A 113,373-nucleotide genomic window follows, 5' to 3' on the forward strand; every position below is an offset into this window, starting at 1 on the left:
CCGCCTGAAAGCCGCGCTGGCCGCCGCCGACCAGGACTACGACTTCATCCTGATCGACTGCCCGCCCTCGCTGTCCATGCTCACCCTCAACGGCCTGTGCTGCGCCAACGGCGTGATCGTGCCCATGCAGTGCGAGTACTTTGCGCTGGAAGGCTTGTCCGATCTGGTCAACACCATCAAGCAGGTGCACGCCAACCTGAACGCCGACCTGCAAATCATCGGCTTGCTGCGCGTCATGTTCGACCCCCGCATCACCTTGCAGAACCAGGTCAGCGACCAGCTCAAGGGCCACTTCGGCGACAAGGTCTTCGACACCGTGATCCCACGCAATGTGCGCCTGGCCGAAGCCCCCAGCTACGGCCTGCCCGGCGTGGTGTTCGACCCCAGCTCCAAAGGCGCGCAAGCCTTTGTCGAGTTCGCACGCGAGATGGTGCGCCGCATCGAGACCATGTGAATGGTGGACCCAGCCCTCGCCCACCGCGCCGAAACCGCTGGCCTGAACGCCAGCGCGCCCCCGCAACAAGGTGAGGTCGAAGGCTGGCTGATCCGCCTCTCCCCCGGCAAGGCCAAGCGCTCCCGCTGCATCAATGCCCTGGCCGCCGGCCAGCTACCGCTGGACGATTTGCTGGCCCGCTGCCAAAGCAGCTTTGACAAAGCCGGCCTGCCCCTGATCGTGCGCCTCACCCCATTCAGCCAACCGGCCGATCTGGATGCGCAACTGGCCGCCAAAGGCTGGCCTGCTTTCGATGCCGCCGATGTGATGGTGCTGGCCGATCTGCAGGCCTTTGCCAGCCCGCCGGCCCTGCCCCAGGGTCAGGTCTTGCTCGCCGTTGAAAACAGCCGATATGCCGAGATCGTCGGCGCCCTGCGCGGCTCCTCAGCGCGCGCCATTGCCGCCCATGCCGAACGCATGGCGGCCTCCAGCGTGCCCTATCAAGGCTTTGTGCTGCAAAGTGCCGCCAGTCAATTGCTGGCCTGCGGCCAACTGGCGCAGGAAGGGCAAATAACGGGGATTTACGACGTTTTCACGCCAGAGGAATACCGTGGCAAGGGTCATGGCCAAACGCTCTGCACTGCCCTGCTGGCGCAAGCCCAAAGCCAGGGTGCGCGGGAAGCCTATCTGCAGGTCGGCTCAGACAACCCGGTGGCCCAGCGCCTCTACGCCCGACTCGGTTTTGAGTTCGCTTACCGCTACCACTACCGCAGCCCACATGGCGTGGTCGACTGAGCCGGCAAGCTCAGCAACTCACCAGCTCAGGCGCGCGACGCCCAACACTTCAGCAAGGTATGGCGAGTGAAGCCCGGCACAAAATCATGCAGATGAGCGATGCAGGCATAGCCCCTGCGCTCATACAGCTCGGCCACATCGTCCAGCAGGGTTTCGATCAGCGCGTCGACACAGCCCCGCTTCAAGGCCTGGGCCTCGATCTGGCGCAGTAGCTCGCTGCCCAGACCCTGGCCGCGTGCATCCGGGCGCACCCACAGATAGCTCACGTAAAGGCGCTGGAACTCGGTGCGGCCGTAGGCGCCGGCCAGCAAGACGCCACCCTCGTAAAGGGCGCAGGCGATGTCTTGCTCATCGCTGCCCTGGGCTTGCTGGCGGCCATGCAGGATCACGGCGTCGCGGATGGCCGCCCGATCCGCGTCGGGCACCGCTGCGTCACGCAGCCAGGCCCGCTCGCTCATCATCATCAAAGACCCAGGCCTTCGTCCAAGCCCAGGTGCACATTCATGGCCTGCACGGCAGCGCCGCTGGCGCCCTTGCCCAGATTGTCCAAGCGGGCCATCACCAGGATTTGCGTGTCGCTACCGAACACGCACAGATCAACCCGGTTGGTGTCGTTGCAGGCCTGCACGTCGAAGAAGCCTTCGGCCAAGGTGTCTGCATCGCGCAGCGGCAGCACGCGGATGAAACGCTCGCCTTCGTAATGCGCAGCCAAGGCTTCGCGCACCTGCTCGGGCGTGGTGCCGGCACGCAGCTGGCTCAAGTGCAGGGGCACGGTCACGGCCAGGCCCTTGTAGAAGTTGCCGACGATGGGCATGAAAACGGGCGCCGTGCGCAGACCCGTGTGCGCCATCATCTCGGGCAGATGCTTGTGCGCCAGACCCAAGGCGTAGGGGCGCGGCGAGTGCAGCTTGGCATTGCCGCCTGCCTCGTACTCGGCAATCATGGACTTGCCGCCGCCCGAGTAGCCGGTGATGGAGGTGGCCGACACCAGCGCGTCGGCGCTCAGCAACTGAGCATCCACCAGCGGGCGCAAGGCCAGAATGAAGGCGCTGGCATGGCAGCCGGGGTTGGCAATGCGCTTGGCTTGGCGAATCTTGTCGCGCTGACCGGCTGCCAACTCGGGCAGACCAAAAGCCCAGCCCGCGACCGTGCGATGCGCGGTGCTGGCGTCGATCAAGCAGGTGTTGGGATTGGTGATCATGGCAGCGGCTTCACGTGAAGCCGCGTCGGGCAGACACAGGAACGACACATCCGAGGCGTTCAAAAGGCGCGCGCGCTCGGCCGCGTCCTTGCGCTTGTCAGCGTCAATGCGCAGCACTTCCACATCGCTGCGGGCCGCCAAATACTCGTTGATACGCAGGCCCGTCGTGCCCTCTTGCCCGTCCACAAACACCTTGAAAGTCATTGCTACTTCTCCCGCACAATCGGCGCCAATTGAATCCAACCCGAAGCATAAAGCCTAGCCATGAAACCCACGCCTGTTTACCTCCTTCCCGGCTGGCTCAACTCCGACCCCGCGCATTGGCAAAGCCGCTGGGAACACGAGCTTGAAGGCCATATCCGCATCGAGCAAAGCGACTGGGACTGGCCGCGCCGCGGCGACTGGATGGCGCGCCTGGACGAAGTGCTGCTGAACGACGCCCGCCTGCAGCAAACCCCGGCCGTGCTGGTGGCGCACAGCCTGGGCTGCCAGTTAGTGGCCAGCTGGGCCGAGCATTCGCAACACCGCGCCCTGGTGGGCGCCGCCCTGTTGGTGGCGCCGCCCGACACCGAGCGCGCTGACATGCCGCCGCAGCTGCACAACTGGCGCCCGATACGTCGCACACGCCTGCCCTTCCCCAGCATTGCCGTGGTCAGCAGCGACGATCCCTTTTGCGCGCCTGAACGCGCCGCGCAGATGGCGGCCGACTGGGGCGCCGAACTGGTGCTGGCCGGCCCGCACGGCCACCTCAACACCGCCTCAAACCTTGGCGACTGGCCCGAGGGTCAGGTCTTGCTGCAAGACCTGTTGGCGCGCCTGCGCAGCGAGTAAGAGACAATCCACCGCTATGGTCACAAAAAAACCCAAAGGCCTTGGCATGGGCCTGGAAGCCTTGCTTGGCCCCAAAGTCAGCGAAACACCCGCCACCACCCGCGACGGTGAACCCAGCACACTGAGGCTGGAACAAATGCAGGCCGGCAAATACCAGCCGCGCACCCGCATGGACGAAGGCTCGCTGTACGAGCTGGCCGAGAGCATCAAGGCGCAAGGCATCATGCAGCCGATCTTGGTGCGCCCGATCACGCCGGACGGCGCGATCCGCTTCGAGATCATCGCCGGTGAGCGCCGCTTCCGCGCCGCCAAGCTGGCCGGTCTGCGCGAAGTGCCGGTGCTGGTCAAAGCCGTGCCGGACGAAGCTGCGGCGGCCATGGCCTTGATCGAGAACATCCAGCGCGAAGACCTCAACCCGCTGGAAGAGGCGCAAGGCCTGAAGCGCCTGACCGAAGAGTTCGGGCTCACCCATGAACTCGCTGCCCAGGCCGTGGGCCGCTCGCGCAGCGCCGCCAGCAATCTCTTGCGTCTGCTGCAGTTGGTGGAGCCGGTACAGAACATGCTGATGGCCGGAGACATCGACATGGGCCACGCCCGCGCCCTGCTGCCGCTGGACGGTGCGCACCAGATCACCTGCGCCACCGAGATTGCCGCTAAAAAGCTCAGCGTGCGCGAAGCCGAAAAGCTGGTCTCGCGCCAAGGCGCCGGCCGCCAGACCCCGCTGCTGCGCGTCAAGAGCGACAAGAGCCGTGATGTTCTGCGCCTGGAAGAAGAGTTGTCGGACCTGCTCGCCGCAGTCGTTGAAGTGCGGGTGAAAAAGCGCACCAAGCGCGGCGAACAAGGGGAGCTGTCAATTCAGTTCGCCTCCCTGGACGAGTTGAACGGCCTGATCGACAAACTGCGCGGCACACAGCAAAATCGCTGAAGCACCCACTCCGCCCTAACGCCAAAAAGCCGTGACACATTGCACGGCTTTTTCGTTTGTGGGGCGGGTCACATCGGCAGGCCGTGCCGGTCTGATCAAGAATAAATTAAGTTCATTCAAAACCACAGCAAGCAAGCGGCTTTGCACAGGTGCACAATCAGTTCCAAGCGGCCAGCAAGCCCTGTCAACGGCAAGCCCTCTTGACCAGTTAAAGCATCAGGAAGACCCAGTTTTTCAGGCCTTTGTCGGCCGGTACAAAGTTCAAGCTTTCAACCAGGACGAAACAAAACTTACTGTTGCTCAGACACCTATTCAAGTGCCCGTCAGCGGCTTCGGATTCAGCTAAGCTGAAACCAGGAAAGCTCTGATGACGCCCTCTGCAATGCGCCAGAGGACGCCATCAGATCTTCCCAGACGATGCCAGATGCGTGCCCTGTATCTGTGTAGCGCCAGGGACCTTACAGGAGGTCAGCATGGACGTGATCAGCAGTTTTGCCGCGCGCTACGAGCGCACCCGGGTTGAGGAACTCTCGCTGGAAGACTACCTTGCCGAGTGCAAGCGCAGCCCTCTGGCCTACGCCACCGCCGCCGAGCGCATGCTGCAGGCCATCGGTGAGCCGCAGATGATAGACACGCGCAACGACACCCGGCTGTCGCGCCTATTCGCCAACAAGACCATCAAGATCTACCCCGCTTTCGCGGAGTTCTACGGCCTCGAAGAAGCCATCGAACAAGTGGTGAGCTACTTCCGCCATGCCGCCCAAGGGCTGGAAGAAAAGAAGCAAATCCTCTATTTGCTTGGCCCGGTGGGGGGTGGCAAGAGCTCCATCGCCGAGCGGCTCAAGCAACTGATGGAGCAGGTGCCCTTCTATGCCTTGGCCGGCTCACCGGTGAACGAAAGCCCGCTGGGCCTGTTCGACCCGGCCGAGGACGGCCCCCTGCTGGAGCAGGAATACGGCATCCCGCGCCGCTACCTGAACCGCATACTCAGCCCCTGGGCGGTCAAGCGCCTGGAAGAGTTTGGTGGCGACATCCGCCGCTTCAAAGTGGTCAAGCGCTACCCCAGCGTGCTCAAGCAAGTGGGCGTGGCCAAGACCGAGCCGGGGGATGAGAACAACCAGGATATTTCCTCCCTGGTCGGCAAGGTGGATATCCGCAAGCTCGAGACCTTCTCGCAAGACGACCCCGATGCCTACAGCTATTCCGGCGGCCTGTGCCTGGCCAACCAGGGCTTGCTGGAGTTTGTAGAAATGTTCAAAGCGCCGATCAAGGTGCTGCACCCCTTGCTGACCGCCACGCAAGAAGGCAACTACAAGGGCACGGAGGGCTTTGGCGCGATCCCCTTCGATGGCATCGTGCTGGCCCACAGCAATGAGAGCGAGTGGAAGACCTTCCGCAATAACAAGAACAACGAAGCCTTCCTGGACCGCATCTACATCGTCAAGGTACCGTACTGCCTGCGCGTTAGCGAAGAGGTAAAGATCTACGAGAAGCTGATCCGTGGCAGCTCGCTGGCCGAGGCCAAATGCGCCCCGGGCACGCTCAAGATCATGAGTCAGTTCGCCATCCTGACTCGGCTGAAGGAGCCCGAAAACTCCTCGCTGTATTCCAAGATGCAGGTCTATGACGGCGAGAACCTCAAAGACACCGACCCGCGTGCCAAGAGCTATCAGGAATACCGAGACTACGCCGGTGTGGACGAGGGCATGAGCGGCATCTCGACCCGCTTCGCCTACAAGATCTTGTCCAAGGTCTTCAACTTCGACAGCGCCGAGGTAGCCGCCAATCCGGTGCACCTGATGTATGTGCTGGAGCAGCAGATCGAGCGCGAGCAGTTCCCCGCCGACATCGAGCAGAAGTACATCGGCTTCATCAAGGAATCGATCTCGCCGCGCTACGCTGAGTTCATCGGCAAAGAGATCCAGACCGCTTATCTGGAAAGTTACTCCGAGTACGGCCAGAACATCTTCGACCGCTACGTCACCTACGCGGACTACTGGATTCAGGACCAGGAATACCGCGACACCGACACCGGCGAGGTGTTCGACCGCGTGGCGCTGAATGCCGAGCTGGAGAAGATCGAAAAGCCCGCCGGCATCAGCAACCCGAAAGACTTCCGCAACGAGATCGTCAACTTCGTGCTGCGTGCGCGCGCCAACAACGCCGGCAAGAACCCGGCCTGGACCAGTTACGAAAAGCTGCGCACGGTGATCGAGAAGAAGATGTTCTCCAACACCGAGGAGTTGCTGCCGGTGATCAGCTTCAATGCCAAGGCCAGCGCGGACGAGGCCAAGAAGCACGAGGACTTCGTCAACCGCATGGTCGGCAAGGGCTACACGGCCAAGCAGGTCAGGCTCTTGTGCGAGTGGTATCTGCGCGTGCGCAAAAGCTCATGACAACCCCTCGTCCGATGAGTACATCGGCCGGTCCCCCGAGGGGACGCGGGCCGGCTTGGGGCGGCCCGGCGCTCGGCCCGCCAAGGGCGTGAAGAAAGACATCCTATGCTGCAGCAAATAATCGATAGACGGCTGTCGGGCAAGAACAAGTCGATCGGCAACCGCGAGCGCTTTCTGCAACGCCACAAGGCACAAATCCGCGAGGCCGTGCGGCGTGCCGTGGACGGGCGCGGCATCCGCGATATGAACCAGGGCGAGGACGTTCACATCCCCAAAAAGGATTTGAACGAACCCGTCTTCGGCCATGGCGAAGGCGGCCGCCGCGAGGTGGTGCGGCCCGGCAATACCGAGCATGTCAAAGGCGACCGCCTGCCCAAACCCAAGGGCGGCGGCCAAGGCCAGGGCGGCGGGCAAGCCAGCGATTCCGGCGAGGGTGACGACGACTTCGTCTTCCATCTCAGCAAAGAGGAGTTCATGCAGGTCTTCTTTGAGGACCTGGCCCTGCCCAATCTGGAACGCACCCAGCTGGCCGAAACGCCGGAATGGAAAAGCCACCGCGCCGGCTTCACCAGCGACGGCACACCCACCAACCTGCATGTGATCCGCAGCATGCGCGGAGCCTTGGGGCGCCGCATCGCCCTGGGCACCGATAAACGCCGCGAGCTGCATGAGCTGGAGGAGCGCCTGGCGGTCATCAAACGCGAAGACAGCCGCGACCCCGAGGTGCTGCACTTGCGGGCCGAAACCGAAGAGCGCATCCAGCATCTGCGCGGCCGCATCGATGCAATCCCCTTTCTGGACCCCATCGATCTGCGCTTTCGCAACCGCGTGCGCACCCCGGTGCCCAGCAGCCGCGCGGTGATGTTCTGCCTGATGGATGTGTCGGGTTCCATGGACGAGAGCCGCAAGGACTTAGCCAAGCGCTTCTTCATCCTGCTTTATCTCTTCCTGACCCGACATTACGAGAAGATCGATGTGGTCTTCATCCGCCACCACACCCAGGCGCAGGAGGTGGACGAGCAGAATTTCTTCCATGCCACCGAGACCGGCGGCACGGTGGTCTCCAGCGCCTTGGTGCTGATGGAAGAGATCATTCGCGCACGCTACCCGCGCAGCGAATGGAATATCTACGGCGCCCAGGCCAGCGACGGCGACAACTGGCACCACGACAGCGGCAAATGCCGCGAGTTGCTGGCTGAGAAAATCCTGCCGCAATGCCGCTACTTCGCCTACGTGCAAGTGGCCGAGCAAGAGCAAAACCTCTGGGAGGAATACGTCAAGCTGAGTGAGGACGTCAGCCACTTCGCCATGCGCAAGGCCACCGAAGCCGCGCAGATCTACCCGGTGTTCCGGGAACTGTTCAAGAAGGAAGGGGCGAACAAATGAGCAGCAGTAGCAGCACCACGACGAGCGCCAGCCCTGCCCCGCTGCATCAAGGTGAAGACTTTGGTGAGCACCGCAAGAAGCCGCCCCTGCGCCAGATGCTGCCGCTGGAGCGCCGGCCCGAGCAGCCCCTGCCCTCGCCCAGCGACTGGACTTTTGAGCTGATTGAGCAATACCACGACGTGATCCGCGCCACCGCCAAGCGCTATGGCCTGGACACCTACCCGAATCAGCTGGAGATCATCACCGCCGAGCAAATGATGGATGCCTACGCCTCGGTCGGCATGCCGGTGAACTACCGGCACTGGAGCTATGGCAAGGAATTCATCGCCACCGAGCGCAATTACAAACGCGGGCAGATGGGCCTGGCCTACGAGATCGTCATCAACTCCGACCCCTGCATCGCCTACCTGATGGAAGAGAACACCATGGCCATGCAGGCCCTGGTGATTGCGCACGCCAGCTACGGCCACAACAGCTTCTTCAAGGGCAACTATCTCTTCCGCATGTGGACCGACGCGTCCAGCATCATTGACTATCTTGTCTACGCCAAGAACTTCGTCGCCGAATGCGAGGAGCGCCATGGCCTGGCCCGCGTGGAGGCGCTGCTGGATTCCTGCCACTCGCTGATGTCTTACGGCGTTGACCGCTACCGCCGGCCCGCCAAGCTCTCGCTGGCGCAAGAGCGCAGCCGCCTGATCGAACGCGAGGCCCATGCCCAGCAGCAAGTCAATGACCTGTGGCGCACCCTGCCCCGGCGGGCTGACAAGGCCGATGAGGCGGCCGCGGCACGTCGCTTCCCGGATGAGCCGCAGGAGAACATCCTCTACTTCATCGAAAAGAACGCCCCGCTGCTGGAACCCTGGGAGCGCGAGATCGTGCGCATCGTGCGCAAGATCGCCCAATACTTCTACCCGCAGCGCCAGACCCAGGTGATGAACGAGGGCTGGGCCACGTTCTGGCACCACCGCTTGCTGAATCAGATGTACGACGACGGCTATTTGAGCGACGGCATGATGATCGAGTGGCTCAAGTCACACACCAATGTGGTGGCGCAGCAGCCCATGGCGAATCTGAACCCCTATGCGCTGGGCTTTGCGATGTACACCGACATCAAGCGCATCTGCGAAAAGCCGACCGAGGAAGACCGGCGCTGGTTCCCCGACATCGCCGGCCAGGACTGGTTGCCCACCATCGACCACGCGATGCGCAATTTCAAGGATGAGAGCTTCATCGGCCAGTACCTCAGCCCGCACCTGATGCGCGAGTTCCGCCTGTTCGCCATCGTCGATGACGAGGCCGAGAAGGAGTACGAAATCTCCGCCATCCACGATGACGCGGGCTACCAGCATGTGCGCGAGGCACTGGCGCGGCAGTACGACCTCAGCACCCGCGAGCCCAATATTCAGGTCTGGGATGTGAATCTGCGCGGCAACCGCTCACTCACCCTGCGCCACACCCAGCACAACAACCGGCCCCTACATGAGAGCGCACAAGAGGTGCTCAAGCATGTGGCCCGGCTCTGGGGCTTTGGCGTGCAGCTGGAAAGCGCCAACGACAAGGGCGACATCACCCAGCGTTGGCAGGTGCCGGCGCCGCCTCATTGAGCGAGGCCGGCACCGGTCTTTGTCAGGCCATCGCGGCCTGTTAAGCCTTGCTAGCTTGCGCGCGGCGACGCGTCAGCAGGCCGATGGCGGCAATGCCGGCCAGCATCATGGCGTAGGTCTCGGGCTCGGGCACAGCGCTGGTGAAGGGCTGGAAGGTCTCGTAGCCGAGTTCCAGTGCCACTTCATAAGGCTTGCCATCCCAGCCGGTCACTTGCTTGGTGCTCAGGCCGTTGGCGATCACAGTGCCTTCCAGATGGCCGCTGCCGGTCAGCAGGGCTTGAGTAGCGAGCACGCTGCCGTTCAGAAAGGTCGACACATCCACTGCCGTGGCATTGGGCAGGTTGAACACCAGACGGTCACGCAGCTTGGCCTGAACATCGCTCGAATCCGCCTTGTCACCACCCAGGCCGCCGCTGAAGTTCACTTGCGACGCGCTGCTATTGATCACCACATGGGCGCCGGCCTTGATGCCGGTGAAGGTCAGGTTGGCGATGTTGCTGGTATTGCCCAGATTGAACACCACCAGGTCGGAGACACCATCACCGATCAAAGTGAAGCCCGAGTTTTCTTGCTTGATTTGGCCGTTAGCCGCCAAACCAGACAGGCTGCTGGACAGGCTGTTCAGCTGCGTCTTGGCGGCCGCGAAGTCGAGGAAACCGGGCTGCTTGCTGAACTGGCCTTCCGGCACCCAGTTCTGACCGCCCCACTTATTGCTGTTGTCAAAGCTGCCGCCGTACACGGCCGTTGCCTTCTGGCCGGGCGAAGGCACCCAGGGGCCGATGGAAGCATTGGTGTCGGTCTTGTAGGCCGGGCCGTTGTAAACCGTGCCGGCATTCCAGGTGACATTGCCGCCCACCACCAGCGAAGGTGCGGTGGCGCCGTAAGGATTGCGATAACCGACGTCAAAGCCGTGCGTCAGGTTGCCGCCGACCGCCAAGCGGCCTTCCACATCGGCGGCTCGGCCCACATTGCCGAAGAAGAAGCCGCTGTAAGACGAGGCCACGCCGAAGTCGATGGTCGGCAGCGCCTGAGCCGTGGCACCCGCCATAGCCAGAGCCGCAAAAGAGACCAGTCGAAGTCCACCCAATGCACGCAAACGCTTGTTCATATCCTGCCTTTAAAGCTTTGTGAGCCCAAAATTCGGGCAACAGGGAGAGTCTACTGAGCACAAACCCTGATGGATATGCCTTGCGGCTGGTAGCTGATTGGTATGGGCGCTGGGCGTGACATTTACACCCCCAAACCCCGCACTCAAGGGGGTGGTCGCCAGCATCGCCGGGCCCTTAGCGGCCCGGCTGACCTGCTTTTTAGCGCCGATTCAGGCGCGGAAGATCTTGCCGGGATTCATGATGCCGCGCGGGTCCAGCGCCTTTTTGATGTTGCGCATCATGTCCACAGCCAACTCACCCGCCTCTTCCAGCAAAAAGCCCTGCTTGTGCAGGCCAATGCCATGCTCACCGCTGCAGGTGCCGTTCAACTGGATCGCTCGCCGCACCATTTGATGGCTGAGGCGCTCGGCTGTCTCGCGCTCTTGCGCAATGGCCGGGTCGATCAGATAAGCCATGTGGAAGTTGCCATCTCCCACGTGGCCGACGATGTAATAGGGCAGGCCGGCGGCCTCCACCTCTTCCACCGAGGCATTGATGATCTCGGCCAGGCGCGAGATGGGCACGCAACTGTCCGTCGTCACGCAGCGGCAACCGGGCCTGGTTTGCAGTGCCGACAGATAAGCATGGTGGCGTGCCGTCCAGAGCTTGGTGCGTGCCTCGGGCGTGGTGGCCCATTCAAAGTCTTTGCCGCCGAACTCGCCGGCGATGGCTTGCACCGTCTGCGCCTGCTCGGCCACGCTGGCCGGTGAACCGTGGAACTCCATCAAAAGCATGGGCGCTTCGCGCAGGCCCAGCTTGTCGTGCGCATTGACCGCCCTCACCGCATTGGCATCCAGCAACTCACAGCGCGCAATCGGCACGCCCAGTTGGATGATCTGGATGGCAGTCTGCACCGCAGCGTCCACCGAGGCAAAAAAGCAGACCGCGGCCGACACCGCTTCGGGCAGCGGGTAGACACGCAGCGTCACCTCGGCAATCACCCCCAGCGTGCCCTCGCTGCCCACGAATAAGCGGGTCAGGTCGTAGCCGGCGCTGCTTTTGCGGGCCCGCGTGCCGGTGGGCAAGACCTGGCCCTGGCCCGACACCACGGTCAGCCCCAAGACGTTTTCACGCATGGTGCCGTAACGCACGGCGTTGGTGCCGCTGGCGCGAGTGGCGGCCATGCCGCCCAGCGAAGCATCGGCCCCCGGGTCGATGGGAAAGAACAAGCCGGCGTGGCGCAATTCCTCGTTGAGCTGCTTGCGGGTCACCCCGGCCTGCACGGTCACGGTCAGATCCTCGGCATGAACGGCCAAGATCTTGTTCATGCGCGAGACATCCAAGCTGATGCCGCCCTGCACCGCCAGCACATGGCCTTCCAGTGACGTGCCGGTGCCGTAGGGAATCACCGCCACAGCATGCGCATGGGCCAGGCCCAGCACAAAGGCAATCTCCTCCACCGACTCGGCAAACACCACCACATCGGGTGGCGGCATATCGATGGGCGACTCATCCCGGCCATGCTGCTCACGCATGGCCAGGCTGGTGTTGCAGCGCGGCCCAAAACGCTGCTGCAAAGCGAGCAGCAGCGCCTCGGGCAAGGCAGCTTTCACGGCAGGAGGATGCTCATTCACTGATGGTGATGCTCTTGTAGGCCGGGTCCGCCTTGATATCGGCTTCGCTGAAGGGCAGCTTGATCCACTTGCCGCCTTTCATAAAGATGTCCGAATAGGCCTTGGTCTGGTCGGCAAAATTGGGCGACAGGATGTGGCTGGACTGCGAATACGTCAGCATGCCCTCGGCCACCGGGCCATTGGCATCAAAGGTGACGAACTGCATATAGCTATTGCCATAGACCGGGTCGCCATACAAGCCGCCGCTCAGATTGCCACGCACATTGTTGAAGGTGTAGCGGCCGCCGGGCACCGAGATCGGCGCGCTGTCACGCACGATCACCTGGCGGCGTGCGTTGACCTCTTCCAGCGGCATGCCTTGAGCCGCAAACCAGTTCACCGCATCCGCCAGCAGGGTGGCCGCCTTGGTATTGGCGGTGTTGAAGCCCTTGGGCGTGTAGACCGGATCGGCAGCGTCGTAAGGAATGCGCCAGTAGCTGGCGTCCTTCAACTCACCCGTCAGCTCGTAGAGCTTGCGGAACAGCAGCGAGCCCGGGTCCACCAGGCCCTCGGTCTTCTTCCAGATGCTCAGCACGCCGCAGGCCTTGGTGAGGTCAGTGCTCACACCCTTGCTGTCCAGGGCAGTGAGCGAACCGCCGCTGCAGGTTGCGGCCAAGAACTCATCCAGCCACATTTCCGCCTTGAAAAAGCGGCTCTTCTGATAGACCTGCTGCAAATTACCCAAGGTGAAGCCCTTGCCGGCCAGGCCGTCGGCGCCGCTCATGCGATCCAGCACCTGCACATGGCCGGTACGGGTGCGCTCACCTTGCACCTTGCCTTCGGCATCCGGGCCGGTGGCAATGATCTTGGGGTAGCCGCTCAGGCGCGTGCTCTGGTTAGGGAACCAATGGCTGTCGTTGGCGTTGACGATGTAGTCGTCACGCAGCACATAAGGCCGCTGCGCCGCAGGAATGGCCCCCGTCCATTGGCAGGACGACTTGCTGCCATCCATCAGCACCAAGCCCCGGCTGGCCAGCAGGAATTGGCCAGTCGGGCTGTTGACGCAAGCGCCCAGCTGCGCATCGCTGACATTGGCGGCCACCGAGTAGTTGGCATACAGCGCCTTGCCGTCCTTGTCCGCCGCCATGGTGTTGACCCAAGGCAAGGCGTTGTAGGTGGCCAATGACTCGCGCAAGCTGGCCGCGCTGGTGGCCTTGCCGTTCAACAGCGCCTGGTCCAACAGCTTGTAGTTGCTGTAGTTGGCATCGCGGATCGCAAAGGCAGCGCTACTGCCCCAGGCAAAAGTGGCGCCGTCGCTGAGCATCGGGCCGTAGTCCGTGCCATACATGGTGCGGGTGATGGTCTTGAGGCTGCCGTCAGCCTGCAAGGCCTGCACGGTCAGCGGCGTCTGCGTCATCGCCTTGAAGGTGCCATCCACCTGGTAACGCGTCGGGTCAGAAGGGTCGAGCTTGAGCTGGAACAGGGTGAAGCGGTTGTCGGTGGAGAAGGTATGGGTCCAGGCCACATCCTTGTTGAAACCGATCAAGGGCACCACCGCACCCAGCAGCGTGGCCCCCATCACATCGAACTTGCCGGGAATGGTGATGTGCAGCTGATGCAGACGCAAAGCGCCCCACCAGGGGAAGTGCGGGTTGCCCAGCACCATGCCGGCGCCATTTTGCGTCACGCCCTTGCCCAGGCCGTAGCCATTGGAGCCGATCACATGCTCTTGCAGCCAACGGGTGTTCTGAATCAGCGGCGAACTCAGCACCGCCATCTGGGTGGACTTCTTGCTCAATGCCTTGGCGCTCAAGACCGGCGCCGCGCCGCTGGGCTTGACCAAGGGCGGCTGGGCCACGCCGATAGCGTTGATGAACTGCATGGAACTGCCCGCCATGCTGGCCTGGTTGAAGCGGAAGTAGGCATCGTCCTCGGTCATCGGCTTGACCCAGGCCGCACCCTTGCATTCGCTAGGCAGGCCGTTCACGCCCTGATCGCGCAGATAGCGGTTATAGCCCGCCACAAAGCCGCTGACCATGTCGCGGACCTCCGTGCCAGCGGCGGCCTTCATGCTTTGCGCCAATGCAGGCGTCATCAAGGTTTTATAGAAAAAATCGGAGGACAGATTGGGCGTGAAGTCGCCAAACTGGCCCAAATAGGTAATGGTGTTGCCCTTGGCGTCCACATCGCCGAAGTAGCGCGAACGCTCACCGTGCAGGGTCACCAACTCCTGAGCGAACAAGCAGATATGGTCTTTGGCGAAGGCATAGCCATAGCCGTAGCCCGCGCCCTTGAAGTTGTCGGCCTTGATATGAGGCACGCCATAGCTAGTGCTACGGATCTCGGCAGAGAAACTAGGGTTGGCTGGCGTGTCGGGCGAATTGGGGTCGCTATCACTGGCGCCACCGCAGGCACTCAGCAGCAGGGCGCTGGCCATCGCGGCAACAAGCGGTTTAAAAAAGAGGGGCGCCTCTAATTTAGCGGCAGGCGTATGGGGTTTGAACATGATGTCTCCTGAGGGTCAGAGTCAGGTTCGCATGGCGCGCATCACCAACCTGCTCGTTGTTTTTTGAACATGTGTCAAGGCCAGTGCAGGCTATCATTAAAAACATAGATGCCGCTATAGATGGCGCCCCCAACAACATTCGGAGACTCTCGTATGCGATTTGCTCAATCCACCATCGGCTTGGCCTTGCTGGCCCTCATCGGCGGCGCCCAAGCGTCGGGCTACCACTTCGGTTCGCAATCCGCGTCCGCCCAAGGTACCGCCAACGCCAACAGCGCCGAAGCCACTGACGCCTCGGGCCTGTTTTACAACCCGGCTGCTTCGGCCCGTTTGGGTGGCACCCAGGCTTCGGGTGTTTTGAACATCGTGATTCCGACCGGCAAGTTTGAAGACCAGGGCTCCACCACAGCCCTCGGCCTGCCTATCAAGGGCAGCGATGGTGGCAAGTTCGTTGCCACGACTGCCGTGCCGCACGCATACCTGAGCCATCAGCTGTCTGACCGCCTGAGCCTGGGTTTCGGCATGTTCGTGCCCTTCGGCTCCAAGAGCGAGTACTCGGAAGACTGGACCGGCCGCTACAACACCATCGGCACCGAGCTGAAGACCATTGCCCTGAACCCCTCGCTGGCATTCAAGGTCAATGAAAAGCTGACTTTCGGTGGTGGCCTGACTGCCCAGCGCATCGAAGGCAAGCTGAGCAAGGGTGCAGACTTCGGCTCCGGCGCGCTGGCCAATGTGATCAAGAGCCAAGTTGCTGCCAATGCAGTGCCTGGTGTGCCCACCGAAGTGATTCAAGCCGCTGTGATGAACAAGCTGGGTGGCCTGATCAAGACCGTTTCCGGCAACCCGCTGTACTCCGGCCGCGTTGATGTCGAAGGCACGGACTGGGGCTTCGGCTACAACCTGGGCCTGATGTACAACTACGACGAGAACACCCGTTTCGGCGTCGCCTACCGCTCGGCCATCGGACATAAGCTGAGCGGCACCGCGAAGTGGCAAGTACAGACCCCCGCCGCCAACCTGGCCACCCTGCTCAATGGCGCTATTCCTGGTGCCGGCACTGCCGTGCAGCAAAGCCTGCTGGCCGCCTACACCGACAGCGACGCCAGCCTCGCCGTCGACACCCCCGAATCGCTGTCCTTCAACTTCTTCAAGCAGCAAGACAAGCTGGCTGTGATGGGCGACGTGACGGTGACCCGCCACTCGCGCTTCTCCGAACTGCGCGTGGACTTCTCCAACAAGCTGCCCGACTCGGTTACGCCTGAGAACTGGATCAACACCATCCGCGCCGCCTTCGGCGTGAACTACCAGTGGAGCGACCAGCTCAAGCTGCGCGGTGGCCTGGCCTTTGACCAGTCGCCCGTCAAGCTGTCGACCCGTACCCCTTCCATTCCCGACAATGATCGGATCTGGGTCTCCGGCGGCTTCAACTGGAAGTTGAGCAACAAGAGCTCGTTCGATGTGGCGCTGAGCTACATCAATATCGCAGCCGCGCAGGTCAATAACTACGACAACGGCGGCGTGGTCAACGCCTCGGGTTCGTCCGTCTGCGACGCCACCAAAAACACCTCCAGCTGCGCAACGGTGCGTGGACGCTACACGGTCAGCTCGGCCTTGCTGGGCCTGCAATACAACCACCAGTTTTGACCTTGGGCAAGTGGCGGTCAAATGCCACTTGCTCCGCACTGGTTCGGGTGCCACCATTGATGCAAGATAAAACTTCAATGGAGGTGCCCGATGTCTGACCTGACCCTGATTCTGATCGTGCTGGCCCTAGTGCTAGCCGTGCTGGGCGCAATCCGCTTTGATCTGTTCGGCCTGATCTTGCAAGAGTTCCGCCGCACACCGGTTGACGCCCAAGCCCCCGAGCAAGTTCACCGCGTGCCGCCACCCCACTCCGAGGGGCTCCACGGCGATCACAGCCACGCCAACAAGCCGCCCATCCACCGCAGCGGCGGCCGCAAGCACTGAGCACCGGCCGCCTAGCCAGGCGGCAGTGCCTCAGCAATGACGCACAAGTTCCAAGGCTTCAAGAGCCTGCGCAGCGCAAGGCTGCGCCAAGTTGGGGCAAGATGGCGGGTTAACCGACCCACCCACTCTTGACGAATCCTCCGACCATGGCCAACCGACTCTCCAGCATTGCCACCCGTACCGGCGACGACGGCACCACCGGCCTCGGCGATGGCAGCCGCGTGCCCAAAGACCATCTGCGCGTGCAAGCGATGGGCGATGTGGATGAGCTGAACTCGCAAATCGGCGTGCTCCTGGCCGAACCCCTGCCCGCCGATGTGCGCGAGCTGCTGATCACCATCCAGCACGAACTCTTCAACCTCGGTGGCGAGCTTTGCATGCCCGGCTATGAGCTGCTCAAACTCGACGCCGTGCTGCGCCTGGACGAGGCCCTGGCCCATTACAACGCCGCCCTGCCGCGCTTGAAAGAATTCATCCTGCCGGCCGGCACCCGCAGCGCCGCCATTGCCCATGTCTGCCGCACCGTGGCGCGCCGGGCTGAGCGCGCGGTGGTCACCCTGGCCGCCAGCGAGGCCATCAATGCCGCGCCGCGCCAGTATCTGAACCGCCTCTCCGACCTGCTCTTCGTGCTAGCCCGCGTGCTCAACCGCGCCAACCTCGACGGCCTGGGCGGTGACGATGTGTACTGGCATAGCGAGCGACTGCAGCGCGCTGAAGCCGATTCCAGTGACGAGGCCGCCAGCTGACCGTTTCGGTCACAAGAATCACGCGGACTTCGGCCAAACTCGGCGCTTCCATACATCTAAGCAAGGGAGCGCCACATGAGCTTTTTCGGCAAGATTCTTGACAAGCTGGGTTTCGGATCCAAAGCGGCCGAGCCCGCAACAGCAGCAGCTGCGCCGGCTGAAGTCGCTGCACAGGCCGCCGCAGTAGCTCAAGTCGCCGAGCCTACCGTGCAGGCCATCTCGGTCGTTGACGTGGTCGCTCAGTTGGAGGCTCTGGCCGCCAAGCACGCCGAGAAGCTGAACTGGAAAGTCTCCATCGTTGACCTGCTCAAGCTGCTCGATCTGGACAGCAGCCTGGCGGCCCGCAAGGAGTTGGCCACCGAGCTGGCCTGCCCGAGCGAAAAAATGAGCGACTCGGCGCAGATGAATATGTGGCTGCACAAGACCGTGCTGCAAAAGCTGGCAGATAACGGCGGCAATGTGCCGGCCGATTTGCTCTGACCCAAAGAGCTGAGCAGCGCCCGCCCCAACTTGCGCGGGCGGCACCACTTTTTCCTAGTTCAGCATCTCCACGGCCTGCCGCAGCCGTTTGGCAAAGGCATGGCGCAGCTCTGCCGGCGCCACGACCTCCACCTGGCCCGCATGGCGCAAGAGGTCCATCAGCAACTCGGTGGCGTCGACGAACGGTACGCGCAACTGCCAGCGCCCATCGGCCAGCCAGGCACTGCTTTGCGCCGGGTGCCATTCCTCTTTGGACACCCATTGCGCCGCATCGGCGCTGAAGACCAAATTCGCCTCCCGTGTCTGCGCCCCGGCAAAAATGCCATAGCCCTGATCCAGCTCGGCCTCCAGTTGTTTGATGGACACCGCCTTGGCTTTCTCGGCCAACATCTCGGCCGCCTCCACCGCGTCCAGGGCAAAGCGCCGGAAGCCTTCGCTTTGATGGCACCAGGCATCCAGGTACCAGGTATTGCGGTAATGCACCAAGCGCTGCGGTGACACCGTGCGCTCGCTCAGCGCATTGCCCTGCCCGCCTTTGCCACGGCTACCACGGCTTCGATATCGCAGCTTGAGCCGCAGCCGCTTCACCACGGCACTGCCCACAGTCTCGAAAAACTCCGAGGGTACGCGGCGCTTGGCCGTGCTGATCAGCTTGATGCGCTGGCTCAAGGCCTTGGCCTCGGCCTCATCGGCGCCCAGCATGCCGCTGAGCTTGTCGAACATGGGTTGCAGGTGGCGGCTGAGGATGCCGTCTTCATCCAGGCTTGAGAGCATCTGGTGCATGGTCAGCAAGGCATGCAGCTCTTTCTCGCTGAACCAGACACCCGGCAACTCATGCTGCTGGCCCCGGAATTGCTGCCCAAACCGGTAGCCATTGGCGGCAGCGTCGTATTCAATCGGTGCGTCCATGCGTTCGCGCAGGTATTGCAAATCACGCTTGAGCGTGGCCGGGGACACCTCCAGCGCCTCCAGCAACTGGGCGAAGCTGACGCATTCCCGGTTGCGGATCATCAGTTCGATTTTGTAGAAACGTTCGGTTCGGTCCACTTTTCCTCCTGATCTTCACTGGCTCACGCTATGAGCCAGCAGCGCCAGACACTGTGCCACAAGGTCGGTGCAAAGCATGCGCGGGCCGGCAACCTGGAGCATGGAAAAAATGACACTGACCGCAGCCCCCGTCGCTCAGCAGCAGCAACAAGTCCTGAGCTTTGAACACCGCAGCAGCCAAGCAAACGCTGCTGCCTTGCCGGCACACCAAAGCCTGGGCTTGCGCCTGGGTTGGGATTTCGCCCACCATGGCCTGACCCCACCGGTGGAACACCTGTTTGCCACCTCGGCCCTGCGCCATGGCTGGCAAGCCGGTTGCGCCACCTTCGGCCGCCGCACCCTGCGCGCCAATAGCCAGACCCAACTCTGGCTGCATCTGCGCACCCATGCCTGGGCACGCGGGCGCAGCTTCGAAGATGTGCAGCTCACGCCCAACTATCTCCAGCAACTGCAGGTCGCGCATTGCCCCATCACCCGCCAGGCCCTCAGCCACCAGGGCAGTGCACGCAATCACGCCTCGGTGGACCGGGTGCGCGACGACGCTGGCTATGCCGCCGGCAACCTCGCCTTGATGAGCCGCGCCGCCAACAAGGCCAAGGCTCAACATGGCTGGCACAGTGCCAGCGCGGTGGCGCAAAGCGTGGCCGAGGGCCCAATCCAGCGCATCGCCGCGCTTGGACCCGCCGAGTGGCAACGCATTGCCGTGCTGTGCAGCTTTGTCACCGAGCTGAGCCATGAAGAAGCCGCGTTGATTCCCATGAGCGTGCTGCCCCCCAACCGCCTGCGCCTGTTCAACCCCATCCAGGCTTTGCAAGCCTTGGTGACCCGCCAACTGGCCAAGCCCGGCTGGAGCCAACGCTTGAGCCGCATTGAAAGCCTGCTGCCAAGCGCCGCCCTGCGTGGCGACTTCAACCGCTTCATCATGGCCCTGGCCCCGCGCGTGCTGGCCGTGCAGGCCTTGAACAGCGAGGCCGAGATCCGTTGGGCCCTGGAAGATGCCTGGGCCCAGCCTCTGCTGCAAAAACGCTGGGCACGTTTCGCCCTGCAACTGACGCCGGCTCAGGCAGAAATCCTGGTGCAACGCGCCGCTGCCAAGGGCTTAAGCACCCTGCATGTGCAGCAACACAGCCAAGCCAGTGCGACTGAAGGCTGGGCCTTGGAGTGCAAAGGCTATCGAGCCGCAACGGCCACAGCCGCACTCCCCCCTATTCAAGTGGCCGGTCATGAGCGCATCACGGCACTGTCACGCTAGCTCCGCACAGTGCGGATGGACGCAAGCCTTCTTGCGCAATCTGACCCATCTGCACTGCCAACCTGAGCTGACACATCATGAAAAAGAACCTGATCGCCCTGGCCTTGATGGCCGGCGCCATTCTTCCTGCCCAAGCCGCCCTGACCGCCGGCGATATCGCCATCATCGGCCGCATCAACAACGGCACGCCTGACTCCTTCGTTGTTGTGGCGCTGAAGAATATTGCTGCCGGCGAAGTGATTTATTTCACCGACAACGGCTGGACCGGTTCCGGCTTCCGCGGCTCTTCGGCCACCGACGGTGACGGCAATGAAAATTTGACCCGCTGGACCGTGACCAGCGCCATCAGCGCCGGCAGCATCGTCAGCAGCAAATCGACTGACTTTGCGACCGCTGGCAGCATCGCCGGCAGCAGCAACGGCAGCTATGCCAGTCTGGCCCTGGGCCAATCCGGCGACCAGATCTACGCTTTCCAGAACAGCGGCAACAGCAATCCCTTGTTCAACAAGGCGACTCAAAACCACCTGTACGTTTTCGACGATACAGGCGCCTTTGAAAACGCCACCGATTCCGGCTCCGGCAATGTAGCCCCAGGCCTGAGCGCCGGCAGCACCGCCGTCAGTATGAGCCTGACTTCCATGACCAGCGCCCATGTCAAGACCAGCATTTTGAACGGCCCGGCCCAGAGCAAGGAGCAATGGCTCGCCACCTTCGCCAACAAGGCCAACTGGGAAGCTGGCGCCCTGCCGACCGGCGCCATCGCCATCACCGCAGTGCCCGAACCTTCCAGCTACGCCCTGATGTTCGCTGGCCTGGCAGCCATGGGCATGTTTGTTCGCCGCCGCCGTAGCGACAGTCTCTAAAGCAGCTCAGTTCGGCAGACCAAGGCTGATGCGATGCAACTCGCCACCTTGGTTCTGCAGGGCGACGTGGTAGCCGAGCGCACCAAACCAATTGGCCCAGTTCTGGGCCATTTGCTTATTGGGCAACCAAGGCCCGGTGCGATCCGTATGCAATCGCCCACCCACGCGCTCATAGAAAATCACCCTCCACATATCCGACGTCATCACGCTGAGCTACCTCTTTTATTTGCGGGCAATGTAACAAACTAACGTGAAATACCGACGGTGCAAACCCTCAGAGCGCGGCCAGAAACTCATCACTCGCCAAGATTCGGCAATTGAGCACTGATGACATGCCGCCACCGCGGCGTGTTGCCGCTGGCATGGTCGGCTTGGTATCGCTGACTAAGACATTCAATCGCTCACCCGCAGCCGCCAGCAACTCCTGCATCGCCGGGCTGAGAAAGCCAAGCTTGTCTTGACGAACTGCTGAGGCAGGCGTCGGCAATACTTCGGCATAAGGCAGAAAGTCCGCCAGCAATTCCTGCTGTTGCGCGGCATTGAGCGCAAAGCCTGGGTAGGCCAAGGCCATCATCAAGGCTTGGGCGGAAGCCTTGGCAATCACCGGCCGGCATGTGCCGGCCTGCCAACTCGCCCGCATGGCTTTGGCCGAGGCATCGTTGCGCAGCAAAGCAGCCAAAAGCACGGGCGTATCAAACGCCACTCGCAGTGCTGATTGTTTTGGCTGAGTTTGCGATGCTGGCTTGCTTCTTGGCGCCGCCTTCATGGCTTAGCCGGGCCAGCACTTGCGCGAGCAGTCTTGGCAATGGTTTTGCTGCCTGCTTTCGTCGCGGTTTTGGCAGCGGCATTAGCAGCAGCTTTGATGCTTGTTTTGCTGGACGTCTTCTTCAGCGCAGCGGCCGAAGGCACCGGCTGAGGCTGAATTTTTGGACTCAATGGTTTTGCCGCTGCTTTTTTGGCCGAAGGGGCTGGCGTTTCGGCAGTTGGCTTCTTTTTACTCAGCGTTTTTTTCACCGTTTTTTCGCCGCTGGCCCAGTCCAGTGCGGACTCAATGGTTTTGGCGTCGATTTCCAACTCGGCCAGCTTGGCCCGCAAGGCGTCCCCGCGTTGAATTCGCACAGGGGTGAGGATGATTTGGCCGGCTTTTTCTTGTACTTCAAAGTACTGCACGGGGCCCAGGGCTTGGGTCACGCTTTTGGGCAGGGTCAGTTGATTCTTAACGGTAAGCTTAGCCAGCACGAGGAGTGAATTTCTGAAAGTAAGGGGTCATTACTTTACCCCCTCATTGCTTCGCGATTGCGCGATTGGCGGACGATAAGAATTGCTGCGAAATGCGCAGCAAGGAAAGAAGGAAAAACGGATAAGCGCCATTGCCTGAAATTGGCTGAATGCGCTTTATGAGCGGCCTTTTTAACCCGCCGCTGTAGCGACGCCCAGGCCGGTAAAAACCGGCTTTGCCAACAGATACTAAGCCCTTGGACGGTCTTTTTGACGTGACTCAGAGAAGACATTGTTGACGACCAATGCCAGAGCTAAACGGAGGCTGAGAGCGCAAATTTCGGCGGCAGTGCGGCCTCGCCATGACGCGGTCAAGCAACAGCGAGGGCTAGCGCCAATGCTGGCCGCGGATCTGGACCGATCAGGAAACAAGTGGGTGCAACCATGGGCGGCCATGAACGGCGCCGACAGGAGTGCCATTCGCTGCGCAGTGCGTGACTACCGCGCGCGTCAGCAAGCAACGGACAGCGTGTCTTGATCCCTGCGCCAATGGCGGGCGATCAGGGTCTCTGAACCAAGAGACCAGGCAAAAAGCAGTTGGCGAGCAGGGCAACCACGGCGCAAGCAGCGCCGGCTCATACCAACTGATATTTGACGGCCCTTGCTGCTAGCGGGTGCAGCAAGGCACAGACTAAGAAAACAAGCACCAGGCCTCCCGGCCCGGTTGAGTCCTGGTCTTAGACCAAGGAGCGATGCAAGCGCAGCTCTTCGAGGCGGGTGCCACCCACTTCGGTGGTCTTGGCACTGCCTAGCTCGCGCTTGAAACCAGCCAGGTCGAAGAAACGCAGGGCGCGTTCATTGCGCAAATAGCACCACAGGGTGACCTTGGTGCAACCTTCTTCCTGCAGGCCGTCACGAGCGGCATCCCACAGCGCAAGGCCGACGCCCTTATCCCAGTGCACCGGGTTGACGTACATAGCCCAGATCTCGCCAGTGCTGGAAGGTGTGCCCTTATCGCGCGAACGGTCGAAACCCACAAAGCCCATCAGCTCATTGTCGATGTGTGCCACCACCACTTGGGGCTCGCACAAGTCGATGGCTTCGCGCCAGAAAGCCTGGCGCTTTTGCACCGACATGGCATCCAACACAGCATCGGGCAACAAGCCCTTGTAGGCGTCTTGCCAAGCCGCAACATGGATCTCTGCAATGCCCTTGGCATCACGCAAGGTGGCGGGGCGAACCTGAATACTCGACATACGAAAAAGCTCTGGGAAACAATCAAGCAGCTCGAAACATTGTTCACTCGCCGCAGCTGGCGGCGAGCGGCCGAAAAAGGCCGCAAGCTATCGATAAATGAAACGGAAGGGCGAGATTCTGCGCGTCAATCCGCTTCAAGCGGGCTCTTGACAGCACAATTTTTTAGCACCTCGGATCCGTCTGCTGCTGCGCCGGCAGGCTTCTAGCGCCGACATTTCCCTGTTTTTTCCTGACGAAATCCTGCACTGCGCGCTTCAATGCCGCCTTATTGGCGCGCTGTAAACACGCCAGCAAAGCGTGATCGACGGGCAGGCCTTCCAAGTCCTCGGCAAAGCGATCCTGCACATCTTGCTGAATCCGAAACAAGAGATGCGCGGTCGTCATCGCATCCGCCAAGGCTCGGTGGGCGCGGCCGGAATTGGGCAGGCCGTGAAACTCCGCCAAGCTGCCAAGCTTGCAACTCGGCGCCTCCGGATAGAGCCGCCGCGCCAGCAACACCGTGCAGGCGAATTCATGCGCAGGGTCAGCATCACAGCCCGCCAGCGCCAACTCAGCCTGCCAAAAGCCCCGGTCAAAGGGCGCGTTATGCGCCACGATCGGGCAGGCACGGGTGAACTCGGCCAACTCTTGCATCACTTCACTGGCCGGTGGAGCGTCTTCCAGCATGGCGTTGCTGATGCCGGTCAGCTGCTCGATGAAGGGGGGTACCCAGACGCCGGTCTTCATCAAGCTGGCATAGGAGTCGATCACCTGGCCGTCACGCACCAGCACAGCGGCGATCTCGGTGGCACGCCCGCCACCATTGGGCGCCAAACCGGAAGTCTCAAAGTCAATGACGGCAATCGTCTGCATCGGCAAGGAAGTAAAAAAAAAGTCCCGCCGGGTCAAGCGACCGGGTACTTGATCGCGTTCAGCGCCAGCTTGCGCTCCACCGCTGCAGCGACATCGACACCGCTGTGATCGGCAATTTGCAGCAGGTAAAGCATCACATCGGCGATCTCTTCGCCCAGATGCTGGTGTTGCTCAGGCCGCTGTGCGATTTGCGCGGATTCCTCAGGCGTCATCCACTGAAAAATTTCGACCAGCTCAGCGGCTTCCACCACCATGGCCATCGCCAGGTTTTTGGGGGTTTGGTAAGGCTGCCAATGCCGCTCCAGCGCGAATTGACGAAGCCGCTTTTGCAGTCCTTCGATGTCCATGGGATGCAAGTGTGGCATGCCTTGAAGGGCTAAAAGGCAAAGTGTGCATTCTCAAAATTCTTGTTCCACACCTGTATTCATCTTGTTTTCATATTTGAAATTAGTAGTCTTAGTAGAGGGCGAGCTTTTCTGTGGATAAGTGTAATTTCTTACCGGATGACAAGAACTTAGCGCTGCCAAAACCATGTGGGTGAAGGGCGGGTGAACTTGCGCGTGAACCGATAACAAGTCTGAACTTCGGTCTCGCCCTGTGGATAAGTGGCTTGCTATCCTTTTTTTATCCACAAACTTGTGCCTTGACAGCAGTCCATTGGGCTAGGTTTGAAAAATGGCGGCTTGCGGCGTGACTTTTTTTACGGATTTGGCCCCAAATCAGTGCAAATCAGCCCTTTTTGCGCCACAGACGGGGGCAAACACGCAGCGCCTGCGCTTGCACTATTGCCTAGAGTCCCTGACGGACCTCAGCTTGAAGTACATGACGGAGACAAACAATGAACCGGTTCCTAATCAAATCACTTGCCATCGCGGCCGCCGTGACCCTGTCGGCCTGCGGTGGTGGCGGCACTGCTGACACATCGCCCAAACTCAAAATCACCGCCGTCAAAGTGTTCGGGGACAGCATTGCTGACTCGGGCACCTACGGCTTCAAGTTCACCGTGCAGAGCGCGGACAACTTGATCTTCCCCGAGCGCGTGGCCGCCAGCTATGGTCAAACCCTGTGCAGCTTTTACAAAGCAACCGGCCCAGACTCCTTTGTGCCCAACCCCAAGGCGGGTTGCACCAATGCCGCTATCGGTGGCGGGCGCATCAACTACTACAGCAACCCCACGGATCCACGCGGTATCACCGTCCAGATGGCGGCCGTGGCCGCATTGGGCAGCTATTCACCCGGCGATCTGGCTGTGATTGACGGCGGAGGCAATGACGCGGCCGATCTGGTGGGGGCTTACTTGAAGGCCCCCAGCGACAAGGCTGCTTCCTATGCGGGCTTGTTGACGACGGTTCTGACGCCAGCGCAAGTCGGCGCGGCCTTGGCTGGCGGTGCCTCTGGGATGGCAACGATCGGCGGTGTCTATATGACGGCGCTGGCCGACAACTTCTACGCCGCTATCAAGACCAGCGTGCTGGACAAGGGCGCCCAGCAAGTCATCGTGCTAAACATGCCTGGCATCACCAACACGCCGCGCTTCCAGATGGTGCTGGATGGCATTTCGGCCGCCTACGGGGGCGGGACGGCCGGTGCCACCGCGAGAGCCCAGTCTGAAGCGCTGTTCAAGAGCTGGATTGAGGCCTTCAACAAGCAGTTGGCGGCCAAGTTTGCCGGTGAAGCCAAGGTGGCTGTAGTTGATTTCTACACCGCTTTCAACGACCAAGTTGCTACGCCTGCCCAGTTTGGCCTGAGCAATGTGAAGACACCTGCTTGCCCCATCACCGGCCTGGGCAGCGATGGTTTGCCGACCTACGACTTCCTGACCTGCACCGCCACGGCCTTGTCGGCCGCCCCGCCCACGGGTGTTAGCGGCGGCGCCGACTGGTGGAAGAGCTATGGCTTCTCAGACGGCTTCCACCCCACGCCCTACGGACATCAGCTGACCGGTCAGCTGATCTCCAAGACCTTGGCCATCAAGGGTTGGCTGTAAACGCGGCAAGCATCAGGAGACAAACACATGAAATCCAAGAACCTTCTCTGTATCGCCGCCGCTGTTCTGTCCACCTGGGCTGGCCTGGCGCAAGCCCAATCGGCCGGAACCTGGATGGCCCGTATCGGCGCCACCACCATCCGCCCGGATGTGAACAGCGGTGATCTAAGTGCCGCCAGCTTGGCCGGCACCAAGATCGACATCAATAACGCCACCCAGATCTCCGGCGGCATCACCTGGATGTGGACCGACAACATCGCCATCGACCTGCCCCTGGCCATTCCCTTCAAGCATGAGGTGCGCGGCGCTGGTGCGATTGAAGGCACGGGCAAGCTGGCCGATGTGCAGGCTTTGCCGGTCACCTTGACGGCACAGTACCGCTTTGGTTTGCCCAGCAGCACCTTGCGGCCCTATGTGGGTGCTGGCATCACCTATGCCGTCTTCATGAAGCCCAAGAGCACAGCGGCCTTGTCAGCCTTGACCGGTGGTTCGCCCAGCAATCCCACCATCATGACCATGGAAAACCGCTTCGGCCCGACCGGGCAGCTGGGCTTGACCGCCAAGTTCACTGAGCGCTTGTCCATGGATGCCACCGTCACCAAGGTATTGGTGAAGACGCGTGGGCATTTGTCCACCGGCCAACAGATCGATGTGGAACTCAATCCTTTGGCCTACACCCTAGGGCTGGTTTACACCTTCTGATTCGGTCAGCCCAGCTGATCAAGGAGCCTGCGGGCTCCTTTTTTTTCGCTTGGCGTCTGCAAATCCCCTCATAGGCGCAAATCCATTGCCGGCGCAAGATCGCGGCAAACTCGAAAGGAGACCGCCTTGAGCGCCAAACCGTTTTACAAATCTCTTTACTTCCAGGTCATCACCGCCATCGTGTTGGGTGTGCTGCTGGGCCATTTCTACCCCGAGAGCGGCGCTGCCATGAAGCCCTTGGGAGACGGCTTCATCAAGCTGATCAAGATGATCATCGCCCCCATCATCTTCTGCACCGTGGTGGTTGGCATTGCCGGCATGGAGGACATGAAAAAGGTTGGCAAAACCGGCGGCATGGCCTTGCTTTACTTCGAAATCGTTTCCACCGTCGCCCTGGTCATTGGCCTGGTCGTGGTCAATGTGCTGCAGCCGGGTGCCGGCATGAATGTGGATCCTGCTGCGCTCGATACCAAAAGCATTGCGGCCTACACAGCCCCCGGCAAACTGGCCAGCACCACGGACTTTCTGCTGGCCATCATCCCCACCACCCTCGTGGATGCCTTTGCTAAGGGCGAGATGCTGCAGGTGCTCTTGATCGCTGTGATGTTCGGCTTCGCCCTGCACCAGTTCGGCGGCCGCGGCACCCTGGTGTTCGACATGATCGAGAAGACCTCGCATGTGCTCTTCGCCATCGTCGGCATGATCATGAAGCTGGCCCCTATCGGCGCCTTCGGTGCCATGGCCTTCACCATCGGCAAGTACGGCCTGGGCTCGCTGGTGCAACTGGGCAAGTTGATGGGCAGCTTCTATCTGACCTGCTTGATGTTCATCTTCATCGTGTTGGGCGGCATTGCCCGCGCTCATGGCTTCTCGATCATCAAGTTCATCAAGTACATCAAGGAAGAACTGCTGATCGTGCTGGGCACTTCATCGTCCGAGTCGGTGCTGCCGCGCATGATGGCCAAGATGGAAAACCTGGGCGCCAAGAAGTCCACCGTGGGCCTGGTGATCCCGACCGGCTATTCCTTCAATCTGGATGGCACCTCGATCTATCTGACCATGGCCGCCGTCTTCATTGCCCAGGCCACCAATACGCCGATGACGCTGACGCAACAACTGACCCTCTTGGCGGTCTTGTTGCTGACCTCCAAGGGCGCGGCTGGTGTGACCGGCAGTGGCTTCATCGTGCTGGCGGCCACGCTCAGCGCGGTGGGCGGTGTGCCGGTGGCGGGCTTGGCGCTGATTCTGGGCATCGACCGCTTCATGAGCGAAGCGCGGGCCCTGACCAATCTGATTGGCAACGGTGTGGCCACCCTGGTGGTCGCCAAGTGGACCGGTGACCTGGATATGGAACGGCTTCACAGCCAGCTTAACAACGAAGGACCGCTGGAGGCCGATGCGCCGGAAGTGGTGCTCGACCGAGTCGACGCACACTTGCCCAAGACGATCTGAAGCAAGACTGACGGAACGCCCCGGAGCTGATCAGGGGCGTTTGTTGGTCAGATTTATTCGATGCCGATGACCTTGTGCATCTGCACCGAGAGCCGCCACTGCGGGTGGCTCATGCAATAAGCCACCGCTTCGCGGGTGTGCTGGGTTTTCAGGATGGAATCCAGCGGCTGCAAAAAGAAATGCTCGAAGTCCAAGGACTCGAAGCGTTCCGGTTTGGCCAAGGGCTGTGGATAAACCAGCTTTAGCTCGTGACCCTTGGTCAGCACGATTTCGGCGTCAGCCTTGGGGCTGACACAAATCCAATCCAGGCCCTCGGGCGCGGGCTGGGTGCCATTGGTTTCCACCGCGATTTCGAAACCCTTGGCATGCAGGGCGGCAATCAGCTCGGCGTCCAGCTGCAGCAGCGGCTCGCCGCCGGTGCACACCACATAGGGCTTGCCTGGCATGCCGCTCGGCCACTGCGCCGCAACAGCCTCGGCCAGATCGGCCGCGCTGGCGAATTTGCCGCCGCCTTGGCCGTCAACGCCCACAAAATCGGTATCGCAGAAACTGCAAACCGCCTCAGCGCGGTCTTGCTCGCGGCCGCTCCACAGATTGCAGCCGGCAAAGCGGCAGAACACCGAGGCCCGGCCCGCTTGCGCGCCCTCGCCTTGCAAGGTGTAGAAAATCTCTTTGACAGCGTAAGTCATACCGGAATCAAAGCCTCATCACCGCTGCTGCTGACGATGGAGCCGCAGCCACGCGTTTCGTACATATCGACTCGGTCGATCTGCGGCAGCACCGCAGCCCCCTTGGCCAGCACCCAGGCGGCTAGGCTGGCGGTGTCACCATCGGGCAAGTCGGCAATCTCGTACAGCGGGCGGTGATCGATGGCCTTGAAGATGGGATCGAACAAGGTCTTCACATCGCCAAAATCCACCGTCCAGCCTTGCACCTTGTCCAACTCGGCACTCAGGTGCAGACGCAAGGTGTAGGTGTGGCCGTGGATGCCACGCAGCGGGCTGTCAGTGGGCGCTCGCTTGAGCTGAATAGCGCTGTCTAGCGTCAATTCTTTCCAGATGCGGTAGTTCGTGCCGTCGAAATTCGCGCCGCAGGAGCCGGTTTCGTACACCGTGATCCAGGACAACTCGGGCAACACCGGCTTCAAACCCGCCCACAACCAGGCCGAAATCACCTCGCTGGTCGGATTGTGCAAACCCTCAATGCTGTTCAGGCATTGGTAGTTGAGCAGCATGTGCCAGGGCGCCCAGACCTCGTCCAGATGGTCGTAGTCGATGCTCAGCGCCCGCTCACCCAGGTCTTGGTTGGCGTGGATGATGACCTCGAAACCATGGCCATGCATGCGGCCGCACTTGTGGCCCATGGGCACATTGGGCAATTGGTGCGCGGCCTGAAAGCGGTAACGGCGCCAGACATGGGCCGAACCGTTGGCATCCAAGTCCACACCCGAATGCTGGGTGCTTTGAATCCCGATTTGCTGGATGCCGGGCACGCCGAACTCGGTTTCCAAGCGCTGGCGGATCCAGCGGGCGATGTTTTCGTCGGTGGGCTCTTCCACGCAACGGTTCAGCAGCGCGTGGTCCAGCGGTTCAACGCAGGCCTCGAGGCGCTTGCGCAATTCTTCGACCTCTCCGCCCGGAAAAGGCGCCCAGTCGGCTGGCAGTTCGGCACGCACGGTGGCGAAATAGCTGTGGCCATGCAGCCCATGGCTGCGATGCCCTACGGGCAAGGCCGTGATCTGGCAGGCGGATTCGAAACCGCAGGAGGCGGAAAAAATAGTCAGGGTTTTCATTGGGGACGCAAGTGTGACATGGCTGGCCCGCCTTGGGGCAGGGGTGCAACGCAATCCCAACAAAAGCACTTTTGAGCTTCGCTCTGTCTTTAACAGTATCTTTAAATACTTTGTTAGTAGTCTTAGTAGGGGACGGCCCTTGCTGTGGATAAGCCGTATTTTGCCTGTTCTGGTAAGGACTTAGCTGCTGACAAAGCATGTGGGCGGATGCCCTTGAACTTTGAGCCCAATAGATAACAACTTTGCCGCTTGCGCCGCCGCTGTGGATAAGCCCCTAGTTGTTCGAAAGTTATGCACATATTTGTACACATGAAAATGTTCTACTGATTGCTCAATTCGCCGCCGAAAGGGAGCGTCATGCCGCCGAGTGTTGAGACTTTTGACCCGCAAGCGGCCATCCGCGCCGAGCTGCTGGAGGGCTTGTTGGCCGAGCCGGCACACATCGCCTCCAAGTATTTTTACGACGCTTTGGGTTGCAAGCTGTTCGAAGCCATCTGTGAGTTGCCCGAGTACGCACTGACCCGCAACGAAGCGGCCATCTTTGCCGAGCATGGCGCGGCCATGGCCCGTGCGATTGGCCCGGGCTGCACCTTGATCGACCTCGGCGCAGGCAATTGCGCCAAAGCAGCGGCCTTGTTTCCGCTGCTGCATCCCAGCCAATATGTGCCGATCGACATCTCGCAGGACTTTTTGCTGGAGTCGGTGGCGCGCTTGCAGCCGCGTTTTGCGCATATCGAGATGACACCGGTGGCGCAGGACTTTTCCGAGCATTTGCAACTGCCCGCCTCGGTGCGCGCTGAGCACCGCCTGTTCTTCTACCCCGGCTCCTCAATTGGCAATTTCAGTCCCTCGCAGGCTTTGGCCTTGCTGCGCCGCATGCGGGCCCTGTGCCTGGGCTGCGATGGCGGGGTGTTGATTGGCATTGATCTGCTCAAAGACAAGGCCGTGCTGGAAGCCGCTTACGACGACGCCCTGGGGCTGACGGCTGCCTTCAACCTGAATCTGCTGCGCCATGTCAATCGCTTGGCGGGCACCGACTTTGACGTTAAGCAATGGCTGCACCGCGCTCATTTCAACGCCTCCCTGGGTCGGGTTGAAATGCATTTGCTGGCAGCTGAGGATGTGCGGCTCAGCTGGCCGGGCCAGCAGCGCTTCTTCATGTCGGGCGAGAGCATCCACACCGAGAACAGCTTCAAATACAGCACCGAAGGTTTCACCGAGCTGCTGCAACGGGCTGGTTTTGAAGCGCAGGGGCAATGGACGGATGCCGATCAGGGCTTCGCCGTGATCCATGCGCGCGCCAGCGCAGGCTGAGCGGCGATGGACTTATCAAACCGCTTCGAGGCCGTGCGCCAGCAGTCCTTGCGCCTGGCGGCGCCGCTGTCCGCGGAAGATTGCTGTGTGCAGTCCATGCCGGAGGCCAGCCCCAGCAAATGGCATCTGGCACACACCAGCTGGTTTTTTGAGACCTTTTTGCTGGAGCCCTTTGAAGCCGGCTTTAAGCCTTTTCACCCGGCATTTCGGGTGCTGTTCAATTCCTATTACAACGGCGTAGGCGATAAGCACCCGCGCGCGCAGCGCGGTTTGCTGACGCGCCCGGACTTAGACGAGGTGTTGGCCTATCGCGCGGCGGTGGATCAGCGCATCTTGGCGCTGCTGCAAGCCCGGTCGGGCGATGCGCGCATTGCCGAGTTAATGGAACTGGGCCTGCAGCATGAGCAGCAGCATCAAGAGCTGATGCTCACCGACCTGCTGCATTTGCTGGCACAGAACCCTTTGCAGCCGGCCTACCGCAGCGAGGCGCAAGACGTGACCCCGGCTGAGCCTGAGCTGGGCTGGCTGCATTTCGCCGGTGGCCTGCAGGACATCGGCCACCGTGGCGGCGGCTTTTGCTTTGACAATGAACTGCCTTCGCATCAGCAGTTCCTGCAGCCCTTCGAGTTGGCGACGCGCTTGGTAAGCAATGCCGAGTTCCTGGCCTTTGTCGAGGCCGGTGGCTATCACCAGCCGGAGCTGTGGTTGGCCGAAGGCTGGGATTGGCTTCGCAGCCAGGGTCTGCGCAAACCGCTGTACTGGCGCCAAGACGAGGAGGCGCACCGCTGGCTGGCCTTTGGCCTGCATGGCCTGCAGCCTTTAGATCCCCATGCGCCGGCCTGCCATCTATCGCTTTTCGAGGCCGATGCATTTGCGCGCTGGGCGGGTGCCCGGCTGCCGACCGAGTTTGAGTGGGAAGCGGCGGCCCGCGCCGCGTCCCAAATACCGGCCTTGCAGCAAATGCATGGCCAGGTTTGGCAATGGACCAGCAGCAGCTACGCGCCCTTCCCGGGCTTTGCGCCCGCCGCCGGCGCCGTGGGCGAGTACAACGGCAAGTTCATGGTCAACCAATATGTCTTGCGCGGCTCATCCCTGGCCACACCGGCAGGCCATGCGCGTGACAGCTACCGCAACTTCTTCCCGGCCCACACGCGCTGGCAGTTCAGCGGCATCAGGTTGGCGCGTTCCGTGCCGGCCTGAGCGCGACTAGCGGCAAGAGATGCCGAATCAGTCGCGCCGGTAGTACAGCAGTCGCCCGCTATAGGGCAAGGCCAGTGGCAGTGACTTCAGCGTGGTTTCCTCCAGCCGGTAGCCCATGCCGCTCATGCGCTTGCTGAAGGCGGAGCGGTTGCCGCGGTTGGGGTCGATGATCATCACCTCGCTGAGCGGCGCGGCGTGGCGTTCGATGAAGCGCGGTAAGGCGGCCTCGTCATCGCGCTCGTACAGCACATCGCTGCCGATGATCAGCTCAAACAAGCCTTGCACCTTGGGCACGCGCAAGCTGGGCGGAATGGCCAGATTGGGCGTGGCCCAGTTGCCATGGCAGTAGCGCAGCGGCGGCAAATCGTTCAGACGCAGGTTCTCCAGCATGAAGGCAGCGGCTAGCGGATGGCAGTCGCTGGCGGTGACCAGGGCGCCCTTGCGGTGTGCCACCAAGCTGGCCAGGCCTAAGCCGCAGCCGATTTCGAGAATGCTCTCGTCCTCGCGCAAGGGCCGCAAAGCCATGGCCTCGGCCAAGTGCTGGCCCGAGGGCCAGAGCAGGCCGAACAAGGGCCAGAAAGCCGATGAAATCCCCAATGCCTCGGCCTCGCCGTGAAGATCGAAGAACTGCTGATTGTTCAGCAGCGAGCGAATCTGCAAGGGCGCAGCGCCCTCAATCGCGATGGATTCGAACTTGAAGAGATAGCCTGGCATGGTGCTCGCGTGTGCGCCTCTTAGCGTTTGCCGGGCCGGCCGCCGCGGGTTTGCCACAGCGGTTTCTTGCCCTTGAGATGACGCTCGATGCCGTCGTTCAGGCGGCCGCGCAAATCAACGACCGCCTCCACTTGGCCGAACACGCCGGGGAAACGCAGATCCAGCCACAGCCACAGGGTGCAGGAGCGCAGCGCCTGTTCCATGCGGTCGAGGCGGCTGTGTTCGTCAACATCATTCAAGAACCAAGGCGAGCCGGCCGTGCCGGTGACGGCGTGGCGGTGCGTCCAGTCCAGGAACTCCTGCACCTGCGCTTCGGTGCGGGTGTCCACTGGCGCCTGGGCGTAGATGAAGCGGGTCTTGAGCGGCAGCGAGCCGGCGCTGCGATCCAGCTGATCGGCCAGCTCCAGCATCTGCTCCAGCTCAGCGACCTGGAAGTGCGCATCGTCCAGGCGCAGCTGTTCCATGAACACGCCCAGCACGGCGCGCAGCTTGTTCAAGTCCAGGCGCTGGGCGATGGTGTTGATATGCCACCAGTTCGGCGCCACCGAGCATTTGAAATCGCGCGGCGCGCGCGGCTGCTTGGGCAACAAGTCCTTCAGCGTGCGCGCCGCATTGGGCTCGGCCTCACGCAGCACGCCGCAAAAGCCTTCGTCATGCATGCCGTAGCGGCCGGCGCGGCCGGCGATCTGGTGCACTTCGGAGACCGTCAAGGCGCGGTCCATCTGGCCGTCAAACTTGGTCATGGTGCTGAACAGCACGCGGCGAATCGGTAGGTTCAAGCCCATGCCGATGGCATCGGTGGCGACCAGGATGTGCGAGGCGCCTTGCGCAAAGCGCTCGGCCTCGCGGCGCCGCACTTCCGGTGGCAGCGCGCCGTAGATGACGGAGACCGCATGGCCGCTGGCGGCAATCTGGTCGCGCAGCATCAGCACTTCGCGGCGGCTAAAAGCCACCACGGCGTCGCCCTTTTTCAAACTGGCGATGGGCACGGCGGCGGGCAGCAGTTGCACTTCTTGCTTGCGCTCGAAATGGCGCACGGTGCAGCGCTCGCCGCACAAGCCCAGCAGGTTTTCAATCGCCGGCACGGCATAGGCCGAGCAGATGATGATCAGCTCATTGGCCGGCACCGCCACGATGGCCTGGGTCCAGGCCCAGCCGCGGTAGGTGTCGAACAGCATCTGCGCTTCGTCGATCACCGCCACATCAATGGCCTTGGTGGTGTTGACCATCTCGATGGTGCTGGACACCACCCGCGCCGCATCGGCCGGCACATTCTCTTCACCGGTCAGCAGCGAGCAGGGCACGCCGCGGCCCACCAGGCGGTCGCGTCCTTCCAGGGCCAGCAGGCGCAGCGGCGCCAGGTAGGCGCCGTCATGCGCTTGTGCCAGGCGCTCAAAGGCGGCGTGAGTCTTGCCGCTGTTCGGCGGGCCAACGAATAGCGTGACGCTTCGCTGCAGGCGGCGCGCGGCGTCAAAAGTGTCGGGGTAGCCTTGGAAGGCCAGCTCGCTGTTCAGGTGGGCGAGGGTGTTGAGCTCGGCCACCAGGCGCTCCCAGCGGTCTTGCGCGCGGGTGCAAGCGGCCTTGAGCAGGGGCAGGGTTTGCGGGGTGGCGCATTCGGCCTGCAGGCGCGGCAGCAGCGAATCGAGGTGTTCTTCATGGCCGGCCACGCTGCGCGCCAGCAGTGCTTCCAGATGGGCCAGCAACTCGCCCTCGCCCGCGAAGGCGGGGGCCGGGCCGATGGCTTGCGTCAGGGCGTTCATATCCCCGTCGCGGTAGAAGTCCCAGACGGCGGCGGCATCCGGCAAATCCAGACGGTAAGCCACCGGGATGCGCCAGCCGGGCTGGCTCAGGCTCAGCGTGGTCTGGCACAGGCGGCTCCAGCCACTGCTTTGGCTGAGGTCGCGGCTCAGGCCCAGCTTGTCCAGCGCCAGGGTGCGTTGCTGCATCAGCGCGCGTACGGTGGGCGCAGTGCCTACGACGTCGAGGTGGCTTAGGGCCACGGCCATCAGCTCCGGCGCGATCCAACGGCTGGGGCGTGCGCCGGCCACCGCTTTTTGCAACAGGATCAGGCCGCGCTGCTCGGGCAGGTCTTCGCGCGCGGCCTCGGCATGATCGCTATGGCTGAGGAAGTCGGCCGGCGTGAGCACCTGCGGCAGCTGGTAAGCCGCTTGGCGGATGCGCAGCAAGCCTTCGGGTGTGAGCTCGGGCGGCAGCCGCTTGGCGTGGCGCGCGTGGGGCAGATTGAAGGAGGGGGAAGCGGGCGCTGGCGTGGGGGCTGCGGCGCCGTGAGATTGGGGGTCTTTGATGTCTTGCACCCTAGGAGTGGACCACAGTAGGCACGGCCTGAGCATTTGACCGCCGGGCTGCCAGGCAATCGGCTGCCAAAACTGCTGTGTCAGGCGCGGCTATGTTTGCTCTGGGTCTGTGCCCTGCGCGTTTGTGTGAGCATGGCTTTGGGCGACTTGCTCGGCTGGCTGAGCCCGCAATTCGGTGAGGTCTGGCCTCTCCAAACGCCAGCCTCAAGCCAACGCCATGAATTGACGTATAAAAGCGACCGGTCTCCTATGAAATCTGCTTGTTCCACCGGTTTCGACCAAGGTCAACGTGTCACAAAAAATTGCTAAGCCTGGTGTTGATGCGGACTCCTGCGCATGGAGATCTAGCAAGCTAGCCGGAATGCTGTGCAGCATTTCTGACGCTCCGCCATGAGCATGCCAACGGCCCGCCCCATATCGCCGCCCGCCAGCCTGCTCCAGGCCGAAGGCCTGGCCTGCCGCCGCGGCCGTCGCTTGCTATTCAGAGGATTGAATCTGCAATTGCAGGCCGGCAGCGTGACCTGGCTGCGCGGCAGCAATGGCTGCGGCAAGACCAGCTTGTTGCGTATCTTGGCGGGCTTGTCTGCGGCTACCGAAGGGCGGGTGATATGGCCGGCTGCTGGCGCTCAAGACTCCGCAGCGCAAACCGGCAGCCCCTTGATTTACATCGGCCACAGCAATGGCCTGAAAGACGACCTGACCTTGTTGGAGGCCCTGGCCTTTTTGGCCGAGTTGGCCGGCCTTGATCGCGCGCAGGCCCGTGCCGTCCAAGCCCTGCAGCGCCTGGGCCTGGCCACGCGTGCCGCTGCACCCGTGCGCACCTTGTCGCAAGGGCAGCGGCGGCGCGGTGCGCTGGCACGTCTGGCGCTGGACGATGGCGCGCGTGTCTGGCTGCTGGACGAACCTTTTGATGCGCTTGATGCCGACAGCATGGCTTTGCTGCAGCAATTGATCGCCGAGCATGCTGCCCGCGGTGGTGCGGCGCTGCTGACCAGCCACCAGGCGATTGATCTGAAGGACGCCCATGAGCTTGATCTCGAAGCGTGGCGCGCCGCATGAGCGGGCGCTTGCTGCTGGCGCTGCTGCGCCGCGATTTGAAGCTGGTGCAGCGGCGCCGGGTCGAGGCCTTGCTGCCCTTGGGCTTCTTCATCGTCGCGGCCGGCTTGTTCCCTTTTGGCGTCGGGCCAGAGCCGCAGACCTTGCGGCAGATCGGGCCGGGCGTGGTGTGGGTATGCGCGCTCTTGTCGGCCATGTTGTCGGTGACGCAGATGTTCAGCGGCGATCTGCAAGACGGCTCGCTGGAGCAGATGTTGCTGTCACCTCACGGCCTGCTGGCCGTGGTCTGGGGCAAGGTGCTGGCGCATTGCTTGTCCGCCGGACTGAGCCTGGTGCTGGCCACGCCCTTGCTGGGCTTGCTCTTCGGCATGGGCGGCGCCGAGATCGCCATGCTGTGCCTGAGCCTCTTGCTGGGCACGCCCATCCTCAGCCTCTTGGGTGCGCTGGGTTCGGCACTGACGCTGGGGCTGCGCAGCGGCGCGGCACTGGTGTTCTTGCTGGTGCTGCCGCTGACGATTCCGGCGCTGATCTTTGGCATCGGGGCGGTCGGCGCGGTGGAAGCTGGCATGCCGGAGCAGGCGCAAGCGCATCTCTCGCTGCTGGGTGCCCTGCTCATCCTCACCTTGCTGGGCGCGCCGCCGGCCACCGCCGCGGCCTTGCGAATTGCACTGGACTGATGCCATGAACTCACCCACCGCCCCCTTGCGCGCGGCCTCGCAATCACGCTGGCGCTGGAGCACTTTTGCCGCGCCCTCGCGCTTCTATCGCCTGGCCGGTAGCTGCATCCCCTGGTTCTGGGCCTTGGCCTTGGTGCTGGGCCTGGCCGGCCTGTGGGTGGGCTTTGCCCTCGCGCCCAGCGATTTTCAGCAGGGCGAGGCCTACCGCATCATCTTTGTCCATGTACCAGCGGCTTGGATGTCCATGCTGATCTACCTGGTGCTGGCCGCCTCGGCCGCCTGGGGCTGGATGCTCAACGCCCGCATGGCCTCAATGTATGCCCGCGCCCTGGCGCCCACCGGCGCGCTGTTCACCTTGCTGGCGCTGTGGACCGGCGCCTTGTGGGGCAAGCCCACTTGGGGGGCTTGGTGGGTGTGGGATGCGCGGCTTAGCTCAGAGTTCATTCTCTTGCTGCTCTATCTCGGCTATATCGCCCTGACCGAGGCGATTGATGATGAGCGCCGCGCCGCCAATGCTGGCGCTTTGCTGGCCCTGGTGGGCGTGGTCAATATTCCGATCATCTACTTCTCGGTGCGCTGGTGGAATACCTTGCACCAGGGCGCCACCATCAGCATGACGGCCGCGCCCAAGATGGCCCACATCATGCTGCTGGCCATGCTGCTGATGACGCTGAGCTTCTGGGCCTACAGCTTTGCCGTGGTGTGGACGCGCGCTCGTGCCATCGTGCTGGAACAAGAATGCGAGGCCGAGTGGGTGCGTGAACTCAAAGCGGCCAAGAATAGCGAGAGGGGGGGATAACGATGACGGTCTGGAATTCGTTTGACGACTTTCTGCACATGGGCGGCTACGGCCTCTATGTCTGGGGCGCGTACGCCGCTTGCTTGCTGCTGATGGTGCTGGAAGCACGCCTGAGCGCCCGCCGCCATGCCCGTGCCCTGCAGGCCGAGGTGCTGGAGGATTTGGCATGACGCTCAAGCCCCGTCACAAACGCGCTGCCATCGTGGTGGGCGGTTTGGCCTTGTTGGGCGTGGCCGCAGCCCTGGTGTTTAATGCCTTCAACAGCAATCTGGTCTTCTTCTATACCCCCACGCAGGTGGCCGCCAAGGAAGCACCGCAGGCACGCACCTTTCGTGTTGGCGGCCTGGTGCAGGCCGGCAGCGTGGTGCGAGACGGCGTCACGGTGAACTTCTTGGTCACCGATACGGTCAAGGCGACGCCGGTGCGCTTCCAGGGCGTTCTGCCCGATCTGTTCAAGGAAGGCAAGGGCGTGGTGGCGCAGGGCCAGCTCAATGCCGAGGGCGTTTTTGTGGCCCGCGAAGTGCTGGCCAAGCATGATGAGAATTACATGCCGCCCGAAGCCGCGGATGCGCTGCAGCGCGCTGCGAAGGCGCAGAAGGATGCTGGCAATAGCCTGGCCACAGGAGCCACGCCATGATCCCCGAACTGGGCCATTTCTTGCTGCTGCTGGCCTTGGCCGTGGCCCTGGTGCAGGGTGTCCTGCCCCTGGCTGGCGCGCAAACCGGCCGGGCCGATTGGATGGCATTGGCGCGCCCCGCCACCATCCTGCAAGCCCTGTTGGTGGCTGCCGCATTTGCCTGCCTGACGGCCTCTTTTGTGCGCAACGATTTTTCCGTGCTGTATGTGGCGGCCAACTCCAACTCGGCGCTGCCCTTGCTGTACCGCATCGCGGCGGTATGGGGTGGGCATGAGGGTTCGCTGCTGCTGTGGGTGCTGATGCTCAATGTCTGGAGCCTGGCCGTGGCGGTTTTCAGCCAGCGCTTGCCGGCCGCCTTCATCGCCCGCATCCTGGCGGTGCTGGGCTTGGTGGCGGTGGGCTTTTTGCTCTTCATGCTGGCCACGTCCAACCCTTTCGACCGCCTGCTGCCTGCGGCGATCGACGGACGCGACCTTAACCCCTTGCTGCAAGACCCCGGCATGGTGATCCACCCGCCCATGCTTTATATGGGTTATGTGGGTTTCTCCGTGGCTTACGCTTTTGCCACGGCGGCCCTGATTGGCGGCAATCTCGATGCGGCCTGGGCGCGCTGGACGCGGCCCTGGACCACCATGGCCTGGGTGTTTCTGACCTTTGGCATCGGCCTGGGCAGTTGGTGGGCTTATAACGAGTTGGGCTGGGGCGGCTGGTGGTTCTGGGACCCGGTCGAGAACGCTTCCTTCATGCCCTGGTTGATCGGCACGGCCTTGATTCACTCACTGGCGGTGACCGAGAAGCGCGGCGGTTTCAAGGGCTGGACGGTGTTGCTGGCGCTGCTGGCCTTTTCGCTCTCGCTGCTGGGCACTTTCCTCGTGCGCTCGGGCGTGCTGTCCTCGGTGCATGCGTTCGCCACCGACCCGCGCCGTGGCCTGTTCATCCTGCTATTCCTGGTGGTGGTGATTGGCGCCTCGCTGCTGCTCTTTGCCTGGCGCGCCCCCAAGGTGGGCCTGGGTCAGCGCTTCGGCATGTTTTCGCGAGAGTCTCTGCTGCTGGTCAACAACATGATGTTGGCGGTGGCCTGCGCGGCGGTGCTGCTGGGTACGCTGTATCCGCTGTTTCTGGATGCCTTGGGCCTGGGCAAGATCTCCGTGGGCGCGCCTTACTTCGACACGGTGTTCGGCCTCTTGATGGCGCCGCTGGTGCTGGTGATGGGCATTGGCCCGCTGACGCGCTGGAAGAGCGACGAGCCCGGCGCTGTGCTGCGCCGGGTGCGCTGGCCGTTTGTAGGCGCACTGGCAGCAGCGCTGGCTACCGGTGCCTGGGCCGGCCACATCAGCTTGGCCACCACGGGCGGCCTCACCATGGCCTTCTGGATCGTGGCAACGCAGTGGGTGGACCTGCGGCAGCGCCTGCTGCCGGCCGGTGCGCGCTTGGCGCAAATGCCGGCGCGGGGGCGCCAAATGCCGCTGGCCCTGTGGGGCATGTTGGTGGCGCATTTGGGCGTGGCGGCTTTTGCTTTTGGTGTGGCGATGGTGAAAACCTACGAGACCGAACGCGACGTCAAGATGGGCTCCGGCGACACCACTGAGTTGGCCGGTTATGTGCTCCGCATGCTGGAGGTGCGTGATGTGCCCGGGCCCAACTACATCGCCGCGCGCGCCACGCTGGAAGTCAGCCGCGAGGGGCGATTGATTGCCACACTCCATCCCGAAAAGCGCATCTACCGGGTCCAGCAAAACCCCATGACGGAAGCCGCGGTGGACAGCAATGCCCTGCGCGATATCTACATCTCGATGGGCGAGCGACTGCCCAGTGGTGAGTGGGTGCTGCGGGTTCAGTACAAGCCCTTCATCGTCTGGATCTGGGCCGGTTGTTTGATCATGATGTTGGGCGGCCTGCTGGCCCTCAGCGACCGCCGTTATCGGCAGCGCAAGTCAGTGGAAGAGCCTGAGGCAATCGCTCAAGCCGGCGCCCAAGTCGGCGCCAAATCGGAGCAGCCGGCATGAACCGCTACTTGCTGCCCCTGGCCCTCTTCCTCGTGCTGGCCGGCTTTCTGGCCGTTGGCCTGAGCCTGAATCCGCGCGAGGTGCCTTCGCCCTTGATCAACAAGCCCGCGCCCGTCTTCAGTGCTCCATCACTGCACAAGCCCGAGCAGCGCATCAGCAAACAAAACTTGTTGGGCCAGGTCTGGATACTCAATGTCTGGGCTTCTTGGTGCGGCGCCTGCCGCGACGAACATCCCGCCTTGCTGGCCTTTGCGCGCCAGGCCCAGGTGCCCATCTACGGCCTTAACTACAAAGATGAGCGCGTCGCCGGTCAGGCCTGGCTGAACCAGCTGGGCAACCCCTATACCGATTCGCTGTACGACCCCGAAGGTCGCATCGGCATTGACTTCGGCGTCTACGGCGTGCCCGAAACCTTTGTGATCGACCGCAGCGGCACCATCCGCTACAAGCACATCGGCCCGCTGACGCCCGAGTTGCTGCGGGACACCATCTCCCCTTTGCTGAAGCAGCTGAATGTTTAAGACCCTGCTCTTGTTGCTGGCCTTGCTGAGCCTCAGCCCCGCTCAGGCCAAGGAGGCCCAGCCGGTGGCGCAGAACCCTGCCGTCGAGGCCCGCATGATGGTGTTGGCGGCCGAGTTGCGCTGCCTGGTGTGCCAGAACCAGACCATTGCCGATTCGCACTCCGGCCTGGCTCAAGACCTGCGCCAGCAGATCCGCGAAATGCTTGAACGCGGTATGACGGATGAGCAGGTGCGCAGCTTCATGAGCGAGCGTTATGGCGACTTCGTGCTCTACAAGCCGCCGTTCAAGGCCAGCACGGCCCTGCTGTGGGCCGGCCCGCCGCTGCTGCTGCTGCTGGCCTTGCTGGGCTTGTACGCGGTGCTGCGGCAACGCCAGCGCATGAGCCCCGATGCCTTCGAGCCGGACGACGACAACAACAATCAATCCGACGATGCGGATGGTGCCCATGACGAACACAGCCTCCCTGCAAATCGATGAACTCAAGCGCCAACTGGCGCAGCTGGATGACTTGTTCAAGCAAGGTGTGCTGAGCGGCGAGGCCGCGCGCGCCAAGCGCGATCAGTTGGAACATGAGTTGATCGAACTCGTCTTGCGCGCCAAACCCGGCCCGGCCAACGCTGCGCTGCCCTCGGCGCGTTTGCTGCTGGGCCTCACCGCCTTTGTGCTGGCCTTTGGGGTCGCCGGCTACGCCTGGCGCGGCAATTTCGAGGGCTTGCGCACCGGCCCAGGTGAAACCCCGCCAGCCGCCGCCGCGCAGGACGCCAGCGGCCATGCCGAGGACGCGCAAATCGAGGCCATGCTGGGCCGCTTGGCCGACAAGCTCAAGGCCAATCCGGATGATGCGCAAGGCTGGGCCATGTTGGCGCGCTCCTACACCGTGCGTGGGCGCCATGACGAGGCTTTGCCGGCCTACAAAAAGGTGGTGGAGCTGCTGCCCAAAGACGCGCAGGCCCTGGCCGACTACGCCGATGGCCTGGCCACGGCCAAGCAAGGCCAGCTCAGCGGCGAGCCCGAGCAACTGGTGCAGCAGGCGCTGCGCCTGGATGGCCGCAACGTCAAGGCCTTGTCCCTGGCGGGCACGATTGCCTTTGATCGCAATGACTTCAAGGGTGCGGCTGACTACTGGGACCGTGCGCTGCAGGCCGCGGAGCCTGACGGCAATATGGCGCGGCAGTTGCAGGGCGCCTTGGCCGAGGCGCGTCAGCGCGCCGGCCTGCCGCCGTTGGTCGGTCAAGCTGCAACGCCAGCGGTGGCGCCAGCCGAAGTCGTGCCCACGCCACCGGCCGTGCCAACGCTGCCTGCACCCCCTGCACCTCCAACGGCTACCGCCAACGTGGGCGCGGCCAGCATCAGCGGCCGGGTGGATATTGCCCCGGCCTTGAAGGCGCAGCTGAGCCCAGATGACACCTTGTTTGTCTTCGCCCGCGCGCCCGGTGGCTCACGCATGCCGCTGGCGATTTTGCGCAAAAAAGCCAGCGAGTTGCCCTTCACCTTCACGCTGGATGACAGCCTGGCCATGAGCCCGGCGGCGCGCCTGTCTTCGGCCCCCCAAGTGGTGATCGGCGCACGCATCAGCAAGAGCGGCGAGGCGCTGCCCAAGCCGGGCGATCTGCAGGGTTTGAGCGGCGTGGTGGCCTTGGGTGCGCGCGATGTGCAGGTGTTGATCAGCGAGCAGATCAAGCCTTGAAATGCAGCGCCTGACAATCAATAGGCGCACCAACAGAGCATTTACATAACGGCGATTTCAAGCTGATCAGTCTTGATGGCCTGAATCTTCCCTGCCGCGCCACGCGGCAAGCCAAGCCCGCGAGTGGCGAGCCTACTTATCCGAGGCCCGCTCGTAGGCCAGCTTTTGCATCAGCGTGAAAAAGCGGTCGTAAAAGGTGCCGGCGGGAATGGTTTCCGAAGCGACCTTGACCAGCGAGTCGTCCGAGGACGACAGCGGCACCGAGATCGATCCCACCGCGCTGACGCCCAGGCTGGCCGAGTTCGGGTTCTTCTTCAGCGCGTAGCGGTCTTGCTGGGCCGACACATAGGCGGTGGTGATTTGGTCACTGCGGCCGTCGGGCACGCACACCACATTGAAGGTGATTTCCACATGCACTTCACCGTCGGGCTGGAAGCGCTTGCGCCCCGTGACGCTGCCGCCCGGTGCGCTGGTGATCACATAGCCCTGGCTCAAAAGCGTGCGGCGTGCGGCTTCGCAAATCTCGTCAACAGGACCATCGAAGAGGCGCGAGAAGGTCTCATCCGACTGGAAACGTTCGCTCTGGTAGACCGAGGCCTTGCGCGGTGTGCTGCCGCCGGTGATGCCGCAGCCCGCCAACAGGGCTGCTGCACTGGCGCACAAGGCGCACAAGGCGCACAGTGTGAGTCGGAAAATTCGATGTGATGACATCTGGGGGCTTGGCATTGGCTCTGGCATGGCTCCGGTGAGGCCCCGCAGGGGCGAGCGCGCATTATCTCGCGAGCTTGTAAATGCTTGAGAATGACCGGCTCTGTTTCCTTCGAATCCGCCATGAAGCTCAAGCGCCCTCGTCCATTGATGTTCTCCACGTCCCTGGCCCTTTTGTTGGCCCTGGGCGGCACGCAATTGGCCGCAGCACAGGCGCAGCAGCCGCTGGCGGCCCTGCCCTACACGCCCAGCCTTGACCCCGCCGCGATGGACACCCAGGCCCAGCCCTGCGAGGACTTCTATCAGTACGCTTGCGGCGGCTGGATCAAGCGCAACCCGGTGCCGGATGACCAGGCCCATTGGTCGGTCTACGCCAAGATGATGGACGACAACCAGCGCTATCTCTGGGGCATTCTGGACAAGCTGGCTACCCCGACTGCAGCCGATGAGCCGGCACGCAGCGCCAACCAGCAAAAGCTGGGTGACTACTTTGCTGCCTGCATGGACGAGGCTGCCATCGACCGGCAAGGCCTGGCACCGCTGAAACCTTGGTTGGCACGCATTGACGCTTTGAGCAGCCGCCAGCAGTTGCCGGCCTTGCTGGCGCAGCTGCAGCAGGCCAATAACAACGCGCGCTTCTTCTTTCAAATCGGCGCGGGCCAGGATTTTGCGGACTCCTCGCAGGTAATTGCCTTTGCCTTTGCCGGCGGCATCAGCCTGCCGGATCGCGACTACTACCTGAAGAACGACGCCAAATCGCGCGAACTGCGCGCCCAGTTCGCCAGCCATGTGGCCGCCATGTTTGAGCGCCTGGGTGACAGCCCTGCCCAGGCGCGTGAGGCTGCCCGCCTGGTGTTGGCTACTGAGACAAAGCTGGCGCGCGCCATGCTCAGCCGGGTCGACAAGCGTGACCCGTACAAGACCGCCAACAAGATGGACGCACGCGGCCTGCAAGACCTGACCCCCGGATTCGACTGGGCGGCTTATCGCCAGGCGCTGGGCGTGCAAGAGGCGCCCCAGGCCTATAACGTCACCGAGCCCAAGTTCTTCAAGGCTCTGGATGCGCAGTGGCGCGCCATGAGCCTGGCCGAACTCAAGACCCTGCTGCGCTGGCAATTGCTGAGCAGCCAGGCGCCCAATCTTTCCACCGAGCTGGTGCAGCAAGACTTCGCCTTCTTCGGCCACAAGCTCAATGGCGTGCCTCAGCTCAAGCCGCGCTGGAAGCGCTGCGTTGAATTGGTGGATGCGCAGCTAGGCGAAGCCCTGGGCCAGGAGTTCGTGAGCCGCAATTTCTCACCCGAGCTGAAGGCCAAGACCCAGCAAATGACGGATCAGATCGAGGCCGCCATGGCCCAGCACATCCAGGCGCTGGACTGGATGAGCCAAGGCACCAAGACGCGGGCGCTGGCCAAGCTGCACAGCATCGTCAACAAGGTGGGCTACCCCGAGCGCTGGCGCGACTACAGCGCGCTGCCGGTGCTGCGCCATGACTTCAATGCCAATGTGGAGGCGGGCCATCGCTTTGAGGCGCAGCGCCAGTGGGCCAAGATCGGCAAGCCGCTGGATCGTGGCGAGTGGGCCATGACGCCCACCACGGTCAATGCTTATTACGACGCGCAGATGAACGATATGAACTTCCCGGCCGGCGTGCTGCAGCCGCCGCTGTTCGACCCCAAGATGGACGATGCGCCCAACTACGGCAATACCGGCGGCACCATCGGCCATGAGCTGATTCACGGTTTTGACGACGAAGGCCGGCAGTTCGACGGCCAGGGCAATCTGAAGGACTGGTGGACCGCCAAAGACGCGCGCAGCTTTAACAAGCGCGCCGCCTGCGTGGCCAAGCAGTACGCCGGCTACACCATCGTGGACGACATCAAGATCAATAGCAAACTTACGCTGGGCGAGGACCTGGCCGATCTAGGCGGCATGTTGCTGGCAATGAGCGCCTGGAAGGCCCACACCGCCAACTTGGGGCTGCAGCCGCAAGATGGGCTGACGCCGGAGCAGCGCTTCTTCGTCGGTTTTGCGCAATGGGCTTGCAGCAATGACCGGCCCGAAGCCTTGCGTGTGCAAGCGCTGACCAACCCGCATTCGCCGGGCCGCTACCGCGTCAACGGCGTGGTCGTCAATATGTCCGAGTTTGAGCAGGCCTTTTCCTGCAAGCCGGGGCAAAAAATGGTCAAACCCGAGAGCCAACGCTGCAGAATATGGTGATGCCTATCCTCAGCAGCCAGCCATCGCCTCACGGCCGCCGCATTGGACGGCGGCGTCTGCTGAGCGTGCTGCTGGGGGCGCTGGCGGGCCCGGCCCGCGCGGCGCTTGGTAAACCGCCAGCTGGGGAAATTCTGATCGGCAGCTCGGCCGCCTTCAGTGGCCCGGCGGCCATGTTGGGCCAAGGCCTGCATGCGGGCGCCCTTGCCTTGTTCAAGCAGATCAATAGCCAAGGCGGGCTGGCCGGCGCCAAGCTGGTGATGCGGGCGCTGGACGATGCCTATGAACCCGTCCGCACCGACAAGAACACCCGCTTGCTGGTGGATGACCCCAAGGTGCTGGCCCTGTTTGGCTATGTGGGCACGCCCACCAGCAAGGCCGCCTTGCCCTATGTGCGGCGCTGGCAGATCCCTTTTGTGGGTGCCTTCACCGGCGCCGCGGTCTTGTGGGAACCCAATCCCATGGTCTTCAATGTGCGCGCCGGCTACCGGGCCGAAGCCGAAGCTCTGGCGGGCGCGATGGTCACGGCCGGCGTCAAGCATTTGGGCGTGCTTTACCAGGCCGATTTGTTTGGCCGAGCGGGCATGGAGGCGATGCGCAGCGCCGCCGAGGGCCAGGGGCTGGTGATAGGCCCGGTGGCTTCGGTGCAGCGCAATAGTGTTGACGTCCAGGCCGCACTGACTGTGCTGCTGGTCAAACCGCAGCCAGAAGCCATCTTCATGGTCAGCACTTATGCGAGTTGCGCCGCCTTTATTCAGGCCGCGCGTCAGCGGGGCTACGCGGGGCGCTTTTACAGCTTGTCATTCGCGGGCCTGGAGCCGCTGCGTCAGGCGCTGCACCAGGATATGCGCAAAGTCACCATCGCCCAGGTGGTGCCCGACCCGGATGACGCCAGCATCGCCGTGGTGGCCGCCTACCAAAAGGCTATGCGTGAGGCGGGGCATAAGCACTTCGACTCGATCAGCCTGGAAGGCTATATCGCCGCCCGTGTGCTGGTGGAAGGGTTGCGCAATGCCAAGAAGCCCCTGAGCCGCGAGTCCTTGGCGCAAGGCCTGGAGACCCTGGGCCATCTGGATTTAGGCGGCTTTCAGGTGGCCTACCGGCCCAAGGACCATCAGGGCTCCAACTACATCGGCCTGCGTTCGGAAAAGTAGCGCATAGCGACTGTTGGCCCGCTTGCCCGGGTCGGCTGCAATTCATGCGTGCCGCCCGGCAATTCATCTCTTGGGCAGAGCCAGCGCCGGCGCGTTTGGCTACGCTGCGGCTTCTTACTTTTCGGAGCCTGCTTTGAATCAACGGACCATGATCAACCTGGCGGTCGTCGCTGCCTTGTCCTCCTTGTTCAGTTTGCCCGCCGCGGCCCAAACCGGCGCTGGCGCCAGCGCCGCATCGGCGGGTGCCCGCCAAGTCATCACCCGCGCCGATCAACTGCCCCGCCACACCCACACGCTGGCCAAGCTGCCCAGCGAGATGCTGGCCGCGCCGCTGCAAGAGCTCCAGCCCCTGGGCGCCAAGCTGGAAGCCGAGTTGCTGGCTGACTTGGCCGCTTTTGACATTCAAGACCCCGCCACCTTGCGTGAGTTCTACGGCGCCCTGGCCAGCTTGGCCCAGTTGCGTGGCGACTGGGCGGCCGTGCCGGGCTGGACCGCCAAGGCCCGCGCCCTGCAAGAAAAAGCCGGCGGCAAGCTGACCAGCGGCGTCACCACCGATCTGCTCTCGCAGCAGCAGCTCGAAAAGCGTGACGCCGCCTGGCTGCAGGCCGAAGTGCAGCGCCGCTATGCGGCCCTGCCCTGGGCCACGGTTCAAGACAATCTCAAAAGCGCCAAGGGCAGCTTGGAGACTTACAACCCCGAGCTGATTCTGGGCGCCTTCAAAAGCCAACTCGACCCCATGGCTGTGAATGGCAAGATGGTGTTGCCCAGCGGCATGGTGCAGGCCATCATCGGCGCCCGGGTGCAAAAGGAATTGTTGACGCCCAATAAGGCAGCGCTGGTGGCCGGCTTGCAGGCGGTGATCGATGCCAATAGCAAGGCCCAGGCCCGCGCGGACATCTGGACCCCGCGCACCTTCAGCATCGCGGCCGATGCCAAGGCCAAGCCGGTGGTGGTGGGCGTGTGGGATTCGGGCGTGGACCTGGCATTGTTCAAACCAGCCACCCCGCGCGGCGTGGCTTTTGACCCCGAGGGCAAGTTCACGCAGGAGTTGCTGCGCTCGCTGGGGGATGCCCAGCCGCGCTGGCCACAGCTGCGCGGCATGATCAAGGGCGCCATGGATCAACGCGCCGCCCTGGATACGCCGGAGTCGCAGAAGTTCCGTGCCACCCTGGGCAACCTGAAGGCCGATGAGGTCAAGGCCTTCAGCGAGGATATGTCCCTGGCCGGGCTCTACGTCCATGGCACCCATGTGGCCGGCATTGCGGTGGCCGGCAATCCCTTTGCCCAGGTCTATGCCGCCACCATGTTGTGGTCCGCCAAGACTGAACCTGAAAAGCCCAGCGAGGCACGCTCCAAGACCACCGCCCAAGCCTATGGCCAGGTGGTGGAAGGCTTCAAAAAGGCCGGCGTGCGTGTGGTGAATATGAGCTGGCGCTACGGCCCCAGCGCTTACGAAGGTGCGCTGGCGTATCACAACCTGGGTGGCAGCCCGGAGCAGCGCAAGGTGGAGGCCTTGCGCCTGTTCAAGATCGAGCGCGATGCTTTGCGCGCGGCCATTGCGGGCGCGCCGGAGATCTTCTTCGTTGCCGGTTCGGGCAATGAAGACAATAGTGCCGACTTTGAGGAATACATCCCCGCCGGACTGGAGTTGCCCAATCTGATCACCGCCGGAGCGGTGGATCAGGCGGGCAGCGAGACCAGCTTCTCCACCTTCGGCAAAACGGTGGCGGTGCATGCCAATGGCTTCGAGGTTGACAGCCCCGTACCTGGCGGCGATCACCTCAAGCTCAGCGGCACCAGCATGGCCAGCCCGCAGGTGGCCAATCTGGCGGCCAAGCTGATCGCGCTTAAGCCAGCGCTCACGCCGGTGGAAGTGAAAGCCTTGATCCTGCAAGGCGCGGAGCGTCAGTTGACGGCAGACGGTAAGCCCGGCCGGGTTAACTTGATCAACCCGCGCAAGAGCGCCGAGTTGGCGGGCATCAAGCTTTGATCTTGTCCTTCTCGGCCTGATCCTCCTCCGGAAGCGGGGTCAGGTCGAGAAAGGGCGTGTCCCGGTCGGCGGGCGGATAGGCGTCGGCCACATAGCCGGGGCCTTTCATGACCATCACGATCAGGCAGCCCACCGCCAGGGTCAGCAACAAGGTCCAGTGCATGGCCACCAGGCCATAGGCGATGTACTCGCCCATCAGCAGGCTGTGCGGGTCCGCGTTGCCGGGCTCAGCTAGCCAGCGGCGCAGGCCCACGAAGAGCAGGGGCAGCAAAGTGCCCCAAAAAAAAACGGCCGGCAGGCGGCGCCAGATTTGGCGCTCCAGGCCGGCCGCCGTTTTGGGGCCATAGCCGGGCAATCGCTTGAAGGGATTCATGGCGATGTGCTCGGCGGATTGAGGCTTAAGAACTTGTCAGTACCAGGGCGCGCAGAGCCCCCTGGTGGAGCTGTGCTTAGGCCTTCTTAGCCCAGGCGCTGCACCAGCCCTTGGCCGTCACTTGCTTGGCGGGGAACAGCGGGCAGCCGCCAGCGGCATCACCGGCCTTGCCTTGGTACAGCGCACAGTTGGCGCAGTTTTGCGTGGCCGCATGCTTGGGGTACTTCTTGGTGTCGGCCTTGGCCGTGTCGGCCACATAACCCAGGGCAATGGCTTGGGGGTCTTTTTCTTCAACCTTGGCTTGGGCGCGGGCGCTGGTGGCGATGGCGGAGGCGCCAGCCGCGGCCAGGGTCATCAGGAAAACGCGACGTGCTTGTTGACTCATGGAGAACTCCAATAAATTTGAGCCGGCCCATGGGGAACCAAACGAAGACAGGTCAAGCAACGCTTCTGAGGGCCGGCGGGCTCATGGCGTAACAGCTTCACTGTAGTACAGACTGGCGCCTTCGATCGCAAAGAATAGCCATACCGCCGTCGACAATACGCCCATGCGACTGCGAACCAAAATCATTCTGCTTGCCGTGCTGCCCCTGGTGGCGTCGCTGGCCCTGCTGGCCGTAGCGGTGCGCCAGCAAGAAGGTGACCTGGCGCGGCGTGAGCATGCCTTGGTGGAGCGCGCCTATATGGAAGCGCGCCGGGCCGAGTTGCGCAATTACGTGGCGCTGGCCGTCAGCACCGTGCAGCCCCTGTACGAGCGCGGCGGTGACGAGGCGGCCAACCGCCGCGAGGCGCTCAAGCTGCTGGCCTCGCTGGACTATGGCGAGGACGGCTACTTTTTCGTTTACGACCTGCAGGGTCATGTCCTGATGCATTCGCGCCAGCCCGAGCTGCTGGGCAAGAACCTGTGGGAGCTGCGCGACGCCCGCGGCCGGCCGACCATCCAGCAGCTGATTCAGCAAGCGCGAGCCGGTGGCGGTTATGTGGACTATCTCTGGCGCAAGCCCTCCAGCGGCCAGCCGGCGCCCAAGCTCGGCTATGTGGTGGCGCTGCAGCGCTGGCAGTGGATGTTGGGGACAGGGCTCTACCTCGATGGCATCGAAGCCACCATGACTCAGCTGGAGCGTGAAGCCAGCGCCAATATCGCCACTACCTTGTTGTGGATTGCCGGCATCGCGGTGTTTGGTGTCGGCCTGATCAGCGCCACCGGCATGGTGCTCAACTTCAGCGAGCATCGCCTGGCTGAAACCAAGCTGCGCTTGCTGGCCCGGCAGGTGGTGCAGTCGCAAGAGGATGAGCGCGCGCATCTGGCGCGTGAGCTGCACGACGGTGTCAGCCAGACCCTGGTGTCGACCAAACTGATGGTGGAAGCGGCGCAAAAGAACGCGGCAGCGGCAGCCGAACCCGCCGGTCTGTTGGACAAGGCCTTGCAGCGCCTCAACGCGGCGCTGACCGAGGTGCGGCGCATTTCCCACCGCCTGCGCCCGGCCTTGCTGGACACCTTGGGCCTGCCGGCCGCCCTGCAACGCCTGGCCGAAGAGTTTGACGAGGCCGGCCCGGCGCGGGTGGGCCTGCGCATCGACGGTGAGCCGGTGGAATTGCCTGAGGTGCTCAAGACCGTGCTGTTCCGCGTCGCGCAGGAAAGCCTGACGAATATGGCCAAACATGCCCAAGCCGCCCAAGTTGAGCTGGCCCTGAGCTTTGAGCCCGACGGCGGCCTGCGCATGAGCATCACCGACGATGGCCAGGGCTTTGACAGCCAAGCCATGCACCAGCATCCGGCACGCGGTATCGGCCTGCGCAATATGCGGGAGCGCTTGGACTCGGTGGGCGGCTGCCTGCTGATCAGCGCCGCGCCGGGCCACGGCACCCAAATCGAAGCGCAACTCTCGGCCATCACCTTGGCCGGCTTGCGCAAGGTCTGAAAGAAACGCAGATGACAACAACAGACAGCAAGACGAAGCCCGACATCATTCGCATCCTCTTGGTGGATGACCACCCGATGGTGCGCGAGGGCCTGCGCTCCTTGCTCAATGGCGTGGCGCACCTGAGCGTGGTGGGCGAGGCTGGCGACACCAGCACGGCGCTGGCCCAGCTAACGGCCTGCGCCCCCACCGTGGTCTTGATGGATGTGGGCCTGAAGGCCGAGGCGCAAGACGAGAAGATCAGCAACGGCATTGCCTTGACCGAAGCCATGCTGGCCCAGCAACCGGCCCTGCGCGTGCTGATGTTCAGCATGTATGACAACCCTGAGTATGTGCAGCGCGCCCTGGCGGCTGGCGCGCGCGCCTATGTTTTGAAAGACGCGCCGGCCAGCGAGATCGTGGCGGCCATCGACGCGGTGGCGGCGGGCGGCACATTCTTGAGCGAGGCGCTGTCCAAGCGCCTGTTCCGCAACCAGCAGCCGCGGCCCATGCTGTCGCCACGCGAAAGCGAAATCCTCTCCGCCCTGGCGCGCGGTGAGTCAAGCAAGCAAATCGCCCGCACACTTGATTTGAGTGTGCGTACCGTCGAAACTCACCGTCAGAGCATTAAGCGTAAGCTGGGCCTGGAGGGGCAAGCGGAGTTGATCAAGTACGCGGTGGAACACGCGCGTACGGCCTAGCGAGGCGCGGCAGGGCCGAAGGCCTTGCGCAGCACACGCAATCGGTGCTGCCGAGACAAATTGCCGTGTATACAGGCCGTTAGTGCCTGAAAACATAACGCCTGAAATAATTTGTCTATAAAGTTAGTCATCGCTCTCGTCGATAGATGAAGGTGCATTTGCTGCGCGCTTAGGCTTTTGGCTGTGCCATGCAATTGCTACTCCCAACCTTGAAAGGACTGATCAAATGTTGAAACGCACATGGATGAAGTGGGCCGCTGTTGCTGCCTTGGCCTTGGGTGCCTCCTTGCCGGCCCTGGCCGCTGACACTCCCGCCACCCTGGCCGGCGTCAAGTTGGTGAGCGCCGACGAGGTGAAGAAGATGCTCGACGCCGGTGTGCCGGTGATCGACACCCGCGTCGCCGCCGAATACGCCGAGAAAACCATCAAGGGTGCCAAGAGCGTGCCCTACCGTGAGAAGAGCAGCAAGGACGTCAAGTTCGACGCCAGCCTGGATCAGTTCGACCTCAGCAAGCTGCCCAGCGACAAGGCCGCGCCGCTGGTCTTTTTCTGCAATGCCGGCGAATGCTGGAAGAGCTACAAGGCCTCGGTGGTGGCGCAAAAGGCCGGTTACACCAAGATCAACTGGTTCCGCGGTGGCTTCCCGGAGTGGTCGGCCAAGGGTCTGCCTACACAGTAAGTTGAACGGCATCCTTTGAATCGAGCGCTACCCGGAGTTTGGCGATGAATTTGAACCTTTCCTTCAAGGGCCGACTGATTGCCCTGGTCAGTCTGGCGCTGATTGGAATTAGTGCCTTGGCCGCGCTGGCGGTTGGATCCAACCATGTCAACCAAGAGGCGCTGGCCGAGCTCTACGAGCGCGATATGGACTCTCTGGTGCGCCTGCAGCGCATCGAGAACGGTCTGCTCGAGGTGCGCTTTCGTGCCGCCGGTGTGCTGCTCGACCAATTGCCTATTCCGGGTTCGCTGAATCACTTGCGCGAAGCGCGCAAGGCCATTGCCGAGCAATACGCCGGCGCGCTGCCGGCGGCGCGGGTTTTGTTCACCGAGGGCGAGGCCCAAGAGGCCTTCAAGCAAGTCCAGGACAACTGGGCACTGGTGGACAGCACGCTGGACAAGTTGGAGAAGGCCTACGTCGCCAAAGACAAGAACGTCATGACGACGGTGCTGGAGGAGGATTGGGCGGTGCTGCACAAGGGCGCCGTCAAGCCCCTGCAGGCGCTGATCCCGATCACGCAGAAGATTTCGGCCGCTACTTATGAAGCTGCAACGGCGCGTTCCCGCGTTCTGCTGAGTGTGGGTGTTACGGGTGCCGTCTTGTGCCTGCTGGGCCTGAGCGTGGTGGCCTGGCTGACGGGGCGCTCCTTGTTGCTGCCGTTGCGGGAGGTGGAGCATTCGATGCGCCAGATCGCCGATGGCGACTTGACCGCACCGCTGCCCGCCGCGCGCCATGACGAGCTGGGCAGCATGATTGCCGCCCTGGGTGCGATGCAGGAGCGCTTGTCGGTGCTGGTGGGCGAAGTGCGCCAGTCGGCCGAAAGCATCCAGGTGGCCTCCACCGAGGTGGCCATGGGCAATCAGGACCTTTCCCAGCGCACCGAGCAGGCCGCCAGCAGCCTGCAGGAAACCGCCAGCTCGATGGAAGAGCTGACCGGCACCGTGCGGCACAGCGCCGATTCGGCCCGCCAAGCCAATCAACTGGCCGGCTCGGCCGCCGAGGTGGCTTCGCGCGGCGGCAGCGTGGTGGCGCAAGTGGTGGCCACGATGCAGGACATCAACGCCAGCAGCAAACAGATCGCCGACATCATCGGCGTCATTGATGGCATCGCCTTCCAAACCAATATCCTGGCCCTCAACGCTGCCGTGGAAGCGGCCCGTGCGGGCGAGCAGGGGCGTGGTTTTGCGGTGGTGGCCAGCGAGGTGCGCAGCCTGGCTCAGCGTTCTGCCGGCGCCGCGCGTGAGATCAAGGCCTTGATCGGCGCTTCGGTGGACAAAGTGGAATCGGGCGCACGCCTGGTGGCCGATGCCGGCTCGACCATGACCGAAATCGTCAGCTCGGTACGCCGCGTCACCGATGTGATCGGCGAGATCACCGCCAGCGCGTCGCAGCAATCGGATGGCCTGAACCTCGTCAATGCCTCGGTGGCTCAGCTCGACAAAATGACGCAGCAGAACGCCGCCTTGGTGGAGCAATCTGCCGCCGCGGCCGAGAGCCTGCGCGAGCAAGCGCAGCGCCTGGCGCAGGTGGTGCAAGCCTTCAAGCTGGAACGCTGAACGGCAACCCCAGCGCCGGCCTGGCTCACCAGCCTGGCCGCCCGAATGTCCGCAATTTCGGGTTAATACCTAAGTACTCCCGCGCAATGTCAGCGCGCAGCCTGACGGATGCGCGCCGGGCATGAGAGTTCGACACTGAAGCACTAAGCCATCGTGAGCGCCATTGCGTCGCGGCTCACCGCTGGCACCTTCAGGAGACAAACACCATGCCCGAAATTCTTCGTCGCCACCTGCCCTGGGCAGCGTTGGCCATTCTGGGGGCTTTTGCCCTCGCCACCGTGGCCCTGGGCCGGGGTGAGGCGGTCAGCGCCTTGTGGGTGGTGGTTGCCGCCGTGTGCGTCTACCTGATCGCTTACCGCTACTACAGCCTGTTCCTGGCCAACACGGTTCTGGAGTTGGACGCCAAGCGCATGACGCCGGCCTGGCGCCATAACGACGGCCTGGACTATGTGCCCACCCACAAGGGCGTGCTCTACGGTCACCACTTTGCGGCCATCGCGGGCGCAGGCCCCTTGGTCGGGCCGGTGCTGGCGGCGCAAATGGGCTATCTGCCCGGTCTGCTGTGGATTCTGGCCGGCGTGGTGTTTGCCGGCGCGGTGCAGGACTTCATCGTGCTGTTCATCAGCACGCGGCGCGACGGCCGCTCGCTGGGCGACCTGATCAAGCAAGAGATGGGCACCGTGCCCGGCGTGATCGCGCTGTTCGGCTGCTTCATGATCATGATCATCATCCTGGCGGTGCTGGCGCTGATCGTGATCAAGGCCCTGGCGCACTCGCCCTGGGGCACCTTCACGGTGGCCGCGACGATTCCGGTTGCCCTGTTCATGGGCATCTACAGCCGCTTCATCCGTCCCGGCCGCATTGGTGAGGTGTCCATCATCGGCTTCGTGCTCTTGATGCTGTCCATCTTCGGCGGCCAGTGGGTCAGCGAAAGCGCCACCTTGGGCCCTATGTTCACCTTCGACGGCAAGGCGCTGACCTGGATGTTGATCGGCTACGGCTTTGTCGCCGCCTCCATCCCGGTGTGGCTGCTGCTGGCACCGCGCGACTACCTGTCCACCTTCCTCAAGATCGGCACCATCATCGGCCTGGCGATTGGCATCGTCATCGTCGGCCCCGAGCTGAAGATGCCGGCCCTGACCCAGTTCGCTGGCGGCGGCGGCCCGGTGTGGTCGGGCAATATGTTCCCCTTCTTGTTCATCACCATCGCCTGCGGCGCGGTGTCGGGCTTCCACGCACTGATCTCTTCGGGCACCACGCCCAAGATGCTGGAGAACGAAACCCACGCGCGCTTCATCGGCTACGGCGGCATGCTGGCCGAATCCTTTGTGGCAGTGATGGCGCTGGTGGCGGCCTCTTGCATCGAGCCGGGCATCTACTTCGCCATGAACAGCCCTGCCGCGCTGGTGGGCAGCGATGTCAATGCGGTGGCGCAGACCCTGTCGACCTGGGGCTTTGTCATCACGCCCGAGATGCTGACGCAAACCGCCAAGGACGTGGGCGAAAGCACCATCCTGGCCCGCACCGGCGGCGCGCCGACCCTGGCCGTGGGCATGGCCCACATCCTGCACCAGGTGGTGGGCGGCAAGTCCATGATGGCCTTCTGGTACCACTTCGCGATTCTGTTTGAAGCGCTGTTCATCCTCACCGCCGTCGATGCCGGCACGCGCGCTGGCCGCTTCATGCTGCAAGACCTGCTGGGTACGTTTGTGCCGGCCTTGAAGAAGACCGACTCGCTGCCCGCCAACCTGATCGCCACCGCCCTGTGCGTGGCCGCCTGGGGTTACTTCCTGTACCAAGGCGTGGTGGATCCGCTGGGCGGCATCAACACCCTGTGGCCGCTGTTTGGCATTGCCAACCAGATGCTGGCTGCCGTGGCGCTGATGCTGGGCACCGTCGTGCTGTTCAAGATGAAGAAGGGTCGCTACGCCTGGACCACCGTCGTGCCGGCCGCCTGGCTGCTGGCTTGCACGCTGACGGCCGGCTACTTGAAGATCTTCTCCGCCGACCCCAAGGTGGGCTTCCTGGCCCATGCCGACAAGTATGCCGGCGCATTGGCCGAGGGCAAGCTGTTGGCACCCGCCAAGTCGATGGACGCAATGAGCCGCATCGTCTTCAACGACCGCCTGGACGCGGCCCTGTGCCTGCTGTTCATCTTCGTGGTGCTGAGCGTGCTGGTCTACGCCGTCAAGGCCGTGCTGAAGGCACGCGCTGCGGACAAGCCCACGGCGCAGGAAGTGCCCTTCCAGCCCATGCCAGCCGGGGCCGCCAGCCTTGGCTAAGAAGCTGGTTCAGCTGGGCGCCGAGTTGGGCGCCGAAATCAGCCAGGCCGGCCGCGGCCTGGCACAGAGCCTGCGCTTGATGGTGGGCCTGCCGGACTACGGCGGCTACCTCAAGCATATGCAGGCCACCCACCCCGATGGGCCAGTGATGAGCTTCGAGGAATTCTTCGTCGAACGCCAGCAAGCCCGCTACGGCGGCGGGCGCGGCAAGATGTGCTGCTGAGGCGATCGCTCGCCTCGCTAACTTGTTAGCTCAGCGCAGCCAGTCGATGATTTGGCGGGCTTGCAGCGCACCCGAGATGCGCTGCACCTCTTGCCCGCCTCGCAGCTGGATCAGGGTCGGAATGCTGCGGATGGCGTAGCGCTGCGAGAGCCGCTGCGCTTCGTCGCTATTGACCTTGACGAACAAGGCCTGACCTTTGAGCTGGCGTGCCGCCAGCTCAAACTGCGGCGCCATGCTGCGGCAAGGCCCGCACCAAGGGGCCCAGAAGTCCACCAGCACCGGTAACTCGCTGCCCGTCACCACGCGGTCGAAGTTGGCCTCGTCCAAGGCCAGCACGGCGCCGCTGAGCAGGGCTTGGCCGCATTGGCCGCAAACCGGGTCTTGCGTCGCGCGCTCGTCCGGAACGCGGTTCTTGGTCAGGCAGTGTGGGCAGGTGATCAGCATGGCGGGGTCCTGGTTTCATGCGCGGAGGCGTGTGGCTCGGCACTTGGGGCTGGGGAGGGGCGATTTCAAGCGCTGACCTCCGTACTCAGCCTTGACCCAGACAGTGCGCGCGCCCTCCAGCCCAGGCGCTTGTCGCGCGCCTGGTCCTTTGGCGGGCGTCGCAAGCCTTGCTTGCTCGGTCCCGCCTTGCCCCAGCCCAGGCGCTTGTTGCGCGCCTGGTCCTTCGGCGGGCGTCACAAGCTTCGCTTGCTCGGTCCCGCCTCAGCCCAAGGCCCGGCGGAGCTGCTCTTGCCAGTTGACGTTCTGCCAGTCGGCGCCCATCAAGAGGCTGCGGTAGCTGTCGCCACGGTAGCGGCGGTCCACTTCCAGCAACACATGGATGCCTTCGGGGCGCGGGATGCAGGTGATCTCCACCTCCTTGATGCCGTAGCCGCCGCGGGTCGGCTTGAATTCAAACTCCTGGTAGCAGCCCAGGCTGCTCTGAATCTGGTTGAAGCGGGCCACGCCGGCTTCCACATCGCTGCTGACATGGGCCAGGCCCAGCTGCGCCATCGCACCGATCAGCGCTTGCATCTGCTGCAGTGGGTGGATGTCCAGGCCGTCGCGGTCTTCGGCATCGCGGGCGGAGGCAATGGCCAGGTCGGTATGCACCCACACGGCGGCGCGCACACGCGGCTGATAGCTCTGGAAGCCCGGGCTGGCCAGGGCCCGCGCATTGTTGACCGGCGTTTCCAGTGGCAGCAGCAAGGCAAAAGGCAGGGCCAGGTCTTGCCCGCCCGCCAGCTGAAGCGGGCCGTGCACGCGGTAACGCTGCAGTGCGTGACTCGCTCGGTACTCCTCGCCGTTGATTTTTTTCTCCACCTCGGTCATCAGCACCAGGTCGACAAACTCGATCGCCTGCGGCACTTGGCCGCCCTTGATCAACACCTTGCCGGTGAGTGTTTCGCCGGGGCGCAGGCTGGGGTTGTCCAGCACCGTATTGACTGCCGCACCACCCACACCCACAGCCGCAAGCAACTTCTTGAACACAGTATTTCTCTTTAGCAAATGCGCCAGGATCGACGCCTGCGCAGCTTATGGGCGCGAGGTCCGATCTGCTCCCAGGCGGAAGCTGAGGAAGACATCTGTAAAAACTGAAGTAAGCAAACTAAAGTTCAGAAAAAACGTGATGTATTGCCGACCTGACCTGAGCCTGATCTTTCGCTAGATGGCGGTGCTGCTGCCTTTTGGGCTCACCTCGTCACCTCTCTCAGGCTTGGACGCATCATGGCGCGCGGAAACAAAAAGGGCGCGCCCAAAAGCCGCAAGCCCAAGTGCTTGTGGCGCTTGGGCTTGCGGGTTTGCAGATGGGGCTTGGCCGGTTAGATGGTGGCCACTCCCTTCCGCGCGGTGATGGCCGCTGCGGCTGCTGTTTCTTGCAGCGGGTCTTTGTTTGCTGCGATGAACTCAGTGTAGGAGTCGAGCTCGGGCAGAAAATTGCGAAGATGGCAGTGCTTTGACTAAATTTGGCAGAAAATTGCGCAAGCAGTGAAACCTGAGGCGTGAGTAATGGACTTAGATCGTATTGACCGGCAGATTCTCGATGTTCTACAGCAAGAAGGCCGTATCAACAACCAGGACCTGGCCGACCGTGTCGGCCTCTCGCCCTCACCCTGCTTGCGGCGTGTGCGCGCGCTGGAGGAGAGTGGCTTGATTCAAGGCTATCGCGCCCTGCTGGACGCCAAGAAGCTAGGCCTGAGCTTGATGGCGCTGGTGCACATCTCGATGGATGTGCACACGCCCGAGCGCTTTGCCAATTTCGAGGCCTCGGTGCAGGTGCTGCCCGAGGTGCTGGAGTGTTTGTTGATCACCGGCCAAGCGGCCGACTATCAGCTCAAAGTGGTGGTGCGCGATATGGACCACTTCCAAAGCCTGCTGCTGGGCAAGCTGACGCGCATTCAGGGCGTCACCGGCGTGCATTCCAGCTTTGTGCTGCAGCATGTCTTGAGCCGCACGGCGCTGCCGGTGGGTAGCGTGTAGATCGTCTGCTTCAGCCTGGCGCTGGCTGTTGCCACCAGGGCCTCAGCGGCCGCAAAGTTTGGGCTGCATCGGCGGATGCAGTTGGGCGTACATCGTCTCAAAGCGGGTCTGCTGGCCCTGCACCCACTCGATCTGGGCCGGCTGTTTCAGGAAGGCCGTCAATTGTGGCAACACGCCCAGGTGCTTGGAGTGCTTGGAGATCTGCATGAACAGCGGGCCGTCCACCACTTTACCGGGCAGCATGCGCAGTTGTGCTTCGCAGCCTATGGCGCGAATCTGTTGCTGGCCCGCGTGCCGTGCGGTGACCACGGCGTCTAGTCTGCCCAACAAAAGCTTCTGCAGATTGTGTGCTTCGCTGAGTGCAATATCGAACTGGGTATGTTGAGCCAGATAGGCGTCGAACTCTTCCCCGAAACTGACCCCGCGCCCCATGCCGATGCGTAACCCATTCAGGTCGGACCAGGATTTGTAGACCAGCGCGCTGTCGCGGCGCACGATGAGCACCGCTTCGTTGTGGCCGACCGGAGGCTCCACCATCACCGCGTGCTCAAGTCGCTTGTCGTTCGAAAATCCGCATAGATTGACGTCGACCTCACCGGTCTCGACCATTCGCAGGCAGCGCGCCCATGGCGTAGGCGGTTCCACCTGCAGTGTCAGCCCCACCGCCGCAAATGCCCGCCGCGCTGCGGCCACACAAACGCCGGTCAGCTGGCCGTCCTGATCCCAACTCATCGGTGGCGCGGCCGGGTGGCCACAGGCGCGCAGCACCGGCTCCGCAGCGCTGCTGTGCTGCGCCCAAACGCTCAGGCACATCAGCAGCAGCAATGAACGGCACGGCATCATCGGGACATGATACTCAGCGCTGCCGCGACTCTGGCGGCACGGAATGCAGGCTTAGCAGCACAGCGACTTGTCGCTTCGTGCAGTTGTCTGCTTTGCCCCCGCTGACCGCGCAGGGCTGGAGCGTCTATTGCGCTATTGCGCCCGGCCAAGCTGTCAATTTCGCGCCGCATGGGTTTGTCACTGGGGCAACATGCCGTGAACCGACTCGGCATGTCGGGCTAGCACTCTGATGCGACACAGCGCTTTTCCGGTGCTGCGATCTCATATTCCCAGGTGGCGGCCAGCGTGAGTTTGTTGAAGAGGTGGCTCGTCCCTCGACTCAAGGTGGCATTGCCCCGCCCGCCAATCCGAGACCTCGGGTGCCGCTGTCTACCAGCCCTCAATTGGTCCTATTACGGGTCGTCAGCGTCTGCTTTGGAGTACCCTTGTACAGGAATGGCTGGGCTGAATCGCTGAGCTTTGCTCTTATTTCAGATCAAGGCCTCGGGGGACCGCCTTCATTAGCGAAGTGCGGTGGTGAAGCAAAGGAATCGACAAATGCTCCCATTAAGTGCGACCTACGCGATTCAAGCCGATCAAATTCTGCGTGATGCGCCCATCGGTATCGCGGTCTTTGATATCAGCGGCCGCTTCGAGGTCGTCAATCCGAGTTACTGCGCGATTTACGGCTACTCGGAAGAAGAGTTACTTGGAAATAGCCTCACGCTAGTTTTTCCTGTCGATCAACAGCAAAAGGTCTTGAGCCTGCACCAAAAGTTTTTAATAGATGGGGGTACGCTGGGCGGTGAGTGGCAAGTCGTTCGCAAGGATGGCGCCATTCGGCAGGTATTGACGAATTCGGCGTGTGTGCTGGGAAGCGACGGTCAAAAGCGTCGTTTGGTCTATGTCACCGACATAACCGAACGGAAAGTGGCTGAAGATGCGCTGATGCGGCAGAAGGAGGCCTACCGCGCGGTAGCCGACAACGGCCGAGCCCTGATCTGGATGGCTGGCGTGGACAAGGCTTGTTTCTACTTCAATCAGCCCTGGTTGAACTTCACCGGCCGGACCGAGGCGCAAGAATATGGGAATGGCTGGACCGAGGGCCTACACCCCGATGATTTTCAAAGCTGTCTAGATACTTATATAGCAGCATTCGAGCGCCGTGAAGCATTCACGATGGAGTATCGCTTGCGTCGCCATGACGGTGCCTATCGCTGGATTATTGATGAAGGCAAGCCGCGCTACGACGGCAGCGGCGAATTCCTCGGTTATGTCGGCCATTGTCTTGATATCCACGAGCGCAAAGAAGCCGAGGCGAAGATTCAGCGCGAGCGCCGCCAACTCTATGCCATCCTCGAAGAACTGCCGGTCTACGTCTATTTACAGGCCAAAGATTACTCAGTTCGCTTCGCCAACCGACTGTTCCGCGAGCGCTTTGGCAGTCCGAACGGCAGGCCTTGCTACCAGCTGATGTGGCAACGCGATAAGCCTTGCGAAATCTGTCCAACTTTTCGTGTATTCGAAACCCACAAACCAGAACTCTGGGAGGCAAATAGGCCGCACGAAGGAAGAACCTATCAGATTTTTGATTATCCTTTTGTGGATGATGAAGGTGAGAATCTGGTTCTGGAACTTGGCATTGATGTGACCGAACGCAAACAAGCTGACGAAATCATCAACCATTTAGCGCATCACGATCCACTCACCCAACTGCCAAATCGAAGGCTTTTCAACGATCGCTTGAAGCAAGCTATTGCAGCTAGTCAGCGCAGTCACCATTACGGCGCCTTGATGTTTCTGGACTTAGATAATCTTAAGCAGTTGAACGATTCCGAAGGCCATGAGGTCGGAGATTTATTGCTGGTTGAGGTCGCAAATCGGATCAAACACTGCGTACGCGCGGTCGACACCGTCGCTCGCTTTGGCGGTGACGAATTTGCAGTTTTGATCAATGAACTTGTTGCCGACAAGATTGACTCAACGATGCAAGCCAGGAATGTGGCGGAAAAAATCCGCCTGGCCTTGGCGCTGCCCTATCAATTGGACGTTCAACATCAGGGCCTCGCCGCCACGACCGTCACTCATCGTTGTACGGTCAGTATTGGCATCGCCATGTTTGTCAATAATGATGCTCGCCCGGACGATATTGTTAACTGTGCCGATATCGCTATGTATAAGGCGAAAAAGGCTGGCCGAAACACCATTCAAATCTATGCGCCCGATGGGCTCACTTGAACACCCGCTCAGTCTTGCCGCTGGGGCTTAGCCGGCCTCGGCTCAATGTTCGAGGCCGGCATGAGCGGCCACTCGCATCACCAAGAACTTCCTTGATGACGAGCGACCTTTCCTTCACATGTCCGAACTGTCGCAGGCGGCTTTGCTGGTCTTTTGGGCCGTGTTGCAACAATCCATTGCGCTCTTGGCGCTGGCCTTGGCGTCGCTTGCCTTGTTGTGGTCGTGGCTCTCAGCCGCTTTGATGTGGTGCTTAGCGGCTGCGGCATGATCGCTGGCCGCTTTCTTGTGCAGTGCACTGGCGTCGTTGGGGTGTTGCATGGTGTGTCTTCCTCAGTTGATGTGGTGGACTTGCCAAGAGAACGATGCACCGACCAAACGCTCGCCTGATCAAGGTGCCATGCCACCTTAGGCTGAGCCATGGGGCCAAACCGTGCGATGGCCCACATAGGCCGCAGCGCCAGTGATGCTCTCACGACGGTACCGGCTGTTCCCGCGCTGCAATTGCTTGTTCTTCAATGCCAGCAAGACACCAGTGCTTGGGCCGCGAGCTGTTGGATCTCTTTCGCCCACTTGCCTCTGAGGCGGCGCAGGGGCCTCGGTTCGGCAGCGCACAGACGCCGAATTGGGGCAGGGATTTGATGGTGTTGAAGGCGCCGCCCAAGCCGGATCAAGTGTCGAGCCCTCAAAGCTCACGCAGGTCATGAAGGAGGCGATAGCGCCGCCCTCAGCGCCGTGCAGCAGGCAGTTCGGAGCCAACACAAGGAATCCCATGGACTTCTCAAGCATGACAGTGGGCAAGCGCTTGAACATCGGCTTCGGGCTGATCTTGCTTGTCATGGTGATCGTCACCGTGCTGGCGATGTTCAAGGTCCAAGCCATCGAGGCGGCGCTGCGGGCCAATAGCGAAGAGCATGCGGCGATTCAGCGCTATGCGATTAACTTCCGTGGCTCAGCCCATGACCGCTCAATCGCCACGCGCGATCTGGTGCTCGCTGCAACGCCAGCCGAGCGGCAAAAGGAGGTGGCTGCCATCGACACACTCGCCAATTTCTACGCCGCTTCCGCGGGACCTTTGGAAAGGCTGATCGGCAGCGCCGGCGATGCCGCCGAACTTGGCCGCTTGTATGGCGCCATCAAGGATATCGAGAAGCAATCGGTGGCCACGACAAATGCCGTCAGCGCGGCGGTGGACAAGGGCGACGCGGCTGCAGCGCAGGCGCTGGTGTGGTCACAGGCGAAGCCGCAGTATGTGCAATGGTTGGCGGCCATCAACAAGCTGATCGACTTTGAGGAAGGCCGTATCCAGGAAAAGAACAAGCTGGCCATCGCGCAGGCCGATAGCTTCCGCGCCGTGATGTTGATGGCGCTGGTGCTGGCCTTGGCCGGCGGCATCGGCTTGGCTTTGGTCATTTCACGCAGCATCGTCAGATTGCTCGGTGCCGAACCGGATGCATTGGGCGAAGCCGCACGGCGCGTCTCCGAGGGCGACCTGAGCCCTGTACCTGGCGCTGCGCAAGCCCCCGCGGGCAGCGTGTTGGCGTCTTTGGGCGCCATGCAAGCCAGCCTTGCGCGGGTGGTGGGGCAGGTTCGCCATGCTTCCGATTCGATCGCTAGCGGATCGGTGCAGATCGCCAGCGGCAATTCAGACCTGTCGCAGCGCACCGAAGCGCAGGCCAACAAACTGCAGGAGACCGCCGCGTCGATGGAGGAGATGACGGCCGCTGTGAAATCAAATGCTGAAACCGCGCACCAAGCCACCCAACTGGCCACATCGGCCAGCGCAGCGGCGGAAAGAGGGGGGCAAGTGGTCAGCCGTGTCGTCGCCACCATGGACGACATTTCCACCAGCTCCCGCAAGATCGGCGACATCATTGGTGTGATCGACGGCATCGCCTTTCAGACCAATATCCTGGCTCTGAATGCAGCCGTCGAGGCCGCGCGTGCCGGTGAGCAAGGGCGCGGTTTCGCGGTCGTTGCCAGTGAAGTGCGCAGCCTGGCGCAGCGCAGTGCTGAAGCGGCCAAAGAGATCAAGGCCCTGATCGGCAGCAGCGTGGACAAGGTGGAGAACGGCTCCAAGCTTGTGGCCGATGCCGGTGCATCGATGGACGACATCGTGGCGCAGGTCAAGCGTGTGTCTGTGTTGATCGGCGAGATCAGTTCCTCGACGCTTGAGCAGACCACAGGGATTGGGCAAGTCAGCGCCGCAGTGACGCAACTGGATCACTCGACCCAACAGAACGCCGCAATGGTGGAGCAGAGCGCCGCCGCCGCCGAGAGCTTGAAGCAGCAGGCCGCGCAACTGGCTGCCGTGGTCGGCATTTTCAAACTCGGCCTGCCGACTCGATCAAGCTAGCGCAGCCTTGAGCCCACTTGATGGCGCGCTTGGCACTGCCGGTCTCGCTCGCCTAGGCCAAGGGTTTCAAGTCCCATTCAGGCGCGGCAAGAGCCAGTCGCGCAGGGCGCGCGCGGCAGGCGTCAGCTGGCGGCGGCCGGGCACCACCAGGTAGAGCGGCGAGGGCTCGCCCAGCCAGTCGGGGTGCAGATGCACCAGCTGTCCGCTGCGCAGCTCGGCGCTGACGTCGAGCTTGGATTTGTACGCAATGCCGATGCCGGCCAAGGCCCAGCGCTTGACCATCTCGCCATCATTGGCCGAATGGCGGCCCGTCACGGGCAGGTCTTGCCATTCGCCGCCGATCTGCAAGCGCCAAGTCTTGGGCAGCTCATCGCCCAGCATGAAGCGCAGGGCCTCGTGCTGGCTCAGCTCAGCGGGCGAGGCCGGGATGCCCAGGCGTGCGATATAGGCCGGCGAGGCCACCAGCAGGCGCCGGTTGTCGGGCACCAGCGGCAGCGCCACCTGGGCCGAGTCGCTGGGCGCGCCGTAGCGCAGGGCGATGTCTACCGGCGCGCGCATCAGGTCGGTGTTGCGGTCCGACAGCAGCAGGCGCAAGGCGAGCTTGGGGTGGCGCTGCTGAAACGCTTCTAGATGCGGCTGCAGCAGATTGCGCCCCAGGTCCGAGGGCAGGGCCAGCTGCAATTCGCCCTGCAGGACGGTGCTGCGCCGCGCGCCCGTGGCCACCGCCCGGGCCTGCGCCAAGGCTTCCAGTGCCTGGCGCAGATGCGGCATCAAGCGCTCGCCCTCGGCCGAGAGGCGCAGGCTGCGGGTGCTGCGCACAAACAGGGCCACGCCCCACTGCGCCTCCAGCCGCTTGATGGCGGCGCTGGCCCCGGCCGGGGACATGTCCAGGGCCTTGGCCGCAGCCGTGAGGCTGCCTAAATCGGCGGTGCGCGCCAGCAATTCCAGATCAGCAATTCGGCTCATCGTTCGATTTTCATTGAAAGTGAATCCGCCCGGGCCACCTGGGTCTTGGCGGGATGATTGCGCACACTGGCGGCATGCCTTAGCGCACCTCAAGAAAGGACTTCCTCATGTTGCCAGCCACGCTGTTCTCGCCCCTTCAATTGGGTTCCTTGCATTTGCCCCATCGGGTGCTGATGGCACCGATGACGCGCGCTCGCAGCGATCAGCCTGGCGATGTGCCCAATGCCTTGATGGCCGAGTACTACGCCCAGCGTGCCGGCGCCGGCCTCATCATCAGCGAGGCCTCGCAGATCTCGCCCCAAGGTCAGGGCTATAGCTTCACCCCCGGCATCTTCAGCGAAGCCCAGGTGCAAGGCTGGCGGCTGGTGACCGATGCGGTGCATGCCCGTGGCGGGCGCATGTTCTTGCAGCTCTGGCATGTGGGCCGTATGTCGCATGAGAGTTTTCATGGCGGGCATGCGCCGGTGGCACCCTCGGTCCTGGCGGCCGATGCCAAGGTCTGGGTGGTAGGCGAAGACGGCGTGGGCCGCATGCTGGATTGCCCGCTGCCGCGTGCGCTGGGTACGGAGGAGATTGCCGGCATCGTGCAGGACTTCCGCCGCGCGGCGGCCAATGCCTTGCGTGCCGGCTTTGATGGTGTGGAGATCCACGGCGCCAATGGCTATTTGATCGACCAGTTCCTGCGCACGACGTCCAATCAGCGCGACGATGCCTACGGCGGCAGCCGTGACAAGCGCTTGCGCTTCTTGCTGGAGGTGGCGCAAGCGGTGGCCGAGGAAGTGGGGGCCGAGCGCGTGGGCGTGCGTCTGGCCCCCTTCATCACCGCGCGCAATATGGCCTGCCCGGACATCATTCCCACCATCGTGCAGGCCGCCAAGGCGCTGTCGGCCATGGGCTTGGCCTATCTGCATTTGGCCGAGGCCGATTGGGACAACGCGCCGCAAGTGCCCGAGAGCTTCCGCCGTGAATTGCGCGCCGCCTTCACGGGCCGCATCCTCGTGGCCGGGGGCTATGACGCCGCCTGCGCCCAAGCCATCGTGGCCAGCGGCCTCGCCGATGCCGTCGCTTTTGGCCGTCCCTTCATCGCCAACCCGGACCTGCCCGAGCGCTATCGCCAGGGCCAGCCCTTGGCCGGCTTCAATGCCACTCAGCTCTTTGGCGGCACGGCCGAGGGCTATAGCGACTATCCGGCCTGGCGCGAAAGTGTGCCGGCCTGAGTTTGCTCAACACGCGCCTGCTGCGCCAAGCCACTCACTAAGACTTCAACGAATCAAGCCCAAAAGGAAACAGATCCATGAAAGCCATTGCCTACCAACAAGCCCTGCCCATCAACGATCCGCTGGCCCTGCAAGATGTGACCCTGCCCGCGCCCGAGCCCGGCCCGCGTGATTTGCTGGTGGAGGTGAAAGCGATTGCCGTCAATCCGGTGGACACCAAGGTGCGCGCCGGCGTGAGCCCCGAGCCCGGCCAGTGGAAGGTCTTGGGCTGGGATGCAGTGGGTATCGTGCGCAGCGTGGGCGCGCAGGTCAGCTTGTTCAAGCCGGGCGACCGGGTTTGGTATGCAGGCGCCATCCACCGCGCCGGCGCCAATGCCGAGCTGCATGTGGTGGATGAGCGCATCGCCGCCTTGGCGCCGCAATCCCTGGCGGACGCGCAGGCCGCCGCCCTGCCCCTGACCGCCATCACCGCCTGGGAGCTGCTGTTCCAGCGCCTGGGCGTGCCGCAAGGCGAGGCGGCCGCGCGGGGTCAGAGCTTGCTCATCATCGGCGCGGCCGGCGGTGTGGGCTCCATCATGACCCAGCTGGCGCGTCAGCTGACGGGTCTGCAAGTCATCGCCACCGCCTCGCGGCCCGAAACGGCGCAGTGGGTGCGGGACCTGGGCGCTCACCATGTGCTGGACCATAGCAAGCCGCTGGCGCAGGAGCTGCAGAACGCCGGCCTGGCAGCGCCGCACTATGTGGTCAGCCTGACGCAGACCGGCCAGCACTTCGACCAAATCGCCGAGCTGATTGCGCCGCAAGGCCGCTTCGGCCTGATCGATGACCCAGCACCTGGCAGTGTCGACATCAGCAAGCTCAAGCGCAAAAGCGTTTCTTTGCACTGGGAGCTGATGTTCACCCGCTCGCTGTTCGACACCCCCGATCAAATCGAACAGCACCGCCTCCTCACTGAGGTGGCGCGCCTGGTTGACGCCGGCCAGCTGCGCAGCACACAGGGCGAACATTTCGGCCACATCAATGCCGCCAATCTTCGCCGCGCACACGCCTTGCTGGAAAGCGGCAAGGCCCGCGGCAAGATCGTGCTGGAAGGTTTCTAAACGCGGGCCGCAGCCCGGCGGCCAGCTATGGGGCTGGGCCATCTTGGCCCGCCACTCGCGCGAGGCTTGGCCGTGGAATTTGAGCCGGACCTCATGCGACGCCCAGACGAAAGCGAAACCCTTTGCTCGCAAGCCCACGACTACTTTTTGGCCCGAGGTCGTTGCGCGTCACGGCTTGCCAGTCGAGGGGTGCTTTGTCGCGCAGCACATTCAGGCCTACCGGCCCCAAGGAGATGCACCTCAGCCAGCGAATGGACTAGGCCAGCCCCTGTTTTAGGGGTGATTTTCAACCGAGAACTTGCGCTTTCGGGCCGGAATTTGTTGCTACAGTCCGCGCAGAAAAATTGGAACAAAGCGGCTCTCCCCATCTTGGGCGCTTGGCTCGATCGCAAAGTTCTGGGTGGCGGTGGTGCACCTTGCGATCGTCAAGCAAGCTCTTTGCCCATAGAACTTTCAGGGAACTCATATGTTGCATTGGCTGAACGGGCGCCGCTGGGCGTCGCTCGCACTTGTCCTTTCTTTGATGGCTTGCGGCGGCGGTGGTGGTGGTGCGGCAAATACAAATGTCACCCCGCTTGATGCGCCGGTTGCGCGCATCAACGCGTCCGGTGTCAATGCCGACAGCGATGGTTCGATGCGCGGTGCGGTCAATAGCCAGGTGACCTTGGATGCGTCCACCAGCACGGCCTCTTCAAGTGTCCAGAGCTTTAGCTGGGTGCTCAACCAAGTGCCCAGTGGCAGCAAGGCCACCCTGAACAGCAGCAGCGCGAAGATGGCCATGTTCACGCCCGATGTGCCGGGCAAGTATCAGGTGACGCTGACGGTCACCAGCGCCGGCGGGCTGAGCGTCAACAAGGCGGTGGATTTGGTGATCACCGAAGCGCCGCCGGTGGCGAATATTGTGATCTCGGCGGTCTACACCGGGTCCACGACGCCCGCGCAAATCGCCCCCATCGATGCCACGCTGGGCAGCGTTTTCACCTTGGACAGCTCCCAAGTTAAGGCCAGCGATGGCAGCGCCGTGACAAGCGTCTGGTCCATTGAGCAGCAGCCGGCGGGCAGCTTGGCCAAGGTGCAGGCCAGTGGCGCGCAGTTCCAGTTCACGCCCGACTTGATGGGCCAGTACATCCTGCGTGCGCGTGTTCGGGGTGCAACCGGCAATGCTTTTGACGCCCTGTACACCTTGCGGGTGATCTACGCACCGCCCGCCACATCGACCATGATCGTGGCGCCTAACTTCAGCGCCGTCGCTGTGGAGCAAGCGGCGATCGACACGACCTTGGGCACCAATTTCGTCCTCGACACGGCTTCTTTGCGCGCCAGTGATGGCGGGGGTGTTCGCACCACCTGGAGCGTGCTGCAGCGCCCGGATGGCAGCGCCGCAACATTGTCCGGCGCTGATCCGCGCGTTCAGTTCAGGCCCGACCAACTGGGCGTGTACAAGCTGCTGGCGCATGTGGAAGACCAGCGCGGTGCGTATTCCGAGTCGGTGCTGCCCATCAATGTGCGCTACTCCCCGCCCGCCACCGCCAATATCTTGGTCAACAGCAGTTTCACCGGCACCACTATCACCCAAGCGCCGGTCAGCGCCTCGCTGGGTTCGGTGTTCACGCTGGATACCTCAACGGTGCGCGTCAGCGATGGCACCCCCGTCACCACGGCCTGGCAGATCCTGGAGCAGCCCAGCGGCAGCCGTGCGCAACTCAGCGGTGCAGGTGCGCGCTATCAAATCACGCCGGATGTGCTCGGCAGCTATCGGCTCAAAGTTCGCGTGCAAGACGTCCGTGGTGGCTGGGGCGAGTCCATCTACACCTTGAATGTCTTGAATCGCCCACCCGAGGCCAATGCCAGCGTCAATACCGCGCCGCTTGCGGCGATCTCCTATGGCAGCGCCAGGGTTCAAAGCGGTGCCTCGATGACTTTGCGCGGCGGTGCCAGTTTTGATGCTGACGGCGACAGCTTGAGCTATAGCTGGGCGCTCACCAACGCCCCCGCCAGCAGCACGACCAGACTGAGCGCAAGCTCGGCGGTCGACACCGCCATCACCTTCGATGTCGATGGCGACTACACCATCGCGCTGCGTGTGACCGATCCTCAAGGTGCCTATTCGGACCGCCAAGTCACGGTCAGGGTTGGCGACGCGCCACCGGTGATCGTGTATGACCACAATAGCTGGACCACCCTTCTGGGCAGCGTCGCAACGGCCAATGCTGGCTTCAGCTACAGCCCGCAGAACAAGGCCTTGACCTACGTCTGGACCTTGGACTCAGTCCCGGCCGGCTCAAGCGCCACCATTCCCAACGCCAGCGCGGCTCAACTCTCGTTCACGCCTGATCAGCCCGGCAATTACATGGCTTCGGTGGTGGTCAGCGATGGCGTCTTGCGCAGCACGGCCAGCGTTAATCTGCGTGTGCTCGCGACTGCGGCCAACACCACCGAGCTGGGCTTCAAGCCGGTGAAGGTGCGCTACAGCCAGGGCTTGGATCAGCTGGTGACGATCAGTGCTGCGCCCAATGTGCTGAGTTTCGTCAATCCGTTTACCGGCCTGATTCGCTCGGTCCCGCTGCTGGCAGCACCCACGAATTTGAGCCTCAGCCCGGATGGCAAATTGGCCTTGGTGCTTTACGGGACGGTGGTGGACCTGTTTGATGTTGCTAGCGGCAATCGCATTCGCTCGACCAATATCCTCAGCATCCGCAGCGAGGCACTGTTGCTGAACTCGGGCGAAGCCTTGGTGTTTGGCGGCGACCAATGGAGCGGCACACCGGGCTTGATCAACGCCCGCACCGGCGCGATTTTGCCCTTCTCGGTGAGTTACGCTGCGGGTACTTTCTGGGGCCAGCAGCAATACGGCCTGTTCGCCGACAAGCTCAACACAGCGTTCACCGTTTCGTCGGGTCTCTCGCCGTCCAAGATCACCTATCTCAAGTTGGACCCGGCCAATGCGTCCACGGTATTGGGATCAGGCGACTGGCCTTATCACGGTGATTACTATGCCTACGCCCCTATTGGGCTGAACGCGAGCCAGACCCTGGTGTTCGATAGCAGCGGCGTGGTCGCGAGAACCTCAGATCTGCGATTTGCTGGCCGCATCGATCTGGGCGGCACACTGCTCAGTGTTTCGGCCTCGAGCGATGACACCGAGCTGCTGGCCCTGAAGGGTCCTGGCTGGCAATGGGGGAGCAGCATTTTGTCCAGCGACTACGCGCTGGTGGATCCTGCCTTGCTGCTTGTCCGAAGCACCTTGAACTTGCCGCTCATCAACGGTCAACAAGCGTATGGCTTGGCGCTGTTCCACAGCACGGCCGATCGCCATGTGGGCGTCGTTCAGACTGGCGGGAACGATCTGGATGCAGCGGGCAAGCGTTTCTGGGTGTTCACCCGATAAGGCTGATCAAGCGCTGGCGGCCGTGGGGCAAGGCGTGGCGCGCTGCGAGTGCAGCCGCCTTGCCCACTGCTGTGCCCCTCAGGGCTGGCCCGGCGTCCAGCCGCCGCCGATGGCTTTGTAGAGCTGCACCGTGGTGACGGCTTGGGCTGTCTGGGTTTGGATCAGCGCGTCTTCGCTTTGCAGGGCTTTGAGCTGCGCTTCGAGCACGGTTTGCAGCACGCCGCGGCCGGCTTCGAAGAGGCTGCCGGCGTGGGCGGCGCCGTCTTGGGCACTGCGGGTGGACTGGGCTAGTAGCGTGGTGCGTGAGTCCAGCGCGCGAACGGCGCTGTAGGCGTTCTCCACATCTTCCAGCGCGCTCAACACCGCTTGCTCGTACTGCGCGGCGGCGGCGTCAAGCCGGGCGTCTTGCGCGGCGATATTGGCGCGGATGCGGCCGGCTTCAAAAACTGGCAGGGTCACGCCCAGGCCCCAGGCGCTGCCGCTGCCGCTGGACTTGGGCAGGCCGGAGATGTCGATATGACCGCTTTGCGCCAGAAAGCCGATGGTGAATTTGGGGAAAAGCTCGGCCTTGGCGCTGCCCAGCTTGGCGGCCTGTGCGCGCACGAGATTGGCGCTGCCGCGCACATCGGGGCGGCGCTCCAAAACCTCTGAGGGCAGCACCGGCGGCAGCTCGGCCGGCATGCGCATCAGCACTGTTTGCGGCGGCAAGCCGCTGAGCGCCTGTGGCGCCTGGCCCGTCAACACGGCCAGCCGGCGCAGGCGCACGCCCAGCAGCATGTCCAGAGGCTGGCGCTGGGACTCCAGCTCTTCCACCAGGCTGCGGGCGCGGTCGATGTCGGCGCGGGTGGCTTGGCCGGCATCGAAACGGCCTTGGGCATAGCGCTGCAGGCGCTGCGCGGTGGCGATGCTGCGGGCCAGCACGGCGCTGCGGCGCTCTACGCTGCGGGCTTCGAAGTAATTGCTGGCAATGTCGGACACCAGCAGCATCTGCGCGCCATGCTGGCGTTCTTGATAGCCCAGGGCGGCTTGAGCGGCGGCCTCGGCGTCGCTGCGCCGCGCGCCAAAGATGTCGACCTCCCAGGCCGCTGCAAAGCCGGCCGTGCTCAGCGAGGTCATCGGCATCGCGCTGGGCAGCGGCAGCGGGATGCCGCCCGGCAAGGCCAGCTGGGGCAGGCTTTGATTGGGGTTGGACTTGCCCACGCCGGCGCCGGCGACCACGGTGGGGTACAGGGCCGATTCGGCCTGGGTCAGCAGCGCGCGCGCTTCCTTGACCCGGTCCACCGCGATGCGGATGTCGGCATTGGCTTGCAGGCCGGTGGCCATCAGCTGGTTCAGCGTGGGGTCATTCAAGACCAGCCACCAACGGGCCAGGTCGGTGGCGGCTGCGGCCTCAGCCCCAGCAGCAGATGCGGCTGGGGCGGGCACGGAATCGAAAGCTGCTGGCGCCGCCACGCCAGTAGGCGGCGCCACCGTCACGCTGGTGCAGGCCGTTAGGCCAGCGAGCGCTGCAAGTGCGGCCAAAGCGATCAGCTGCCGGGCAACTGGGGGCGTGAGTGTGAGCTTGGTGATAGCCATGGCGAAACCTGGGTTTGAAATGAACGCGGATGAACGCGGCTTAGCCCTGCTTGGCCAGCATGGATCGAAAACGCGTCAAGGCAATGAACAAGAACAAGGCGCCGGCGGCCGCGATGGCCAGCAGCTGCGGCCACACAATCTCCAGCCCGGCGCCGCGGTAGATGACGGCTTGCGTGTATTTCACGAACTGGGTGGTGGGCGAAAACTGCACCAGGCTCTGGATCTGCTGCGGCATGCTTTCCACCGGCGTGGCCGCGCCCGACAGCAGGTAAAGCACCACATACACCGGCGCCGCCAGCAAACCGAACTGCGGCATAGACGAAGCCAGCGTGGCCAGCAAGATGCCCAGCGCCGTAACGGCAAACAGATAGAGGCCCGTGCCCAGGAAGAACAAGCCCAGCGACTGCAACAACGGCTCGGCCAGCGGCACCGCCAGCACCAGATGCACCACGAACCACAGCGACAACATCACCGCCAGCAAGATCACGCCGCCGTTGGCAACGATCTTGGCCATGGCGATCTCGCTCGGCCGCACCGGCATCACCAGCAAATGCTCGATGGTGCCGTGCTCGCGCTCGCGGATCACCGCCGCGCCCACCAGAATGATGGCCAGCACCGTGACGTTGGTGACGATCTGCATCACGCCGGTGAACCAATGGCCCTGGTTATTCGGGTTGAACAGCACGCGGGTGACCGAGCGCGTCGGCAGCTGCGCTTCCAGGCCGCGCGCATGCAAAAAGTCCAGCAACTCGCGCAGCACGATCTCGTTGAGATAGACCACGCCCAGGCCGGCTTGCGTCATCGCGGTGGCGTCCACCTGCAAGGCAATGGCGGGCGCGCGGCCGGCCAGTACATCGGCCTCAAAGTGCGGCGGGATGTCGAGGATGAAGATGTAGTCGCCCCGGTCCAGCGCCCGGTCCACCTCGTTGCGGTCGATGTCCACCGGTGGCTTGAAGAAAGGCGGCTGAATCGCATCGCGCAGGCGGCGCGACAGGGCCGAATGGTCACCGTCGATCACCGCCACCGAGGCATTCGCCACCTCCGCCTTCACCCCCTTGGCCGTGCTGTAGATGGCGACCGAGAAGGCGAAGATGATCAAGGCCATCAGCGGCACATCGCCGAACAGGCTGCGCAGTTCTTTCACCGACAGGCGGGCGACGTTGAGGAGCCATTGCTTCATATCGGACTCCAGCCTTCAGGCTTCTTGCTTGCGCACGGCCGCGCGCGCCGTCAGCAAGTACAGCAGGCCAAAGCCGATCAGCGCCGCATACATGGGCCCAAAGCTGCTGAGGCCCAAGCCCTTGGTGAAGGCCCCCAGGCTGATCAGCTGGAACCACGATGAAGGGAAGCCCAGGCCCACCCACAGCGCCGTGCCGGTCAGGGTGGACACCGGGTAGAGCAGGCCGGAGAAATTGATGGACGGAATCAGGCAGATGATGGCCGTGGCAAAGGTGGCCCCCACCTGCGACTTGAAGAAGGCCGAGACCAACAAGCCCAGCGCCGTGGCCGCGAACACAAAGCACAGCGCGCCCAAGGTCAGCGCCATAAAGCTGCCCTTCAGCGGCACGCCCAGCAGAGTCACGCTGAGGAACACCAGGGTCAGATAGCTCAGCATGGCCAGGCCCACATAGGGCAGCTGTTTGCCGACCAGGAACTGCCCCACGCTGGCGGGCGAGGCGTAGAGGTTGATGATGGAGCCCATCTCCTTTTCACGCACCACGCCCAGGGCAGTGAGCATGGTCGGGATGATGATCAGGGCCAGCATGATCAGCCCCGGCGTGAAGGCGTAGATGCTGCGGAATTCCTGGTTGTAGGTGAAGCGCGGCTGCAAGCTGGCGGGCAACTGGGGCACGCTGCTGGCGCTGACGCCGGGCTTGCCCCGCACATATTGCAGCGCATGTTCAAGCACGATGCCGCGCGCATAGCCGCGCACGTTCTCGGCGGTGAAAGGCTGGGCGCCGTCGACGAAAAAGCCCAGCTCGGGCTGGCGGCCGCCGATCAAATCGCGCCCGAAGCCGGGTGGGATCTCGATCACCAGCGTCACGTCCTTGGTCTTGAGGCGCTGGTTGATCTCGGCTTCATCACGCAGCGGCGCATGTTGTTCAAAGTAGCGCGAGCCCTCGAAATGCTCGATGAAGCGCCGGCTGTCATAGCTCTGGTCGTGGTCCAGCACCGCGAAGGCGACGCGCTCGATGTCGAATGAAATTGCCAACGCCGCCGTCACCAGCAAGATGATGGGGCCCAGCAGGGCGAAGGTCAGGCGGATGCGGTCGCGCCGCAGCTCCATGCTTTCGCGCCGGGCAAAGGCCCAAGTGCCGGCGAACCAGCGCAGGAACAGCGCCCACAGGCCGAGGGCGGCGCGTGGTGTGGCAGCGGCGGCGGGTGCTTCGATTGCAGGCGCCGCCGCGCCATCGCCTTGTTGCTTGGCTTGCTGGCCGGGCTGCTGGCTGGCCGCCGTGCGCGCCGCCTGCACTGTGTCATCGGCCGCTTCCAGGTAGGCGATGAAGGCGTTCTCCAGCGTGTCGGCGGACTTGCTCTCGCACAGCGCCTGCGGCGTGCCCACGGCCAGCACGGTGCCGCGGTGCATCAGCGAGATGCGGTCGCAGCGCTGCGCTTCGTTCATGAAATGGGTGGAGACAAAGATGGTGACCTGATCCACCCGCGAGAGCCGCACCAGCTGGCGCCAGAACAGGTCGCGCGCGGCGGGGTCCACGCCCGAGGTGGGCTCGTCCAGGATCAGCACCTCGGGCTTGTGCAAGCAGGCCGCCGCCAGCTGCAGGCGCTGGCGTATGCCCAGCGACAGCTGGGCCGGCCGGGCGTCGGCATGCTCGCTCAAGTCAAAGCGCTGCAGGCTTTCGGTGATGGCTTGCTGGGCGGCCGCGCCTTCGAGCTGATAGAGCTTGGCATGCAACTCCAGGTTCTGCCGCACGCTGAGTTCTTCATACAGCGAGAAGGCTTGCGACATATAGCCCACCCGCATGCGGGTACGCATATCGCCGGCATTGATGGGCTGGCCCAGCAGCTGGGCGCGGCCGGAGGAGATGTCGAGCAAGCCGGTCAACATCTTCATCGTTGTGGTCTTGCCGCAGCCATTGCTGCCCAAAAAGCCAAAGATCTCGCCACGTTCGATGCGAAAGCTCACCTCCTTGACGGCAATGAAGTCGCCGAAGCGGCGCGTGAGCTGGTCGGCCTCGATGGCGGGCGGCCCTTCGCTGTGCTGGCGCGGCGGAATCAGCAGCGGCTCGCTATTGCCCCGCTTCTCCGGCGGCAGCAGCGCGATGTAGGCGGCTTCGAGCGAGCTAACGCCCGCCTTGCGCAGCACGGCCTCGGTGGGCTCGCACACCAGCACCCGGCCATCGTCCATGGCCACCAGGTGATCGAAGCGTTCCGCCTCTTCCATGTACGCGGTGGCGACGATGACGGTCATGCCGGGCCGCTCCTGGCGCAGCGCTTCGACCAGGCTCCAGAACTGCCGGCGCGACAGCGGGTCCACGCCGGTGGTGGGCTCGTCCAGGATCAGCAAATCGGGGTCATGCACCAGTGAGCAGCACAGGCCGAGCTTCTGCTTCATGCCGCCCGAGAGCTTGCCAGCCGGCCGGTCGCTGAAGGGCGCCAGGCCGGTGGCTTGCAGCAGGCGCTGGCTGCGCGCCTCGCGCTCGGCCGCACCTTGGCCGAAGAGGCGGGCAAAGAAGTCGATGTTTTCCGCCACCGACAGCGTGGGGTAGAGATTGCGCCCCAGGCCCTGCGGCATGAAGGCCACGCGCGGTGCCAGCTGCTGGCGAAAGGCCGCATCGGCCACATCGCCGCCCAGCACCTGCACGCGCCCTTGCTGAATCGTCTTCACGCCCGCAATCAGGCTCAGCAAGGTGGATTTGCCCACACCGTCCGGCCCCACCAGCCCAATCGTGCGGCCGGCCGGCAGGCTCAGGCTGACCGCTTGCAAAGCGCGCGCGCCAGCGGCGCTGCCGCCATAGCGGTGCGACAGGCCGGTGATTTCGACGGCGTTCATGGCGGCTTGGCGCGGCAGTGTGTGCAGGTGCATCAGCGCATCAAGGCTGCGGCAGCTTGACCGTCAGCTCGGTCGGCCAGGCGGCCTTGGCGTCGGCGCGTACAAAGCCATTGCCGGTCAGGCCGGCCTTGACGTAGCTGGCGTAGCGGGTGGCCACGTCGACCGGCACCTTGAGCTTGACGCGGTACATCAGCTTTTCGCGCTCGCTGGCGGTTTCCACATACTTGGGTGTGAACTGCGCTTCAGCAGCCACGAAAGACACCTGCGCCGGCACCACGAACTGCGGCGCCGCGTCCAGCACGATGCGTGCCTCGTCGCCCACTTGCAGCTTGCCGGCAATGGCAGTGGGCAGGAACACGGTCATATAGACATCGCTGGTGTTGAGCAGCGTGGCCACCCGGCCACCCGAGGGGATCACCGAACCGGGCTCGACCACGCGGTACTCGATGCGGCCGGCCACCGGCGCGCGCAAGCTCATGTCCTCAATCGCCACCTTGATGCGCTTGATTTGCGCGTCAGCCTCGGCGCGGGCGGCGGTGGCTTCGCCGATGGCGGCGGTGGCCACTTGCACACCGGCGCGTTCACCATCGCGCTGGGCTTCGCGGCGTTCCACCTCGGCGCTGGACACCAGGGCATCCTGGCGCAGGGTCTGGGTATGGCCCAGCTCCATTTGGGCGATGCGTGCCTGGGCCTTGCGCACATCGGTCTCCGCGCTGGCGCGGGCCATGGCTTGCGTGGCGCGTTGGCGGGCGGCGTTGATGGCATCCAATTGCGCCAACAGCTCGCTGCTGTCTTGCCGTGCGATCAAGGCGCCGGCTTCGACACGGTCGCCTTCCTTGACCGGCAAATCAATCACCCGGCCGGGATATTTGGCGGCGATCTCGATGCGCTCCACTTCCAGGCGGCCATTGGCGCGCATCAGGCCTTCGGGCGTGCGGTCGCGGTGCATATTGAGCCATGTGGCCCAGCCCGCCGCGGCGGCCAAGGCCAGGGCGCCGACGGCCCAGCTGATACGTTTGGTGTTCATGGTGTGGCGTCGCTGCAAGGTGAATAGGCGCTGAGCTGCGCGCGCAGCGCCTGGCCCATGATGTTCAGCAGCGTTTCCAGCCGCTGTGGGTTGATGGCTTGCCAGTTCAGCCGGCGCAGCAAGACCGTGTCGGCCAGGCGCAAGCTCATCACTTGGTGGAAGATCAAAAAGGTCAGGGTGCGCGTCTCGACCGAGTCCGGCGTGCAGCCGGTGATGCGGCCCACCACTTCCGTCAAGGTGGCTTGCACCGGCTCGATGGTGTGGGCGAAGATGCGCTCAAATGCCGCGTTATTTTCTGCTTGGGCACGCAAGAAGAACTGCACCCAGCTGGCTTTGACTTGGCCCGACAAGAGCATGCGCGCCTGGCTCAGCATGAACTGCACCGCGTGCTCGATCAAGTCGGCGCGGCTGCAATGCGGCGCCGCCGTGCCCTGGCGCAAGGCCAGCAGGGGCTCGGCCTGGTGTTGCTCGATATGCGCGGCCAGGAACTTGGCCGCCTGCGTGTACATCTCTTCCTTGGAGCCGAAGTAATAGGGGATGGCCCCCAGATTCATATTGGCGGCTTGTGCCACCATGCGCGTCGTGGCGGCTGCAAAGCCGTGTTCACCGAACACGTCCAGCGCGGCGCGCAGCATCTTGTCGCGCGCGACATCGCCGCGCGACGAGGTTTCAGCAGTGGCAGGGGCAAGTTGGCTGTGAGTAAGCATGGCGCGCACGGCTCTCAATTTGCTGCGATGCATCATCATCGCGGTGAAGTAGAAAGTTAGTCAACCGTATAAGTTGATTCAAATCAACTGGCGATAAGAGATTTCAGCGCCTTGCAGGCGGCGCCGCCCAAGCGTCGCTGGTCCGCCCAAGCCTTGAGACCGCCCGCCGAAGCCCTTGGCCCAGTGCTGCGCGAAGTGGCGAGTGACAATGCGGCCTGCCTGTGCCCCGCCTTGTCAGATTCCCCATCCCCACGCGCCATCGCCCGACGCGCCAGCCACCCCGCTATGTCAGTTTTCAGCGAAGCCACCGCCCAAACCATCTCCAGCGCTGTGCGCCATCAGGTGCGCACGGCCACGGTGCGTGACGATCTGGTGGGCTGGGTGATGGCGGGCCGCAAGCGCTTGATGGCGCCGGCGGGCGAGATCCAGTTCGCTGCAGGCCGGGTCTTTCTGATCCCCCGCCTGACCCAGTGGGACATGCTCAACGAGCCGCCCGCCGGTGGCCGTTACGAGGCACGCATCATCAATTTCGCCCCCGCCCTGGTGGCGCGCTTTCATCAGCGCTTCGGCCAGTTCGCGGCCACGCCCGCGCTGCAGGGCTGCGCCGGTGCCGAGGCCGATGAAGGATTTGCCGCGACCTTCGGCCATGCCTTCAAAGCTCTGCAGGGCGAGGCCGCCGTCGAGTCTTTGGCGCCTTCGGTGTCTGCGGCACTCCGTGAGCACCGCGCCTTTGAAGTCTTGCTGTTGCTGGCAGAGCGCGGCCTGGTCTTTGCGCCCGGCGGCGAGTTGAGCTGGGCCGAGCGGGTGCGCCGCCTGGTGGCCCAGAGGCCGCAAGCGCCCTGGACCTTGGCGGAAGTGGCCCAGGCGTTTCATCTGAGTGCCAGCAGCCTGCAGCGCCGCTTGGCGGAAGAGTCAGCCTCCTTCAGTCAGTGCATGCGCGAAGTCAGGCTGGAGACCGCCATGGCTTTGTTGCAAGACCCGGAGCTGCAAGTGTCCGAGGTGGCGGCTCGCTGCGGCTACGACTCCCACAGCCGCTTCTCGGCCGCTTTCCGCGAACGCTTCGGCTTCGCGCCCTCGCATTTGCGGCCTTGAGCCCTGCTTGCTGCGTGCCACGGCTCGCGGTGTGACGCACAGCAAATGAAGTCTGCGGGCTAGCGGATTGGGCTTGGGGCGGCGACCATAGCGTCTCGGTCCATTGGCTTGTATCGGCAATGGGCCCTCGCCAGGCACAAGCCCCTACCGGGCCTTGTGTCCGGGCTCAGTTAATCCACTTCCGCTTTTTCATCATCTATCCGCCATGAAACAACAAGTCTTGATCGCTAGCGCCCTGCTCGGCGCCGCTTCGCTCGTTCACGCCGCTGGCTTCCAGCTCAGCAGCCCCGACATCAAGCCGGGCAGCCTGATGGATGCCAAGCTCGAGTTCAATGGCTTCGGCTGTAGTGGCGAGAACAAATCCCCCGCCCTGCAATGGCGTGGCGCGCCGGCGGGCACCAAGTCCTTCGCCGTGACGGTGTATGACCCCGACGCCCCCACCGGCTCCGGCTGGTGGCATTGGTCCGTCATCAATCTGCCGGCCGATGTGAACGCACTCGCGCCCGACGCCGGTGCCGTGGGCGGCGCCAACTTGCCCAAGGGTGCCAGCCATGTGCGCATCGACTACGGCGTGGCCGGCTGGGGCGGCGTATGCCCGCCGCAAGGCGACAAGCCGCACCGCTACATCTTCACCGTGCACGCGCTGAAGACCGACAAGCTCGAGATCCCCGCCGACGCTACCGCCGCCCTGGCCGGCTACATGATCAACGCCAATGCGCTGGGCAAGGCCAGCTTCACGGCGAAGTACGGGCGAGCCAAGGCCGCCAAGTAAGCGCAAGAGCGAGCTGGTTCTGCAAGAAGGCCTAGCCGCCGGCTGCGGCCTGATCATGGTCAGGCCCGCAGCAGCAGCTCGCGGATGCGCGCAATGGTGGCCTCCACCGGCGCCTCCCGCGAGACCTCCAGGCCCAGGTCCCGCGCAATCTGATTCACCTTGGCGGGATGCAGGGGAATGCCGCCGGCATCAATGGCGGCGATCAGGGCGCGGGCTTGGGCCTGCTCCGGGGGCGTGGCAGCTCCAGTGCCTGCGGCGCGCTGGGCGAGCAGCTGGCGTAGGGGTGAGGGCTTCAAGGGCTGAACCTGATCAATGCAAAGCGGCAGCTTGCATCATGCCGCATCGGCGCTGGGCCTGCACCGCTGGCTCAGCCTGCCAAGCCAACAGCGCCTAGATTTACAGCAGCTGATAACGCGGCAGATCGCCGCTTTGCGGCCGCACCTGGGCAAAGCGCCCGGCCAGCTTGGTCTGCATCGAGGTGGGCAGCGGCGCGAAGCCGGTGCCCTTGGTCAGGTTATCGCCGCGGCTGAAACACCAGTACCAAAACTTCAGCGCCGGCTCGACGCTGGCGGCGGTGGCCGGCAAGGCATCCAGCAGCACAAAGGTGGTCTGGGTCAGCGGCCAGGCGTCGGCGCCGGGCATGTCTAGCAAGCTGGCGGTGTCCTGCCCGCTGCGCGCCAGCTCGCTGTTCAGCACGGCGGCGCGGAAACCCGCCTCGGAGGCCGACACAAACTGGCCATCGCGATTGCGCAGCTGCACGCCGGCCAAGCCATCGGCATCCACTCGGTCTGAGCTGACGAAGCCAATCGCGCCAGGCGTTGTCTTCACCGCCTGGGCAATGCCATCCGTGCCTGCTGCCGCCACCACCTCGCCCGGCCACTTGGGCAGCGCGCCGATGCCCACGTCTTTGGCAAAGCGGGGCGACTGCTGGGCCAGGTAGCGGGTCACGCTCTCGGTGCTGCCGGACTTGTCGCTGCGCACCACCCGCACGATGCGGCGGCTGGGCAGGGGCAGGTTCTTGTTCACCGCCGCAATGCGCGGATCGTTCCAGCGCTCGATGGCGCCCAACATGATGTCCGCCAGCAGTTCGCCGGTCAGCTTCAGCTTCTGGTTCTCAAAGCCCTGCACCACCGGCACCAAGCCGCCCACACAGGTCGGGATCTGCACCAAACGGCGCTCGCTCAACTCTTGCACCGACAGCGGCGTGTCAATGCAGGCAAAGTCAACACTGCGTGCGATGGCCTGCCGAACGCCATCCCCCGAGCCCGTCGGCTTGTAGTTCACCACCTGGCCACCGGACTGCGCATATTGCCGCCCCCAGCGCAGGTACAGCTTGGCCGGGAACGTGGCGCCCGCCCCGCGCAACTCCGCCTGCGCCAAAGCGCCCAACGAACCCAAGCCTCCACCCAGGGCCACAGCAGCACCGGCCAAACCAACAAAGCGCCGGCGCCCGGGCACCCACTGCGAACGAATCAAGGACTTCACGACACTCACGCCTACTCAATTTGGGAAAACTGACATTTTAGGAGCCGGCTTTGTCGGCACGTCGAGGTTGGCTGGCTTTTTTGAATACTGCCAACTTAATAGGCTAGGCGAGTTTCCTGGTGAAGGAGTGGCGCGTGACAGCGAGGCCGGAGTTAGTTCATGAATCTTTCGTAGTAGTCGCCTCAACTACGTTACTAGCCTGTAGTTTTCGCGAAAGCCAACGAGAAATTGGGATGCTGAAGAACCCGATTGCAAGCCCACCCCAGAAGTCATTGACGGAAATGGCGACAGGGGCCACTACGCCCTTGGTGCTCTGTGCGAATACTAGCAACATGCAGGCAGTTATCGCTCCGCCAATGGCTCCGACAGATAGTCGACATATCCAGTGTGCCGCGCCACAAAGAATTCGAATACCCCAGCAGTAATCACCTGTTGGCTTTGGTTGTCTTGCTTTTCGGGTCTGTTGGCCGTTTATGGAAAGAAACACTGACAATAGTGCAACGCCAGCGGCCGCGCCCCAAATTACATGCGTTTCAGGCCTTCCAATCTTTATGGGGAGGAGTGTATGACTTACTGCTGATCGTGCTGCGATTTTATAAGTTATAGAGAGGCGAAAGTCAGTCTCTCTGTCAATGAGAAACGCATATGAAGAATTAGCTGCAGGCAGCAATTCGCAACTAATTGCATGAGTCGCCCCCGCTTCGATCGACATTGAATCAAATTTTCCATTGAGACAAGGGCGTTCATAAATCCGGCTGAGCGGAGCTAGTGCTTTAATATCAATGGATTGAAGTGTTATCGTGTGCGCTGATCGGTTTTCTAAGCTGAGAACTACGGGAATCGGCTCATACATTACCGAACGGCCAGTCGCAGCGAGTGATATTCGAAGATCTGGGGTTGTATCAAATCCCCCTGCTGAGATGTCACTTTTGACTGGAATATTCGGCGACAATTGAGCGATGGCCTTTGCCCCATATCCAACTAGCGATATTGCAATCATCAACTGCAATAGGAGAATTAGGCAGGCGTTCATATGAAATTTAAGAATTGTTTCGCCCGCACTTCGTAAGGGCATTCGTGATTCTCGAATACATATCCTTGTTCTGGACATTTCTATTCCAGTCGGAAGAACGTGATCTCTTCCATTGGCCAATAGATGCAATTGCCACACGTGCACGCGAATTGCATGGCGTTTGACATATATCTTGGGCGAGTCTTGAGTCTGAGATACCCCCGGCTAACGACACCTTCCAAGAAGGGCAACTCGCAACAGCTTTAAGCCAAACCCCCACTGTCTGGCTTTGAAACAATTCAAGCTCAGAACGAGCTAGAAGCTCGTCCAATTCGATACCCACATCTGCTCGCTCGTAGGCCTGAGAAAGGTATGTCAACTGGAGAATTCTCTGGGTTCGAAAACTCGCCCGTTGAGATTCTTCGAGATTTGCTATGTCCTCGAGAACTCGCCGACGCAGTGCGATCTCTTGCTTCTGAAATCGTGAAGCCGCAGGAGCATCTCCTGAATCTGCCAAACTTTGTGCAGCCCTAAGTTGGACACTAGTAACGTCTTGAATAAACTGTTCAACTTTCTTTCCACCTTCTTGCGCGAGCACTGCCAAACTGTGCCGATGATAGGCAGAAGCAGCACATTCCGCTGCAGTTGGAAGCTCAGCAGCTGTAACTACAGAAAGGTAGTCCAGAACGTTATTTAAGTACTTGCTTGGGCTCGGGCCCTGATCAATCGGACAAGCCGCTAGCGAGGTACAGGCCCCAACTACGGCCAGTGCTACCAGCTGTTTCCTCATTCACAATCCCTGAAGTCATATTGTTTTCGTTAGCTTCCAGACTTACTGCTCTGGCGCTGATAGCAGATCAACTGATTGGCAACTACAGCCCTAAACGCGGCTTCGCAAAAGCGTACTTCCACGCGGCTGTCTAAGGTCAGCGCCGCAGTTCTTGTGCAACAAGGCTGAGATTCCCGAGCCATGCTGAGTGAGAGAACTTTTTGCCGAGCAATGTGAACGCCGGCCAACTCTATGTGGCAATCTCCGCAACTACTCTTGCGGCTTCCGTCGTCCTACACGACTCAAACGTCGATATTCCCCGCCCTTAACGCATTCGTTTCAATGAAGTCACGCCGTGGCTCCACTTCGTCGCCCATCAGCATGGTGAACACGCGGTCGGCTTCGATGGCGTCGTCGATCTGCACGCGCAGCAGGCGGCGGACGTTGGGGTCCATGGTGGTTTCCCAGAGCTGGCTGGGGTTCATTTCGCCCAAGCCTTTGTAGCGCTGGCGGCCGACGGAGTTTTCGGCTTGTTGCATCAGCCAGGCCATGGCGGTGCGGAAGTCGACAACCTTGCTTTCCTTGGCCTTCTCGCCTTCGCCCTTGCGCACGATGGCGCCTTCGCCGATCAAGCCCTTGAAGGTGAGGCCGGCGGTGGCCAGCACTTCGTAGTCGGCGCTGTGCACAAAGTCGGCGTTGATGATGGACGAGCGCGTGTTGCCATGCTGCTTGCGCGCAATGCGCAGGAAGAACTTGTCGGTGCGGGCGTCGTATTCGCTGGTGACCACGGCGTCGTGCAGGGCGCCTTGCATGGCCGTGGCGGCGGCTTCGGCGTTGTCCTTGCTGTCCATATTGATGGCCAGGCCGCTGGACAAGCAGCGCAGCGCCTCAAAGTCCATCCAGTTGGACAAGCGGCTGATGACGCTTTCGGCCAGCACGTATTTGCTGGCCAGTGCTTCCAGGGCTTCGCCGCTCAGCACCGCGTCGCCGATGCCGGTGTGCAGGGCGGCGTCTTGCATGGCCACCTTCAGCAAGAAGGCGTCGAGTTCGGTGCCGTCTTTCAGGTATTGCTCATGCTTGCCGACCTTGACCTTGTAGAGCGGCGGCTGGGCGATGTAGATGTGGCCGCGCTCGCACAACTCGGGCATCTGGCGGTAGAAGAAGGTCAGCAGCAGGGTGCGGATGTGGGCGCCGTCAACGTCCGCATCGGTCATGATGATGATGCGGTGGTAGCGCAGCTTATCGGGGTTGAAGTCGTCGCTGCCGGCGCCGCGGCCGATGCCGGTGCCCAGGGCTGTGATCAGCGTGATGATTTCATTGCTGGTCAGCAGCTTTTCATAACGTGCTTTCTCGACGTTCAGGATCTTGCCGCGCAGCGGCAGGATGGCCTGGAACTTACGGTCGCGCCCTTGCTTGGCGGAGCCACCGGCGGAGTCGCCCTCCACGATGTAGATTTCGCACAGCGCGGGGTCTTTTTCCTGGCAGTCGGCCAGCTTGCCGGGCAGGCCCATGCCGTCCAGCACGCCCTTGCGACGGGTCATTTCACGGGCCTTGCGGGCGGCTTCGCGGGCGCGGGCGGCGTCGAGGATCTTGCCGCAAATCATCTTGGCGTCGATCGGGTTCTCAAGCAGGAAGTCGGTCAGCAAGCGGCTGACGATGTCTTCCACCGGCGCGCGCACTTCGGATGACACCAGCTTGTCTTTGGTCTGCGAGCTGAACTTGGGTTCGGGCACCTTGACGGAGACCACGCAGGCCAGGCCTTCGCGCATATCGTCGCCGGCCACTTCGACCTTGGCCTTCTTGGCCAGATCGTTGTCCACGATGTATTTGTTCAACACCCGGGTCATGGCGGCGCGCAGGCCGGTCAGGTGGGTGCCGCCGTCGCGCTGCGGGATGTTGTTGGTGAAGCAGAGCACGTTTTCGTTGTAGCTCTCGTTCCACTGCATCGAGACTTCAACGCCGACGTTGGTGCCCTGCTCGCTGATCTTGTCGCCCTGGGCGTGGAAGATGGTGGGGTGCAGGGTGTTCTTGCCCTTGTTGATGAACTCGACAAAGCCCTTCACGCCGCCGGCGTAGGCAAAGTTGTCTTCCTTGTTATTGCGCTCATCGACCAGGCGGATCTTCACGCCGTTGTTCAAGAAGCTCAGCTCGCGCAAGCGCTTGGCTAGGATTTCGTAGTGGAAATCGACGTTGGTGAAGATCTCGTCGTCGGGCAGGAAGTGGACTTCGGTGCCGCGCTTGTCGGTGTCGCCGACGATGCGCATGGGGCTGACTTCCCAGGCCGTGCCAGCGCTGTCGTTGCGCATTTCCAGCAGGCGGTCTTGCGGCACGCCCTTCTTGAATTCGATCTGGTGGACCTTGCCCTCGCGGCGCACGGTCAGGCGCAGGTGCTTGGAGAGTGCGTTCACGCAGCTCACACCCACGCCGTGCAGGCCGCCCGAGACCTTGTAGCTGTTCTGGTTGAACTTGCCGCCGGCGTGCAGCTCGGTCAGTGCAATTTCAGCGGCACTGCGCTTGGGCTCGTGCTTGTCGTCCATCTTGACGTCGGTGGGGATGCCCCGGCCGTTGTCGCTGACGCTGATGGAGTTGTCGGTGTGGATGGTGACGATGATGTCGTCGCAATGGCCGGCCAGCGATTCGTCGATGGAGTTGTCCACCACTTCGAACACGAGGTGGTGCAGGCCGGTGCCGTCGGAGGTGTCACCGATATACATGCCGGGGCGCTTGCGCACGGCTTCCAGGCCTTCGAGGATCTGGATCGAATCGGCGCCGTACACCGCGCCGGAGCTGGCCTCTGCCGTGACGGCGGCTTGCTGCTTGTCGGTCAGGCCCTCGGGGCCGTGGCCTTCGGCCTTGTTACCTTCGGGGGTGGCGTCTTGGTTCGAAACATCGGTCATCTGGAACTCTCTCTCACACCGGCATGGCCTCTTGCGCGCATGCCTTTAAAAGCACTGAAGCGGGCCGGGTTAGAAAACCACAAGCCCGCTTGATTGATTCGTTAGCTGTCGTTAGATGCGCATGGGCATGACGACGTATTTGAAGCCGCTCTGCTCAGGGATGGTGATCAGGGCGCTGGCCGAGCTGTCGTTCAAATCGATGCTGACCATGTCTTGGCTCATGTTCTGCAACACGTCCATCAGATAGGTCACGTTGAAGCCGGTTTCGATCAGGTCGCCGCCGTAATCGATTTCGATTTCTTCCTTGGCCTCTTCTTGCTCGGCATTGCTGGAGGCGATGCTCAGCAGGCCCGGCTCGAAGCTCAGGCGCACGGCCTTGAACTTTTCGCTGGTCAGAATCGCAGCGCGCTGCAGCGAGGACAGCAGCGTTGTGCGGCCCAGGGTCACATTGAACTTGTGGTTCTTGGGGATGACGCGGTTGTAGTCCGGGAACTTGCCTTCCACCAGCTTGGTGACGAACTCCATGCCCGAGAAGCTGAACTTGGCCTGGTTGCCGGCGAAGCGCATCTCGATGGGCTGGCTGTCGTCTTCGCCCTTGCCGTCTTTGAGCAAGCGCATCAATTCCAGCACGGTCTTGCGCGGCAAGATGACTTCTTGCTTGGGGATTTCGGTTTCCAGCTCGGCCTGGGCCAGGGCCAGGCGGTGGCCGTCGGTGGCAACGAGCGTGAGGTTCTTGCCTTCGGCGACGAACAAGATGCCGTTCAGGTAATAGCGGATGTCATGCACCGCCATCGAGAAGTGCACCTGGTTGATCAGGTGCTTCAGCGTCTTTTGCGGCACGCTGAAAGCAGGGCCGAAGTCAGCCGCTTCTTGCACCAGGGGAAAGTCGTCCGAGGGCAGAGTCTGCAGGGTGAAGCGGCTTTTGCCACCCTGCAGCGTCAGCTTGGAGGCATTGGCCGTCAGCGAGACGGTCTGGTCCGAAGGCATGGAGCGCAGGATGTCGATCAGCTTGCGGGCACCCACGGTGGTGGTGAAGTCGCCCGCATCACCGCCCAGCTCGGCGGTGGTGCGTACCTGGATTTCCAGGTCGCTGGTGGTCAGCTCCAGCGAGCCGCCGGTCTTGCGTATCAGCACATTGGCCAGGATGGGCAAGGTGTGACGCCGCTCGACGATGCCGGCGACGGCCTGCAAGGCGGTCAGTACCTTGTCCTGGGTGGCTTTCAACACAATCATGTCAACCTCTTTTCATTTGTCTGGAGCGCGCGCGCGAAACACCGCGCATTTTGACTTAGTTATGGGCTGTTTCTGCCGCATGGAAACCATGTCTTTGCGGCCAAGTGTTTGGCCGGGCGGTCGATCAGCCTTTGAGCGTCTGTTCCAGCACGTGCAATTGCTGGTTGAGCTCGGTGTTCTTTTGCCGTTCGCCACCGATTTTGCGCACCGCGTGCAGCACGGTGGTGTGGTCGCGGCCGCCGAACAGCTCGCCGATCTCGGGCAGGCTCTTTTGCGTCATTTCCTTGGCCAGGTACATGGCAATCTGGCGCGGACGGGCAATGCTGGCCGGGCGCTTCTTGCTGTACATATCGGCGATCTTGATCTTGTAGAAGTCGGCCACCGTCTTCTGGATGTTCTCCACAGACACTTGGCGGTTCTGGATCGAGAGCAGGTCTTTCAGCGCCTCGCGCGCCAGCTGGATATTGATTTCCTTGTGGCTGAAGCGGCTGTAGGCCAGCACTTTGCGCAGGGCGCCTTCCAGTTCGCGCACATTGGCGCGCACATTCTTGGCGATGAAGAAGGCCACGTCCTCGGGCATGGGCGTTTGCTCGGCCTCGGCCTTCTTGATCAGAATCGCCACGCGCATTTCCAGCTCGGGCGGCTCGATGGCCACCGTCAGGCCGGCGTCGAAACGGCTGGTTAGGCGCTCATCAATATCGGCCAGACCCTTGGGGTAGGTGTCGCTGGTCATGATGATGTGGGCGCGCTTGGCCAGCAGGGCTTCGAAGGCGTTGAAGAACTCCTCCTGCGTGCGCTCTTTGCCGGCGAAGAACTGCACATCGTCGATCAGCAGCAGATCGAGCGAGTGGTACTTGGCCTTCAACTCATCAAAAGTCTTGCGCTGGTAGTTCTTCACCACATCGGAGATGAACTGCTCGGCGTGCAGATAAAGCACCCGCGCATCGGGCTTGTCCTTCAGCAAGGCGTTGCCCACGGCGTGGATCAAATGGGTCTTGCCCAAGCCCACGCCGCCGTAGATGAACAGCGGGTTGTACATCGCACCCGGTGCGCCGGCCACATGCAGGGCGGCGGTGCGTGCCATTTGGTTGGCGCGGCCGGGGACGAGGTTGTCAAAAGTCAGCGCGCTGTTGATGCGGTGGCGGCTGGCGCTGGGCGGCAGGTTCTGCGGCGCAGGGGCTTGCGCCACGGGCTGGCCGTGGGTCAGTGGGCCATTGGCGGGCGCCATTGGCGCCGGGCTGGGGCCGGCGGACACCGGCCGCAGGCCGTTGTGCAGCACCTGGCCGACAGCCATGGGCTGATTGGCGGCAACGGTATTGGCCGGGGCGGCCACGGCGCGTGCCATCGGTTCGCGTGCGGCCAGGGCCAGTTCCAGGCGGGCCGGTTTGCCGGCCAACTCGGTCAAAATGGATTCGATGCGGCCGGCGTACTGGTTGCGGATCCAGTCCAGCTTGAAGCGGTTAGGCACCCGCAGCGAGAACACCAGGCCATCGGCGCCCACGCCTTCAGCCACCATGGCCGGCGGCAAGGGGCGAATCCAGGTGTTGAATTGTTGTTCGGGCAACTCGGTGGCCAAACGCTCACATCCGCGTTGCCAAAGGTCCGCTCCCAGCGTGTCTGCGCCCTGCGAATTCTCGCCTTGCATCCCTACGCTTTGCATATCTACGCTCATTGTGGAAAACTTGTTCTAGAGCGGCCGAATTGTACGGGTTTAGGGCCGGCCAAGCCAAGGTTATCCACAGTTTTTTCGAGCCCGTCAATGTCAGGTAAACCCGATGGCTTTGTGCTCAGGGATTGACCTAGTGGCAGAAATTTGTTGTAATCGCGGGTTTTCCGGACGCTGGATGATGTTGGAGTGAGCGGGTTGCTAGTCAACCTTGCGTAGCCCTTGGCCGAGCTTGACTTCAAGCAAGGCACAAGCTTGGCAGGAGCCAAAGGCATTGAAAGCGCTCTGGCGCGGGGTATCCCGCAGGCTGCCGCCCCTTGTGGGCAGTTGCCTGAGGACTGCACCGCAGAGCGCAAATCTATTTGCATCCGGCGATTTTTCGCCAACAACAGCTAAAGCGTCACCCGACGTCCTTAGACCTTCTCAAGAGGCCTCCATCATGAAACGCACTTACCAAGCATCCAAGACCCGTCGCGCCCGCACTCACGGTTTCCTCGTCCGCATGAAGACACGCGGCGGCCGCGCTGTCATCGCTGCGCGCCGCGCCAAGGGCCGTAAGCGTCTGGCTGTCTGAGCCAAGACCCCGGTCTTGTGATTGGCCGCATCGTGCGATCGGCCGATTTTGAACGCGTGCTGGGCAAGCCCAGCCGTGCGCGTAGCAATCACTTTGCTGTGCATCACTTGGCTGCGATGCCGTCGAAGCTGCCAAAGCCCGCCCGTTTGGCGCTGGCTTTGTCCACAGCTCAAGGCGAGTTATCAACAGGCGATGCACAAGTCGCCCACAGCCCTGTGGAAGAGTTGCCGCCCGAGGGCGCTTGGCTGGGTGTGGTGGTGCCGAAACGGCATGCCAAACGCTCGGTCACGCGCTCGCTGCTGAAGCGGCAGATCCGTGCCGCTTTCGAGCAGCAGCCCTTGCTGCCACCCGGTTTATGGGTGGTGCGCTTGCGTTCGCCCTTTGATCGCAAACTTTTTCCCAGCGCCTCGTCCGAGGCGCTGCGCGCTGCTGCGCGTGCCGAATTGCAGCAACTGCTCGGCCGCGTGCTGAACGGTCCACGCAAGGCTTGAACCTGGTCGCGCCAGAGAATGAGCAGCAGCAACGCCTCCAGCCCGACTCGCGCCTCCCTGGCCGAACGCTTGGCCGTTGGCTTGGTGCGCGGCTATCGGCTCATGCTGAGCCCTTGGCTGGGTGCGTCCTGCCGCTTTAGCCCGACCTGCTCGGTCTACGCCATTGAAGCCCTGCAGCGCCACGGCGCCGCAGCGGGCACTTACTTGGCGGCATACCGTATCCTGCGTTGCAATCCTTTTTGTGCGGGCGGCCATGATGGCGTGCCCGAGCATGCACCGCGCCTGTTCGCCCACTTGGGTCTGAGCAAGCCGGTGTCCCCTCGTCCTCCTACTCCAGAAGCTTCCCCATGACTGATATACGCCGCACCGTGCTGTGGGTGGTGTTCACCATGTCCCTCGTCCTGTTGTGGGACGGCTGGCAAAAACACAATGGGCACCCGTCGATGTTCAGCCCGGCAGCGCCAAAGGCCGTAGCGACCGCGCCCTCAGCGCCCGGCGCGACCGGCGTGCCGACGCCCGCCGCCCTGCCAGGCGCAGCTGCATTGGCCGGCACTCCAACGCCTGCCGCTGCGGTGCAGGCGAACGAAAAGGTCCAGGTCAAGACCGATGTCTTGAACGTCACCCTGGACACCTTGGGTGGCGATGTCAGCCGTGTGGAATTGCTGAGCTATCTGGATGCGCCGGAGCCAGGCCTGTTTGACCCGATTCTGGAGTTGGTGGGCATCAAGCAAAAGCATGCGGTGGAGCGCAAGCCCATCGTTTTGCTGGACGCCGCCACGCGCAGCTACAAGGCGCAGACCGGCTTGGTCGGCAGCCAGGGCGAGCAATTGCCTACGCACAACACCTTGATGAGCGTTGTGCCCGGTGAGCGCACACTCAAAGACGGTATGAATGAGCTGACCGTGCGCATGGAGTCGCCCGTGGTGGGCGGCGTCAAGCTGGTCAAGACCTTCACCTTCAAACGTGGTGACTATGTGGTGGGCGTGCGCCACGAGGTGGTCAACGCCGGCGCTGCTGCCGTAACCCCGCAGGTTTACGTGCAATTGGTGCGTGACGGCGTGGCTGGCCCGCAAGGCAGCAGCTTCACCTCCACCTTCACCGGTCCGGCGCTCTACAACGATTCCACCAAGTTCCACAAAGTCGAGTTCAGTGACATTGACAAGGGCAAGGCTGAAATCGAGAAGCATGCCGACAACGGCTGGGTCTCGATGGTGCAGCACTATTTCGCCAGCGCCTGGTTGCATAACGGAGCCGGTCAGCGCGAGTTCTTCGTTAACCAGGTCAAGGGCGCAGTGCCCACGCAATACGCCGTTGGCATGGTCTTCACCATGCCCACCCTGGCACCGGGTGCCAGCCAGAGCCGTGACGACCAGCTCTTCGTTGGCCCGCTGGAAGAGAAGAAGCTGGCTGCCCTGGCCCCTGGCCTGGAACTGGCCAAGGACTACGGCATCTTCGCTATCCTGGCCAAGCCGTTGTTCTGGCTGCTGGAAAAGTTGCACGGCATGCTGGGCAACTGGGGTTGGGCCATCATCGCCCTGGTCGTTTTGCTGAAGGCCGCGTTCTACTGGCTCAATGCCAGCGCCTACCGCAGCATGGCCAAGATGAAGGCCGTTGGCCCCAAGATTCAGGCCATGCGTGAGCGCCTGAAGGACAAGCCCCAAGAGATGCAGCAGGAAATGATGCGCATCTACAAGGAAGAGAAGGTCAATCCGGTCGGTGGCTGCTTGCCCATCCTGCTGCAGATGCCTTTCTTCATGGGCTTGTACTGGGTGCTGCTGTCCAGCGTTGAAATGCGCGGCGCGCCGTGGCTGGGTTGGATCACCGACCTGTCCACCAAGGACCCTTACTTCATCTTGCCGATCTTGATGACCTTGTCGAGCTTGCTGCAAGTGGCCCTGGGCCCCAAGTCTCCGGACCCGATGCAAGCCAAGATGATGTGGTTCATGCCGCTGGCCTTCAGCTTCATGTTCTTCGTCTTCCCGTCCGGCCTGGTGCTGTACTGGTTGACCAACAACATCTTGTCGATCGCCCAGCAATGGATGATCAACAAGCAGCTGGGCGTGACGAACTAAAGCCAGCCCAAGCTAAAGAAAAAGCCTCCGCTTGCGGAGGCTTTTTTCATGGGCGAGCGCTGAAACGTCAGCCGGCCAGCCAAATGCCAGCGCTGCGGGCCAACACGCCATCCTCGGTTCCATAGCGGGCGGCCTTGGCATCGATGGCTGACCCTGGACGGCGTTCAGGGCTGCACGAAGGAGAACACGTTGACGCTGCCGTCGCTTTGCACGGCGGTGTGAACGATGACCTGCTTGGTGAGCCCTGTGCTCACTGGCACCACATAAAGCACCCAGCGCAGCGTTTTGCCACTGCCGGTGACCAGGCCGCTGGGGCTGAACAGGGCGTCGAGCTCGGCGGCGGTGAAGGTCGTCACCGAAGCCGGGCTGCTCGTGGTGTCGGTGACCGTTGCCGATGCAAGGTCAGCGGCGACGGCCACCGTGGTCGCGTCGCGCAGGGTGCTCGTTCCGTTGGGGCCACATTCCAGCGAGCGGAAAGCGAAGGCGGTGCCGAGCATCAAGCGTGCCGTGCTGCCCTTGAACACCGCCGCGCCCGTATCCGAGCGCACCGCCAGATGGTTGGTCTTGTAGCTGCCGCTGCGGCAGGTGAACAAGAGGTTGCCGTTATTCAGCATGGCGCCAACGTTGGTGGCGTTGTTGGCAATCGGGTCGGCCCAGTTCACCACTTGGTTGAAGCCATCGCTGCTAGTGACCTGCAGAGTGTTGCCGACCGAAATGCACTGCGTGGGCGCCGTGCTGCTGCTGCCGTAATAGTTCGCCACGGTCGCCGTGGCGGTGGGGCTGGCCGTGCTGTAAACATCGTAGGTGGGCGCCAGCCAGCTATTGCCGCTGCACACCGAGGCGGGTGCAGGCGTCGGAGCCGGTGCGGGAGCAGGAGCGGGTGCCGGTGCCGGTGCTGGCGCAGGTGCAGGTGCAGGTGCAGGTGCAGGTGCAGGTGCAGGTGCAGGTGCAGGTGCAGGTGCGCTGCCGTCTGAGTTGCCGCCGCCGCCGCCACCGCAGGCGCTCAGCAAGGCCGCCAAAGCCACCGCAGTCAGCGCTGTGGTTCCGATTCGTTTTCCGTTGTTCATCGCAAGTCCTTACAAGGTGGCGGGCTCGGGAATGAGCCTGCTTCAGACTGCTTAACGGAAGGACGGGCGGCCAAGCGCCAGGACTCGCAAATTCAATGCAAATTTTTCAGCGTCAAGGCTTTACAGCCGACTCATGTCGATTCACGCCGGCGTGGCTGGGTCATCAAGCAGCGCAAGAAACTCCGCGTAGTACTTGGAACCACTGGCCTTGAGCAAACGCTGCCGGAAGGTGTTCAGCCGGGCGTTCATCTCGGGGTCCATGGCCTGTGCTTGAATAAGACGATGCCAGGCCTGCGCCTGCCAAGCAAGGCCCGTGTCATCGGCTTGCTTCAAGCTATCTTGCCACGCGGCAATCGCTGCTGAGCGATCGCCCCGGGCCCAGGCCAGCTCCCCGGCACGCAGCGCAAGCACGGCGCCTCTGGCGGGGACTTTGGCGAAGCTCTGGCTCAGCACCAGTCGGCCCTGTGCCAGCAAGGCCTCGGCCCGTTCCAGATCTTGCTCGTGGATGGCGCTGGCACTACAGGCTTGGATGATGCGCAAGCGCATCGTCGGTTGAGGTGCTTGCACGTCCTGGCCCCAGGGCTTGCATGCCTGACGCAGCTGCGGCCAATCTTGGGCGCGCTGGGCCAATTCCAGTGTGGTGGCGGCGATGGTCAGCGAAAAGGCTTTTTGCCCCGTGTGCGCAGGCAGTTGCGCGATGCGTTGCGCTTCTTGCATATGGCGCATGGCCTCGGCGCGGTGCTCGCCCGCAAACAGCAGCTGGGCCAAATTGGCCTCCCCCCGCGCCAACAGCAGCGCATCGGCCCCCATGCTTCGGCGGATGATGTCTATGCCGTGTTGCATCAGGTTTTGGGCCTGCTCCGGGCGCAGGGTCATCGCGGCCAGGGCACCGGCCTGATCCTCGGAGGCGCCGGTCTTCCAGTCCTCACTCCCCCACAAGCGTCGGTTGGCATTGGCGCCAGCCATTGCGTCTTGAAAAGCCTCTTCCGTGCGACCCAGGCTGAGGTGGGAGATCATCAATTGCTCATACACGGTGCCTAGGGTGCTGGGGCCACTGACGGGCTCCAACAAGGCCGCCGCTTGCCGCAGATGCGCAATGTCTTCATCACCTGCGGCGTGCAGGCGGGCGCCGAAGCCTCCCAGCGTCATGTGCGCCCGCGCCAGCTTGATCGGGTCACGTTCCTTGTGTGCTTGATAGATGGCCAGCGCTTGCTGCGCGGCTTCGTAGCCTTCCTTGTACTGCCCTTGTGCCTCCCAGCCATCGCGCTGGCCCAGCAGTGCATCCGCATATGCCACGCTTTGCGAGCCACTCGTTTGCAGCGCCATCTGCACGCGTTCAGCGGCAAGCTGCTTTGCGAGCGCATTGAGCCCGAGTTGCTGGGTCAGGGTGGACAAGTCCGCCAGCAAGCGGGCGCGGGCTTGGGGCTGGTCCTGCAGCGTGTCAAGCACGCGCTGGGCGCCGCGCTCAATCAGCTGCCGCACCGGCATATCGCGTTCGCGAATATCGGGCTGTGGCGAATTGTTCGGATTGAAAAGGCCCACCACAAAGCCGTACATGGCGTCTGAGCGAGCGGCCTCCTGCCGCGCGAGGCTGGCGGATCGCAAGGCCCAGGCCGTGGATCCCAGCAAGGCCAGCACGGCAAGCGCACTGGCTGCCACGCCGAACCGATGCCGCCGTACAAAGCGCCCCGCCACATAGCGCCAGGACGGTGCTCGGGCCAGTACTGGCTTGCCATCCAAATGCCGGCGCAGGTCTGCGGCCATGGCTTCCACGGTCGCGTAGCGCTGGCCGGCTTCCTTGGCCAGGGATTTCAGCACAATCGTGTCCAGGTCACCGCGCAGGGCCTTGCGGCGTGTCGGGTCTTGGGCCTGTTGTGAGGGTGGCGGTGGGCGGAGTTCCAGAATCGCCTGCTCCAGCGCGTGGCGGTGTTGGGCCACGGCGCCGGCATAGGGGCTTTGGCCACTGAGCAGGCGGTAGGCCAGCACGCCCAGCGCGTAAACGTCAGAGGCCACACCCGGCGCTTCGCCGCGCACCTGCTCGGGCGAGGCGTACTCCGGCGTCATCGGGCGTTGGCCCAGCTGGGTCAGCGTGGTCTGCTCGGGCTCATCGGCGTCTTCCAGCAAGCGTGCAATGCCGAAGTCCAGCAGCTTGGCCTGACCATCGCCCTGCACCAGAACGTTGGCGGGCTTGATGTCACGGTGCACCACCAGTTGACCATGCGCATACTGAAGCGCATCGCAGATCTGCAGCAGCAGGGTCAGGTCTTGCCTGACCGTGGATTGCTGGGCCTGGCGCCAGCTCAAGAGGTCCTGGCCTTGCACATGCTCCATCGCCAGCCAGGGCAGGCCTTCGGGGGTGACTCCGGCATCGAACAAGCGCGCGATGCCCGGATGGTTCAGCCGCGCCAGCACATCGCGCTCGCGCCGGAAGCGCTCGGCCAGGTGGGGCGTCGGGCTGTGTGGCAGCTTGAGCGCCACTTCGCGCTGGAATTCACCTTGTGCCGGGCGCGCCAGCCAGACGCTGGCCATGCCACCGCGCCCCAATTCCCGGATCAATTGCCAGGGCCCCAGCACCTGATTGGCATGCCAAGCATTGGGCCTTTGCCCGGGCGCGGTGCTGCCCAGCGGCAGGCTGGCGGCTTGTTCTAGAAAGCCGGCCGCATCGGCGGCGGCGTCGGCGCGCATCAGCTGCTCCAGCGTGTCGCGCCAGACTTGCTGGTCGGCGGGCAACTGGTCCAGAAATACGGACCGCTCCGCTTCGGGCAGGGCCAAGAGCTCATTCAGCAAGGGCTCGATCTCGGCCCAGTGTTGCAGCATCGGTGCGTTCATGGGGTCAACAGGGTCCAGAGTACGGCGCGTGCCTTTTGCCAATCGCGTTGCACGGTGCGCCGGGCCACGCCCAGCAGTTCCGCGCATTCGGTTTCTTCCAGTCCGACGAAAAAGCGCAGCTCCACTAAGCGCGCCAGGCCAGGGTCGCTGCGGCCCAAGTCGGTCAGCGCTTCGTGCAAAGCCAGGTACTCCTCGTCGCGATGCGCCAGGGTGGGTAGCTCATCGAATGGCAGATGGGTGGCCTGGCCGCCGCGTATGGCGGCCTGCCGGGCGCGGGCGTAGTCCACCACCAGCGAGCGCATCGCCGTGGCCGCATAGGCCATGAAGTGCTCGCGCCCCATGGCGGCCCAGTCGGCGCGGCGCGAGAGCCGGAACCAGCTTTCATGCACCAAGGCCGTGGTGTCCAGCAAGGTCATGGGGCCGCTACGCCTGAGGCGCTGGCGGGCCATGGCCTTGAGATCCCGGTAAAGCTCCTCCTCCAGCAAGGGGCTGGCCTGTACTTCTTCTTGAGTCAAAACGAGTCCTATCAAGCGCGAGTTCCTTTGGCGGCCACCATCATGCCGCGCCAGGGCCAGGCCGCTCACAGCCGAGCGCCTCAGCTGACGCGCATGCGCAACGCGAGGGGGCGGCAAGATTCACGTCCTCGGTGAGGTGGAAGCCGGTGCTGGGTGGGCCGAGGAATCGCTTCAATGGCCCAAGCCATCGGGGTTCTGGCGCGATTCGAGTGGATTCGGCACTAAGTCACACCGCCACTGCTGGTGCTTCCACTACCCCCGCTTGGGGGGCTTTTTTGTTTGAGCGAACTCGACTTAAATCAAGTCATGCGGGGAAGAATATCGCGACCGATCTGAACCATACAAGGTTTGGCAGGTTCGTGAACGGCACCCGGCCCAGGCTCATGCGAGCGCTGTGCCTCTGCCTCCCCCGCGCCATCTTCTTGCTCGCTGACTCTGCACCTCGCAGGCTCAGCGAGTTTTGTTTTGGGGCTCGCTTTCCACAATGGCGGAAAATCCCCCCATGCTCTCCCGCCATCAAGACCCCATCGTCGCCATCGCCACCGCTCCCGGGCGGGGTGCCGTCGGCATCGTGCGCGTTTCGTCTGCGCAAGACCTGACCCTCTTCGTGCAAGCCTTGTGCGGCCGGGCCTTGAAAGCACGCGAGGCCAGCTATCTGCCTTTTCGTGCCGCCAACGGCGAGGCCATTGACCAGGGCCTGGCCCTGCACTTCCCGGCCCCGCACTCCTACACCGGCGAGCATGTGCTGGAGTTGCAAGCGCACGGCGGCCCGGTGGTTTTGCAGTTGCTGCTGGCGCGTTGCATGGAAGTGGGCCAAGCGCTGGATTTGCGCATGCGCCTGGCCGAGCCGGGTGAATTCACCCAGCGCGCCTTCCTGAACGGCAAGCTGGATTTGGCGCAGGCCGAGGCCGTCAGCGACCTGATCGACGCCAGCACCGAAGCGGCCGCCCGCAGTGCCAGCCGCGCCCTGGCCGGCGCGCTGTCCAGCGAGGTGGGCGAGTTGCGCGATGCCTTGATCAAGCTGCGCATGCTGGTTGAGGCCACGCTGGATTTCCCCGAAGAAGAGATCGATTTTCTGCAGCAAGCCGATGCACTCGGTCGGCTGGACCGCTTGCGTGCCCGCCTGGAAGCGGTGCTTGATCGCACCCGCCAAGGGGCGCTGCTGCGCGAGGGCATCAAGGTGGTGCTGGCCGGCCAGCCGAATGTGGGCAAAAGCTCGCTGCTCAACGCCTTGGCGGGGGCCGAGCTGGCCATCGTCACCGCCATCCCCGGCACCACGCGCGATAAGGTCAGCCAGACGATTCAGATCGAAGGTGTGCCTCTGCACATCAGTGATACCGCCGGCCTGCGTGATGCCACCGACGAAGTGGAACGCATCGGCGTGGCGCGCAGCTGGGATGCGATTGCCGAGGCCGATGTGGTGTTGTTCTTGCATGACCTCAGTCGCGTTGGCGATGCCGACTACGAAGCCGAAGATGCCGAGATCCGCGCCCGCTTGGGCGGTGTGGACCCGGCGCGCATTCTGCAAGTGTTCAACAAGGCCGACACGGTGCTCACGCCTCAGGGTCAGGTCTTGCCTGAGGATGCCCTGAAGCTCTCCGCTAAGACCGGCGCCGGCTTAGACGAATTGCGCCAAAGCCTGCTCCAGCACGCCGGTTGGCACGCCACGCCGGAAGGCCTGTTCATCGCCCGCGAGCGCCATGTGCAGGCCCTCAAGCGCACCCGCGAGCATCTGGCCCTGGCGGTGGCCGTCTCCACCCAGCAGCCCCCGGCGCTTGACTTGCTGGCCGAGGAACTGCGCCTCTCCCACGACGCCCTGGGCGAAATCACCGGGGCCTTCTCGGTGGACGACTTGCTGGGGGAGATATTCAGCAAGTTCTGTATAGGCAAATAAAGACATGGGGTTGGACCTGCGAGGCAGCTCAGCTGATTAAGCTTGGGCCCGAACCTGCCCAGAGCCGCCAAGCAAAGTACCTTAGCTGTCCTTCCCCTCATCCCCCAACTCCAGCGCAACCTGCCCCCCAGGCTCCGCCTTGCGCCCCAAGCGCACCGCCTTCAGGCCCAGCTGCTTGGCGCTATCGGCTGATGAAGCCAGCGCACGGCCGACTTTGCTGCCCATCTGGGCGGTGGCGCCCAGCACGCTTTGAGTGGCGTCTTTGACGCCCTGGCCGGTGGCGCTGGCTGCATCGGTGAACACGGCACCGGTGGCTTTGAAAACGCTCTTGGCCACCCGCACACCGCAGTCGCGCGTCACCACACCCAGCAGCGCCAGCGCGGCCACCGAGGCGCTGCGGCGGGTGGCTTCCAGCTCGGGCTGAACCAGGGCGGCGCAGTACTGCTTGGTCAGCATGGCCACCCGCAGGGTCAAAAAGGCATTGGCTGCGCCATTGGCCAGGCTATTGGTCAGCAGGCGAGAGATGCCACCCAAGCCCGGCAGATTGGCCGCCAGGCCGGGCGCGGCGGCGCTGATCATGGGTGAGGCGAGCTCGGAGAAATCGATGTCCTCGATGCTGGTGGCGATCAGAATCGCCGCCCCGACATTGCCGTAGACATACAGCGCTTGGCGCGGCGAGGGCCGCACGTGATAGACCGCCATCAGCCGATACACCAGGCGCAGCTGATTGAGCAAAACCAGCAGGCCATCAAGCCGGCCGTTTTGCATCAGCGCGGTGCTGACGAAGGTGGCGCTGGCGGCTTGCAGCGCTTCTTCATCGGCCTTGGCGTTGAGCAGGCTCAGGGCGGCGGGCAAATCGTCGGGGGTGTTGAGCGGGCTGCCGGCCAGCAGCGGGTTGCAGCGCAGCGCGACCAGCAACTCGGTCTGATAGTGGCCGAACGCAGGCTCGTTGCGGTCAGCCGGTGGTATCAGCGGCTTGGGCAGGCGCAGATAGAGCAGGCAAGGTGTGGCGGCAAGGCCGGCAAAAAGGGCCGTCAAGGCCCAGAACAGGTATTGGCCGGCGCCCGGGTAAATGCGGTCGGCCGCATTGGCCAGCTGTGAGAGGGTGGCCAGCACCGAGGCGCCAGCGTAGAGCGCCAGGAGAATGGCCAGCGCCAGCAAGAGATGCTTGATGGATTTGCTCATCTCAACTCTTTGCCGCGCGGGCTCAGCAGGGCTTGCTGACTTACTTGCCGTAAGGCCAGACCGGCTTCTTGGTCGGCGCCTTCACGCCCTTGCCATTGGCCTGCCAGAGTTTGTAGGCGCTCGAGGTCAGCTGGCGCTTCATCAACTGCACCAGCTCGCCCGGGCCCAGGCCATGCTCCATCAACACCTTGTTATAGGGCGGCACATCCTCCCAGGCGGTGGCAACGATGCGCTTGACTTGGTCGGCGGAGAGGCGGGGAATTGGTTTGGCCATGGCGCTATTGTCGCCGTTCTGGTGGCGCAAGTCAGTGGGGTGACGCGCTCGCTAGGCTCGCACGAGCGGACTGTCACGCAAGAACCCGCTCAATCAGTTGGTGACAGCCTTGCCGCTGGTATCGCGGCAAGTCCTTCGGCAGCCGAGCCAAGCCTTCCGGCGTGGCTGTGCAGCCTCAGAACTACTCGCTCGCTACGCTCGCTCGAGCGGACTGTCACGCAAGAACGCACTCAATCAGTTGGTGACAGAGCTACTCCCTCGCTACGCTCGCACGAGCGGTCTGTCACGCAAGGACTCAAGTCCCCTCAAAGTCCACCATGGTGAACAGCGGCAGCCCGGCCGCTTTGATCTTGGCGGAGCCGCCCAGCTCGGGCAGGTCGACGATGGCGGCGGCTTCCACCACTTCGGCGCCCAGGCGTTGCAGCAGGCGGGCGCCGGCCAGCATGGTGCCGCCGGTGGCAACCAGGTCGTCAATCAGCACGATGCGGTCGCCGGGGTGCACTGCGTCGGTGTGGATCTCCACCGTGGCGTTGCCGTATTCGAGCGCGTAGCTTTCTTCTACCGTGGTGAAAGGCAGCTTGCCTTTTTTGCGGATCGGGATGAAGCCGATATTGAGCTCGTAGGCCAGCACCGAACCGATGATGAAGCCGCGCGCGTCCAGCCCGGCAATGGCCGTGGGCTTGACGTCGAAATATCGATGCACGAAGACATCGATCAAAACCCGGAACACGCGCGGGTTGGACAGCAGCGGCGTGATGTCGCGGAACTGCACGCCCGGGGCCGGCCAGTCAGGCACGGTGCGGATGTGGCGGCGGATGATGTCGGTGGCATTGCTCATGCCCCGATTATCCGGCTCAAGCTCAGGCTGCGGCTTGGGTTTGTACGGCCATGCGTGCCCGGCCGGCTTGTTTGGCGCGGTACAGGGCGGCGTCGGCCTGCTCGATCAGGCTCTGCGCGGCCAGGTCGGCATGGGGCACACAGGCGGCCACGCCTATGCTCAGGCTGAGCGGCTTGCGCAGGGGCGAGGCGGCATGCTCGATGGCCGCTAGGCGCAGGCTGTCCAGGCAGCGTTGCGCCACCAGCTGGGCCTGAGCCAGGTCACAGCCGGCCAGCAGGATGACGAATTCTTCGCCGCCGTAGCGGCAGACCGATTCACCGCTGCGCCCGGCACAGGCGCGCAAGAGCGCGGCCACACGGCGCAGGCAGTCGTCACCGGCCACATGGCCGTAGTGGTCGTTGAATTGCTTGAAGTGGTCGATGTCCACCATCAGGCAGGCCAGGCTTTGCGCGTGCCGGGCGCTGCGCTGCCATTCCTGTTGCAGGGATTGGTCAAACAGGCGCCGGTTGCCGATGCCGGTCAGGCCGTCGGTGGTGGACTGCCTCGCCAGCTGCGCGTTGGCTTCTTGCAGGGCCAGTTCCTGGCGCTTGCGCTCGCTCAGGTCGGTGAGGATGCAGACGAAGCGGTGGGTGGTTTCGGTGTGCACCTCGGCCATGCTCAGCTGCAAGGTCATGGCCTCACCATGGCGGTGCTGGGCATTGACCTCCATGGGCTCGCCCAGGGTGTCGGCCAAGGCGCGCCCGGGCCGCAGCAACTCGCGGCCGAAGAGCAGATTGATGTGGCTGCCCTGCATTTCCTCGGCCGAGTAGCCGAACAGGCGCTCGCAAGCCGGGTTCAGCTCCAGCACGTGGCCGGCGGTGTCCAGGGTCAGCACGCCGTTGGGGGTGGCTCGCACAAAGGCCTGCAAATGGGCTTGGCTGGCTTCCAGTCGCTGTTGCTCCTGGATCAGATCGGTCACGTCCATGCGCACCCCGACCACGCCACCCGAGGGCATATGGCGCTCGTAGATGCGCAGCCAGCGGTCGTTGTGAATCTTCTGCAGCAGCGGCTCGCGCGGCAGCTTGCGGGCCTGCAGGCGCTCGGCCAGCCATTCTTGCTCGCGCCCGAAGGCGGCCGGAATGCGGCCCTGGGCTAGCGAAGCGCGCACCAGCGTCTCGAAGCTGGCGCCGCGCCGGAAGGCGTCTTGCATATGCGGATAGATCTCGTGCAGCTTGCGGTTGTAGGCCATCAAGCGGTCATTGCGGTCGAAGATCTCCACACTGGCGGGCAAGGCCTCCAGCGCTTCGTCCAGGGTGCGGCGCAGGTCTTTGCCGCGCTTGCGCAGGCGGCGCATTTCCTGCACCGTCAAAACCACGCAGAGCAGGCTCAGCAGCAGGACCAGCGCCATCAAGGCCGAGGGCAACACGCCCGCCGGCCAGATCAAAAACAAGAGCACGCCCTGCAGGCTAAGGCCTGCCAGGGCGGTCAAGCCCAGCCAGGAGCGCAGTTGAAGGGGGAAAAACAGGCGATTCATTGCCGCCTAGTCTAGAGCCTCCCCCTATTTCGTCACGCTCCCCCCAATGAGGGTGATGACGCTAGGTCAGCTGTTCGCAACACCCTCTTGCGTCTCGCAGCGCCTTGGCTTAGCTGCCGCGGGTGATGGGCATTTGCACCTCGCCACCCGGCAGCTTCATGTGGCGCGAGAGCTCCAGCTTGGCCAGGGAGTTGCGGTGCACCTCGTCCGGGCCATCGGCCAGGCGCAGGGTGCGTTGATGGGCCCACATCAGGGCCAGCGGGGTGTCGCCGCTGACACCCATGGCGCCGAACACCTGAACCGCCCAATCGATCACCTGTAGCGCCATATTCGGCGCCACGATCTTGATCATGGCGATCTCGGCCTTGGCGACCTTATTGCCCACCGTGTCCATCATGTAGGCGGCCTTGAGGGTCAGCAAGCGGGCTTGCTCGATCATGCAGCGTGATTCGGCGATGCGCTCTTGCGTCACGGTTTGCTGGGCAATCGTCTTGCCGAAAGCGGTGCGCGAGATGGCGCGCTGGCACATCAGTTCCAGCGCCCGCTCGGCCGCGCCGATGGAGCGCATGCAGTGGTGGATGCGCCCGGGGCCCAGCCGTCCTTGGGCGATCTCGAAGCCGCGCCCTTCACCCAGCAAGATATTGCTGACCGGCACGCGCACGTTCTTCAGCTGCACTTCCATATGGCCGTGCGGCGCATCGTCATAGCCGTAAACGCTGAGCGGCCTCACGACCGTGATGCCGGGCGTGTTGGCGGGCACCAGCACCATGGATTGCTGCTCATGCCGCCCTGCTTCGGGGTTGGTTTTGCCCATCACCACATAGATGGCGCAGCGCGGGTCGCCGGCGCCGGAGGACCACCATTTGGTGCCGTTGATGACGTAGTCATCGCCATCGCGCTCGATGCGGCATTCGATATTGGTGGCGTCGCTGGAGGCCACGGCTGGCTCGGTCATCAAGAAGGCCGAGCGCATCTCGCCGCGCAGCAGCGGCTCCAGCCACTGTGTTTTGTGGGCTTCGGTGCCGTAGCGCTCGATGGTTTCCATATTGCCGGTGTCGGGCGCCGAGCAATTGAACACCTCGGCGGCCCAGCTGACACGGCCCATGATCTCGCACAAAGGCGCGTATTCCAGGTTCGACAAACCTTCGGGCGCCCGCGTCGATTTGGGCAGGAACAGGTTCCACAAGCCGGCCTGGCGGGCCAGGGGTTTCAATTCTTCGATCAAGCGGGTGGGCACCCAGGCGTCGCCGGCGCGGCGGTTGGCTTCCACCTCCTCCAGAAAGCGCCGCTCATTGGGGTAGATGTGGGCGTCGAAGAAGGCCAGCAGACGCGCTTGCATCTCCTGTACCTTGGGGCTGTAATCGAAGTTCATCCTGTGTCCTTTGGCGCTGGCTGCGCTGAAGCCCAGTGTGGCGCAAGATCGTCGCGCTGCCTGTCACCCAGGCGGCATAGCATGTTTTGCAGTGCCCTGTGTCAAGACGGCGTTGCCGCGCTCTGTTACCGTGCGCGCTGAATTTGGCAATGGAGGCTCGAGAGCATGAGCGATAACGACAACAAGCGCCTGAGCGCCATCACGAGCACCGAGTTGCTGGGCATCCGCCGTGGCATCGAGAAGGAAAGCCTGCGCGTCCTGCCCAGCGGCATGCTGGCGCTGACGCCCCACCCCCTGCCCCTGGGCTCGGCACTGACGCATCCCCACATCACCACAGACTTCAGCGAGTCGCAGCTGGAATTGATCACCGGCGTGCATGCCGGGGTCGAGAGCTGCCTGCAAGAACTGACCGAAGTGCATCAGGCGGTCTACCAAACCCTGGGCAAGCAGCCCACGGCGGAGCGCCTGTGGGTCGGCTCCATGCCCTGCGGCCTGCCCACCGACGAGACGATTCCGCTCGGCCGCTACGGCAAATCCAATATCGGCCGCAGCAAGAGCGTCTACCGCATGGGCCTGGGCCAGCGCTACGGGCGCCGCATGCAGACCATCTCGGGCATCCATTACAACTGGTCGCTGCCGGGCGTGAGCAGCGAGCAGTACTTCGGCCTGATCCGCAATTTTCGCCGCCATTCCTTCTTGCTGCTTTATCTGTTCGGCGCCTCGCCGGCTTTGTGCTCCAGCTTTGTGGCCGGGCGCCAGCATGAGCTGCAGCCCATCGGCGCGGGTTCGCTGCACATGCCTTACGGCACCAGCTTGCGCATGGGCCGCCTGGGTTACCAGAGCGATGCGCAAAGCTCGCTGGCGGTCAGCTACAACAGCCTGGAAAGTTATGGCGCCTCTTTGCAAGACGCGCTGACCCGGCCCTACCCGGCCTATGAAGCCATCGGTGTGCAAAACCCGGGCGGCGACTACAACCAGCTCAGCACCAGCTTGCTGCAGATCGAAAACGAGTTCTACGGCACCATCCGCCCCAAGCGCGTGATCCAGCCCGGCGAGCGGCCTCTGCATGCCCTGCGCGAACGCGGCGTGGAATATGTGGAAGTGCGCTGCATGGACCTCGATCCCTTTGTGCCGGTGGGCATCGCGGCGCAAACGGTGCGCTTCCTCGACGTCTTCTTGCTGCACTGCCTGACCCAGCCCAGCCCGCCCGACACGCCCGAGGAAATTCGCGCCCTGGCGCACAACCAGCATCTGGTGGCCAGCCACGGCCGCGACCCTCAGCTGCGCCTGCAAATGGTGGGTGGCGCGGCCGGCACGCGGTCCTTGCAAGATTGGGGCTCCGAGTTGCTGGCGCAGTGCCTGCCCATGGCGCAAGCGCTGGACGCGGCCCATGGCGGCGAAGCCTATACCCAGGCCTTGGCTGCGGCTCAAACCACGCTGGCGAATCCCGAGTCCACCCCTTCGGCGCGCCTGCTGGCCAGCATGCAGCAGGAGTTCGACAACTCCTACGTGGCCTTTTTGCGCGAACAGTCCGAGCAGACCCGCCAGACCTTGCTGGCCATGCCCTATAGCGCCGAGATGGCGGCCCGCTTCGAGGCGCGGGCGGCGGCCTCACTGGCCGAGCAGGCCCGCATCGAGGCGGCCGATGTGCTGGACTTCGAAGCCTATCGCCAGCAATACCTGGCGCCGCAGCGCATGGAGGTTTAGCCCGGCAAGCTCAGCTCGGCCAGCTTCCAGCTCAGCAAGCCCTGGCGGTGCAGCACCAGATGAATGGGCTCCTCCCCATGGCCGGCTGATTGGATGCTGCAGACAAAGCGGTTCAGGCCGGCATAGGCCATACGGATCTCGGGCTGACCCGCCGCCTGGCTGGGCTTACCCAGCTCCAGTGCCGGTATCACTGCGGTTTCGGGCGGCTGGCCTTGCAGGATGCGCGCAAGGCTTTGCGGGGTGATCAACTGGTCCACCAAGGGCCCCAGCAGGGCCGCTGCCACGGCCGCGCCCAGGCTGGCGGCCTTGGTCGGTTCGCCGCGCGCGTTCACGCTCTGATGAGCCAAGCGGCGCTGCACGCCGAACTTGAGGTTGGCGCGCAATTGCTCCCAGTCAACGTATTCGCTCAAGGCCGCCGCATCGCGTGCCTGCGCCGCCTGGCGCATTTGCTGCACGTGCCACCAGGGGCTGGCGATGCTGGCGCCCAGCAGCAGGCTCAAGCTCAGCAGCGTTGCGCCCCACAGCATGCGCGCGCGCATCAATGCTCCGCCAAGGCCAATTTGAGGCCGAAAGACAAGAACAAGGCGCCGATGGCCCGGTTCAGCCACAGGCTGAGCGTCTGGCTCACCCGAACGCGGCGGCTGGCCAGGTCGGTGAACAAGGCCAGGCCGTTGCACCACAACATGCTGTTGAAATTGAAAATCGCGCCCAAGAGGATGAAAGCCAGCGCCTTGTTCTGCGCCTGCGGCGCGATGAACTGCGGCACAAAGGCCAGGAAGAACAAGGCCACCTTGGGGTTCAGCACATTGGTCAGAAAGCCTTGGGCAAAGATCTTGCGGTAGCTCGGCACGCTTGCTGTGGTTTCTGCCGATGCTTGTTGCTCGTGTGCTGGTACCTTGCTTCGGCTCAGCAGCATGCTCAGGCCCAGGTAGAGCAGATAGGCCGCGCCCGCCGCCTTGACCGCCGTGAACGCCCAGCTCGACGCCGCCAGCAAGGCCGACAAGCCCAGCGCTGCCGCCAGCACATGCACACAAGTGCCCGCGCCGATGCCAAAAGCCGCAGCAGAACCGGCGCGCCAGCCCTGGGTGGCGCTGCGCGTCATGATCAGCAGCGAATCAGGCCCCGGCGCGATATTGAGCAACAGGCCGGAAATGATGAATAGGCTCAGGTCTTGGGTACCAAACACGGGCGGCAATCTCCAGATTGACCTTGATCATAGGCGCGCCGGCTGCGCCCAAGCGGGTGCGGCCTGAGCAATACTCGGGGCCCGGCTCAGCCAAGACCCGTCGCGCCCTGGCGTAGCAACAGGCCGATCTCTGCAACTCTATTGCCGCAAACAACCCGCGCCATGATCACGCTCTACCACTGCGTCAGTGCCCGCTCCCTGCGCCCCATGTGGCTGCTGGAAGAGCTGGGCCTGCCTTACCAGCTGCAGATGCTGCCCTTCCCGCCGCGCGCCTTGGCACGTGAGTTCTTGCAGCACAACCCGCTGGGCACCGTGCCGCTGCTGGTGGACGGCAGCGCACGGCTGAGCGAGTCAGCGGCGATCTGCCAATACCTGGCCGCCCGCCACAGCCCTGGCGGCTTGGACGTTGCGGTGGATGACGCTGCGTTTGCCAGTTACCTCAACTGGCTGCATATGAGCGACGCCACGCTGACCTTCCCGCAAACCCTGCTGCTGCGTTACCGCTATTTCGAAGCGCCCGAGCGCCGCCAGCCCCAAGTGGCGGAGGACTATCAGCGCTGGTTCCTGGCCCGCTTGCGCGCCGTGGAGGCCGGCCTGCAGGGGCAAGAATTCTTATGCGCCGGCCGCTTCACCGCCGCCGATGTGGCGGTGGGCTATGCCCTGCTGCTGGCCCAGCATCTGGGCCTAGCAGACCAGTTCGGTCCGGCCGTGGCGGCCTACTGGGCCCGCCTGCAAGCGCGGCCCGCCTTTCAGCGGGCATTGCGCATCCAGCACGAGGCCGCGCTGGCACAAGGCGTGCCGACAACGCCGGCACCGGACTTGCGCCCCTGACGGTGGCCGAGCAAGCCCTGCGGGTTTAGAACCGGTATTCCAGGCCCAGCGAGGCCACATTCACCTCGCTGCGGGTCAGCCGCAAGATCTCCAGCTTGCTGCTCCAGCCATGGCCGAAGGCATAGCTCAGGCCGGCGCCGACGGAGTAGTCGGTGATCCGGTAGGCCGGGTTCTTCACTTGATCGTTGACCATCTTGGTGCTGCCGGCGCCAAGCCGGCCGTAGAGGCTGAAGCTCTCGCTCAGGGGCAGCTCGCCCAGCAGGGCCGCGCCGATGTGGCTGTCGGGGTAATAGGGCGGGTTGTTTTCCAGCAGGTAGCTAAACAGCGCAAAATTCAAGCCGCGTGCAAACAACTCAACCGAAAGCGTCTGGTTGATGCGATAGCCCAGAGCGACACCCAGGGATGGGTGGCTGCCGTCCCGTTTGTACAGATCGGCCGAGCCATTGGCGCTGCCCGCCGATAGCCCCAGGTGAACGCCGCTGGTGTCGCCAGCATCTGCCGCCCGGCTGGCACCCGAAGTGCTGAGCAGCAGTCCGGTCAGCAACGCTGTGGCGAGGATTGAAAAGTGTTGTGTCGAACGTTCTGGCATCGTGGCCCCCCTTGATTTGTGCTGCATTCTGATCGAGAAGCCGGTGGCCATTCAGGGCACGCTGACCCTAGCTCTAGGGGGCGGGCGGCTTGGCTCCGGGTCAACCCTAGCGAGATGACTTTAGTGATTGCTGCGCGCCGGGTTCAGAATTCGGGCACCGGAGAAACTGAGGACATCCATGACTTTGAAGACACACCCCAAGCGCCAAGCGCCGGCCCTGAGCGCCATTGCCTTGGCTGGGCTGATGTTGGCTGCGCTGAGCAGCCAGGCCCAAGAAGCGCCCGCGCCCGCAGGTGCTGCCGCCAGCGCGGCCGCCCCCGGTGCGCGCCCCCCGGCCGCAGCGCCGGAACAGGAGCCCAAGCCCTTCGACAAAGTCATCACCGCGGATGCCAAATCGCAGTCCGGCCTGTTCAATGTGCATAACGTCAAGGGCAAGCTGTACTTTGAAATTCCCAAGTCCTTGCTGGACAAGCCCTTGCTGATGGTGGCCACGGCCACCGCTGTGCCCACCGGGGTGGACCATGTGGGCAAGGCGCTCAACGAAGATGTGGTGCGTTTTGTGCAGCAGGGCAACAAGCTTTACTTCCAGACCGTCTCGCATGCGGCAGTGGCCGACCCGGCCCGGCCCATCGCCAGCGCGGTGGAAGCGGCGCAGCGCGACACGGTCTTGATGAGCTTCCCGATCGAAGCCTTTGGCAAGAACGGCGCGCCGGTGATCGAGGTTTCACGTCTTTTCAGCGCCGAGGTGGGTGATTTCTCGGCACGCGGCATCCTCAAAGGCTCGGGCCTGGACGCCTCGCGCAGCTATGTTGAAACCAGCCGCGCCTTCCCCACCAGCTTGCGTGTGGATGCGGTGCAAACCTATGGCTTGATCAATACACCGCCGGTGCTGCCGCCGGGCTTGCCGCCGGGCTTTGTGCTGCCGCCGGTGCCGCCCAAGAGCGCCAGCGTCAGCGTGGCCTACAACATCGTGCAACTGCCCGAAAAGCCCATGCAGGCGCGGGTGATGGACGATCGGGTGGGCTTTTTCAGCATCGCCAAGGTGGACTACGGCAGCGATGCACACGAAAGCAAGCGCGAACGCCTGATCACCCGCTGGCGCCTGGAGAAGAAGGACCCGACGGCCGCGCTGAGCGAGCCCGTCAAGCCCATCGTTTGGTACATCGACAAGAGCACGCCGACCAATCTGGTGCCCTTTGTGAAGCGCGGCATCGAGGCCTGGAATGTGGCTTTCGAGGCGGCCGGCTTCAAGAACGCGGTGCAGGCGCGGCCCTTCCCGAGCAAGGAAGAAGATCCCGAGTTCGACCCCGCCGATGTGCGCTACAGCATCATCCGCTGGGTGCCCTCGCCAATCCCCAATGCCTATGGCCCGCACCTCAGCGATCCACGCAGCGGTGAGATCCTCAACGCCAATATCGTGATGTATCACAACATCATGCAGTTGCAGCGCGACTGGTACGTGACGCAGGCGGGCGCGGTGGACAAGCGTGCGCAATCGCTGCCGCTGCCGGACGATTTGATGGGCGAACTGGTCGGCTATGTGGTGACGCATGAGGTCGGCCACTCGCTCGGCTTTCCGCACAATATGAAGGCCAGCTCGCTCTACCCGGTGGACAAGCTGCGTGATGCCAAGTGGCTCAAGGAAATGGGCCATGTGCCCACCTTGATGGACTACAGCCGCATCAACTATCTGGTGCAACCGGAAGACAAGATCGACCCGGCCCTGCTGATCCCCAAGATCGGCCCCTACGACATCTTCGCCACCCAGTGGGGCTACACCCCCATCCCCGAAGCCAAGACAGCCGCCGCCGAAAAGCCGGTGCTGGACAGCTGGATTCGCGCTCAAGACAGCAAGCCCTGGCTGCGTTTCACCTCACCGAAGGGCGAGGGTGAATATGGCGACACCACCGAGGCCGTGGGTGACGCGGATGCGGTTTACGCTACGACGCTGGGCATCAAGAACCTGCAACGCATCGTCAAGATGCTGCCCGGCATGACGCTCAAGGCCGGCCAAGACGACAAGACGCTGGAGGACCTCTATCGCGCCACCTGGTCGCAGTGGGGGCGTGAGCTGGGCCATGTGGCGGCCATCGTCGGCGGCTACAACTACCACAACAAGCATGGCGGGCAAGCCGGCGCGGTCTACGCGCCCGCAACCAAGGCCAAGCAGGCGCAGGCCGTGGCTTTCTTGAATGAGCAATTGTTCAAGACGCCGAGCTGGTTGTTTGAGCCAGCCATCGTCGAGCGGGTGCGTCCGCAAGAGCCCGGCAATCTGCTGCTGAACCAGCAGCGCAATGCCCTGCGCAGCCTGCTGGACCGCAGCCGCCTGGCACGCTTGCAGGCACAGGAAACGGCCGCCGTCGATGGCCAGGCCTACCGCGTAGATGAGTTGTTAGCGGACTTGCGCGCCGGCATCTTCGGCGAGCTGCAACTCGGCGGCAGCAAGATCACGGCAGCACGCCGCAATCTGCAGCGCGCCTATGTTGAGCAGCTGGGGGAGCGCCTGGTGGCGGCCGGCGGCGCCGGCACCGATGACGCCAAGGCATCCATCCGCGCCGAGCTGAAGACGCTCAAGACCCTGTTCGCCGCCAGGGCAGGTGCGGGCGACCGAACGGTGAAGGCCCAAGCCGATGAGCTGCTGGACCTGACCAACCGTGCGCTCGACCCACGCGGCCTACCGGCCCCGAGCACGGCTGCCGCGCCCATGCCCGGCGCGCGTGGGCTGAGCGACTCGCATGGTCACGATGAGAGCTGCTGGCCACACTGAGATCCGGCGATCTCCCTGAAAAAAAGCCGCCCGGTTTGCGCCGGGCGGCTTTTTCTTGTCTGGGTGAGTGCGGTTCAGGGCTGGTCTTTCTTGTCAGGGGCTGCGGCATCAGAGCCTGACTTGATCGCAGCCACGGCCTGGGCGCTCAACTCGGCGCTTTTGTCTGCGGCCTGTTTGGCCAGTTCGGTGGCCTTATCAGCCGCTTGCTTGGCCAATTCCGAAGTCTTGTCCGCCGCATGGTTGGCAGCTTCCGCTGTTCTGTCGGCTACTTCGGTGGCCACCTCGGCGGCCTTCTCGCTGGCCTTGTGCGCCAATTCGCTGGCGCTGGTCACCGCCTCGTGGGTGGCTTCCTTGGTGGCGTCCCAGGCGCTGCTGGCGGCGGCCGATGCCTTGTCGCCCAGCACTTCGGCCTTCTCGGCCACTTGCTTGCTGGCTTCGGCAATTGCCTCACCGGCGTCGTGAGCGGCTTCTTTGACTTTGTTCCACAGGTCTGACATGGCGTGTTCTCCCAGGCTATTGATGTGATCCAGGTCCTCGGCGGGCGCAGTGCAGTACAGCCCGCCGTGCTGGCCAAATCATTCTGCGTGGGTAGGCCCGGGCATGGGTGACGAATACGTGACTTGTCCCTGATGTCCCCGACTTCGGGCCTCAGTCGCCGTGCACGGGCATGCGCAAATCGTCCAGATAGTCGCGCTTGATATTGATGCTGCTGCGTTGGCCCAAGTCTTCGCTGTGCTGGGCCAGCCAGGCTTTGGCATGGCTGCGGCCCAAACCGTGTAGGCCTTGGATCAGGGTGGCGTCGGTGGAGGTCTTGCTGCTGGCGCCAAAGGCATCCAATTCAGCGCCGCCGTCGATCCGGTGCATCAGCACGTCTTTGTAATGCGCCGGGTCCAGCTTGCCTTCGGCCAGCAGGCGTTTGACGAAGTCGATGGCGCGCATTTCGGCCACCAGGCCGGCGTTGAAGGTGACTTCGTTGATCCGGTCCATGATTTGCGCGCTGTGGGTGGGCAGCTCGTCACGCCGGATCGGGTTGATCTGCACCAGCACGATGTCGCGCCCCTGGCATTGGTAGATCAGCGGGTGAATAGCGGGGTTGCCGCAGTAGCCGCCGTCCCAGTAATGCAGGCCATCGATTTCAACAGCCCGAAACAAGGTGGGCAGGCAGGCCGAGGCCATCACCGCGTCCAGCGTCAGGCGCTTGCCCGAGAACACTTCGGCCTTGCCGCTGCGCACCTCGGTGGCCACCACGAAAACCTTGGGCGCGGTGCCGGCTTGGCTGGCGTGCGCCAGAGCGTCGAAGTCGATCTGCCCGGCCACAAAGTGGCGCAGCGGGTTGATGTCCAGCGGATTGCTCTGGTAGGGCGAGAGGGTGCTGGACCAGAAGGTGCTCATCGCATTCATCCAGCTGGCGGCGGGTGAGTACTCGCTGCCGCAGGGGCCGAAGAGCAGGGAAAACGGCGCGCGCTCCGCGGCCGTCAGGGCATTGCCCAGCGCGCCCATGCGCACGATGCCATCCCAGAAACTTTTCAGCGCTTCCCGCGCGGCCTCGCGGGGGTCAGGTTTTGCCTTGGCTTGCGCCTGGGCAAAACCATGGGCCATGGCCACTGCATTCATGGCGCCGGCGCTGGTGCCGCTGATGCCTTCGAAGCTGATGCGGCCATCTTCCAGCAAGGCGTCCAGCACGCCCCAGGTGAAGGCGCCGTGCGAGCCGCCGCCCTGCAAGGCCAGATTGAC

At 63.1% G+C, this 113,373-nt stretch carries 101 protein-coding genes (2 of these 101 running past the window's edge); 52 read left to right on the forward strand and 49 right to left on the reverse strand.

The window, feature by feature from the left end:
* Together AABB87_RS00120 and AABB87_RS00125 are read left to right on the forward strand one after the other, a co-directional pair.
* A protein-coding gene (locus AABB87_RS00120; RefSeq protein WP_058721378.1) for a ParA family protein crosses the window boundary here: on the forward strand, window positions 1-454 show its 3' portion. It extends 317 nt beyond the left edge of the window; 454 of the gene's 771 nt are visible here — the last part of the coding sequence; the start codon falls outside the window, past its left edge; its stop codon occupies window positions 452-454.
* Entirely contained in the window at window positions 455-1,228 is a 774-nt protein-coding gene (locus AABB87_RS00125; protein WP_341969047.1) for a GNAT family N-acetyltransferase, read from the forward strand.
* Window positions 1,229-1,254: 26 nt separating this feature from the next.
* On the opposite strand, the gene AABB87_RS00130 is transcribed toward AABB87_RS00125, so the two are convergent.
* Both AABB87_RS00130 and argC read right to left on the reverse strand, forming a co-directional pair.
* On the reverse strand, window positions 1,255-1,692 hold the full coding sequence (locus AABB87_RS00130) for a GNAT family N-acetyltransferase (protein WP_341969048.1): 438 nt from the start codon (window positions 1,690-1,692) through the stop codon (window positions 1,255-1,257).
* A complete protein-coding gene (argC, locus tag AABB87_RS00135; protein WP_341969049.1) occupies window positions 1,692-2,633 on the reverse strand; it encodes an N-acetyl-gamma-glutamyl-phosphate reductase in 942 nt (313 codons plus the stop codon). The genes AABB87_RS00130 and argC overlap by 1 nt, the downstream gene beginning before the upstream one ends.
* Before the next feature lie 60 nt (window positions 2,634-2,693).
* Between argC and AABB87_RS00140 the strand changes: the two genes are divergently transcribed.
* The 5 genes from AABB87_RS00140 to AABB87_RS00160 all read left to right on the forward strand — a co-directional run bounded on the left by AABB87_RS00140 (window position 2,694) and on the right by AABB87_RS00160 (window position 9,571).
* Window positions 2,694-3,260 carry an RBBP9/YdeN family alpha/beta hydrolase gene (locus AABB87_RS00140; protein ID WP_341969051.1) on the forward strand — a complete coding sequence of 189 codons (567 nt, stop codon included), beginning with the start codon at window positions 2,694-2,696 and terminating at the stop codon, window positions 3,258-3,260.
* Between the two features lie 16 nt (window positions 3,261-3,276).
* Window positions 3,277-4,185: a ParB/RepB/Spo0J family partition protein gene (locus tag AABB87_RS00145; RefSeq protein WP_058721374.1), complete on the forward strand. Its 909-nt coding sequence runs from the start codon at window positions 3,277-3,279 to the stop codon at window positions 4,183-4,185.
* A 473-nt stretch (window positions 4,186-4,658) separates the two neighbouring features.
* The gene (locus AABB87_RS00150) at window positions 4,659-6,581 is read left to right on the forward strand and encodes a PrkA family serine protein kinase (RefSeq protein ID WP_058721373.1); all 1,923 of its coding nucleotides are present in this window, start codon (window positions 4,659-4,661) and stop codon (window positions 6,579-6,581) included.
* A 105-nt stretch (window positions 6,582-6,686) separates the two neighbouring features.
* Window positions 6,687-7,967, forward strand: coding sequence for a YeaH/YhbH family protein (locus AABB87_RS00155; protein ID WP_341969054.1), 1,281 nt, complete (start codon window positions 6,687-6,689; stop codon window positions 7,965-7,967).
* Entirely contained in the window at window positions 7,964-9,571 is a 1,608-nt protein-coding gene (locus AABB87_RS00160; protein ID WP_445944818.1) for a SpoVR family protein, read from the forward strand. Before AABB87_RS00155 ends, AABB87_RS00160 begins: the two co-directional genes overlap by 4 nt.
* A gap of 40 nt (window positions 9,572-9,611) precedes the next feature.
* Here the strand turns inward: AABB87_RS00160 and AABB87_RS00165 are convergent, their stop codons facing one another.
* The 3 genes from AABB87_RS00165 to AABB87_RS00175 all read right to left on the reverse strand — a co-directional run bounded on the left by AABB87_RS00165 (window position 9,612) and on the right by AABB87_RS00175 (window position 14,709).
* Window positions 9,612-10,679 carry a choice-of-anchor A family protein gene (locus tag AABB87_RS00165; RefSeq protein ID WP_341969055.1) on the reverse strand — a complete coding sequence of 356 codons (1,068 nt, stop codon included), beginning with the start codon at window positions 10,677-10,679 and terminating at the stop codon, window positions 9,612-9,614.
* Window positions 10,680-10,889: 210 nt separating this feature from the next.
* A complete protein-coding gene (locus AABB87_RS00170) occupies window positions 10,890-12,272 on the reverse strand; it encodes an FAD-binding oxidoreductase (RefSeq protein ID WP_341969056.1) in 1,383 nt (460 codons plus the stop codon).
* A gap of 13 nt (window positions 12,273-12,285) precedes the next feature.
* The gene (locus tag AABB87_RS00175) at window positions 12,286-14,709 is read right to left on the reverse strand and encodes a penicillin acylase family protein (protein ID WP_341969057.1); all 2,424 of its coding nucleotides are present in this window, start codon (window positions 14,707-14,709) and stop codon (window positions 12,286-12,288) included.
* Between the two features lie 222 nt (window positions 14,710-14,931).
* On the opposite strand from AABB87_RS00175, the gene AABB87_RS00180 reads away from it, so the two are divergent.
* The 4 genes from AABB87_RS00180 (at window position 14,932) to AABB87_RS00195 (ending at window position 17,975) form a co-directional block, all read left to right on the forward strand.
* Window positions 14,932-16,425 (forward strand): OmpP1/FadL family transporter, encoded by a 1,494-nt coding sequence (locus AABB87_RS00180; RefSeq protein ID WP_341969058.1) that lies wholly within the window; start codon window positions 14,932-14,934, stop codon window positions 16,423-16,425.
* Between the two features lie 90 nt (window positions 16,426-16,515).
* The gene (locus tag AABB87_RS00185) at window positions 16,516-16,749 is read left to right on the forward strand and encodes a hypothetical protein (RefSeq protein ID WP_341969060.1); all 234 of its coding nucleotides are present in this window, start codon (window positions 16,516-16,518) and stop codon (window positions 16,747-16,749) included.
* Window positions 16,750-16,895: 146 nt separating this feature from the next.
* Window positions 16,896-17,495, forward strand: coding sequence for a cob(I)yrinic acid a,c-diamide adenosyltransferase (locus AABB87_RS00190; RefSeq protein ID WP_058721366.1), 600 nt, complete (start codon window positions 16,896-16,898; stop codon window positions 17,493-17,495).
* Between the two features lie 75 nt (window positions 17,496-17,570).
* Window positions 17,571-17,975: a DUF3597 domain-containing protein gene (locus AABB87_RS00195; protein WP_341969061.1), complete on the forward strand. Its 405-nt coding sequence runs from the start codon at window positions 17,571-17,573 to the stop codon at window positions 17,973-17,975.
* Window positions 17,976-18,029: 54 nt separating this feature from the next.
* On the opposite strand, the gene AABB87_RS00200 is transcribed toward AABB87_RS00195, so the two are convergent.
* A complete protein-coding gene (locus AABB87_RS00200; RefSeq protein WP_341969062.1) occupies window positions 18,030-19,022 on the reverse strand; it encodes a helix-turn-helix transcriptional regulator in 993 nt (330 codons plus the stop codon).
* 109 nt (window positions 19,023-19,131) lie between these two features.
* Here AABB87_RS00200 and AABB87_RS00205 point away from each other — a divergent pair, with 109 nt between their 5' ends.
* Entirely contained in the window at window positions 19,132-20,274 is a 1,143-nt protein-coding gene (locus tag AABB87_RS00205; protein WP_341969064.1) for a hypothetical protein, read from the forward strand.
* Window positions 20,275-20,351: 77 nt separating this feature from the next.
* A complete protein-coding gene (locus AABB87_RS00210; protein WP_341969065.1) occupies window positions 20,352-21,137 on the forward strand; it encodes a PEP-CTERM sorting domain-containing protein in 786 nt (261 codons plus the stop codon).
* Between the two features lie 6 nt (window positions 21,138-21,143).
* Here the strand turns inward: AABB87_RS00210 and AABB87_RS00215 are convergent, their stop codons facing one another.
* The 6 genes from AABB87_RS00215 to AABB87_RS00240 form a co-directional block, all read right to left on the reverse strand.
* Window positions 21,144-21,344: a hypothetical protein gene (locus tag AABB87_RS00215; RefSeq protein ID WP_341969066.1), complete on the reverse strand. Its 201-nt coding sequence runs from the start codon at window positions 21,342-21,344 to the stop codon at window positions 21,144-21,146.
* A gap of 67 nt (window positions 21,345-21,411) precedes the next feature.
* Window positions 21,412-21,822 carry a hypothetical protein gene (locus tag AABB87_RS00220; protein WP_341969067.1) on the reverse strand — a complete coding sequence of 137 codons (411 nt, stop codon included), beginning with the start codon at window positions 21,820-21,822 and terminating at the stop codon, window positions 21,412-21,414.
* Between the two features lie 77 nt (window positions 21,823-21,899).
* Window positions 21,900-22,376 (reverse strand): AbrB/MazE/SpoVT family DNA-binding domain-containing protein, encoded by a 477-nt coding sequence (locus tag AABB87_RS00225; protein WP_341969069.1) that lies wholly within the window; start codon window positions 22,374-22,376, stop codon window positions 21,900-21,902.
* A gap of 716 nt (window positions 22,377-23,092) precedes the next feature.
* On the reverse strand, window positions 23,093-23,611 hold the full coding sequence (locus AABB87_RS00230; RefSeq protein WP_341969070.1) for a GNAT family N-acetyltransferase: 519 nt from the start codon (window positions 23,609-23,611) through the stop codon (window positions 23,093-23,095).
* Between the two features lie 163 nt (window positions 23,612-23,774).
* Window positions 23,775-24,464, reverse strand: coding sequence for a 3'-5' exonuclease (locus AABB87_RS00235; protein WP_341969072.1), 690 nt, complete (start codon window positions 24,462-24,464; stop codon window positions 23,775-23,777).
* Window positions 24,465-24,496: 32 nt separating this feature from the next.
* Window positions 24,497-24,811 (reverse strand): nucleotide pyrophosphohydrolase, encoded by a 315-nt coding sequence (locus tag AABB87_RS00240; RefSeq protein WP_341969666.1) that lies wholly within the window; start codon window positions 24,809-24,811, stop codon window positions 24,497-24,499.
* 491 nt (window positions 24,812-25,302) lie between these two features.
* On the opposite strand from AABB87_RS00240, the gene AABB87_RS00245 reads away from it, so the two are divergent.
* From AABB87_RS00245 to AABB87_RS00255, 3 genes are all read left to right on the forward strand, one after another.
* Complete coding sequence (locus AABB87_RS00245; protein WP_341969073.1) at window positions 25,303-26,451, forward strand: SGNH/GDSL hydrolase family protein; 1,149 nt, start codon at window positions 25,303-25,305, stop codon at window positions 26,449-26,451.
* Between the two features lie 27 nt (window positions 26,452-26,478).
* Window positions 26,479-27,153, forward strand: coding sequence for an OmpW/AlkL family protein (locus AABB87_RS00250; protein ID WP_341969074.1), 675 nt, complete (start codon window positions 26,479-26,481; stop codon window positions 27,151-27,153).
* Between the two features lie 126 nt (window positions 27,154-27,279).
* The gene (locus AABB87_RS00255; protein WP_341969075.1) at window positions 27,280-28,605 is read left to right on the forward strand and encodes a dicarboxylate/amino acid:cation symporter; all 1,326 of its coding nucleotides are present in this window, start codon (window positions 27,280-27,282) and stop codon (window positions 28,603-28,605) included.
* Between the two features lie 53 nt (window positions 28,606-28,658).
* Here the strand turns inward: AABB87_RS00255 and queE are convergent, their stop codons facing one another.
* Both queE and AABB87_RS00265 read right to left on the reverse strand, forming a co-directional pair.
* On the reverse strand, window positions 28,659-29,294 hold the full coding sequence (gene queE, locus AABB87_RS00260) for a 7-carboxy-7-deazaguanine synthase (RefSeq protein WP_341969078.1): 636 nt from the start codon (window positions 29,292-29,294) through the stop codon (window positions 28,659-28,661).
* Window positions 29,291-30,397: a 6-carboxytetrahydropterin synthase gene (locus AABB87_RS00265; RefSeq protein WP_058721353.1), complete on the reverse strand. Its 1,107-nt coding sequence runs from the start codon at window positions 30,395-30,397 to the stop codon at window positions 29,291-29,293. The genes queE and AABB87_RS00265 overlap by 4 nt, the downstream gene beginning before the upstream one ends.
* Before the next feature lie 357 nt (window positions 30,398-30,754).
* Between AABB87_RS00265 and egtD the strand changes: the two genes are divergently transcribed.
* Window positions 30,755-31,711, forward strand: coding sequence for an L-histidine N(alpha)-methyltransferase (gene egtD, locus AABB87_RS00270; RefSeq protein WP_341969080.1), 957 nt, complete (start codon window positions 30,755-30,757; stop codon window positions 31,709-31,711).
* 6 nt (window positions 31,712-31,717) lie between these two features.
* On the forward strand, window positions 31,718-32,911 hold the full coding sequence (gene egtB / locus AABB87_RS00275; RefSeq protein WP_341969082.1) for an ergothioneine biosynthesis protein EgtB: 1,194 nt from the start codon (window positions 31,718-31,720) through the stop codon (window positions 32,909-32,911).
* Window positions 32,912-32,938: 27 nt separating this feature from the next.
* On the opposite strand, the gene AABB87_RS00280 is transcribed toward egtB, so the two are convergent.
* Entirely contained in the window at window positions 32,939-33,625 is a 687-nt protein-coding gene (locus AABB87_RS00280) for a class I SAM-dependent methyltransferase (protein ID WP_341969083.1), read from the reverse strand.
* 20 nt (window positions 33,626-33,645) lie between these two features.
* A complete protein-coding gene (locus AABB87_RS00285) occupies window positions 33,646-35,940 on the reverse strand; it encodes a helicase-related protein (RefSeq protein ID WP_341969085.1) in 2,295 nt (764 codons plus the stop codon).
* Window positions 35,941-36,330: 390 nt separating this feature from the next.
* On the opposite strand from AABB87_RS00285, the gene ccmA reads away from it, so the two are divergent.
* The 9 genes from ccmA to AABB87_RS00330 are packed head-to-tail and all read left to right on the forward strand — an operon-like array spanning window position 36,331 to window position 43,324.
* Window positions 36,331-36,999: a cytochrome c biogenesis heme-transporting ATPase CcmA gene (gene ccmA / locus AABB87_RS00290; protein ID WP_341969086.1), complete on the forward strand. Its 669-nt coding sequence runs from the start codon at window positions 36,331-36,333 to the stop codon at window positions 36,997-36,999.
* Window positions 36,996-37,673, forward strand: coding sequence for a heme exporter protein CcmB (gene ccmB / locus AABB87_RS00295; protein WP_341969087.1), 678 nt, complete (start codon window positions 36,996-36,998; stop codon window positions 37,671-37,673). The genes ccmA and ccmB overlap by 4 nt, the downstream gene beginning before the upstream one ends.
* 4 nt (window positions 37,674-37,677) lie before the next feature.
* A complete protein-coding gene (gene ccmC / locus AABB87_RS00300) occupies window positions 37,678-38,472 on the forward strand; it encodes a heme ABC transporter permease CcmC (RefSeq protein ID WP_341969088.1) in 795 nt (264 codons plus the stop codon).
* 2 nt (window positions 38,473-38,474) lie between these two features.
* The gene (ccmD, locus tag AABB87_RS00305; protein WP_341969090.1) at window positions 38,475-38,642 is read left to right on the forward strand and encodes a heme exporter protein CcmD; all 168 of its coding nucleotides are present in this window, start codon (window positions 38,475-38,477) and stop codon (window positions 38,640-38,642) included.
* Window positions 38,639-39,109, forward strand: a complete 471-nt coding sequence (gene ccmE / locus AABB87_RS00310) for a cytochrome c maturation protein CcmE (RefSeq protein WP_341969091.1) — start codon at window positions 38,639-38,641, stop codon at window positions 39,107-39,109. The genes ccmD and ccmE overlap by 4 nt, the downstream gene beginning before the upstream one ends.
* Window positions 39,106-41,115: a heme lyase CcmF/NrfE family subunit gene (locus AABB87_RS00315; protein WP_341969093.1), complete on the forward strand. Its 2,010-nt coding sequence runs from the start codon at window positions 39,106-39,108 to the stop codon at window positions 41,113-41,115. The genes ccmE and AABB87_RS00315 overlap by 4 nt, the downstream gene beginning before the upstream one ends.
* Window positions 41,112-41,636 carry a DsbE family thiol:disulfide interchange protein gene (locus tag AABB87_RS00320; protein ID WP_341969094.1) on the forward strand — a complete coding sequence of 175 codons (525 nt, stop codon included), beginning with the start codon at window positions 41,112-41,114 and terminating at the stop codon, window positions 41,634-41,636. The genes AABB87_RS00315 and AABB87_RS00320 overlap by 4 nt, the downstream gene beginning before the upstream one ends.
* Complete coding sequence (locus tag AABB87_RS00325; RefSeq protein ID WP_341969095.1) at window positions 41,629-42,114, forward strand: cytochrome c-type biogenesis protein; 486 nt, start codon at window positions 41,629-41,631, stop codon at window positions 42,112-42,114. The genes AABB87_RS00320 and AABB87_RS00325 overlap by 8 nt, the downstream gene beginning before the upstream one ends.
* Window positions 42,083-43,324 (forward strand): tetratricopeptide repeat protein, encoded by a 1,242-nt coding sequence (locus AABB87_RS00330; RefSeq protein ID WP_341969096.1) that lies wholly within the window; start codon window positions 42,083-42,085, stop codon window positions 43,322-43,324. The genes AABB87_RS00325 and AABB87_RS00330 overlap by 32 nt, the downstream gene beginning before the upstream one ends.
* A gap of 132 nt (window positions 43,325-43,456) precedes the next feature.
* Here the strand turns inward: AABB87_RS00330 and AABB87_RS00335 are convergent, their stop codons facing one another.
* Window positions 43,457-44,035, reverse strand: a complete 579-nt coding sequence (locus AABB87_RS00335) for a DUF2242 domain-containing protein (RefSeq protein ID WP_341969097.1) — start codon at window positions 44,033-44,035, stop codon at window positions 43,457-43,459.
* 147 nt (window positions 44,036-44,182) lie between these two features.
* On the opposite strand from AABB87_RS00335, the gene AABB87_RS00340 reads away from it, so the two are divergent.
* The 3 genes from AABB87_RS00340 (at window position 44,183) to AABB87_RS00350 (ending at window position 49,390) form a co-directional block, all read left to right on the forward strand.
* Complete coding sequence (locus AABB87_RS00340) at window positions 44,183-46,249, forward strand: M13 family metallopeptidase (RefSeq protein WP_341969099.1); 2,067 nt, start codon at window positions 44,183-44,185, stop codon at window positions 46,247-46,249.
* Complete coding sequence (locus tag AABB87_RS00345; RefSeq protein ID WP_341969100.1) at window positions 46,249-47,400, forward strand: ABC transporter substrate-binding protein; 1,152 nt, start codon at window positions 46,249-46,251, stop codon at window positions 47,398-47,400. Before AABB87_RS00340 ends, AABB87_RS00345 begins: the two co-directional genes overlap by 1 nt.
* A 133-nt stretch (window positions 47,401-47,533) precedes the next feature.
* On the forward strand, window positions 47,534-49,390 hold the full coding sequence (locus AABB87_RS00350; RefSeq protein WP_341969101.1) for a S8 family serine peptidase: 1,857 nt from the start codon (window positions 47,534-47,536) through the stop codon (window positions 49,388-49,390).
* Here AABB87_RS00350 and AABB87_RS00355 read toward each other — a convergent pair.
* Window positions 49,380-49,763 carry a hypothetical protein gene (locus AABB87_RS00355; protein ID WP_341969102.1) on the reverse strand — a complete coding sequence of 128 codons (384 nt, stop codon included), beginning with the start codon at window positions 49,761-49,763 and terminating at the stop codon, window positions 49,380-49,382. The two genes, AABB87_RS00350 and AABB87_RS00355, sit on opposite strands and share 11 nt — an antisense overlap.
* 76 nt (window positions 49,764-49,839) lie before the next feature.
* The gene (locus tag AABB87_RS00360) at window positions 49,840-50,148 is read right to left on the reverse strand and encodes a high-potential iron-sulfur protein (RefSeq protein WP_341969103.1); all 309 of its coding nucleotides are present in this window, start codon (window positions 50,146-50,148) and stop codon (window positions 49,840-49,842) included.
* A 163-nt stretch (window positions 50,149-50,311) separates the two neighbouring features.
* Between AABB87_RS00360 and AABB87_RS00365 the strand changes: the two genes are divergently transcribed.
* The 6 genes from AABB87_RS00365 (at window position 50,312) to AABB87_RS00390 (ending at window position 57,144) form a co-directional block, all read left to right on the forward strand.
* Window positions 50,312-51,685: a cache domain-containing protein gene (locus AABB87_RS00365; RefSeq protein ID WP_341969104.1), complete on the forward strand. Its 1,374-nt coding sequence runs from the start codon at window positions 50,312-50,314 to the stop codon at window positions 51,683-51,685.
* 11 nt (window positions 51,686-51,696) lie between these two features.
* Complete coding sequence (locus tag AABB87_RS00370; protein WP_058721336.1) at window positions 51,697-52,365, forward strand: response regulator transcription factor; 669 nt, start codon at window positions 51,697-51,699, stop codon at window positions 52,363-52,365.
* A gap of 226 nt (window positions 52,366-52,591) precedes the next feature.
* Complete coding sequence (locus AABB87_RS00375; RefSeq protein WP_341969106.1) at window positions 52,592-53,044, forward strand: rhodanese-like domain-containing protein; 453 nt, start codon at window positions 52,592-52,594, stop codon at window positions 53,042-53,044.
* Between the two features lie 44 nt (window positions 53,045-53,088).
* Window positions 53,089-54,639, forward strand: a complete 1,551-nt coding sequence (locus AABB87_RS00380; RefSeq protein WP_341969108.1) for a methyl-accepting chemotaxis protein — start codon at window positions 53,089-53,091, stop codon at window positions 54,637-54,639.
* A 206-nt stretch (window positions 54,640-54,845) separates the two neighbouring features.
* Window positions 54,846-56,921 (forward strand): carbon starvation CstA family protein, encoded by a 2,076-nt coding sequence (locus AABB87_RS00385; protein ID WP_341969109.1) that lies wholly within the window; start codon window positions 54,846-54,848, stop codon window positions 56,919-56,921.
* Window positions 56,922-56,934: 13 nt separating this feature from the next.
* Window positions 56,935-57,144 (forward strand): YbdD/YjiX family protein, encoded by a 210-nt coding sequence (locus AABB87_RS00390; protein WP_341969667.1) that lies wholly within the window; start codon window positions 56,935-56,937, stop codon window positions 57,142-57,144.
* Window positions 57,145-57,174: 30 nt separating this feature from the next.
* Here AABB87_RS00390 and trxC read toward each other — a convergent pair whose 3' ends face one another.
* A complete protein-coding gene (gene trxC, locus AABB87_RS00395) occupies window positions 57,175-57,588 on the reverse strand; it encodes a thioredoxin TrxC (protein WP_341969111.1) in 414 nt (137 codons plus the stop codon).
* Window positions 57,589-57,849: 261 nt separating this feature from the next.
* Window positions 57,850-58,617, reverse strand: a complete 768-nt coding sequence (locus AABB87_RS00400; protein ID WP_341969112.1) for a sporulation protein — start codon at window positions 58,615-58,617, stop codon at window positions 57,850-57,852.
* 519 nt (window positions 58,618-59,136) lie between these two features.
* On the opposite strand from AABB87_RS00400, the gene AABB87_RS00405 reads away from it, so the two are divergent.
* Window positions 59,137-59,607: an Lrp/AsnC family transcriptional regulator gene (locus AABB87_RS00405; protein ID WP_341969113.1), complete on the forward strand. Its 471-nt coding sequence runs from the start codon at window positions 59,137-59,139 to the stop codon at window positions 59,605-59,607.
* A gap of 42 nt (window positions 59,608-59,649) precedes the next feature.
* Here AABB87_RS00405 and AABB87_RS00410 read toward each other — a convergent pair whose 3' ends face one another.
* The gene (locus tag AABB87_RS00410) at window positions 59,650-60,432 is read right to left on the reverse strand and encodes a substrate-binding periplasmic protein (protein ID WP_341969114.1); all 783 of its coding nucleotides are present in this window, start codon (window positions 60,430-60,432) and stop codon (window positions 59,650-59,652) included.
* A gap of 555 nt (window positions 60,433-60,987) precedes the next feature.
* Here AABB87_RS00410 and AABB87_RS00415 point away from each other — a divergent pair.
* On the forward strand, window positions 60,988-62,667 hold the full coding sequence (locus AABB87_RS00415; protein WP_341969115.1) for a diguanylate cyclase domain-containing protein: 1,680 nt from the start codon (window positions 60,988-60,990) through the stop codon (window positions 62,665-62,667).
* A gap of 114 nt (window positions 62,668-62,781) precedes the next feature.
* Here AABB87_RS00415 and AABB87_RS00420 read toward each other — a convergent pair whose 3' ends face one another.
* Window positions 62,782-62,985 carry a hypothetical protein gene (locus tag AABB87_RS00420; protein ID WP_058721317.1) on the reverse strand — a complete coding sequence of 68 codons (204 nt, stop codon included), beginning with the start codon at window positions 62,983-62,985 and terminating at the stop codon, window positions 62,782-62,784.
* 451 nt (window positions 62,986-63,436) lie between these two features.
* Here AABB87_RS00420 and AABB87_RS00425 point away from each other — a divergent pair, with 451 nt between their 5' ends.
* Window positions 63,437-65,020 carry a methyl-accepting chemotaxis protein gene (locus tag AABB87_RS00425; protein WP_341969117.1) on the forward strand — a complete coding sequence of 528 codons (1,584 nt, stop codon included), beginning with the start codon at window positions 63,437-63,439 and terminating at the stop codon, window positions 65,018-65,020.
* A 66-nt stretch (window positions 65,021-65,086) separates the two neighbouring features.
* On the opposite strand, the gene AABB87_RS00430 is transcribed toward AABB87_RS00425, so the two are convergent.
* Complete coding sequence (locus tag AABB87_RS00430; RefSeq protein ID WP_341969118.1) at window positions 65,087-65,986, reverse strand: LysR family transcriptional regulator; 900 nt, start codon at window positions 65,984-65,986, stop codon at window positions 65,087-65,089.
* A 107-nt stretch (window positions 65,987-66,093) separates the two neighbouring features.
* On the opposite strand from AABB87_RS00430, the gene AABB87_RS00435 reads away from it, so the two are divergent.
* Both AABB87_RS00435 and AABB87_RS00440 read left to right on the forward strand, forming a co-directional pair.
* Entirely contained in the window at window positions 66,094-67,203 is a 1,110-nt protein-coding gene (locus tag AABB87_RS00435; RefSeq protein ID WP_341969120.1) for an alkene reductase, read from the forward strand.
* A 77-nt stretch (window positions 67,204-67,280) separates the two neighbouring features.
* Window positions 67,281-68,303 carry a zinc-binding alcohol dehydrogenase family protein gene (locus tag AABB87_RS00440; RefSeq protein ID WP_341969121.1) on the forward strand — a complete coding sequence of 341 codons (1,023 nt, stop codon included), beginning with the start codon at window positions 67,281-67,283 and terminating at the stop codon, window positions 68,301-68,303.
* 462 nt (window positions 68,304-68,765) lie between these two features.
* Here the strand turns inward: AABB87_RS00440 and AABB87_RS00445 are convergent, their stop codons facing one another.
* A complete protein-coding gene (locus tag AABB87_RS00445) occupies window positions 68,766-69,089 on the reverse strand; it encodes a hypothetical protein (RefSeq protein WP_341969123.1) in 324 nt (107 codons plus the stop codon).
* Between AABB87_RS00445 and AABB87_RS00450 the strand changes: the two genes are divergently transcribed.
* Entirely contained in the window at window positions 69,076-71,691 is a 2,616-nt protein-coding gene (locus AABB87_RS00450) for a PKD domain-containing protein (RefSeq protein ID WP_341969125.1), read from the forward strand. The genes AABB87_RS00445 and AABB87_RS00450 overlap by 14 nt on opposite strands.
* A 78-nt stretch (window positions 71,692-71,769) precedes the next feature.
* Here AABB87_RS00450 and AABB87_RS00455 read toward each other — a convergent pair whose 3' ends face one another.
* From AABB87_RS00455 to AABB87_RS00475, 5 genes are read right to left on the reverse strand one after another with little or no spacing between them, the layout of a single operon-like run.
* On the reverse strand, window positions 71,770-73,266 hold the full coding sequence (locus AABB87_RS00455; protein WP_341969126.1) for a TolC family protein: 1,497 nt from the start codon (window positions 73,264-73,266) through the stop codon (window positions 71,770-71,772).
* 40 nt (window positions 73,267-73,306) lie between these two features.
* On the reverse strand, window positions 73,307-74,446 hold the full coding sequence (locus AABB87_RS00460) for an ABC transporter permease (RefSeq protein WP_058721304.1): 1,140 nt from the start codon (window positions 74,444-74,446) through the stop codon (window positions 73,307-73,309).
* A 15-nt stretch (window positions 74,447-74,461) separates the two neighbouring features.
* Window positions 74,462-77,308: a ribosome-associated ATPase/putative transporter RbbA gene (rbbA, locus tag AABB87_RS00465; RefSeq protein ID WP_341969127.1), complete on the reverse strand. Its 2,847-nt coding sequence runs from the start codon at window positions 77,306-77,308 to the stop codon at window positions 74,462-74,464.
* A gap of 7 nt (window positions 77,309-77,315) precedes the next feature.
* The gene (locus AABB87_RS00470) at window positions 77,316-78,302 is read right to left on the reverse strand and encodes an HlyD family secretion protein (protein WP_341969128.1); all 987 of its coding nucleotides are present in this window, start codon (window positions 78,300-78,302) and stop codon (window positions 77,316-77,318) included.
* The gene (locus AABB87_RS00475; RefSeq protein ID WP_341969129.1) at window positions 78,299-79,009 is read right to left on the reverse strand and encodes a CerR family C-terminal domain-containing protein; all 711 of its coding nucleotides are present in this window, start codon (window positions 79,007-79,009) and stop codon (window positions 78,299-78,301) included. The genes AABB87_RS00470 and AABB87_RS00475 overlap by 4 nt, the downstream gene beginning before the upstream one ends.
* A gap of 285 nt (window positions 79,010-79,294) precedes the next feature.
* Between AABB87_RS00475 and AABB87_RS00480 the strand changes: the two genes are divergently transcribed.
* The gene (locus tag AABB87_RS00480; protein WP_341969130.1) at window positions 79,295-80,101 is read left to right on the forward strand and encodes a helix-turn-helix transcriptional regulator; all 807 of its coding nucleotides are present in this window, start codon (window positions 79,295-79,297) and stop codon (window positions 80,099-80,101) included.
* Window positions 80,102-80,306: 205 nt separating this feature from the next.
* Window positions 80,307-80,873, forward strand: a complete 567-nt coding sequence (locus tag AABB87_RS00485) for a YbhB/YbcL family Raf kinase inhibitor-like protein (protein WP_341969132.1) — start codon at window positions 80,307-80,309, stop codon at window positions 80,871-80,873.
* Window positions 80,874-80,932: 59 nt separating this feature from the next.
* Here AABB87_RS00485 and AABB87_RS00490 read toward each other — a convergent pair whose 3' ends face one another.
* From AABB87_RS00490 to dnaA, 6 genes are all read right to left on the reverse strand, one after another.
* The gene (locus AABB87_RS00490; protein WP_341969133.1) at window positions 80,933-81,169 is read right to left on the reverse strand and encodes a hypothetical protein; all 237 of its coding nucleotides are present in this window, start codon (window positions 81,167-81,169) and stop codon (window positions 80,933-80,935) included.
* Window positions 81,170-81,269: 100 nt separating this feature from the next.
* Window positions 81,270-82,358: a phosphate ABC transporter substrate-binding protein PstS gene (gene pstS, locus AABB87_RS00495; protein WP_341969134.1), complete on the reverse strand. Its 1,089-nt coding sequence runs from the start codon at window positions 82,356-82,358 to the stop codon at window positions 81,270-81,272.
* A gap of 157 nt (window positions 82,359-82,515) precedes the next feature.
* Window positions 82,516-83,391, reverse strand: coding sequence for a hypothetical protein (locus AABB87_RS00500; RefSeq protein ID WP_341969135.1), 876 nt, complete (start codon window positions 83,389-83,391; stop codon window positions 82,516-82,518).
* Window positions 83,392-84,441: 1,050 nt separating this feature from the next.
* Window positions 84,442-86,967 carry a DNA topoisomerase (ATP-hydrolyzing) subunit B gene (gyrB, locus tag AABB87_RS00505; protein WP_445944824.1) on the reverse strand — a complete coding sequence of 842 codons (2,526 nt, stop codon included), beginning with the start codon at window positions 86,965-86,967 and terminating at the stop codon, window positions 84,442-84,444.
* Window positions 86,968-87,147: 180 nt separating this feature from the next.
* Window positions 87,148-88,269 carry a DNA polymerase III subunit beta gene (gene dnaN, locus AABB87_RS00510; protein ID WP_058721292.1) on the reverse strand — a complete coding sequence of 374 codons (1,122 nt, stop codon included), beginning with the start codon at window positions 88,267-88,269 and terminating at the stop codon, window positions 87,148-87,150.
* 124 nt (window positions 88,270-88,393) lie between these two features.
* The gene (gene dnaA / locus AABB87_RS00515; RefSeq protein WP_156422243.1) at window positions 88,394-89,881 is read right to left on the reverse strand and encodes a chromosomal replication initiator protein DnaA; all 1,488 of its coding nucleotides are present in this window, start codon (window positions 89,879-89,881) and stop codon (window positions 88,394-88,396) included.
* Between the two features lie 493 nt (window positions 89,882-90,374).
* On the opposite strand from dnaA, the gene rpmH reads away from it, so the two are divergent.
* Genes rpmH through yidC form a run of 4 tightly spaced genes read left to right on the forward strand, consistent with a single transcriptional unit; the run spans window position 90,375 to window position 93,072 of the window.
* Window positions 90,375-90,509 (forward strand): 50S ribosomal protein L34, encoded by a 135-nt coding sequence (gene rpmH, locus AABB87_RS00520; protein ID WP_054021782.1) that lies wholly within the window; start codon window positions 90,375-90,377, stop codon window positions 90,507-90,509.
* A 32-nt stretch (window positions 90,510-90,541) separates the two neighbouring features.
* Window positions 90,542-91,000: a ribonuclease P protein component gene (locus AABB87_RS00525; RefSeq protein WP_341969139.1), complete on the forward strand. Its 459-nt coding sequence runs from the start codon at window positions 90,542-90,544 to the stop codon at window positions 90,998-91,000.
* A gap of 18 nt (window positions 91,001-91,018) precedes the next feature.
* Window positions 91,019-91,351, forward strand: coding sequence for a membrane protein insertion efficiency factor YidD (gene yidD / locus AABB87_RS00530; protein ID WP_341969141.1), 333 nt, complete (start codon window positions 91,019-91,021; stop codon window positions 91,349-91,351).
* Window positions 91,348-93,072: a membrane protein insertase YidC gene (yidC, locus tag AABB87_RS00535; protein WP_341969142.1), complete on the forward strand. Its 1,725-nt coding sequence runs from the start codon at window positions 91,348-91,350 to the stop codon at window positions 93,070-93,072. The genes yidD and yidC overlap by 4 nt, the downstream gene beginning before the upstream one ends.
* A gap of 164 nt (window positions 93,073-93,236) precedes the next feature.
* Here the strand turns inward: yidC and AABB87_RS00540 are convergent, their stop codons facing one another.
* From AABB87_RS00540 to AABB87_RS00550, 3 genes are all read right to left on the reverse strand, one after another.
* Window positions 93,237-94,139, reverse strand: coding sequence for a hypothetical protein (locus AABB87_RS00540; protein ID WP_341969143.1), 903 nt, complete (start codon window positions 94,137-94,139; stop codon window positions 93,237-93,239).
* A 141-nt stretch (window positions 94,140-94,280) separates the two neighbouring features.
* Complete coding sequence (locus tag AABB87_RS00545; protein ID WP_341969145.1) at window positions 94,281-96,968, reverse strand: serine/threonine-protein kinase; 2,688 nt, start codon at window positions 96,966-96,968, stop codon at window positions 94,281-94,283.
* Window positions 96,965-97,498, reverse strand: a complete 534-nt coding sequence (locus tag AABB87_RS00550; RefSeq protein ID WP_341969146.1) for an ECF-type sigma factor — start codon at window positions 97,496-97,498, stop codon at window positions 96,965-96,967. Before AABB87_RS00550 ends, AABB87_RS00545 begins: the two co-directional genes overlap by 4 nt.
* A gap of 487 nt (window positions 97,499-97,985) precedes the next feature.
* Here AABB87_RS00550 and mnmE point away from each other — a divergent pair, with 487 nt between their 5' ends.
* Window positions 97,986-99,377, forward strand: a complete 1,392-nt coding sequence (gene mnmE, locus AABB87_RS00555; RefSeq protein WP_341969147.1) for a tRNA uridine-5-carboxymethylaminomethyl(34) synthesis GTPase MnmE — start codon at window positions 97,986-97,988, stop codon at window positions 99,375-99,377.
* Window positions 99,378-99,458: 81 nt separating this feature from the next.
* On the opposite strand, the gene AABB87_RS00560 is transcribed toward mnmE, so the two are convergent.
* The 5 genes from AABB87_RS00560 to AABB87_RS00580 form a co-directional block, all read right to left on the reverse strand.
* Window positions 99,459-100,562, reverse strand: coding sequence for a hypothetical protein (locus tag AABB87_RS00560; protein ID WP_341969148.1), 1,104 nt, complete (start codon window positions 100,560-100,562; stop codon window positions 99,459-99,461).
* Between the two features lie 40 nt (window positions 100,563-100,602).
* Window positions 100,603-100,836: a DUF2805 domain-containing protein gene (locus tag AABB87_RS00565; RefSeq protein ID WP_156422097.1), complete on the reverse strand. Its 234-nt coding sequence runs from the start codon at window positions 100,834-100,836 to the stop codon at window positions 100,603-100,605.
* A 295-nt stretch (window positions 100,837-101,131) separates the two neighbouring features.
* A complete protein-coding gene (locus tag AABB87_RS00570) occupies window positions 101,132-101,674 on the reverse strand; it encodes an adenine phosphoribosyltransferase (RefSeq protein ID WP_058721281.1) in 543 nt (180 codons plus the stop codon).
* A gap of 22 nt (window positions 101,675-101,696) precedes the next feature.
* Window positions 101,697-103,187, reverse strand: coding sequence for a sensor domain-containing diguanylate cyclase (locus AABB87_RS00575; protein ID WP_341969152.1), 1,491 nt, complete (start codon window positions 103,185-103,187; stop codon window positions 101,697-101,699).
* A gap of 109 nt (window positions 103,188-103,296) precedes the next feature.
* Window positions 103,297-104,559 (reverse strand): acyl-CoA dehydrogenase family protein, encoded by a 1,263-nt coding sequence (locus tag AABB87_RS00580; protein ID WP_341969154.1) that lies wholly within the window; start codon window positions 104,557-104,559, stop codon window positions 103,297-103,299.
* 165 nt (window positions 104,560-104,724) lie between these two features.
* Between AABB87_RS00580 and gshA the strand changes: the two genes are divergently transcribed.
* Window positions 104,725-106,266, forward strand: a complete 1,542-nt coding sequence (gene gshA / locus AABB87_RS00585) for a glutamate--cysteine ligase (protein WP_341969155.1) — start codon at window positions 104,725-104,727, stop codon at window positions 106,264-106,266.
* Here gshA and AABB87_RS00590 read toward each other — a convergent pair.
* On the reverse strand, window positions 106,263-106,805 hold the full coding sequence (locus AABB87_RS00590) for a DUF2939 domain-containing protein (protein ID WP_341969156.1): 543 nt from the start codon (window positions 106,803-106,805) through the stop codon (window positions 106,263-106,265). The genes gshA and AABB87_RS00590 overlap by 4 nt on opposite strands.
* Window positions 106,805-107,452, reverse strand: coding sequence for a LysE family translocator (locus AABB87_RS00595; RefSeq protein WP_341969157.1), 648 nt, complete (start codon window positions 107,450-107,452; stop codon window positions 106,805-106,807). Before AABB87_RS00595 ends, AABB87_RS00590 begins: the two co-directional genes overlap by 1 nt.
* Before the next feature lie 162 nt (window positions 107,453-107,614).
* Here AABB87_RS00595 and AABB87_RS00600 point away from each other — a divergent pair, with 162 nt between their 5' ends.
* The gene (locus AABB87_RS00600) at window positions 107,615-108,283 is read left to right on the forward strand and encodes a glutathione S-transferase family protein (RefSeq protein WP_341969159.1); all 669 of its coding nucleotides are present in this window, start codon (window positions 107,615-107,617) and stop codon (window positions 108,281-108,283) included.
* 25 nt (window positions 108,284-108,308) lie between these two features.
* Here the strand turns inward: AABB87_RS00600 and AABB87_RS00605 are convergent, their stop codons facing one another.
* Window positions 108,309-108,872, reverse strand: coding sequence for an outer membrane beta-barrel protein (locus AABB87_RS00605; protein ID WP_341969160.1), 564 nt, complete (start codon window positions 108,870-108,872; stop codon window positions 108,309-108,311).
* 178 nt (window positions 108,873-109,050) lie between these two features.
* Between AABB87_RS00605 and AABB87_RS00610 the strand changes: the two genes are divergently transcribed.
* Window positions 109,051-111,639, forward strand: a complete 2,589-nt coding sequence (locus AABB87_RS00610; RefSeq protein WP_341969162.1) for a zinc-dependent metalloprotease — start codon at window positions 109,051-109,053, stop codon at window positions 111,637-111,639.
* A 74-nt stretch (window positions 111,640-111,713) separates the two neighbouring features.
* Here the strand turns inward: AABB87_RS00610 and AABB87_RS00615 are convergent, their stop codons facing one another.
* Together AABB87_RS00615 and AABB87_RS00620 are read right to left on the reverse strand one after the other, a co-directional pair.
* Window positions 111,714-112,136: a hypothetical protein gene (locus tag AABB87_RS00615; RefSeq protein ID WP_341969163.1), complete on the reverse strand. Its 423-nt coding sequence runs from the start codon at window positions 112,134-112,136 to the stop codon at window positions 111,714-111,716.
* Between the two features lie 151 nt (window positions 112,137-112,287).
* Window positions 112,288-113,373 carry the 3' portion of a patatin-like phospholipase family protein gene (locus tag AABB87_RS00620; RefSeq protein ID WP_341969165.1) on the reverse strand. 45 nt of this gene lie beyond the right edge of the window, so only the last 1,086 of its 1,131 coding nucleotides appear in the window; its start codon lies off the right edge, out of view; the stop codon is at window positions 112,288-112,290.

This window comes from Roseateles sp. PN1 (assembly GCF_038419725.1).
In the GTDB taxonomy this organism is placed as follows: domain Bacteria; phylum Pseudomonadota; class Gammaproteobacteria; order Burkholderiales; family Burkholderiaceae_C; genus Paucibacter_A.

Excerpts from the sequence above, each read along its gene's own strand:
- AABB87_RS00125 (WP_341969047.1), top strand. The coding sequence starts at position 455 with ATGGTGGACCCAGCCCTCGCCCACCGCGCCGAAACCGCTGGCCTGAAC.
- AABB87_RS00130 (WP_341969048.1), bottom strand. The coding sequence starts at position 1,692 with ATGATGATGAGCGAGCGGGCCTGGCTGCGTGACGCAGCGGTGCCCGAC.
- argC (WP_341969049.1), bottom strand. The coding sequence starts at position 2,633 with ATGACTTTCAAGGTGTTTGTGGACGGGCAAGAGGGCACGACGGGCCTG.
- AABB87_RS00140 (WP_341969051.1), top strand. The coding sequence starts at position 2,694 with ATGAAACCCACGCCTGTTTACCTCCTTCCCGGCTGGCTCAACTCCGAC.
- AABB87_RS00145 (WP_058721374.1), top strand. The coding sequence starts at position 3,277 with ATGGTCACAAAAAAACCCAAAGGCCTTGGCATGGGCCTGGAAGCCTTG.
- AABB87_RS00150 (WP_058721373.1), top strand. The coding sequence starts at position 4,659 with ATGGACGTGATCAGCAGTTTTGCCGCGCGCTACGAGCGCACCCGGGTT.
- AABB87_RS00155 (WP_341969054.1), top strand. The coding sequence starts at position 6,687 with ATGCTGCAGCAAATAATCGATAGACGGCTGTCGGGCAAGAACAAGTCG.
- AABB87_RS00160 (WP_445944818.1), top strand. The coding sequence starts at position 7,964 with ATGAGCAGCAGTAGCAGCACCACGACGAGCGCCAGCCCTGCCCCGCTG.
- AABB87_RS00165 (WP_341969055.1), bottom strand. The coding sequence starts at position 10,679 with ATGAACAAGCGTTTGCGTGCATTGGGTGGACTTCGACTGGTCTCTTTT.
- AABB87_RS00175 (WP_341969057.1), bottom strand. The coding sequence starts at position 14,709 with ATGGCCAGCGCCCTGCTGCTGAGTGCCTGCGGTGGCGCCAGTGATAGC.
- AABB87_RS00180 (WP_341969058.1), top strand. The coding sequence starts at position 14,932 with ATGCGATTTGCTCAATCCACCATCGGCTTGGCCTTGCTGGCCCTCATC.
- AABB87_RS00185 (WP_341969060.1), top strand. The coding sequence starts at position 16,516 with ATGTCTGACCTGACCCTGATTCTGATCGTGCTGGCCCTAGTGCTAGCC.
- AABB87_RS00190 (WP_058721366.1), top strand. The coding sequence starts at position 16,896 with ATGGCCAACCGACTCTCCAGCATTGCCACCCGTACCGGCGACGACGGC.
- AABB87_RS00195 (WP_341969061.1), top strand. The coding sequence starts at position 17,571 with ATGAGCTTTTTCGGCAAGATTCTTGACAAGCTGGGTTTCGGATCCAAA.
- AABB87_RS00205 (WP_341969064.1), top strand. The coding sequence starts at position 19,132 with ATGACACTGACCGCAGCCCCCGTCGCTCAGCAGCAGCAACAAGTCCTG.
- AABB87_RS00210 (WP_341969065.1), top strand. The coding sequence starts at position 20,352 with ATGAAAAAGAACCTGATCGCCCTGGCCTTGATGGCCGGCGCCATTCTT.
- AABB87_RS00230 (WP_341969070.1), bottom strand. The coding sequence starts at position 23,611 with ATGTCGAGTATTCAGGTTCGCCCCGCCACCTTGCGTGATGCCAAGGGC.
- AABB87_RS00235 (WP_341969072.1), bottom strand. The coding sequence starts at position 24,464 with ATGCAGACGATTGCCGTCATTGACTTTGAGACTTCCGGTTTGGCGCCC.
- AABB87_RS00240 (WP_341969666.1), bottom strand. The coding sequence starts at position 24,811 with ATGGACATCGAAGGACTGCAAAAGCGGCTTCGTCAATTCGCGCTGGAG.
- AABB87_RS00245 (WP_341969073.1), top strand. The coding sequence starts at position 25,303 with ATGAACCGGTTCCTAATCAAATCACTTGCCATCGCGGCCGCCGTGACC.
- AABB87_RS00250 (WP_341969074.1), top strand. The coding sequence starts at position 26,479 with ATGAAATCCAAGAACCTTCTCTGTATCGCCGCCGCTGTTCTGTCCACC.
- queE (WP_341969078.1), bottom strand. The coding sequence starts at position 29,294 with ATGACTTACGCTGTCAAAGAGATTTTCTACACCTTGCAAGGCGAGGGC.
- AABB87_RS00265 (WP_058721353.1), bottom strand. The coding sequence starts at position 30,397 with ATGAAAACCCTGACTATTTTTTCCGCCTCCTGCGGTTTCGAATCCGCC.
- egtD (WP_341969080.1), top strand. The coding sequence starts at position 30,755 with ATGCCGCCGAGTGTTGAGACTTTTGACCCGCAAGCGGCCATCCGCGCC.
- egtB (WP_341969082.1), top strand. The coding sequence starts at position 31,718 with ATGGACTTATCAAACCGCTTCGAGGCCGTGCGCCAGCAGTCCTTGCGC.
- AABB87_RS00280 (WP_341969083.1), bottom strand. The coding sequence starts at position 33,625 with ATGCCAGGCTATCTCTTCAAGTTCGAATCCATCGCGATTGAGGGCGCT.
- ccmA (WP_341969086.1), top strand. The coding sequence starts at position 36,331 with ATGAGCATGCCAACGGCCCGCCCCATATCGCCGCCCGCCAGCCTGCTC.
- ccmB (WP_341969087.1), top strand. The coding sequence starts at position 36,996 with ATGAGCGGGCGCTTGCTGCTGGCGCTGCTGCGCCGCGATTTGAAGCTG.
- ccmC (WP_341969088.1), top strand. The coding sequence starts at position 37,678 with ATGAACTCACCCACCGCCCCCTTGCGCGCGGCCTCGCAATCACGCTGG.
- ccmD (WP_341969090.1), top strand. The coding sequence starts at position 38,475 with ATGACGGTCTGGAATTCGTTTGACGACTTTCTGCACATGGGCGGCTAC.
- ccmE (WP_341969091.1), top strand. The coding sequence starts at position 38,639 with ATGACGCTCAAGCCCCGTCACAAACGCGCTGCCATCGTGGTGGGCGGT.
- AABB87_RS00315 (WP_341969093.1), top strand. The coding sequence starts at position 39,106 with ATGATCCCCGAACTGGGCCATTTCTTGCTGCTGCTGGCCTTGGCCGTG.
- AABB87_RS00320 (WP_341969094.1), top strand. The coding sequence starts at position 41,112 with ATGAACCGCTACTTGCTGCCCCTGGCCCTCTTCCTCGTGCTGGCCGGC.
- AABB87_RS00325 (WP_341969095.1), top strand. The coding sequence starts at position 41,629 with ATGTTTAAGACCCTGCTCTTGTTGCTGGCCTTGCTGAGCCTCAGCCCC.
- AABB87_RS00330 (WP_341969096.1), top strand. The coding sequence starts at position 42,083 with ATGACGAACACAGCCTCCCTGCAAATCGATGAACTCAAGCGCCAACTG.
- AABB87_RS00335 (WP_341969097.1), bottom strand. The coding sequence starts at position 44,035 with ATGTCATCACATCGAATTTTCCGACTCACACTGTGCGCCTTGTGCGCC.
- AABB87_RS00340 (WP_341969099.1), top strand. The coding sequence starts at position 44,183 with ATGTTCTCCACGTCCCTGGCCCTTTTGTTGGCCCTGGGCGGCACGCAA.
- AABB87_RS00345 (WP_341969100.1), top strand. The coding sequence starts at position 46,249 with ATGCCTATCCTCAGCAGCCAGCCATCGCCTCACGGCCGCCGCATTGGA.
- AABB87_RS00355 (WP_341969102.1), bottom strand. The coding sequence starts at position 49,763 with ATGAATCCCTTCAAGCGATTGCCCGGCTATGGCCCCAAAACGGCGGCC.
- AABB87_RS00360 (WP_341969103.1), bottom strand. The coding sequence starts at position 50,148 with ATGAGTCAACAAGCACGTCGCGTTTTCCTGATGACCCTGGCCGCGGCT.
- AABB87_RS00365 (WP_341969104.1), top strand. The coding sequence starts at position 50,312 with ATGCGACTGCGAACCAAAATCATTCTGCTTGCCGTGCTGCCCCTGGTG.
- AABB87_RS00370 (WP_058721336.1), top strand. The coding sequence starts at position 51,697 with ATGACAACAACAGACAGCAAGACGAAGCCCGACATCATTCGCATCCTC.
- AABB87_RS00375 (WP_341969106.1), top strand. The coding sequence starts at position 52,592 with ATGTTGAAACGCACATGGATGAAGTGGGCCGCTGTTGCTGCCTTGGCC.
- AABB87_RS00380 (WP_341969108.1), top strand. The coding sequence starts at position 53,089 with ATGAATTTGAACCTTTCCTTCAAGGGCCGACTGATTGCCCTGGTCAGT.
- AABB87_RS00385 (WP_341969109.1), top strand. The coding sequence starts at position 54,846 with ATGCCCGAAATTCTTCGTCGCCACCTGCCCTGGGCAGCGTTGGCCATT.
- trxC (WP_341969111.1), bottom strand. The coding sequence starts at position 57,588 with ATGCTGATCACCTGCCCACACTGCCTGACCAAGAACCGCGTTCCGGAC.
- AABB87_RS00405 (WP_341969113.1), top strand. The coding sequence starts at position 59,137 with ATGGACTTAGATCGTATTGACCGGCAGATTCTCGATGTTCTACAGCAA.
- AABB87_RS00415 (WP_341969115.1), top strand. The coding sequence starts at position 60,988 with ATGCTCCCATTAAGTGCGACCTACGCGATTCAAGCCGATCAAATTCTG.
- AABB87_RS00420 (WP_058721317.1), bottom strand. The coding sequence starts at position 62,985 with ATGCAACACCCCAACGACGCCAGTGCACTGCACAAGAAAGCGGCCAGC.
- AABB87_RS00425 (WP_341969117.1), top strand. The coding sequence starts at position 63,437 with ATGGACTTCTCAAGCATGACAGTGGGCAAGCGCTTGAACATCGGCTTC.
- AABB87_RS00430 (WP_341969118.1), bottom strand. The coding sequence starts at position 65,986 with ATGAGCCGAATTGCTGATCTGGAATTGCTGGCGCGCACCGCCGATTTA.
- AABB87_RS00435 (WP_341969120.1), top strand. The coding sequence starts at position 66,094 with ATGTTGCCAGCCACGCTGTTCTCGCCCCTTCAATTGGGTTCCTTGCAT.
- AABB87_RS00440 (WP_341969121.1), top strand. The coding sequence starts at position 67,281 with ATGAAAGCCATTGCCTACCAACAAGCCCTGCCCATCAACGATCCGCTG.
- AABB87_RS00450 (WP_341969125.1), top strand. The coding sequence starts at position 69,076 with ATGGCCATGTTCACGCCCGATGTGCCGGGCAAGTATCAGGTGACGCTG.
- AABB87_RS00455 (WP_341969126.1), bottom strand. The coding sequence starts at position 73,266 with ATGGCTATCACCAAGCTCACACTCACGCCCCCAGTTGCCCGGCAGCTG.
- AABB87_RS00460 (WP_058721304.1), bottom strand. The coding sequence starts at position 74,446 with ATGAAGCAATGGCTCCTCAACGTCGCCCGCCTGTCGGTGAAAGAACTG.
- rbbA (WP_341969127.1), bottom strand. The coding sequence starts at position 77,308 with ATGCACCTGCACACACTGCCGCGCCAAGCCGCCATGAACGCCGTCGAA.
- AABB87_RS00470 (WP_341969128.1), bottom strand. The coding sequence starts at position 78,302 with ATGAACACCAAACGTATCAGCTGGGCCGTCGGCGCCCTGGCCTTGGCC.
- AABB87_RS00475 (WP_341969129.1), bottom strand. The coding sequence starts at position 79,009 with ATGCTTACTCACAGCCAACTTGCCCCTGCCACTGCTGAAACCTCGTCG.
- AABB87_RS00480 (WP_341969130.1), top strand. The coding sequence starts at position 79,295 with ATGTCAGTTTTCAGCGAAGCCACCGCCCAAACCATCTCCAGCGCTGTG.
- AABB87_RS00485 (WP_341969132.1), top strand. The coding sequence starts at position 80,307 with ATGAAACAACAAGTCTTGATCGCTAGCGCCCTGCTCGGCGCCGCTTCG.
- AABB87_RS00500 (WP_341969135.1), bottom strand. The coding sequence starts at position 83,391 with ATGAACGCCTGCCTAATTCTCCTATTGCAGTTGATGATTGCAATATCG.
- dnaN (WP_058721292.1), bottom strand. The coding sequence starts at position 88,269 with ATGATTGTGTTGAAAGCCACCCAGGACAAGGTACTGACCGCCTTGCAG.
- rpmH (WP_054021782.1), top strand. The coding sequence starts at position 90,375 with ATGAAACGCACTTACCAAGCATCCAAGACCCGTCGCGCCCGCACTCAC.
- yidD (WP_341969141.1), top strand. The coding sequence starts at position 91,019 with ATGAGCAGCAGCAACGCCTCCAGCCCGACTCGCGCCTCCCTGGCCGAA.
- yidC (WP_341969142.1), top strand. The coding sequence starts at position 91,348 with ATGACTGATATACGCCGCACCGTGCTGTGGGTGGTGTTCACCATGTCC.
- AABB87_RS00540 (WP_341969143.1), bottom strand. The coding sequence starts at position 94,139 with ATGAACAACGGAAAACGAATCGGAACCACAGCGCTGACTGCGGTGGCT.
- AABB87_RS00545 (WP_341969145.1), bottom strand. The coding sequence starts at position 96,968 with ATGAACGCACCGATGCTGCAACACTGGGCCGAGATCGAGCCCTTGCTG.
- mnmE (WP_341969147.1), top strand. The coding sequence starts at position 97,986 with ATGCTCTCCCGCCATCAAGACCCCATCGTCGCCATCGCCACCGCTCCC.
- AABB87_RS00560 (WP_341969148.1), bottom strand. The coding sequence starts at position 100,562 with ATGAGCAAATCCATCAAGCATCTCTTGCTGGCGCTGGCCATTCTCCTG.
- AABB87_RS00565 (WP_156422097.1), bottom strand. The coding sequence starts at position 100,836 with ATGGCCAAACCAATTCCCCGCCTCTCCGCCGACCAAGTCAAGCGCATC.
- AABB87_RS00570 (WP_058721281.1), bottom strand. The coding sequence starts at position 101,674 with ATGAGCAATGCCACCGACATCATCCGCCGCCACATCCGCACCGTGCCT.
- AABB87_RS00575 (WP_341969152.1), bottom strand. The coding sequence starts at position 103,187 with ATGAATCGCCTGTTTTTCCCCCTTCAACTGCGCTCCTGGCTGGGCTTG.
- AABB87_RS00580 (WP_341969154.1), bottom strand. The coding sequence starts at position 104,559 with ATGAACTTCGATTACAGCCCCAAGGTACAGGAGATGCAAGCGCGTCTG.
- gshA (WP_341969155.1), top strand. The coding sequence starts at position 104,725 with ATGAGCGATAACGACAACAAGCGCCTGAGCGCCATCACGAGCACCGAG.
- AABB87_RS00590 (WP_341969156.1), bottom strand. The coding sequence starts at position 106,805 with ATGCGCGCGCGCATGCTGTGGGGCGCAACGCTGCTGAGCTTGAGCCTG.
- AABB87_RS00600 (WP_341969159.1), top strand. The coding sequence starts at position 107,615 with ATGATCACGCTCTACCACTGCGTCAGTGCCCGCTCCCTGCGCCCCATG.
- AABB87_RS00605 (WP_341969160.1), bottom strand. The coding sequence starts at position 108,872 with ATGCCAGAACGTTCGACACAACACTTTTCAATCCTCGCCACAGCGTTG.
- AABB87_RS00610 (WP_341969162.1), top strand. The coding sequence starts at position 109,051 with ATGACTTTGAAGACACACCCCAAGCGCCAAGCGCCGGCCCTGAGCGCC.
- AABB87_RS00615 (WP_341969163.1), bottom strand. The coding sequence starts at position 112,136 with ATGTCAGACCTGTGGAACAAAGTCAAAGAAGCCGCTCACGACGCCGGT.